Origin of the sequence: Massilia sp. CFBP9026, assembly GCF_034045165.1 — a bacterium.
In the GTDB taxonomy this organism is placed as follows: domain Bacteria; phylum Pseudomonadota; class Gammaproteobacteria; order Burkholderiales; family Burkholderiaceae_D; genus Telluria; species Telluria arenae.
Genome location: NZ_JAXCWH010000012.1, coordinates 1 through 113960 on the forward strand (window position 1 = coordinate 1; position 113960 = coordinate 113960).

The following is a 113960-nucleotide window of genomic DNA, read 5'->3' on the forward strand; positions in this document are numbered from 1 at the left end:
GGCGCAGGCGGCTCGACCGGCTCGCTGGCTGGCGGCAACGGCGGCGCGAACGGCGCCATCGGCACCGGCGCCGGCGGCGCGGGCGGCGCAGGCCAAGCCAACGGTGGCGCAGGCGCTGCAGGCGGCCTGGGCGGCGCAGGCGGCACCGGCGGCGCATCGTCGGGCTCGACCCTGACCGCATCGAACGGCGCCAGCGGCGGCGGCGCTACGATCGGCGACGCTACCTCGACCTCGGGTTCGGGCGGCATGCCAGGCTCGGGCTCCGAAACCGCAGGCACCGGCGGCGCCAGCGGCGCGGCCACCAACACCGGCGGCACCTCGACCGCAGGCAGCCCAACCAGCGGCGCCAGCTCGGGCACCGCGGGTGACTCGATGGCCGGCACCGGCGGCGCAGGCGCGGCAGGCGGCGCAGGCGGTTCGGGCGCGGCTGGCGACAACACCTCGGGCTCCGGCGCAGCAGGCGGCGCAGCCACCGGCGGCACCGCAGGTTCGGGCGCGGCACTGGCAGGCACCGGCGGCGCCGGCGCCACCGGCACCGCAGGCGCGGGCGGTTCGGGCGCGGCAGGCACGGCTGGCACCGGCGGTAACGGCGCCACCGGCACCGGCGGCGCAGGCGGCGCGGGCCAGGGCGGCACGGCTGGCGCGGGCGGCATGGGCGGTTCGGGCGCTGAAGCGACCGCATCGACCGGCACCGGCGGCGCAGGCGGCTCGTCGACCGGCGGCTCGGCCACCGGCGGCTCGGCCACCTCGGGCGACGCTACCTCGGGCGCCGGCGGCAACGGCGGCGCAGGCGGCTCGAGCACCGGCGGCGCTGGCGGCTCGACCGGCGAAATGGTTGCAGGCGCAGGCACCGGCGGCTTCGGCGGCGCCGGCACCGGCGGCAACGGCGGCCAGAACAACGTGACCGCGGGTTCCTTCGACATGTCCAACTCGATGAGCAACATCGCCCAGTCGGCAGCCGGCATCTCGATCATCAGCCAGAACAACGGCTTCTCGTCGCTGATCCAGCAAAGCGTCAACGTTCAGTCGAACATGAACGTCGGCGGCACGACCCCAAGCGGCCAGTAATCACAAGGTCTTGGCAGCAACCGCGCGGGCGACCGGCACCACCGGCCGCCCGCGTCCCCCGCCACGTGGCTCCCCGCGTGGCGGCTTTTCGAGCGAGGCATCATGAAACGGATTACCCAGATCGGCTCTCTCCTGCTGGCGGCCTGCATGGCGCTGCCGGTGGCGGCACAGGTTTCGGAACCGGCGAAGCTGCCGGTGGTGGTGGGCTTCCTGTCGAAGGTGGATGTCGCACCGAGCCGCGAAGACGACTTCACCAAGGGCTGGGGCAAGACGACCGGCGCCGAGGAACTGGGCGGCCTGCGTGGCGGCGCCGACATCGTGACCACCGAGGCGACGCTCGGCGGCACGGTCGGCAACAACATGGCCACCAATGTGACCACGGGCTTTAACGTCATCGACAACGGCTCGTTTGCGAACTCCTCGGGCTTGCCTGTCGTGATCCAGAACTCCGGCGCGAACGTCCTGATCCAGAACGCGACCGTCATCAACCTGCAACTGCAATAGGAAGAGAATGAAGCACGGGATCTTCCTCGCCGCCCTGTGCGGCATCCTGCTGGCGCCGGCTCCGGCGCCAGCGCTCGAACTGGCGGTCGTCGGGCGCGTCAACGTGCCCGTCACCAGCCTCAAGGACATCAAATTCCAGCGCACCACGCGCCAGCAGTACGACTACAGTTGCGGCGCCGCCGCCTTGTCGACCCTGCTGTCGCACCACTACGCCACCCCGACGCCGGAACAGGACGTGTTCCAGGAGATGTACGAAAAAGGGGACAAGACCAAGATTCACAAGGAAGGCTTTTCGCTGCTCGACATGCAGCGCTTCCTGGCCGCGCGCGGTTTTCGCGCCGACGGCTTCAAGCTGCCGATCGAAAAACTGATCTCCGAAAAACTGCCGGCCATCGTGCTGATCACCGACCGCGGCTTCAACCACTTCGTGGTCGTCAAGGGCGCCGAGGATGGCCGCATCCTGATCGGCGACCCGTCCACGGGCAACCGCGTCGTGAGCATGGAGCGGTTCCAGGAAATCTGGCGCAACAAGATCCTGTTCGTGATCCACAGCCACAAGGACGGCATCGCCTTCAACAACCCGGCCGACTGGCGCGGCGCCCCGCGCGCGCCGCTCGGCACCGGCATGCACCAGGAACAACTGAGCGCCTCGCTGCCGAAGTTCGGCCCGGGCGATTTTTGACAAGGATGTGATATGCGCTGGCCCACCTTTACCTTTCACCGCACCGCCCTGCTGGCCGCCCTGCTGGCCGCCCTATGCACCGCGGGCGCTGCGATGCCGCTCGCTCAGGCGGCCGGCCCGAGCGGCTTCGGCGCGCCCGTCGATGCCGCGCAACTCGACACCCTGCGCGGCGGCTTCGAGATCGCGGGCGGCCTGTCGCTGTCGCTCGGCATCGAACGCGTGGTGTCGGTCAACGGCGAGATCCTGGCGCGCACCAATATCGCCATTCCCGACCTGGCCGCGATGACCGGCGACCAGGCGCGCCTGGCCCAGAACGCCCTGGGCGCGGCCCAGCTGATCCAGATCGGCGGCAACAACTACGCCGCGGCCGACCTCAACCTGCCCAATGGCGCGACCTTGCTGCAAAACACCCTCAATGGGCAAGACATCCGCACTGCCACGACCATCACATCGACCGTGAATAGCATGTCCCTGCTAAAAGACATGAATTTCCAGAGCACGATTCGTGACGCGGTAGTACGTTCCCCGGGAACACTGTAGCATTGCAATATTGTTAATATAAAACTGGAGATCTGGATGTATTCACACGTCGCGCGGCTTGGCGCCGCCGGCCTGGCGGCCGCCCTCCTGGCGCCGCCCGTGCTCGCTCAACAACCTGCGGCCGAACCCGGCAAGCAGGACCGACAGACCGAACTGTCCCAACTCAAGGACGAACTGGCCGAACAGCGGGCAATGGTGAACCGTCTGATGCTCGAACTCCAGGCGCAGCGCGAACAGCTGCAAAGCATGCAGGCCCAGGGCGCCCCGGGCATGGCCACCGCCCCGGCGCTGGCGGCGCGCGAGCGCATCGTCGAAGAAACCACCCCGCTGTCGGGCGCCCCGTTCGCCATTCCGACGGCGCTGGCCGACGGCGTGCTGCTGTCGCAGCAGCGCGGCACCGGCATGTCGATGCAGGCGCCGGTGGCCCAGCCGCCGGTGCTGCCGCCGGCCGAGAGCGGCGTGGCGGCCCCGCTGCCGCCGCAGCCGCGGCCCAACCAGCCGACCTTGCCTGCCCCCGGTCCGGCCCAGGCGCAGACCCAGCGGCCGGCCCAGCAGCAGGGTCAACAGCCGCAGACGGCGCAGAACAACCAGGAACCGAACCGCCCGCCCGAAGTCGCGCCGATCGGCGACACGCCCGGCGTGCTGACCCAGCGCGGCACCTATGTGCTCGAGCCGTCGGTGCAGTACGGCTATTCGTCGAGCAACCGCGTGGCCCTGGTCGGCTACACGGTGATTCCGGCGATCCTGATCGGCCTGGTCGACGTGCGCGAAATCAAGCGCAATACCTTCACCACCGCGATCACCGGCCGCACCGGCATCAACAACCGGATGGAAGTCGAGGTCAAGGTGCCGTATGTGTACCGCTCGGACGCCACCGTCAGCCGCGAGCTGTTCACCGGCACCGCGGTCGAGCGGGTGTTCGACACCTCCGGCAAGGGCCTGGGCGACATCGAGGTCGCGGGCCGCTACCAGCTCAATAACGGCGGCGCCGACAAGGGCTATTACATCGCCGGCCTGCGCTACAAGAGCCGCACCGGGCGCGACCCGTTCGAAGTCGTGACCGATTGCGACCAGCGCTGCATTGGCGAGAACGTGACCGGCACCGGTCTGCCGCTGGACCTGCCGACCGGCTCCGGCTTCCATTCGCTGCAAGGCACCCTGACCTGGCTGTATCCATCGGATCCGGCCGTCTTCTTCGGCAACCTGAGCTATGTGCACAACTTCAAGCGCTCGGACGTGACGCGCCTGGTGCGCAACGGCGTGCGCGAGCCGCTGGGCGAGCTGGAACCGGGCTACGTGCTCGGCTTTAACTTCGGCATGGGCCTGGCGCTGAACGACAAGGCGTCGCTCAGCCTCGGCTACGACCACAGCACCATCGCGCGCATGAAGCAGAACGGCCAGCCGGTGGCCGGCTCGGTGCGCACCCAGCTCGGGACCCTGCTGCTGGGCTACTCCTATCGCCTGAGCCCCAAGCGCACGCTGAACATCGCGGTGGGCGCCGGCGTGACCCGGGATACCCCCGACGTCACCCTCACGCTGCGTGTGCCGATGACGTTCTGATCGGCGTCAAGGCCGCGTGGAAAGATGCGGCCTGGATGACTTGTGGTAAATACGAACACGGTTGAAAAATCTTGCTTCCGTTTTAAGAAATTATCCTTATAATCAGATTTGCAATGTAGAGCGTGGCCCTGGTTTTTGTCCTAGGTACGCAAACAGGGCATCAACGCAAAACAACTTAAATTTGAGGGAATTAACATGGCTACTGGCATTGTCAAATGGTTCAACGACGCTAAAGGTTTCGGCTTCATCACCCCTGATGGCGGCGGCGAAGACGTGTTCGCGCACTTTTCGGCGATCAACGCCAACGGCTTCAAGTCGCTGCAGGAAAACCAGCGCGTGACCTTCGACATCACTGCCGGCCCTAAAGGCAAGCAGGCTGCAAACATCCAGCCACAGGCTTGATGCTGCATTAGCCCGCCCAGGCGGGCTACAAAAAACAAAGAGCACATCCGCGGATGTGCTCTTTTGTTTTGGGTGACGCAAACCGCGTTGTTTATTTGCAGCCGCAACCGCCCGAACCGCAGCCGCCGCCACCCGACAAACCGGGGTCACGACAAACCGGGGTCACAAACCGGGGTCAGGTCTGACATTCGGACACGTTCTCAGCCTTGAGGCAGATCGTTACAGCTTGAAAGGCTCGAGACGATCCGTTTAGTCAAGGACTGCAGAGCCCGTGTCCGATTGTCAGACCTGACCCCGAAGTTTGACCCTGACCCCGAAGTTTGACCCCGAAGTTCCCGCCAACGGCTTCAAGTCGCTGCAGGAAAACCAGCGCGTGACCTTCGACATCACTGCCGGCCCTAAAGGCAAGCAGGCTGCAAACATCCAGCCACAGGCTTGATGCTGCATTAGCCCGCCAAGGCGGGCTACAAAAACAAAGAGCACATCCTCGGATGTGCTCTTTTGTTTTGGTGACGCAAATCGCGTCGCTTATTTGCAGCCGCAGCTTCCCGAGCCGCAACCGCCGCCGCCCGACTTGGCCGGCGCCGAACCCGGCAGCATGCTGCCCGGCGCGCGGCCGGTCTCTTCGTCGAAGCCGGCCGCCTGCAGGCGCGCCACGTACTGCTTCCACAGCGACTCCTGGCTGCGGCCCAGCTCGTACAGGTAGTCCCAGCTGAAGATGCCGGTGTCGTGGCCGTCCGAGAAGGTCGGCTTGATCGCGTAGTTGCCGACCTGCTCGACGTCGGCGATGCCGACTTCGCGCTTGCCGACCTGCAGCACTTCCTGGCCCGGGCCGTGGCCCTTCACTTCGGCCGACGGCGAGTACACGCGCATCAGCTCGAACGGGATCGAATAGGCGCTGCCGTCGTCATAGGCGATGTCGAGCACGCGCGATTTCTGGTGGACGGTCAGTTCGGTTGGATTAGGCATGGATCTTTTCTCTATCAGTTGAAACGGCGCGCGATCGCGGCGCCCAGTTGTTCGGCCAGCGCGCGGCGCGCGGCCAGGATATCCGAAGGCGTCTCGCGCACCGCCTGGGCCCACACGGGCGCCGGGAAATGCGCGTCGTCCGCATAGCGCGGAATGATATGCCAGTGCAGGTGCGGCACCACATTGCCCAGGCTGGCCACATTGACCTTCAGCGGCTGCATGACGTCGCGCACCGCCTGCTCGACCAGGAACACGGCCTCGTTCACCAGCAGCCGGTCTTCACGAGACAGATCGCTCATCTCGCGCACGTGGTCGTGCCAGATCACGCGGCAAAAGCCGGGGTAGTTGGCGTCGTCGACGACGATGACGCTGAACTTGTCGCCGGCCCAGGCCACAGGCATGGACAGGCTGCACAGCTCGCAGCCTAGTTCGCGCAGCGCCGTCATACCAGCACCCTTTCGATGCCGCCGTTATTGGCGCGCGCCACGTACTCGGGCAGCCAGTTCTCGCCCAGCAGGTGCTTCGCGATCTCGACCACGATGTAGTCGGCGGTGGTGCCCGAGTCATCATTGTAGCGGCTCAGGCCCTGCAGGCAGGACGGGCAGCTGGTCAGGATCTTGACGTCGCCGGTGAAGCCGTCGGCGCGCAGTTTATCGCCTCCTTTGACCATCTCGGCTTCCTTGCGCGAGCGCACCTGGGTCGAGATGTCGGGACGGCTCACGGCGAACGTGCCCGACTCGCCGCAGCAGCGGTCGTTCTTCTCGATCTTGACGTCGTCATGCGTGGAGACCAGCGCATTGACCGTCTTCACCGAGTCCTGCAGCTTCATCGGGTTGTGGCAAGGCTCGTGGTACATATAGCGGGTGCCGTTCACGCCTTCCAGTTTGACGCCTTTCTCGAGCAGGTATTCATGGATGTCCATGATGCGGCAGCCCGGGAAGATCTTCTCGAATTCATAGGTCGCCAGCTGGTCGTAGCAGGTGCCGCAGGAGACCAGCACCGTCTTGATGTCGAGGTAGTTCAGCGTGTTGGCCATGCGGTGGAACAGCACGCGGTTATCCGTCATCATCTTGTCGGCCTTGTCGTACTGGCCGGCGCCGCGCTGCGGATAACCGCAGCACAGGTAACCCGGCGGAAGCACGGTCTGCACGCCCACTTCCCACAGCATCGCCTGCGTCGCCAGGCCCACTTGCGAGAACAGGCGCTCGGAGCCGCAGCCCGGGAAGTAGAACACGGCTTCGGTGTCGGCGTTGGTCTTCTTGGGGTTGCGGATGATCGGGACGATCTTGTCGTCCTCGATGTCGAGCAGCGCGCGCGCCGTTTTCTTGGGCAGGTTGCCCGGCATCTTCTTGTTGATGAAGTGGATCACCTGCTCGCGCACGGGCGCCTTGCCGACCGTCGGCGGCGGCGCGGCGGTCTGCGGCTTGGACAGGCCCTTGAGCAGGCGGTTGCCCATGCGCTGGGCCTTGAAACCGAAATCGATCATCACCTTGCGCGTGGCGTTGATGGTGGTCGGGTCGGTCGCATTCAGGAAGAACATGGCCGCGCGGTTGGCCGGCTTGAAGCTGCGCTTGTCCATCTTGCGCAGCAGGTTACGCATATTCATCGACACGTCGCCGAAGTCGATGTTGACCGGACAGGGCGTGACGCATTTGTGGCACACGGTACAGTGGTCGGACACGTCCTCGAACTCTTCCCAGTGGCGCAGCGAGACACCGCGGCGGGTCTGTTCCTCGTACAGGAAAGCCTCGATCAGCGCCGACGTGGCCAGGATCTTGTCGCGCGGCGAATACAGCAGGTTCGCCTGCGGCACGTGGGTGGTGCACACCGGCTTGCACTTGCCGCAGCGCAGGCAGTCCTTGATGCTGTTGGCGATCTCGCCTATATCGCTTTGCTGCATGATCAGCGATTCGTGGCCCATCAGGCCGAACGACGGCGTGTAGGCGTTGCGCAGGTCGGCGTGGGCGCCTTCCAGGTTGAGCAGCTTGCCCTTGTTGAAGCGGCCTTCCGGATCGACGCGCACCTTGTAGTCGCGGAAGTCCTGGATTTCTTCGTCGGTCAGGAATTCCAGCTTGGTGATGCCGATGCCGTGCTCGCCAGAGATCACGCCGTCCAGCGAACGCGCCAGCTTCATGATGCGCTCGACCGCCTTGTGCGCATCCTGCAGCATGGCGTAGTCGTCCGAGTTCACCGGCAGGTTGGTGTGGACGTTGCCGTCGCCCGCGTGCATGTGCAGGGCGACGAACACGCGAGAACGCAGCACGCGCTTGTGGATCGCGACCGCTTCGTCGAGGATGCACTGGTAGGCGGCGCCGTTGAAGATCTGGCGCAGCGGCGCGCGCACTTCGGCCTTCCATGAGACGCGCACGGTATGGTCTTGCACCGCGTCGAACAGGCGCGCATCGGGCTGGATCGCCAGGCGCTGTTCGAGCGCTTCGTTCAGGTGGTCGAGGCCCAGGGTCTGCAGCTGCTCGCGCACGTCGGCCAGCGGCGCATCGAGATTGGCCAGGATGAAGGTCCAGCGCTTGTCGACCAGGTCGACCAGGACGCGCGCCTGCAGCGGACGGTCGCCCATGATCTCGTCGCGGTCGACGCCGTCGCCGCTGGCGTCGTCGCTCTTGGCCAGCGGCAGGTGGTCGCTGGCGAGGTAGGCGCGCAACTGGTCCACCAGCTGCAGCTTGTTCTTGATCGACAGCTCGACGTTGATGCGCTCGATGCCGTCGGTGTACTCGCCCATCCGGTTCAGCGGAATGACCACGTCTTCATTGATCTTGAAGGCGTTGGTATGGCGCGCGATGGCCGCGGTGCGGGCCCGATCGAGCCAGAACTTCTTGCGCGCCTCGGGGCTGACGGCGACGAAGCCCTCGCCCACGCGGGTATTGGCCAGGCGCACCACTTCGGAGGCGGCCAGCGCCACCGCGTTCTCGTCGTCGCCGACGATGTCGCCGAACAGCGCCATCTTGGGCAGCACGCCGCGCTTGGACTTGGTGGCGTAGCCGACCGCGCGCAGGTAGCGCTCGTCGAGGTGTTCCAGGCCCGCCAGGCGCAGGGTGGCAAACGCCGGGTCGCCGTTCTTCGGCAGGCTGTCCAGGTAATCCTTGATCTCGACGATCGACGGGATCGCGTCGCGCGCCTGGCCGAAGAACTCCAGCGCCACCGTGCGGGTGAACTTGGGCATCTTGTGCAGGATCCAGCGGCCCGACGTGATCAGGCCATCGGTGCCCTCTTTCTGGATGCCCGGCAGGCCGGCCAGGAATTTGTCGGTGACGTCCTTGCCCAGGCCTTCCTTGCGGAAGCGCTTGCCCTCAATGGTCAGGGTCTCGGTGCGGAACGGCTGGCCCTTCGGCGCGCCCTTGGCGGAAGGGTGCGTCCATTCGAGCAGGAATTCGGCCGTCGGCGCGTCGTGGATCTTGCCCAGGTTGTGGTTGATGCGGGTGACGTCGAGCCAGTCGCCATTCGGGTCGACCATGCGCCACGAAGCCAGGTTGTCGAGCGCCGTGCCCCACAACACGGCCTTCTTGCCGCCCGCGTTCATCGCAATATTGCCGCCCACGCAGGACGCGTGGGCCGAGGTCGGGTCGACCGCGAACACGAAGCCGGCCTTCTCGGCCGCCTGCGATACCCGCTGTGTGACGACGCCGGCATAGGTGTGGATGGTCGCGTATTCGCGGCCCAGGCCCGGCATGGTCGTCATCTCGACCTCGCCGATGCCGATCAGCTTTTCGGTATTGATCACGGCCGACATCGGCGTGAGCGGAATCGCGCCGCCGGTGTAGCCGGTGCCGCCGCCGCGCGGGATGATGGTCAATCCCAGCTCGATGCAGCCCTTGACCAGGCCGGCCATCTCGTCCTCGCTGTCCGGCAGCAGGACCAGGAAGGGATACTCGACGCGCCAGTCGGTGGCGTCGGTCACGTGCGAGGTGCGGTGCATGCCGTCGAAGCGGATGTTGCGCTTGTCGGTGTAGGCGCCCAGCACTTTGGTGGCGCGCTTGCGCAGGTCGTAGGTTTCGGCGAATTCGCGGCCGAAGTCGTCCACGGCGCGGCGCGCAGCGGCCAGCAGCTGCTCGACGGCGGCGCTGCGGTTGGCGACGACGTCAGGGTCTCCGCCATCCTGCGCATCGACCGTGGTGCGGCGCTTGTCGACTTCGCCCAGGCGGTGGTGCAGCGCTTCGATCAGCTTGGCCCGGCGCTTCGGGTTGTCCAGCATGTCGTCCTGCAGATAGGGGTTGCGGCGCACCACCCAGATATCGCCCAGCACTTCGTACAGCATGCGCGCCGAACGGCCGGTCTGGCGCGCGCCGCGCAGGCTGTCGAGCAACTCCCACGATGACTCACCGAGCAGGCGGATCACGATTTCGCGGTCCGAGAACGAGGTGTAGTTATAAGGGATCTCGCGCAGGCGCGCGGGTGCGTTGTCGGCAAGCAGGGTATGGATGTGTGCGGGGGCGTTCATGAATTCTGGTCGACGATCGGACAGGCCCGAAGGACGTTCATTCTAGCTTATTGCGATGCACCACGCTCGGTTAATGCCCGGCCCGCCGTTCTGCCCGGCACAACAAAATGTCTATACTAATTTGAAAGGCCAAACTTAATTTTCTGAAAACGGCCACGTTGCATCATTCATAAAGCCTCACGACCCGAATGGCATATGTCATCCGGCGTTGTTGGACGGTTCCGGCAGCTCTGCGCTCGCCTCGAAGGCCGCGCCGGTTTCGAAGAAGTGGCCGCCGGCGACGTAGTGGATGCTTTTCTTTCCGCCCTCGTCCATATGCCAGTGCCCGTCGCGGAATACCGCGGGATCGGCCCAGGCGGCGACTACCTCGCCAAGGAACAGGTCGTAGGTGTCCTGGATGTGCGGCTCGGGGAGCAAACGGCATTCGAGCCAGGCCAGGCAGCCGTCCAGCAGCGGCACGCCGGTTTGCGTGCCGGTCCAGTAGCCGGCGCCGAAGGCGGCGAACTTGTCGACCTCGTTGCCCGTGGCCCCGCCGACCTGCAGGGTCAGCCGCGCCAGCTCGCGCGACGGCACCATCAGGGCGAACTCGCCGGACGCCTCGACCATCCTGCGCGTGAGCGTGCTCTTGTCGAGCACCACCGCCACTTTCGGCGGCGCGAAATCGAGCGGCATCGCCCATGAGGCCGCCATGACGTTGACGGCCTCGCCATGGCGGCTCGACACGAGTACGGTCGGGCCGTGGTTCATCAGCCGGTAGGCTTTTTCCAGTGGTACGGGAAGGCGTTCGCTCATCGTGCAATCCTCAGCCGGTGAAACGGGTCAGCATATCACCGAGATTGGTCCAGAAACTGTCCGGGATGTACAGCAGCGCCAGCGTCATGGTGAGATAGCGCGCGAACTTGCCGATCGCCATATACATGACGCTGGGCCAGAACGGCAGGTGCAGCCAGCCGGCCAGCGTGCACAGCGGATCGCCGATACCCGGCAGCCACGACAGCAGCATGGTCTTGGCGCCATAGCGCTTGAGCCAGCCGAACCAGCGGCTCTGGCGCTCTTTCGCGAACGCGACCTTGGCGCGGTAGCCGAGGAAGTAATCGAAAGCGCCGCCCAGGGTATTGCCGAGCGTCCCGACCAGGATTGCCGGCCAGAACATATCGGGATTGGCCTTGATCACGGCGAACACGGCCGGCTCGGAGCCGAGCGGCAGCAAGGTGGCGGAGACGAAACTGACGATGAAGATCGAGGTCAGCCCGACGGTCGGTGCAGCCAGGAAGTCAAGCAGCCATTGGACAGCGGATTCGATCATGCGGGCTTAGGTGATGGCCTAGTGGTGACAATAAGCCTCCATTATAATGATCCGGTACTTTCGTCACGACACGATACGACGAGCCTGTCACCCAGCCCGTCATATCGACCTTTGCGCCACGGTCACCCACCCTAGCGGAACAGTTCGCGTCGTCCGTCCCGCCGGTCTTTCCGGCATGACTTTTGCAACCCGACCATGACTACCGACTACCTCAGAAAAATCCTGACCGCCCGCGTCTACGACGTCGCCGAACAGACGCCGCTCGACCTCGCCCCGACCCTGTCCCAACGGATGGGCAACCGCATTTATTTCAAGCGCGAGGACATGCAGAGCGTGTTCAGCTTCAAGCTGCGCGGCGCCTACAACAAGATGGCGAACCTCACGCCCGAGCAACTCAAGCGCGGCGTGATCTGCGCCTCGGCCGGCAACCATGCCCAGGGCGTGGCGCTGTCGGCCTGCCGCCTGGGCTGCCGCGCGCTGATCGTGATGCCGACCACCACCCCGCAAGTGAAGATCGATGCGGTCAAGGCGCGCGGCGGCGCCAGCGTCGAAATCGTGCTGCATGGCGACTCCTACACCGACGCCTACAACCACGCGCTGCTGCTGGAAAAAGAGCAGCGCCTGACCTTCGTGCACCCCTTCGACGATCCGGACGTGATCGCCGGCCAGGGCACGATCGGCATGGAAATCCTGCGCCAGCTGTCGAGCCCGATCCACGCGATCTTCGTCGCCATCGGCGGCGGCGGGCTGATCGCAGGCATCGGCGCCTATGTGAAACAGATCCGCCCCGACATCAAGATCATCGGCGTGCAGACCCTGGATTCGGACGCGATGGCGCGCAGCCTGAAGGCCGGCCAGCGCGTCACCCTGACCGACGTCGGCCTGTTCTCGGACGGCACCGCGGTGCGCCTGGTGGGAGAAGAAACCTTCCGCGTCGCCCAGCAAGTGGTCGACGAGATCATCCTGGTCGACACCGACGCCATCTGCGCCGCGATCCAGGACGTGTTCCAGGATACGCGCAGCATCCTCGAGCCGGCCGGCGCGCTGGCGGTGGCCGGCGCCAAGGCCTATATCGAGCGCTCGCAGATGAACCGCGAGCCGATCAAAAACGAAACGCTGGTGGCGGTGGCCTGCGGCGCCAATATGAACTTCGACCGCCTGCGCTTCGTGGCCGAGCGCGCCGAGCTGGGCGAATCGCGCGAAGCGGTGTTTGCCGTGACCGTGCCCGAGCAGCGCGGCAGCTTCCGCCGTTTCTGCGCGCTGGTCGGCCCGCGCAACGTCACCGAGTTCAATTACCGCATCAGCGATGAAAGCGAGGCCCACGTCTTCGTCGGCGTGCAGGTGGGCAACCGCAGCGAATCAGGCCTGCTGGCGCGCACCTTCGAGGAACACGGCTACAAGACGCTGGATCTCACCTACGACGAGCTGGCCAAGCTGCATATCCGCCACCTGGTGGGTGGGAAAAGTTCACTTGCGCATGACGAATTGCTGTATCGTTTCGAGTTCCCCGAACGGCCGGGTGCGCTCATGCGCTTCCTGGACAGCATGGCGCCGAACTGGAATATCTCGCTGTTCCACTACCGCAACCAGGGCGGCGACGTGGGGCGCATCCTGGTCGGGCTGCAAGTGCCGCAGGCCGAGATGGATGAGTTCCGCCAGTTCCTGGCCTCGCTCGGTTACCGCTACTGGGACGAGAGCGGGAATCCCGTCTATAAATTGTTTTTGGGGGCGTAGGCCCCACCTGTTGAACAGAGTCTGCGCCGTTCCAACGCCAGCCTCGAAGCCGTCGTTCCCGCGCAGGCGGGAACCCAAGTCCTGTGCGTCGCCGGCAAGATCGAACGTCGCCGCCCTGCATGCACACTTGGGTTCCCGCCTTCGCGGGAACGACGTTCAAGCGCTGGTGGTCTTATGCCATGGCGCAGAATGACCGACCTTATTTATGAATACCCCTGATCAATCGCCGCTTGGCAAATCTTCCGCCTACCAGAGCCAGTACGCCCCGGAGCTGCTGTTCCCGATCCCGCGCCAGCAAAAGCGCGAGGAACTGGGCCTCTCGGGCACGCTCCCCTTCTTCGGGGTCGACATCTGGAACGCCTATGAATTGTCGTGGCTGAACATGCGCGGCAAGCCGCAGGTCGCGATCGCGACCGTGACGGCGCCAGCCGATTCGCCGAACATCATCGAATCGAAGTCGTTCAAGCTGTACCTGAACTCGTTCAACCAGACCCGCCTCGCCGGTCCCGAGGCCCTGCTGGCCCTGCTGCGCGACGACCTGTCGAACGGCTTCGGCGCGCCGGTCCACGTCACCCTGACCAGCCCGGAACAATTCGGTGGCATCAAGATGGGCGAGCTGGAAGGTACGCTGCTCGATCGCCTCGACATCGAGATCGACGCTTACTCGCCGGCCCCGCACCTGCTCAAGGCCAACCACGAGGACGCGCCGGTCGAAGAAACACTGGTGTCGCACCTGCTCAAGTCCAATTGCCTGGTCACTGGCCAGCCGGACTGGGGCACGGTGCAGATCCGCTACGTCGGCCCGCAGATCGACCAGGAAGGCTTGCTGAAATACCTGATCGGCTTCCGCGAGCACAACGAGTTCCACGAGCAGTGTGTGGAGCGCATCTTCATGGACGTGCTGCGCCAGTGCCAGCCGAGCAAGCTGGCCGTGTATGCGCGCTACACGCGGCGCGGCGGGCTGGACATCAATCCATGGCGGGCCAACTTCAGCACCGGCAAACCGGGCAATCTGCGCGGCGCGCGCCAGTAAACATCCAATTTCTGTCAGGATATTACCCGCACGCTTGTGCGTTTTAGGCGACAGCCATGCACCGTGCATGGCGCCACCTTTTGCTATACGATACTGAACGACCTGCCTTGTTTTTTAGCAGGTCTTCGAGCAATCATCGGTAAACAGGAGGACCGGCATACGATTGCTGGCCTCAACAGCTGATTCGTTGAGGAAATTGCGTAACGATGTTGATGCAAGTCAACTAACTGCTTATCCCGTTTCGACGGGTATCGTGCGGCCGTTCGGCGAGAAGCCCAAACTGTCGCGAAATCGAGTGTCTCAGGCCCCAAACAGGCCTATAATCCCGTGCTCGCAAGCACTCCACGCGTGCATCGCACCCACGTTATGACGAATCTAAGCAAAATCCTCTCGCTCGAGAACGTGCAACTCGATATCGAAGTGTCGAGCAAGAAACGAGCCTTCGAGCAAGCCGGCCTGATCTTCGAGAACAACTGCGGCATCGCCCGCTCGATCGTGTCGGACAACCTGTTCGCGCGCGAACGCCTGGGCTCGACGGGCCTGGGACACGGCGTTGCCGTCCCGCACGGCCGCATCAAGGGCAGCAAGAGCCTCAAGTCGCCGCTGGCTGCCTTCGTGCGCCTGAAGGAGCCGATTCCGTTCGAGTCGCCCGACGGCCAGCCGGTGAGCCTGCTGTTCTTCCTGCTGATCCCCGATCACGTCACCCAGCAGCACCTCGAGATCCTGTCCGAGATCGCCGAGCTGTTCTCCGACGAGTCGGTGCGCACTGCCCTGGCGACCGATCCGGATCCGCGATCGGTGCATGACCGCATTATCAACTGGCAACCCAGCCTCCAGGCTCTGGGTTAAACTGAGCGTCTAGTGAAACGCGCGGCAATCACGCCGCGCGCGCCTTTTTTGCGACGACGACAATGCCCATGCTGCAGTCTCCGCTGACCATCCAACGGCTGTACGACGACAACCGCGACAGCCTGCAACTCGGCTGGTTCGCGGGCTTTCCCGGCGGTGAACGCCAGATCGCCGGCGACGCCGCCTCGGCCGCCGACCAGGTCGGCCACCTGAACCTGATCCACCCGGGCCGCATCCAGGTGTTCGGCCACCAGGAACTCGACTACTATCACCGCCTCAAGGCCAATTCGCGCAGCCACGTGGTCGGCGAATTGATCGGCGGCGGTCCGCCCGCGCTGATCATCGCGCAAGGCCTGGAAACCCCGCCCGACATCCTGGCCATCTGCGACGAGCAGAACATCCCGCTGTTCTCGACCCCGCTGCCGGCGGCGCAGGTGATCGACTTCCTGCGCGTGTATTTATCGAAGAAGCTGGCCCAGCGCGTGATCATGCATGGCGTGTTCATGGACGTGCTGGGTGTGGGCGTGCTGATCACGGGCGACTCGGGCCTGGGCAAGAGCGAACTGGGCCTGGAGCTGATCTCGCGCTCGCACGGCCTGGTGGCCGACGACGCCGTGGAGTTCTCGCGCATCGCGCCGAACATGATCGAGGGCCGCTGCCCGCCGCTACTGCAGAATCTGCTGGAGGTGCGCGGCCTGGGCCTGCTGGACATCAAGGCGATCTTCGGCGAGACGGCGGTGCGGCGCAAGATGCGCCTGAAACTGATCGTGCACCTGGTCAAGCGCGGCGCGCTGGACGAAGAGGTCGAGCGCCTGCCCTTCCACTTTCCGACCGAGGACGTGCTGGGCCTGCCGATCCGCAAGGTCGTCATTCCGGTGGCGGCCGGCCGCAACATCGCGGTGCTGCTCGAGGCCGCGGTGCGAAACACCATCCTGCAACTGCGCGGCATCGACACGCTGCAGGAATTCATGGAGCGCCAGCGCCAGGCGATGAGCGCGGACTGAATGTCCATGGCCCGACGGCGTGCCATCGGGTGAAGGTTGCGGTATCATCGCCGCATGCACATCGTCCTCATCACCGGCATCTCGGGCTCGGGCAAGTCCGTGGCCCTGAATGTCCTGGAAGACGCGGGTTACTACTGCGTCGACAACCTGCCGCCGGCCCTGCTGCCGGCCCTCGTCAATACGGTCAATGAAACCGGCACCGCCAAGATGGCGGTCGCGGTCGACGCGCGCAGCGCCGAATCGCTGGTCGAACTGCCGGTGAGCGTGCGCCGCATGCGCGAGGACGGCCATGCGGTCAAGGTCATGTTCCTGACCTCGAGCACCCATTCGCTGGTCGCGCGTTTTTCGGAAACGCGGCGCAGCCATCCGCTGTCGCACGAGCTGCGGCCGGGCGAGAACCCGGCCTCGCGCCGCACCCTGATCGAATGCATCGCCGAAGAGCGCGAGCGCCTGTCCTCGATCGAGAACTTGGGCCACGTGATCGACACCTCGGAACTCTCGGCCAACAAGCTGCGCGCCTGGATCAAGGAGCTGGCCGAGGTCGACCATGCGCCGCTGACGCTGTTCTTCGAATCGTTCGCGTTCAAGGTCGGCGTGCCGCTCGACGCCGACTTCGTGTTCGACGTGCGCGCGATCCCGAATCCGTATTACGACCTGGCGCTGCGGCCACTCACCGGCAAGGACCAGCCGGTGATCGACTTCCTCGACGCCCAGCCGAGCGCGATCGAGATGCTGGCCGACATCCGCGCCTTCGTGGCCAAGTGGCTGCCTTCGTTCAAGACCGATAACCGCAGCTACCTGACGGTGGCGGTGGGCTGCACCGGCGGCCAGCACCGCTCGGTGTACATGGCCGAGCACCTCGGCGCCTATTTCGGCGATACCGAACGGGTGATCGTGCGGCATCGGGAGCAGCCGAAGAATCCGGCGGCATGATCTCGTAGTCGCTGTTCAGCTATTGAAGAAGTAATAGGCAGCGACGCCTACGCTCTCACCCATGTGATATGGGAGGAGGAACGACAGCGACACGGCGCTGATGGCCAGGGATGCTTTCACGAACGGCGGGGGCGCGCGGTATCTAGAGATCAGGTCTTGCCAGGAAATCATGGGCAGCTGTCATGATTGATAAAAGTCTGACAGTAGCACACAGAGATGGCTTGCAGGCTCACGCATTCTCACCGCTGGCTTGCAGGGATTTTCCGATTCACGCAAAATGACTTTCTTTCCCATGCAGGAAAAGTGCCATGCGAACGACAGTCACTATCGATGATGAGCTCTATGCGAAAGCGCTGGAGATGGCTGACCCAGAGATGGACAAGGCGGACTTGTTCAGGGAGGCGATCAAGACATTCGTGCGCGTGCAAGCAGCCAAACGTCTTGCTGCTCTTGGTGGGGCTGCACCAGACATGTCCGAGATACCTCGTTGCTGACGCCCTGCTCGCGACTATCGACGCGAGGTAAGCGGCTCGACAAACCCGCTGCGCGCTTTGCCGCGAGCCACGGACCTGCATTGCGATAAGAACCTATCCCGGTGCGATCGTGCGGCATTTACCGCAGCACCGCCGCCGTATCCACCACCCGCACATCATGCATCTGATGCAGGTAGGCTTCCAGATACCCCTTGTGCGAAGCACCGACAATGACCAGCAGCCGCGTGCCCGGCATCACACCCACCACGTCGCGGATATTGGCCGCCATGCGCAGGTTGCGCGTTTCCCAGTAGCCCACGTAGGCGCGGCCGAAGCGCTGCGGTGACGGTTCGTTCATCGCCGCGCCGAAGTCGATCTCGAAGGTCGCCGCAACGTGGGCCGGCGAGTTGTAGGCGCGGTACATTGCCAGCAGCCCTTCCGGGGTATCGACGCCCCGGTCGAGGACCTCGTCCTCTTTCTTGCGCTTCGCATTGGCCGGATTGTCCCAGGCCTTCATGATCGCCTCGCCCGCCGCCTTGCGGTCGGCGTAGGGACGGCCTGCCGTCTGGTCATCCATCGCATACACGCGTTCATGCCCCAGCCGCGCTGCCAGCTGCGCCGCGATCGACACGCTTTCGTTGGGATGGACCGCGAGCTTTTGCAGCCGCGCGACCAGGACGTCATCGAGCCCATCGCCGGTGCGGCGCTCGGCGATGGACAGGCGGAGCCACTGGACCACGGCCGACGCCTCCTCGCCGCCCGCCATGAACACGGCCGCCAGATGCCGCCGCTGGGCCGCCGAGGGCGCTGCGGGCCAGGCAGCCAGCAGCTTTTCGGCCTCGGCGGTGGCCTGCGGCACGTCGAGCCCGGTCGCCGCCCTGGCCGGCGCGGTATCCCGGCAATAGGTGTCGACCGCCTCCTGGTAGCGCGCCGCATAACGGCGCATGAAATCGCACTGCGGCCCGGAGCGGTCCTCGACCGCGATCGCCTGCGGCTTCCAGGCCGCGAGCCGTTCGTTCAGCGGAGCCAGGCTCGATGCCTGGAAGGTCCTGGGCAAATGCGCCAGGTGGGGCGAGCCGAGCACCATGATTTCGTTGACCGGCCCTGTCGTGGGGCCCTTGAGCCGGCTCGGATCGAAGGCCGGCTGGTAGTCCTGCGCGGCGGCGCTGCCGCATAAAGTCATCGAGATCAGCAGGGCACGCAGGCGCATCGGTCTTCCTTTCAAATCATGAAGGCCCGATGTTCACACCCCGTCGCTACGATGTCACGCAAAAATGGATATGCATGGAAACGTTTATGCAAGATGCCTGAGCGGATGCGCGTGCTCCGGCCACACCGGTTCGAAGAAGCGCGCCACCATCCCGGGCGTGACCTGGTCGAGCGATGGCGGATTCCATTGCGGCGCATTGTCCTTGTCGATTACCAGTGCGCGTATGCCTTCCAGCACTTCGCCATGCTCGAAATTGTGGCGCACCAGCGAGCGTTCCATGCGCAGGCAGTCGGCCACGTCGAGCGCGGCGCCGCGCGCCAGCAGTTCGTGGGTCACGCACATCAACAGGGGCGAACGCTGGCGCATGGCGGCCAGCGCCTTGTGTGCGAACGGTGTTGCGTCGCCTTCGAGCGATCCCATGATCGCGGCGACCGACGCCGCGCCGAAATGCGCATCGATGCTCTTGCGCCGGACCTGCAATTCGCTTGCCCCCGCCATTGCAGCAAACGGCGCCGCGAAGGCGCGGATCGCCGCCGGCAGCCCGGCGCCTTGCGTCGACGCGATCAATGCCTTCAGGTCAGGCAACTCGGCGCTTGGCACGAACACGTCGGCCAGGCCGATATACAGCGCGTCGGCGGCGCCGATCGTCAGTCCGGTCAGGCCCAGGTAGTTGCCCAGCTGTCTCGGCGCATGCGACAGGAAGTGGCTGCCGCCGACGTCGGGGAACAGGCCGATGTTCACCTCGGGCATGGCCATCCTGGTACGCTCGGTCACGATGCGCAGCCCGCAATCCGGGCCGCCCTGGGCGATGCCCATGCCGCCGCCCATCACGACGCCATCCATGATGGCGATATAGGGCTTCGGATAGAAATGGATCAGGTGGTTCAGCGCGTATTCTTCGGTGAAGAAATCCTCGAGCAGCGCGCTGCCGCCCATCGGCGACGCATGGCCGACCTCATGGAAGAAGCGGATGTCGCCGCCCGCGCACAAGGCCTTCTCGCTGCTGCTGGTCAGTACGACCGCCTCGACCTGCCCGTCATGCTCCCAGGCGCGCAGCACGTCGGTCAGCGCGCGCACCATCTCGAGCGACAGCGAATTGAGCGCCTTTGGGCGGTCCAGGGTGATGATGCCGGTGCGGTTGGCGATGCGGGTCAGGACGTGGTCGGTCATGGCGTGATCCGTAATGGAAAGACATGCATTTTACCGAACACATAGATGCGCGTAGTACCGGGGAGGCTGGATGCAAAAAGGGCGTCCCCTCAGACGCCCTTAGCTAGTGTGAGCCCTGCGCCTGATCAGGCGACAGCAGCGTCTTCGCCGTCGATTTCCGGCATGCGTTTGATCGAAGTACGGCTATGGTCTTTCAGTTGCTGCTTGTGTTTGAGGATCTGTCGGTCCAGCTTATCCATCAGCGTATCGATCGCGGCGTACAGGTCTTGTGCAACGCTTGCCACGTGCAGGGTCTTTCCCGACACCTGGACGTTGATCTCTGCTTTCTGCCTTTTTTCTTTTTCAGTGAGGTTGTCGACGGCCAGGAAGACGTGGGTGTCGATCACCTGGTCGAAATGGCGAATGATGCGCTCGAGCTTATTCTGAACGTATTCACGGATGGCGGGGGTTACTTCGAGATGATGGCCACTGATTGTGAGGTTCATACACACTCCTTTGAAAATGTTGCACCGTGTGGACCGCACCAACGCGACAAGGCACGACGGGTGTGGACGGCGCAGTTACAAGGACTTGCGGAGGCTTACAGGGGGTATCTTGAGGGCTTCACGGTATTTTGCAACCGTGCGGCGCGCGATGACCATGCCTTGTTCCCCGAGCATCTCCGCGATCTTGCTATCGGATAAAGGGTTCCTAGGGTCTTCTGCTCCTGTCAATTGTGCGATGAGCGCACGGATTGCCGTCGAGGATGCTTCGCCTCCCGCCTCGGTGGCAACGTGGCTGCCGAAGAAATACTTCAACTCAAACATGCCGTGCGGGGTCAGCATGTATTTCTGGGTTGTGACACGAGAAATTGTGCTCTCGTGTAGGCCTAGTGTATCAGCTATCTCACGTAAAACAAGGGGCCGCATGGCAACCGCGCCATGGGAGAAAAAATTGCGCTGGCGCTCGACGATGGCCTCCGCCACACGCAGGATGGTGTCGAAACGCTGGCGCATATTCTTGATGAGCCACTTCGCTTCCTGCATCTGCGCGCCCATCTGCGCCTCGCTCTTGCCCTGCTTGAGCAGGCTGGCGTACAGGCTGTTGACGCGCAGGCGCGGCATCACGTCGGGGTTCAGGGTGACCGCCCAGCCGCTCTTGGAACGGCGCACGATCACGTCCGGCACCACATAGTCCGACACGTTCGAAGCGAACGCCGCGCCCGGGTGCGGATTGCATTGGCGCACCACGGCCTGCACCTCGCGCAAGTCTTCGTCGTCGCAGTCGAGCGCTTTTTTCAGCTTGCTGTATTCGCGCTGGGCGAACCAGCTCAGGTAACCCTCGACGATCTTGAGGGCCATGCGGCGCGTGACCATCGGCACACCCGGCATGCGCCGGATCTGCAGCGCCAGGCACTCGGCCGCGCTGCGCGCGCCGACGCCCACCGGGTCCATGCTCTGCACCAGCGCCAGCGCGCAGCGCAGCTCGTCGATCTCGATATCGAGCTCTTCGGGCAACCGCGCGTGGATCTCGTCGAGCGGTTCCTCGATGTAGCCGTTGTCGTCCAGCGCATCGATCACCAGCTCGGCCAGCGCACGGTCGCGCGCCGACAGGGTGGCTTCGCGCACCTGTTCCATCAGGTGTTCGCGCAGGGTGATGGCGCAGGCTTCCAGTTGCGGGCGGCCGTCCTCGTCCTCGCCGCCGCTGCCGGAAGACGGCGCACCGCCCTCGCTCCAGTCGGCATCAACGCGATCGTTGTCGGCGCCGCCCTCGAAACCTTCGCCATCCTGCGCCGGCGCACCCTCGCCCTCGGCCTGCTGGCCGGGCGCCGGCGGCGCTTCGCCGCTGGCGGGTGCATTGTTGATCGCGCCATCGGCCAGCAAACGCACCGACCGGTCGAGCGGATCGTCGAGCCGCTCGAGCAAGGGGTTATCGCCCAGTATCTGCTCGATCTCCTGGTGCAGCTCGAGCGTCGACAGTTGCAGCAACCGGATCGACTGCTGCAGTTGCGGCGTAAGCGCGAGGTGCTGCGAAGTGCGGAGTTGCAGGGACTGTTTCATCTAGGCGTCGCTCACATGCGGAAGTGTTCACCCAAGTACACGCGGCGCACCGACTCGTCCGCGATGATGTCGTCAGGGCGGCCGGAGGCAAGCACCGCGCCCTGGTTGATGATGTAGGCGCGGTCGCAGATGCCAAGCGTCTCGCGCACGTTGTGGTCGGTGATCAGGACACCGATCTGGCGCTCCTTCAGGAAGCGCACGATGCGCTGGATCTCGATCACGGCGATCGGGTCGACGCCGGCGAACGGTTCGTCGAGCAGCACGAAGCGCGGATTGGTCGCCAGCGCGCGCGCGATCTCCACGCGGCGGCGTTCGCCTCCCGACAGCGACAGCGCCGGATTCTCGCGCAGCTTCTCGATCTGCAGGTCGGCCAGCAGGGTGTCGAGGCGCTCGTTGATCTGGTCTTTCGACAGCGGCTTGCCGTTGTCCTTCTGCAGCTCGAGCACGGCGCGGATGTTCTCTTCGACCGTCAGCTTGCGGAATACCGAGGCCTCCTGCGGCAGGTAGGACAGGCCCAATACGGCGCGGCGGTGGATCGGCAGGCTGGTGATGTCGGTGCCGTTGATGTCGATCGAGCCGGCGTCCGACGGCACCAGGCCGACGATCATGTAGAACGAGGTCGTCTTGCCGGCGCCGTTCGGGCCCAGCAAGCCGACCACTTCACCGCATTCGACCTGCAGCGACACGTCGCGCACCACCAGGCGCTTGCCATAGCTTTTCTGCAGGCCCTTGACGACCAGGGTGCTGCAATCGCCCAGCTCCATCGGGATTGCCGTCATTGCGCTCCTCCGGCTGGGGTGCGCTTGGGCGAGAGGATCAGGGTGCCGCGACCGCCGCCAACCTTGCTCTGGCCGCTGACGTCGTTGCGCACGGTGGCCACTTCCTTGCGGCTGTCATACGAGATGAAAGGGCCGGTGACCTGGTTGCTCAGTTGATCGTTTTCCAGTTCCTTGATCAGGGCATTCGAGTACAGGCGCACCAGCTCGGCGCGCTCGTCGTACTCGATGCGCTCGGCCTGGCCCTCGACCCACAGGTTGGGACCGCCGTCGCGCTTCTGGCGGAACGTGGTGAGCTTGCCGTTGTTGGCGGTGAGCGTTACCGTCATATAGCCTTCGGGCGTTTCCCTGACCACGGCGCGGTCGGCCTTGAGCAACAGCGTACCGCGGGTAAGGATCACGTTACCAGTAAGGGTACGCACGCCGTTGACCCCGTCGAGATCGGCGGAATCGTATTCGACCTGCGCGGGCTTGAGCGAGTCGGCACGTTCGGCGGCTGCCGTCAGCGACAGCAGGGAAAGGAGTACGGCGGCAAATAATTTTTTCATGATAGGGAATGCTGGTCCTGGGTTATCACACGGTGCAGGGCTTACTGGCGCGGGCGTGGCGGATAGATTATCTGGCCTCGGCTGGACATGTGCACTTGCTGGGTGGCGTTGTTGGCGACCATGCCGGTGCCTTTCACGCTCGATGCCCCAAGCTGCAGGTCAACCGGGAGGTCGGTCTTGACGATCTCTTCGTCGGGTAGCACGGTCAGCGCCTGGCTACGCAAGTGCAAGGACTCGCTCTGCGCGGTCTTCGGGCGCTGCAGGTCGACGTCGCCCATCAGTTCGACCCGGTGCTCTTCGTGGAACACCTGGGCGTTCCTGGCGACCACCGTCATTGGCGGGCGGCCCGGCTCGACGCCGCGCAGCAGCGGCTGGTCGACATGCGAGACGTCGCCGCGCGGGATGTGGGCCAGGTGCTTGCCCGACAATACATAGCTCGGCTGGCCATTCTCGGTCATGCGCACGAACGAGAAATTCTCGACGATGTAGTCCGGTTCGTCCGGCGGCCCGCCCAGCTGGGCGTCGATGTCGGAGGCCTGCATCAGTTGCAGCAGCCAGAAGCTGCCGAAGGCGAAGAAGACGCCGATCACGATCATCGCCAGGAGATTCCAGCGATGCGCGGTACGCTTGTTTTGGACGATGGTGGCCATGGTGCGTGACCTCAGGCGAAGTACGGCGCGAGCGCCTGGTCATAGGTGCCCTGGGCGCGCATCACGAGATCGCACACCTCGCGCACCGCGCCGCGGCCGCCGCCATTCTTGGTGACGTAGTGCGCGCGGTGCTGCACCTCTGGATGGCCGGACGGCACCGCGACGGCGAAGCCGACGCGCGCGAACAGCGGCAGGTCGATCACGTCGTCGCCGATGTAGCCGCACTGCTCGGCGGTGAAGCCGGTGGCCTCGAGCAGCTTGGCGAAGCCGATGCGCTTGTCGTGGATGCCCTGGTGGACGTGCGAGATGCCCAGATCGGCCGCGCGCTTGACGACGATCGGCGACAGGCGCGCGCTGATGATCGCGGTCTGCACGCCGGTCTTGTTCAACAGCTGGATGCCCAGGCCGTCGAGCACGTTGAAGGTCTTGGTGACTTCGCCGTCGGGACCATAGGTCAGGCTGCCGTCGGTCAGCACGCCGTCGACGTCGAAGATCATGACCTTGATGCGGGCCGCGCGTTCCATATGGGCCAGCGGGGTAATGGCGGGAATGAATTCACTCATCAAATCACCTTGGCGCGGGTCAGGTCGTGGATGTGCAGCGCGCCGACCAGGCGGTCGTCTTCATCGACCACCAGCATCTGGTTGATGCGGAATTCTTCCATCACGGCGACGGCGTCGACCGCCAGCTGCTCGGGGCGCACGCGGCGCGGGTTGGCGTGCATCACGTCGCGGATCTGGATGTCCGAGAAGTCGTGCATGCGCTCGATCACGCGGCGCAAGTCGCCGTCGGTGAACACGCCGACCGGACGGCCTTCGGCGTCGACGATGGCGGTCATGCCGAGGCCCTTGCGGGTGACTTCGAGCAGCGCTTCGACCAGCGAAGTTTCGGGGCGCACGCTCGGCACCGCGTCGCCGCTGCGCATCACGTCGCGCACATGGGTCAGGAGGCGCCGGCCCAGCGCGCCGCCCGGATGCGACAGCGCGAAGTCTTGTTCACGGAAGCCGCGCGCGTCGAGCAGCGCCACGGCCAGCGCATCGCCCATGGCGAGGGTGACGGTGGTGCTGGTGGTCGGCGCCAGGTTGAGCGGGCAGGCTTCCTTGTCCACCGCGATGTTCAGGTGCACGTCGGCCAGCTTGGCCAGGCGCGAGGCTGGTTTACCGGTCATGGCGATCACGCGTGCGCCAAGACGCTTGACGGCCGGCAGGATGTCCAGGATCTCTGACGATTCGCCCGAATTGGAAATCGCGATCAAGACGTCATTTTTGGTGACCATGCCCAGGTCGCCGTGCGCGGCTTCGCCCGGGTGCATGAAGAAGGCCGGGGTGCCGGTGGACGCCAGGGTGGCGGCGATCTTGCGGCCGATGTGGCCCGACTTGCCCATCCCGGACACGACCACGCGGCCGTCGCAGGCCATGATCAGCTGCGCGGCGCTCACGAAACTGTCGTCGTCGCCCAGGCGCGCCTGCAGCGCGCGGATGGCGTCCGCTTCGATCGACAGCGTTTCGCGGCCCAGGTCCAGGACGCGCCGGGCCAGGGTTTCGTCAAAACTTTTCGGCATTATTTTTTCATCGGTTACACTCATTTTGGCAGTATAAACGAATTGGGAAAGCAAAAAACTTGCCAGTCGTAACAAACGATAACAAGCGACCGCCGCACCACACCTGGCTAGTGCCATAAGATCAACACTTTTGCTGTTTATCCCAGCTTCGCACCAATGCATTCCGGCCTCGAACTCACCCTCCTCCTTCTGGGCTGCGCCGTCCTGGGCGTGGTCGTCTTCCGTAGCCTGCAACTGCCGCCGATGCTCGGCTACCTCGCCGTCGGCGTCCTGATCGGCCCCCATGCCCTGGCCCTGGCCGAAGACAGTCCCACCACCCATGCGCTGGGCGAGTTCGGGGTGGTGTTCCTGATGTTCTCGATCGGCCTGGAGTTCTCGCTCGGGCAGCTGCGCTCGATGCGGCGCATCGTGTTCGGGCTGGGCCTGGCCCAGGTGGTGTCGACGATCGCGGCCGCCATGGGGATCGGACTGCTGGCAGCCTGGCTCCTGCCCGGCATTGCCCTCGGCTGGCAGGCCGCCTTCGCGCTGGGCGGCGCGCTGGCGATGTCCTCGACCGCCATCGTCGTCAAGCTGCTCACCGAGCGGCTCGAACTCGAAAGCGAGCATGGGCGGCGCACCGTCGGCATTTTGCTGTTCCAGGACCTGGCGGTGGTGCCGCTCTTGATCATGATTCCGGCGCTGGCGCGCGATCCGGAAGACCTGGCGATCACGCTCGGGGTGGAAGCGGTCAAGGCGGCGCTGGTGCTGGCCCTGCTGCTGTTCTTCGGCCAGAAGCTGATGGGACGCTGGTTCACGATCGTCGCCAAGCGCCGCTCGCAAGAGCTGTTCATGCTCAACCTGTTGCTGGTGACGCTGGGCGCGGCCTGGATCACCGAGCAGGCAGGCCTGTCGCTGGCCCTCGGCGCCTTCGTGGCCGGCATGCTGATCTCCGAGACACCTTACAAGTACCAGGTGGAAGAAGACATCAAGCCGTTCCGCGACGTGCTGCTCGGGCTGTTCTTCATCACGATCGGCATGCTGCTCGACCTGCGGATGGTGATCGAACACTGGTGGCTGGTGCTGCTCCTGCTTGCGCTGGTGGTGCTGCTAAAATTCGGCTTGATCGCCCTGCTCGCCCGCGCCTTCGGGGCGCCATCCGGCACGGCACTGCGCACCGGCCTGGCGCTGGCCCAGGCGGGCGAGTTCAGCTTCGTGCTGCTCAATCACGCCTCCAGCTCGAAGCTGGTGGATTCCTACGTGATGCAGCTGGTGCTGGCCTCGATGGTGCTGTCGATGCTCGTCGCGCCCTTCCTCATCGCCAGTATGGACCGTATCGTGCTGAAGTTGGCGGCCAACGAATGGATGACGCAGTCGCTGCAGCTGACCCAGCTGGCGACGCGCGCCATGAAGACGCAAGACCACGTGATCATCGCCGGCTTCGGGCGCAACGGCCAGAGCCTGGCGGCCCTGCTGAAAGAAGAATCGCTGCCGTGGCATGCGCTCGACCTCGATCCGGAGCGGGTACAAGAGGCGCAGTCGGCCGGCGCCGCGGTCTCGTATGGCGACGCGGCGCGGCGCGAGAGCCTGGTCGCGGCCGGCATCGGCCGCGCCAAGGCGCTGGTGATCACCTTCGCCGACACACACCACGCGCTAAAGGTGCTGCACTTGGTGCACGAGCTGGCGCCGGCGCTGCCGGTGATCGTGCGCAGCTACGACGATCGCGATACCGAGGTGCTCAAGGCGGCCGGCGCCACCGAGGTGGTGCCCGAGGCGCTGGAGAGCAGCCTGATGCTGGCCTCGCACGCACTGGTGACGCTGGGCGTGCCGCTCAGGCGCGTGGTGCACCGGGTGCAGGCGGCGCGCGACGACCGGTATGCCAGCCTGCGCGGCTACTTCCACGGGGCCGGCGACAGCGGCGCCAGTCTCGAGCCGGGGCAGGTGCGGCTGCATTCGGTGCGGCTGCATGCGCAGGCCGGTGCGGTCGGCAAGAGCGTGGCGCAGCTGCGGCTGGCTGATGTGGCGGCCGAGGTGACGGCATTGCGGCGCGGCGGCGAAGATGTCGAGCCGGGGCCAGAGGTGGTGCTGGCGGCGGGCGATGTGGTGGTGGTGCGCGGGGATGGAGAGGCGGTCAGCCGGGCCGAGGACAGGTTGTTGTGATCCTGGCAGGCGGTCGTGTGGGAAATCACGCGGCTCGAGCACGTCGTTCCCGCGCAGGCGGGAACCCAAGTTCTGCAAATGCCGTCGAGACGCCAGCAAACTTGGGTCCCCGCCTTCGCGGGGACGACTGGGTTTAGCTTAACGTGTACGATTACGCGAAGGTGACGACCTTGTTGCGGCCACCGGCCTTAGCCTGGTACAGCGCCGCGTCGGCCGATGCTACAAGTTCCTGCGCGACTCCTTCGATCGCGTTGTCGCGAGCGAAATCCGATAGCGCTGCGACCCCGATCGACACCGTCACGTCGACCCGCTCGCCGCCGCCCAGGCTCACCGGCTCGGCGGCTACGCTGGCGCGGATGCGCTGGGCGACCATGCTCGCGCTTTCGAGGTCGGCGTCGATCAGCAGCACCACGAATTCTTCACCGCCGAAGCGGCCCAGCGCATCGGACATGCGCAGCTCGGCCTTGATGCGGCCGCAGACCTCGCGCAGCACGTCGTCGCCGCCCTGGTGGCCGACGGTGTCATTGACGCGCTTGAAGTGGTCGATGTCGATGTACATGCAGGAGAGGCGATAGCCCTGGCGCCGCGCGCGCGCGATTTCTTCGAGCAGGCGGCGGTCCATGTAGCGGCGGTTGTAGACGCCGGTGAGCGAATCGGTGAGGCCGATGTATTTCAGCATTTCGTTGCTGATCACGTTTTCGAGGCAGATCGCGATGATCGAGCCCATGTGCTCGACGAAGTCGGTGCCCAGGTTCGGCGTGAAGCGGGCCGGGTCGGCGCTGCCCAGGTTCAGGCTGCCGATCAGGCGCGTATTGCGCAGCAGCGGCACCAGGGCCACGCTCTGCAGGCCGGCGGGCGGATGCGGGAACACGGCGCAGTGCTGCGACGGCGCATACGGGCCCAGGATCGGACGCGGACGGCGCTCGGGCGACATGTCGAAGCCGAGTTCGACCGCATGCTCGCAGAACATCAGGTTGGGGAACTGCTCGAAATCGACGCCCAGGCGGTGCATGACGGTATAGATGTCGGCATCCGGGTCGACCAGCGACAGGGTGACGGTGTCCAGTTCCGAGATCACCGGCAGCGTGCGGAAGATCGTGCCGACCAGCTCAGGAAAGCTGCCGGCGCCCACGATCTGCAGGTCGAAGGCCTGGTGGCGGCACATGATTTCGTGGTTGCGCTCGGCCTGCTCGAGCAGGTACGCCATGCGCGCGCGCAAGGTCTCGTTTTCCGCCATTAGTTCTCGCGTCGACGCGCTCGGCTCATGCATGGAGCATTCCTTTCAGCAATAACCGTAACATTACGCCATCCACTCTTGCTTGGATATGAAAAACCGCCTGTCGGCATCGCGGAAGATGCGGGAATAGGCGATTTTGCGACACTGTTGCGGTGCCGCCGGCTTCGACCTGCCGTCGTACTTACCGTTGCACTTACCGTCGTACTTAGAAAGCAAGCTCGGCGTTTAGTTCCTGGCCCACGCGCAAAATGCGGCCGATGCCGTCCTCGACGATGACGTTCATGCCCAGCGTGACGGCGCCGTCCATACGGGCGTTGGCGCGGTAGGTTTGCAGGATGTCGAGCGGGTCGGGGCCGGGGATGCCGGTGGCTTGGTCGACCGACGGAATCGGGCAGCGGGCGCAGGGTTTGACCGGGCGCAGTTTGATTTCATCAAAGGAGAACTCGGCCACGAAGTCTTCTTCGAAGGCGTCGATGCCGTCCACAACCATATTGGGACGGAAGCGGTTCATGGGCAGCGCGGCGCGGCCGGCTTGCGTCAACTTGCCGTTCAGGTCATCGAGCGAGGACTGGCCGATCAAGAGGATCGGGTAGCCGTCCGAGAAACGGGCCGCGGCGGGCAAGCCGCCAGTCCATGGGCTGATCTTGGGTCGCACGACGTCGGGGCGGAAGCGCACCAAGCGGCATGGGGCGCCAACAGCGTTGGCGAACCAGGCGGAGGCATCGTCGCCGCAGTCGGCGGCCAGGACGTGGTCGTCCCAGATGAGCACTTCGATCGCCGGCGCGTCGAGGTCGTGCGCCAGCGGCAGGCGGATCGGAGACAGGCCGGGCGCCTCGACCACCAGTGCATCGCCTTCGACGCGCGGCGCGATGGTCGCCATACGCGGGTATTCGCGCTGGGTCAGGAACAGGCCCTCTCTCGTCACCACCATCCATTCGCGGTCGTGCACGCCGTTTGCCGACAGGCCGTCGAGGGCGAGCGTGGCTTCAGGCACGGACAGGCCGGTACAGGATTTGATCGGATAAAGGAGGAGTTCAGTGACGGTGGCCATGCTGTGATCGGGATGGTAAGAAGCCAACAGTATGGCAGCATTCGGCGCCGCTGGCACGATCCCGAAGGGCGGATTCGATGGAATCCGCCCTGCCCCTGCTAGCCCTCGACCGTCTCGCGGCTGCGCTCCACCAGATACGTCGCCAGCAGGCCGGACGGCAGCGCCGTGCGGCTGGCATCGAACACCTTGCGGTTGCCGATGACGATGAAGCTGTCCCTGGCGCGCGATACCGCGACGTTGAGCATGTTGGGCTTCTGGTCGAAGAAGGCGGCGCCATTGAAACCCTCGCCATAGGTCGGCGAGAACAGCACGATGGCGCGTTCGGCGCCCTGCAGCGCATGCACGGTGCCGACGGTCAGGCGGCTGTCCTTGCGCAGCAGGTCCGGCATCTCCCGGCGCAAGCGCCGTTCGATGGCGCCTGCCTGCGCCGCGAACGGGGTCACGATGCCCACCAGTTGCCAGATCGGCGTCGGCCGGCCTTCGGCATCGGCATAGTGGCGCTCGATGTCGGCGCGGTGGGACTTGAGCCAGTCGACGACGGCGGCCGCTTCAACCTCGTTGTAGCGGCTGCCGCCGCGCCGCGCATCTCTGCCGCCCACGTGGATCAGTTCGAATGGCGGCAGGATCCGCGCTTCCGGCGGCAGCGACGCACGTTTCGGTTCGAGGCGGCCCGCGTAGATCAGCCGATTGCAGTAATCGATCAGCTCCGGCACAGAGCGGCGGTGTTCGGTCAGCATCAGGCCGCGGATGTCCTCGTACTGCTGGACCGCGCAGCTGCGGTTGGCGACGCGCATCAGGCTACCGCTGGCCGACGCATAACCGCCCTGCTCCAGGCGGTCGTAGGCGGGGTCGTGGAAGGCCGGCGCCAGGCCGAACTTGACGGCGTTGGCGCGGTCGGTCGCTTCGCCGCTGTTCCAGACCGGCTCGATCTGGAAGGTGTCGCCGACCACCATCGCGCGCCGCGCCAGGGCGAACATCGGCGCGCCGATATCGGGCGAAACCTGCCCCGCTTCGTCCACCACCAGCAGGTCGATCGTGTTCCAGAACGGCATGTCCTCGCCTTCCCAGGCGGTGAAGAACGACGGCGCCATGTGGAAGTTCGACACCAGGCAGGGAGAGAGCTTGGCGAAGCGGCGGTACTTCGCTTCGAGCTTGCTGCGCCCCTTCGTATCCTTGATGCCGCTCCTGATCCGGTGCCGCACTTCCAGGATCCACTGGCCCGACCAGTACCAGTCGGCGACGGCGAACATGCGCGCGCGCACCTTCTTGTCCAAGTGCTCGTTCAGGTTGGCCAGGCTGGCGTCGAGCAGCTCGGGATCGTCGCCGGCCACGTCGCGCCAGGCCGCGAAGGCGGTGGTGATGCGGGCGCGCTCCGTCTCGGCCCGCGCCATCTCCTGCTTGACCTCGTCCCCCTGGCGTGCGAGCTCCCCTTTCAAGGCGAGCAGCTCGGCCGCGGTATCGTTCTTGTGCTGCAGCGCTTCCTTCTTGAGCGTATGGAAATGCCCTGGCACGCCGTCGGCGCGGTGCTGGAGGTCGGCGGTCAGCGGATGCGCCATCAGCACCTGGCGGTCGCGCGCCATGCGGCGCCGGCGTACGGCCGGCACGAAACTGAAGAGATCGAGCCAGATCGAGGCGTCGGCCAGATAGGCCGCCCATGCCTTCTCGGCCTGCATGATCTCGTCGCGGCGCGCCTCGTAGGCGCGCAAGGCGGCGTCGGCGGCCTGTTCGCTCTCGTCCAGGCGCGCGCGCAGCTGCGCCAGCTGTTCACGGCAACGCGTGAGTTCCTCGTTCAAGGTCGCCAGCAAGGCACGGTACGAGGCGACGGCGCCGTCGTCGACATCCTGGCCGAGCGCATGGAACAGGGTATGGCGCGCCGCCACCAGCGTGTCGAGATGGGCGGCCAGCGCTTTCAGTTGAGCGTGCAGGTCGTGGACCACGGTGCCGACGCCATCGCCGCGCCGCCTGAAATGCATCGCCGCGCAGTCGAGGTAATGCCGCTCCGCGCCCGCCAGCATCTCCGGCGTCTCGAACTCCTCGAAGGGGTGGCTCTTGCCGGTGCAGACCGGATGCTCGGTCTGGCGCGATTCGGACGCCAGGAACAGCCCGAAGCCGCGCCCGTAAGAGTGCCAGCGCCGATGTCCGGTCTCGGCCGAGATCTTCGCGAAGCTGTCGAGCACGTTCTCGACCGCCTTCACATTGGTAGAGGCGACCACGATCAGCGGGCAATCGCCGCCGGCCAGGGCGGCATCGACCCAGAGCTGGGCCACCACGCTGTGCAGCAAGGTGGTCTTGCCGGTGCCGGGCGGACCGTTCACCGCCAGGATCTGCCCCTCGCCCAGGCGCTGCAATTCGACCATCGCCGTGCGCTGGGACGGCGACAAGTGGTGAAGCGGATGCATGTGGCCGACCGTCTGGCCGTCATACGGCGCGGTCTGCTGCAGCGGCAGCGGTGCGCGCGCCGGCCGGTCGGCGACGGTGCGCAAGGTGTCGAGCAGCGGCGTGGGCGGCCCCTCGGCGATGATGCGGTCGTACAGCTTCAGGATGTGCCGCGCGACGATCGGCGGCTCATAGGGCATGCCGTGCCAGCCCGACACCAGGCGGTGCTCGTCCAGCGCGAAATCCGGCAGCCGCTGGCCTGGCTCGGCCGGCGCCATTGCGGAAAGCCCGGGCAGCCCGGCGCCCGTCACGGCTTCGAACAGGCGCGCCGCCACGTGGAAGGTGTCGCCCATGCCGCTGGCTTGTTCCGGCAGCGCGCCGATGAATGCATCGACACTGGCCAGCGCGCCGACCGACGTGCGCTGCAGGGTCGGCTCCAGCAGCTCGCGCGGAATCCACGGCATGCGCTCGGGGTCGGGCGACAACACGCCCTGGCGGTCGAGCAGGCAGGGGATGCACAGCACCGAGGCGCCTTTGTGCAACTCGGCGCCGTCCTGCTTGGCGCCATGGCTCGCTTCCAGCGCCAGGCGGGCCGGGATCAGCACGAAGGGGATGCGGCCGGCACGTTCCAGCTTGCTGGCACTGAACTGCGCCTCGATCCAGCTTGCCAGGTCGGGCGCGGCTTGCGCGACCCGCCACGCGCCGTCGTTTTCCGCGAGCACGATCGGTTTGTTGTCGGGCGCCACCTCGGGATGCAGCAGGCTGACTTCGGCCAGCGCGGCGCGCCAGTACGGCAAGGGCAGCAAGCGGTTCTGGACTGTATCGTTCATGTTTTCCTGTAGCTCAACCGTATCCAGACGGCATGCCTTATTGTTTTTGTATAAGCCAAAAAGCAACAAGCCCTTCGGAAGGAAGGGCTTGCGTTGGGGTGGGCGCAGTGCGCGCCCGGTGGATCAGACGTTGAACAGGACTACACCCCGTAACACTTTGATTTTTCTTGAAATTTTTTTGAGCTCTTATAAAACGTACTCAGATTTGTACTCATCTGCTGACGCGCTGAGTAGGCTGAGTACGTTGTCCCAACGCTGAATATGATTTTGCTGCGCAGTCTATACGACTTTCAGTTCATTGCCAAGTTGCTGACACCTTCTTCAGGCTATGGTTCGCTAACGGGAATATCTGTAGTAGCGGCAGGACGCATAAAACCGCCGAGGTGAACTACCCCATATTGAAGTGGAAGCCCTTACGATCAAATTTATTGTTATGCGCTTGGAGTGAGCTTCTCCAAGCGCGCAAATGCCCGATTCCGCTGGAGATTAACTGAGTAGCGAGCTTAATGCTTCTGTAAGCACCCCTTGCACATGGTCCTCTTCACAGAGCGCGACGGCGTCGATTTCAGCTCCCCTGGAAACACTGTAGAGATCATCAGTGAGTTGCAACACGCCGCAGGAAACTAGCGTGCGCAAGAACGACTCGTAACTAAGCTCGGAGGCTAAATGTGTATGGAGCTTTATTCGATTCAGGCTTGCAGCATGGAATCCAAGCCCTTGCCGCATCGCTTTAAAAATTTGCTTCAAGTCCGATTTGACCCTAGCGGCCGTATCTTTACGCTTTTCTCCTCCGATTGCAAGAAGTCGCTTCATGGACTCGTCAAGCTCGCATTCCTTAAACAAGGCTGCCGACACGTTTTCAATCTTGTATCGACTGGCGCAATTTGAAAAATCACATCTTAAAAACTGGGTTTTAAAATCAAATATTCCTTTAAAGAAATTTGAATAATTTCTGAAAACGCTGTCCATGACGACCAACCCGGAAAAATCCACTGCAGGGAAATCGCCGAGCACATAAAGTTTCTTGATAACTGTTGACGAGTCAAACTTTACCAAAATTTCGGCCCGCTCTTTAGGTGAAAGAGCGCGGTAAAAGTCAAATGCGAATAAATAAAGCTCATAAATAGCTCTATCTCTTCTGAAGCTAGGCGCTGACAATTTCAACTTCACAAGCAGTTGCTTAAGCGTCTCCTCAACCTTCGCTCGACCGATTTCAGACGAGGTAAAACGTTGACAAAGTCGCTCTCGCAGACCGAACGATTCGTTTTTGATGTCGCCGAAAATAGATTCTATTGACCGCACATGACCATCAACTATTTGACCTTCATTAATGAATATTTCTGCTGCCCGATTTAGCAAAATCTGCGCTACGTATTCCTGATGGCATACGCTAATTATGCCGGACTGCTCTTCAATTAAGAAAAATTTCAAATAAGGATCGCGGCGTGCATCAGTTCGCCGGGCAAACGAGTCGTCTATACACGTTTCGATGTAGTTCTCAAAACTTGCTTCATCAATACGATTGTGGTGGGTAACGACAATCTCGTTGAGTAAATCATAATAATCATCAATAGATATAGAAAGAGTTTGCTTCTCAATTTCACGCTGAAGACATCTTGCAAGAACGTAGTCGAACGGATCAGTGAGCTTTAACTTTCGAGTATCAATAGGATTAAGTGAATCAGGGCCATTAACAATGTACTGCCGAGCAACATGCAACAGATACGGGTTTACAAAGCCCCTGTCATTCCTAATTTTCGGGAATAAACTTTTCAAGCGAGCTTTGGTTTCAGGCTTATCCTGAGCTAGAAAAGTATCGATATCTGGCTCCAGGAAGCCTTTGAGATAAATAATGTCTGCATTGGGCAAATCAGACAATCTACCAGCATTCGCATCACGCGACGTAACTAAAACTCGACAGGAATGCAAAGATTCATTCAGTTCGGATATGGAATTCGCAAACGACTCCATATCGAATTTTTCTGCAAGTGCGGACTCGATCTCGTCGATGCCGTCGATCATGACAACCAACGACCCACTGCTCAATGCGAGTTTGAATCCCTGCTGAGTAATGCTTTGGATCTGGCTGCCCGATCCACGGGTATACTCCTTATATAGGTCAGCAATACTCTTAACAGAATCGCCACTGAAATTCTTCATAATGTCACTCTTGGTAATTAGCAACACTCTTTTAGAGAACTCTTGATTGGCGTTAATTAAATTCACTAAGCTGCGACAAAACGTAGTCTTCCCAACGCCGCCTTGGCCTAAGATGACAGCAATAGGTTTGAGGTTTATTCGGTTGCCATCAGACTCGGATAAAAAATTCTCGGCATAGATGCGGCCGCTTGCAAGTTTAGCATCGCCCCTGTATACGACTTGGTCAACATAGTTCCCTGGAGAATTCACTGGAAGTGAAAAAGTCCTCTTTGCTACGATTCTGTTAAAGATAAAATCGCCCAATCTTAATACAGATGGTTTTTTGCATCCAGCTTCCTGAAGTATTGAAGTATATGCTGAGTGATTAGCCGACGTCATGTTGGCACCAGATGCGATGCATACTTCAATACGCGAAGGACAATGTGAAAATCGCCTTAAGATGGTTCTCAAGGTTTCTGGAATGCTGTGAGCCTTTGAAATATAAACAATTACCCATTCATCCTCTACTTCTGGATGATAGTGCACAATTGCATTGGTGCGATTATTATCAATGGCTTCTACTTTGATTGGCGTTCCATTAAATATTTCGCGTGATATATACTCGAATTCGGCGCCGGAATGAAAATCGACCTCGTACGGCACGTCGAAATAGCTTTCGATATCGTCGGCTTTCCCCAGAAAAGAAACAAAGAAATCTACGCTCGCCGCTGCGGCTGAATTTTGAAATTCGTCACCCTTATTGACGCCATCATCAGACGAGGCCTTTATTACTAGCCATGGAATTCTCTTATTATCACAGGCCACCCCCAAAGCATAAGATTCCATATCCCCGCACTTCGCATCAGGAATCGCGCGAAGAATTTGCCTCTTCAAAACAGGGCTATTAACAACTTTGTCGCCACTAGCATAAATAGCGCCAACCACATCATAAGCAAAGGTATTTCGAGCCGCAAACGACAACAGTTGAGAATAAAGGCCTGGATCGGCTTTCGTAGTTCGGATGCGGAACTGCTTGGACCCGGGATTTACCTTCTGCAATTCGTAGTCTGCCGAATATTGACATATCGCGACGTCACCAATCTTCACGTCGTCTTTAAGGCCAAAACAAATTCCTAACTCAACTACAAATGTCGGCGATACATATTCCAAGACTTCAGGCAGCCGATGTGCTACCGAATCCCCTCCGCGCGATCCCATTTCCGAAAACTTGCATACAGTTACAGGCCTCCCGCCTAAAAAACCGTGCTCCAGCACCACGGATCTAAAAACCTCCCTAGTACCCTCATGAAACTCAACCTTCACCGCCGCATACTCAGTCTCTGTTATGCAAAGGATTAGTGGCTTTCGACCCAGATTCGGCTTCATATTTCCTGTTTTGAATTTGTTAAATGGATGGTGAAGGTGCGGCACTTGCTGATGCGATTCGAGTCTAATCTACTAGGGCGGTCGCAATCGCTAAGTTTATTAAACTAAAAAGTTGATTTAGTAATTCAAAGGTGTCGCTAACTCTCTATGTAGATAGGCTATATAATGACTATCTAGTGTATTGGCGTTGTCTACGAATGAAACGCTGCACCGAAAGTCTGATTATGGCCAAATTGCCCCCAGCGTAGCATAGCAGGTTGCCGGCCTGCAAAATTCACAGAGTGTCACGAACCGCGACAACCAGCGAAAAAGAGTATGAATGATAAAAGATGAGCGGCCGCTTCCTGTAAGCGCCCATTTTTCCCGAACAAGGAAAGTCCTCCTAAAGCCTTCCCATATACGTCTTTTAGCTGCTCGCACTCTCTCCTGATGGAGGAAGGCTGGCAACATGCCTCATGATTTCATCTACTTGTTTGTCACATAGCCCTGCATTAAGGAGCAAACTGCGTACCTCGTCACTAGATTTTCCGCCATACATAAGCACGTGCGCGAGATTGCGCCAATCGAATTTGGAGAAATCGAACTTGACGGAGTTTTCGTTATCAATCCACTGCGATTTTTTCCAGTTGACCAAATGTGCATATTCAGGTTTCACAAAAACGTGCGATTTGTGACTGCCTTGATTTTCCAACAGACGAATTCGCTGGGACATGTGGCGAGTGGTCTCCAAAATCTCGCTCAAGATGTCCTTCTCTTCACGAGGGGTCACAACCGTCACTGGCGGAGCATCGGCCAAGATTTGCTTGAACTCAGCTTCGAACTGCGGCCAGTAGGTGTCAAAGACCCGTTGAAGGACTACTACGTCAAGACGATTTGTTTCAAGACCGTTGTTGAGCGTGTTCACCAAGCTCCACATGCTCTCGCGAGTCGGGAACGTGTGGTTAAACTGTCCAAGCGGCGGCTGCAGGTCAGCGGGTTCCAAATCGACTAGGAAGGTGCAGACACGGTTGGAAGCTAGCCCTTTCGTCAGCGCACCCGCCTCGAACAAAATCCAAGGCGCGTTCTTATTCTCCTGGGTCAAGCAGACGATACCGATAGTTGTATCTTTTAACTCGTTGTTGATCTCCGAGAACCACATAGCCCCACGTTCGATACCTTTAGACGAGATCCACGGCTGCGCAGCCTGAATCACACACTTGATCCAACCATGTAGCAGCTCTGCGGTCAGCTTGCTGCGCTGACCAGACCAACTCATGAATACCTTCATCGAACATCCCTTAGTTTTGCATGTTCGACAAGTCTACAATAAGTTAATCGTGTTGCGGTGATCTGAAGTCTATGTCCAAACAGAACTCCTAGCTTCGAGTTCCGCCCGCATTATGTTCGCCGGTCGTCAGTTCACGAAGCCAATCCCGCGACGTGCAGTGTTATTGGTCATTGATAGGTCCGAGACAAGGACATGGTCCCGCTCTTCCCGTGCTGCGCGCCCAAGCGCCCGGCGCAAAACCAACCCCAAGCTGCGGGGAGGAAGATCCCTCAACTTCGCAACTACCTGCTCTTCCAGCCTGGGCGCAAAGGCTGAGCCCCAGCTGTTTTCGGCCCGCATCCGGCCATAGATCGACTGCGCAATGTATGCAACCTGCTCGGGCGTGGGAGCCTGCACATTCAGCACAGTCATTCGAGACAAGAGCGGTACAGGGATACCATCGGTGCTGTTGGCAGTGGCGATCCAGTTCACATGGCTGGCGTCGATGGCGAAGTCGCGGATCGATAGGTCTATGAAGTCGCGGGCGCACCGCGGCTCCAACAGGGTATAGAGCGCGGCCAGCGGGTCGTACTGACGCTGCTGGTCGGTCTTGTCGAGTTCATCCAGTACCACCACGGGGTTAGCCTGTGGCTGATAGGCCAGCAGTTCAAACACCACACCCGACTCGGAGTTGGACCAGTAAGATTCCGATCCGGCCAAAGGTGCGCTCGACTGCGTACTGGCCATGTCGATCACACGGAACGGGAGACTGAGGCGCCCTGCCAACCAACGCGCAGCTTCGGTCTTGCCGATACCTGCCGGGCCGACAAGCAGGATGGGCGACCAAGCGACGCGGCCGTCACCCATGGCATGCAGCGCGAAATGGTCGTGCAGTACCTCGGCCAATTCCGCGAAGTTGGGGAAGTCGCGCTGGAAGTCCTCGATCAGCTTAGCCCAGTCATCGGGTAGCTCACCTAGTCGGCGATGCTCATGGCCGGCTGCGCGGATGCGCTCGGCGATGTACTGTGCCCGCTTGGCCTTCTCCCCCGGTTTGGCGCGGTGGCGCTCCACAAAGCTGTGCAGGCTAGCCGCCTCAAGAAAGGCAATCTGCGGCGTCGCCCTGGATTCCGGCCGGGATAGCTGCTCCGGCATGGATGTGGGCGGCGTCATGTCGGGCAAAGCCTGCAAGAGGGCATGCACGGCGCGGTCGGCGGAGGAATCGAGCGGCTCGTCACGAATGGACTTCTCGGGCTTGGCGGTTGGAGTCAGCAAGCCCTGCGCGACTGCGAGCTTCTGGTTGCGCTTGAGGTCCTCCGTGTACAAGCCAATGGTGGCCTCGTGCCGTTTGCAACGCACGCCTTGACTCACATTGGCATCGCCGCCAATCACCGGGGCAGAACACACCGGGCAGTGCTGCTGTGCCGCGTGACGGGCAGCTTCAATCAAATCCAGCAGCGCTCGGTCGCGGTTGATGCTCGCGCCCACCAATTCCACCCGCAGGCTGAGCTTGTCCCGCTGCGTGGTGGCGCAAAAGAGCGGCAAGTGTCGGTAGTCGGCCTGCTTCATCAGCAACTCACATTGCTCTACGAAGTGCTCCAGCACGGCCAAGTGACCCGGGGCAGGCTCCACTACTTGCCGAGCCAGCCAGGGATGCCGAGCTTTCAGGGTAGTCAAAGCTTCTTGGTAAGCGGCGCGGCTCTGGGGGCGATGGCGGGCAGTGCGTGTCATGGCATTCTTCCTTCTTAACTATAATTTACTATAACAATAAAAAAGGCGTTCATCCAGTCTCGTCAGCAAGGCGGTGAATTGTTATAGTGATTTATTGTGATCGCCGAGAAAGCTCCCATGCCTGCTTTAACCAATGAGCAACTCCCCTTACTGGCGGGCGCTCTGCTGCGCCTGCGCGGGTTGACGCTGGCCGCCGTCTTCGAGACCACGGGCATCCGCCCAGCCAACCTGTCTGCTTGGTTGAAGGGCAAACCTCAAGTGATCTCGACGAGCCGGGTGGCAGCCCTGATGTACCACCTTGGGTTGCAAAGCGGCCAACTTCGCGCAGACATCGTGCATACGTGGGCAAACCAAGGCGAGTGGGCGCACCTGCGCACGGTGTTCACGCTCCTGCAAGATCCCGTGACCCCACGCTGCATGTTCTTGAACGAGCACCGAGGGATGAGCCAGACCATGTTTTTACTGTGGGGCCATGCCTGGGTCCGCCTTTCCATCACCCCAGCGCCGATGGCCTCAGACGATCTGACCGCATTGGTCCGGCCCGACCGGGTGATACTTCTCCCGGTTATGCTGGAGGGTATTCCAACCCAAGCGGTAGATGAGACCCGTTCTGCGTTGCTCAGTCTGGCCGAACAGGGTGGGCAGGAGATTCCCTGTAGTGAGTTGGCTCACGGCTTCATGCAGCGCCTGCGAGACCCTGGCGACAAAGGGGATGTGGCCACGGCTACGGATGCCATCGGCTGGACACTACTGGAAGGAACCCTGCGCAGAGCCATGCAGGCGGGGATGAGTCCGGCTGAATTGGCGGTGCGCATCGATAAGTTTTTGCTCTGATCTGCACCCGGCACATGGCCGCAACGGGGTTTCAGCTAGACGTCTGGGCTGGACGCAGTCCGATGCCGCGTTGTCCCCACCTGCCGCTGCCCCCGAATCCTGGCGGTTTCGCGATCAGCGGCCACATTCTTTGAGCTTCAAGAATGCAGCTCAAAGAATGTGCTGGATGTGGTGGGGACAATTGGGCTAAAGCGTCACGTCCAGTGTGAGTGTGTGAAAGTGGTGTCATCCTAGTGCGAAGAACGCTGCCGATCCTGTGTGAGCCCAGGGGAGACAATGTGCGAATACGGTAACAACACGATGTTCGGAACTGTGCCAACAGTGTGGTGACACCCCATCGCAATTGTGTGGAAAATAGATGCGTTCTTTACGTCGGACGAGCTCGGCACCTGCGGTCAGCCGATTCGTCGCTCCTTCAGTGCCCATCTGTCGGCGCACGGCTGCCTTGCGAATGTAGTTTCAGCCAAGCTTCCACATCCTTGGTGCTCGGCGAATCCAGAATAGTCAAGGAGATCCCGAGCGTACTCGCAACTTCGGCACCGTGGGCATCTTCCTCTTTACTGAAACTCTCGAGCTCGGCTTCACTCCAACTCATGTCCTGCCTTGCCCTCAAGCGATCCAGCACTACTAGCAACGGACTGCGGATCAATAGAACCGCCGAACACTTCAGCGAGCGAAATACGTCTATTGACAGCCGTTCATGATCGCCAGGCGCCCGACGAAGCACAAAATGGCCATCTAGGACGAGCGTCGCGCCGCTGTCCCGAATCCGCTCTGCCGCCTTCACTAGTGCGAGCTGATTCATGTCTACGTCCGAAACTACCTTGGATGCATTCCATGAGCCTTGACCTCGCTCCTCTCGGATAAGTTGGCTAGCAGTCGCATGCACCAGCCCGAGCTTCTGGCAGGCAGCCTTAGTGGCAAAGGTCTTTCCGGCCCCGTGAATTCCTGCGACGAAGAGGGTCATTCGAACTCCTCGACGAGACCAAACTGCTTGCCAATGCACCTAAGCTCTGTCGCGCTTAGGTAGCGATATGACTGGGGTGGGCGAAAACCCTTGAATAATGACTTCGGCGAAATGGGCGTGGATGGAAGCGACACTGAGCCAAGCAACACCCCGTAAGCCTGGTTCTTGCCGCTGAAGTATTCCATCAGTTCCTTTCGTTCGATTCCTGGACCGCGCGAGCGGCATTTTGTCCACACCGTTGAGGGTGAAGCTAGAACAGTGCCTTCTATTTCAACAATCCCGATGAGGCGTTGGACCGGTGAACTTGAATAGATGACAGCTAGGCCAACCGGCACTGCAGCCCATGACCGGCGAAACTCCACTGTTTTAGTCCCTGCGATGATCTGGTCGGCAAACCTGGGCTTGACCGAAAGCAGAATCGCCCTAGGCCCCTGCGGCTGTAAGCACTCTTGAAAACGCGACATCGGAAATCTTTGTAATGGATTGAATGCTGCCCACGACCACGTCGTCCTTCAGAAGGCGCTGGAGAGTGACCGGAGCGGGAAAGTGTTTGATGAGCCTGAAGAGGATAACCTTTGTCGGCCGAGCAGCCATGTCTTCGATCTCTTTAATGCTATAGACTGTGCGCCGGCTGACCAGGGCGGCGATGCTAGCGGCATCGCTTAGCTCGGCAAACTGGTCCACGACACCGAGCGACGTGACCGCCTGCTCGTCCCCTGACCTATAGAACAGCAGTATGTCGCCCGAACGAATCTGCTTCGACGCTGCATGACAGAGGTAGGCTAGTTTGATCGCATTGCCCACGCTCCCGCGCGTTGCAAAAAGAAGCGGCTGAAGCGCGTGGTAGTCGGGAAAAAGAATCTGGTGGAAGGCTTGCTGGATGGGCACAAGAAACTTCTGTACGTGATGGCCAGCTTGATAGTGGGGGTAAAACCGCTGGACGTATTCGAGTGCGGAAATTCCCTCTGCCTCCGGCGCATTGACTGGGTGGTGCTTCACATAGACCCGATCTGAACCATAGGAGCCAACTTCATCGAAGCCAAAGTCCACGAGCAGATTCACCAGGTAAGCGTGCCTTTCGGCATCTGCATGAATGAAGATATGTTCGCAGACATTCTCGGTTGCGTACCGAAATGCGGCCTTCAGGAAGAGCTCACCAATTTTCTGGCCACGGACACTTTGGCCTACTTTGAACGTGCAGAGCTTTAATGCCTTGCCCTCCAGCCGTTGTTCTTTGTCGGTGATGATTTCGTCGGTCTGAACGTCATATATGCAGAGCGCTCCCAGCGCATCAGCCTCGCCCCTGTAGACCCATGCTTTCCTGTTCTCTCTGGCTTTCTGGCGGAACCAGTCGTCGAACGGGGGATAGCCATCGCGCAAGCTATCGAAGAATGTGCTTGAAAGCTCTGGCGTCAGGCTGTATAGCGGCACATCGTCGATGTTTGGTAAGGTAACATCGAGCGGCTGATGCAGACGCCGGAGCCAGTCCTCTGCCGTCTGGATGTTGTACGTGCGATGGCCAAGACCACGACTTCGGGCCTTCGTCAACAAGCCCTTGTCTTCAGTGACGAGCGCGTGAGCCGCGTCGCATTCAAGCGCATATAGGATCTCGTTGTCGCATGCGTCGTTTGGACTTGTGGCTGGCGTGTTCCAAGGGCACCTGGCAGGTTGTTCGAGCGCCGGATATCGACGTATGTGCTCCAAATTTCTAGTGCGCCGGCCAGGGTCCGAATCTCTTTCAAAATCTTCGATACTGGCCGGGTGGTAGACCAGCCTATGACCACCGACAAGCGCTAGCCGATGAAAGCTGGCTAGGGAGTCACCTAAGACGGCGTACGAGTCCTGAAGCGGAATCAGAACATTTGTATCAAGTAGAAGCGTGAGTTGCTTCGGCACCGGCTTTCCTCCCTATGGCCACGAAGACGTTCGGCTCTTTGGTGTGACACTGTAGTGTAATTAGATGCGAAGCCTCGTTAAAGCGGCTTGTCTAGCTATCCACCATTACACCCGTTTCAACGGTAGTTCGGCCTTCAGGTCTTCGTCCAATCGCTCATATTGCACAAACAGTTTTTCAAGCAACTCTTGCTGCACATTGCCCTTGAAGCCACCCCATGCCACGAACAGGCTTTGGTCGGCATTGAACTTGGTCACGCGCCTGGAAGCTTGTCGAATGGTTCGCATCCAGTTGGCGAGTCCAGGTTTGTGACAACCATGCCCTGGTCGATCAAATGATCGACTTGATCGGCGCAGCTTTTCTAGGGCTTGGGGTAACTCACTTGGCCGATTCTAAAAAGAAGATCGTCGTCCATTACAGAATTTCATGCAATAGCACTCGAGCTGCACTTGGATTTGATGAAATCAAACATTGGCTTAAATAGTGCGAAGCAGGCTGCATCAAGGGTTGGCACGACTTCTTTGGCGAACTTGACCTTGTACTTGTCACCTTTGAATTTTACAAGACTGCTCTTTTCATCAACGCGAAACCAGTCATTTAACCCAGCGACACCCCAGAAAATATGTTCTACGCAAAAGTGTGGTTTCGGCCTGATCTTCTCGGTTGGATTGCTTTCATCCCAAACCTGCTTTTTCAAATCGTTATGTGGAACCGGGAGTAGGAAGGTATGTGCATTCTTCCCTTCAAGTTTTCGACACAACCCAAGACTGATGTCGGTTACCTGAAACTCGCCTCCCAAATCACGCCAATCGTTATAGGCGTCATCAAAATCAAACAAGGCAAAAAACTGTTTCTCGGGATAGGTGGCGAACACTTCTTGACGCGCAAGCAGTGTCCGAATAAATCCACGGTCAAAAGCATCCTGAACCAAAATTGAAATATCTTCACCTGGATACAATTTTCGATAAGCGGTATTCAGGATACTGACATCGGAAGGCCCTTCAACAAAAAGAATGGGCCTCAATGATGAACGAATGACGTTGTCGATAACGAGTTTACTCTCGTCTTCCGAGTATTGAATAAAACTGTCCGATAGCTCGTGGATGACTTCCTTCTTGGATCGTTTGAAGCAGGAAACAACTGAATTTTCGATTTTAAATAGACTAACCTGCTGATCTCCCAGACTGCACAATGTTGCCGCGCTATGACTGCTCATCAGAACATGATTGTTTTTGGCGGTAGTATTAGTAATCTCAAAAACTTGCTTAAGGAAGTCGAACTGCCACTCTGGATGGAGAAAGGAGTCAGGTTCGTCGAGCAGAGTGATGCAGTTGCGGCCCTTGAACAGCTCGACAATGGAGTAGATATACACCGATTGGAACTGGCCATCGCTGAAGTGAGCGACGGTGGCATTCACACCGCCGGTCAATAGCAGAGGGATAGTGATCTCGGCCAGCATTCCCAGCGTCTTCAAATTGTCGAACTGGCGAAACAGCTCCTGAGGACTGAGGTCGGCAAATTCTTGCCGGATTTTGACGATATCGAAATAGAGGATGTAACGGTCATCGGAAGAGAAATAGCCCTCGGAGCGCACCGGGCTGACGGTGGCGGTGCTGATGCAGCGATGAAGTCGGTCAAGAAAAGTCTTAGTGATCCCCTCGGGCTTCCAGTAGCGATCGGTTTCATCGTTCAATTCGATGTCAAAACGACTATCAGCAGCATAAACGGGGCGTTTAAGCACCGCCCGACCTTCTGATGCCACACTTTCGATGCCGAGCTTCTGGCAGATGAACTGGCGCGCCTTGCAGGTCTCGGGCTGCATTAACAGCACAGCCACCAACAGCTCTTTATATTCCGGACCGATACCCATGAAATAGCGCGACTCATCAAAATCCGCACGCTTGATGCGTTTGCGAAATGACCCTTCATATTGCTTGATCAAGCCAGCCACAGTTTCGTTGTGACCGGAGTAGTAGATCAACACATTGTCTGGTAGCGGCGTTTTTCCGATGGATTTCCGTATTTTCCCACCAATGGTAAGCGTGCCGGAGTTCCAGCTTATTTCGGTGGTCTTTCCGTTAATCTCAAAGCCAATACGGTAATCGAAATCGCAGAATACCTTATCGCGGTCGAATTCGACGAGATGCCTGAAGATCTCAATGAGCGCCTCAAACAAGTTGGATTTTCCGCTGCCATTCTTGCCTACAAAGACATCGATAAAGCTGCCGCTGTCAAAACTTAGGGAAAAGTCCCGAAGATTTTTGTACTGACCGATATAGAGTGACGCTAGACGCATAGTATCTTTCTATACTCGTGCCATTACAGCACTGAGGAGTTTGGCTTGCTTGTCAGTGGCTGCATCGATCTGTTGATCTAGTGAGTCACACAGGTCCATTAACTGGTTAATGCGCGTAACGATGCGGTTTTGCTCAGGGAGTGGTGGAAGAGGAACAGCACAAAGAGAAAGCTTTGTGCCATTAAAATTCGCCTGCCCACACTGCTGTACGATTTCAGGCTCAATTTGAGTTAATCTGAAATAAGGCGCATTCATCGCCCGACTTATGAATTCCGGGTTAATTAGTGCATCCAATAATCTTATTCTTATCAAATATGACGCGAATGTTGCCTGCTCGGCAGGGCCCGTGTAGCGTGCCGATTTGCCAACCAACTCATAACTATTTGTTCGATTAAAAAGAATGTCGTTTGGTTTAAGGAAGAGGTTGGGTAGCTCGTCGATTCCCGGCGTTATGTATTTGAATCCTCGATTAATCAGCTGACCTTCAACGATATTGCCCATTCGATAGACGGGAACAAGCGAGGAGTCGTCACATGTTTTTTGTGACGTGCCGTAGTCAATAGATTCCGCAAGATCGGCAAGTCTTACCCACAGCCAATTCTTCGGAACTGGAAACGGTTCATCTTCTTGTGAGACTGAAAGTGCTGGCTTGGCCTTCTTGCTTTTCTTTGGGTTCACCAGTCGCTGTCTTTCGCCGTCGATCTCCTTGAGTAGTTCGCTGGCTGGCAGATCGCTGGGATTTTGGGGAACGAGGCGGCCCATGACTCCTAGCTGGAGAATGGCCTTGCGCAGTTCGGCGACATTTTCCTTGACAGTATAGAGGTCGCCGAAGTGCCGCTCGATAAAGTCCAAAGCAGAACCTTCCGGAGCGGCCAGCAGTTGTTTGATGGCGGCGGCATGGACGGCCAGCCGCTTTTCCGCCCGCTCCTTGCGCAGCGCTTCCAGCTCATCACAACGCGCCATCAGCTGGTCGATGCGGGCAACGATGCGGTGTTGTTCAGGCAGAGGAGGCAGAGGGAACACAATAGACGCAAGTGCCTTGCTCGACATATTGGAGATGCCGACCCCTTTGCGATGTTGGTTGATCTCCCCGGTGGCGTTCAGCTTCTCGAAAAACCTGTAGGCAAAGTACGGATCGACATCTTTGTAAAAACGAGCACGGTGAATGTGATTCTGAAAGCACACTTCGGAATCAAAATTCCATACCGCTGCACGCCCCGCTTCTCCACCCTCACAGATCAACAGATCATCCATTTTGGCGGTGCATTTTTCGAGTTCATCATCTCTGATCAACATTTGTCGAACATTGTCAAGTTCAAATCTTCCCCAGTAGAGATTTGAGGTCGTAATGTAGTCTCGCGGTTCACCTGTGTTGCGCCCTTTATCCAACGTCTTGCCTGAATTGTGTTGGGCAATGTCGCCGAATCGCACCCAGGCCCAGCTTGCTGGAATTCTATGGGTTATTTCCTGCTCAGTGACTTTCGGAAGGGGCTTTGGGCTCTTGATCTTTCCTGCTTTCACCAGCCGCTGTTTCTCGGCTTCAATCTCTTTCAGCAGTTCGCAGGCGGGCGGATCTTGCAGATCTTGTTTCACCAGCTTTCCCTGCATGGCCAGCGTCAAAATTAGCTCGCGCAGCTTGGCGATGCCATCGGGAGCAGCAAAGGCAGTGTCAAAGTGCTTTTCGAGTAGATTACGGGTGGCGTCGGTCATGCCTTGGCCCCCAGGCAGGCCATTAGCTCGACTTTTAAGGCAGCCTGCGCCGCTTCGACCTGGCGGACGATGTCCATGTATTCGTGCATCAAGTCTTCTGGCATGCCATGCTTGACCTCCACCTCGTGGGGGTTCTTGCAATCCAGGTTGTAGTTGCGCGCCGCGATCTCCCCAGCCGAAACCTTCCAGGCGTTCTCTGTCGTCTTCCGCCCTTTGCGTGCGTGGCCACCCCACCATGCTTTTTCGAGATCAAATTCTTTGATCTCCAGCGGCTTGGAGCGTGAGTAGCTTTTGTAGCCATCAGGGTATGGATGTTCAAAAAACCAGACGTCTTTTGTCGGTTCGCCCTTCTCGAAGAAAAGCACATTAGTCGCAATGCTTGTGTAGGGCGCGAAAACGCCCTTGGGTAGGCGCACGATGGTGTGCAGGTTGAACTCTTCAAGTAGTTCGCGTTTCAGCGTAGTCTTGGCGCCTTCACCGAACAGGAAGCCATCCGGCAACACGACGGCACCTCGGCCTGTATCGTGCTTTAGCAGGTGCATGATCAGCGCCATGAACAGATCGGCCGTTTCGCGGGTTTGGTATTTGCGCGGAAAGTTGTTCTCGATGCCGTCTTCTTCCATGCCACCAAAAGGTGGATTGGTGAGGATGATGTCAACGCGGTCTTTCGGACCGTAATTTTTCAGCGGGCGGCTCAGGGTGTTGTCGTGCCGGATGTTGCTGGGCACATCGATGCCGTGCAGCATCAAATTGGTCATCGCCAGCATGTGGGGAAGCGGCTTTTTTTCTACCCCATGGATGCTGTCTTGCAGCGTGATGCGGTCTACCGCTGTTTTAACTTGTGCCTTTAGGTGCTCGATGGCGCAGGTCAAGAAGCCGCCTGTACCGCAGGCCGGATCCAGCACGCTTTCGCCCAACTGCGGGTCGAGCATGTCCACCATGAACTGCGTGACGGCGCGTGGCGTGTAATACTCGCCCGCGTTGCCAGCCGACTGAAGATCCGCCAGGATTTTTTCGTAAATGTCGTTGAATAGGTGCCGATCAGTGGAAGAGTTAAAATCGACATCGCTCTCGATGGTGTTGATGACCTGCCGCAGCAGGGTGCCAGATTTCATGTAGTTGTAGGCATCTTCGAACACCGAGCCCACTACCTTTCCGTGAGGTGTAACACCTGCCGTAGTTGCCAGCTTTTTGAGTGACGTAAAAAGCTCGTTGTTGACGAAATCAATCAATTCTTCACCGGTGATCCCTTCGGGATCTTTGGCCCAGTTAGTCCAGCGAAAGCGACTTTGTATGGGCGATTTGTAGCCGGGAATAGTGAGCTGCCATTCCTGTTCCTTGTCGTCGAAGATTTTCAGGAAAAGGAGCCAGACGATCTGGCTAATGCGCTGGGCGTCGCCATCCACGCCGACGTCCTTGCGCATGATGTCTTGGATGGTTTTGATCAGGGTGCCGATGGACATAAGTGAATTCCGAGAGATTTGTTAGGCGCGCAGCTGCGAAGAGCCGTAGAGCGCTTGTTCGAGTTCGTGAATGGCACGCTGGTATCTATCCAGCCCGCCAAAGGCGCGGACGATCTCCATGGGGGTGCCGAAACTGGTAAAAGGGGCGATGGTGAGGATCTGGGTTTCCTCAATGGAGCCAACGCCTTCATCTGCGTATTTATCAAGCAGAGCTTGCAGCACGCGCTGCGCTTGTTCGCCATAGCGAGTGAAATAGCTGCGCTTTTTGACCTGCTCAGCGCGCTCTTTGCGGGTGAGAGGCGGCTGATCCCAGGCTACATGGCAGACCAGATCGAAAGGGTCGAATTCCTTGCCGGACTCGCGGCCAATTTCTTCTGCCAGCGCATCGAAGAACACTCCTTCGTTAGCCAACTCGTCAATGATAGCTTGTTTCTTCTCAGCATCGTTCCAGCGCCGCAAAAAATCATCGAGTGAACTGAACTCCTTGGCGAGCGCCTTGCGTGTGTAGTCTTTCAGCGATTCGGTGATCAGGCGACCAGCGGCATCGAAATACTGCACTCGCTCGGACAGCACTTTGACTTCTACATTGGTGACAACGTAGCGGCGGATGTTACTGACGTCTTCGGCATGGCGTGGTTCTGCTACGCCCGACCACGTCGATTCTCCCGCCGGCAGATAGGTGAAAACATCCTGGGATGATGAGTCTTCGCCATCATCCGGTGGTACTGGCGAGTCGTCGCCCTTAGGCTCATATATTTGCACCGGGCAGCCATCGAAATCAGGATCGGCAAACAGCTCCGTCGCTTTCTTGAAATCGATGACAGTGAAATAGTATTTGTCGTAGTCCTCATTGATGCGCGTGCCACGACCAATGATCTGCTTGAACTCGGTCATGGACTGAATGCGCTGATCCAGAACGATGAGTTTACAGGTCTGCGCATCCACACCCGTGGTCATCAGCTTTGAGGTGGTGGCAATAACCGGGTACTTGGACTCCGGGAAGATGAAGTTATCGAGCTCTGCCTTGCCATCTTCGTTGTCGCCGGTAATGCGCATCACGTACTTGCTATTCTGTACCACGAGATCAGCGTTCTCGTTGACCAATGCTTGGCGCATGCGCTCGGCGTGATCGATGTTGTCGCAGAAGACGATGGTTTTATCGAAGCGATTTGTTTGCTTCAGGAAATCGCTGATTTTTTTAGCAACCAGTTCAGTTCGCCTTTCAAGAACGAGTTTTTTGTCAAAATCCCGCTGGTTGTAAATCCGATCTTCGATCTCGTTGCCGTGCTTATCGACCATGCCTCTGTCGGGGCGCCAGCCAGTAAGGTCTTTATCTAGGTCGATGCGTACCACCTTATAGGGGGCCAGAAAGCCGTCGTCGATACCCTGCCGCAGAGAGTAGGTAAAAATCGGCTCGCCGAAATAATCGATGTTCGAGACTTCCTTGGTTTCTTTCGGGGTGGCGGTCAAGCCGATCTGCGTGGCCGACGAGAAGTATTCAAGAATTTCTCGCCAAGCCGAGTCAGCTGCTGCGCTGCCGCGATGACATTCGTCAATGACGATCAGGTCGAAAAAATCACGGCTGAACTGCTTATAGATGTTGCGTTCTTCTTCCGTGCCGGTGACGGCCTGATACAGCGACAGATAAATCTCATAAGACTTGTTGGCCTGCCGCTTCTGGATCTTGGTCATAGCCGAGCCGAAGGGCTTGAAGTCATTGGTCATGGTCTGATCGACCAAGATATTGCGGTCGGCCAAGAACAAGATGCGTTTTTTGGCTTTGGATTTCCACAAACGCCAGATGATCTGGAAAGCGGTGTAGGTTTTGCCCGTGCCAGTAGCCATGACCAGTAGCAGGCGGTTTTGGCCGCGTGCAATGGCTTCAATGGTCTTGTTGATCGCCAGCAATTGATAGTAGCGCGCTGTTTTATTGCTGCCGTCGCTGTGATAGTCCTGCGAAACCAGTTCGCTTTGTGCCGTATTTAGGCCGAGGTGTTCTGCCCACCATTGCCAAAGCACATCCGGGCTCGGCAACTCGTGCAGGGCCAATTCGCGCTCGATGACGCCGTCTTTGGCAATCTTGTTGTGAAACAAGAAGCCGTCGCCATTACTGCTGAACACAAAAGGCACCTGCAGCATCTCGGCATAGCCCAGGCCTTGCTGCATGCCATCGCCCACCGAGTGCTTATTATCTTTTGCCTCAATTACCGCGATCGGCATGTTGGGCTTGTAAAATAAAACATAGTCCGCGCGCTTATTCTGAGCACGGGTGTGCAGCTTGCCACGAACGATGATACGGCCTTTTGTGAGCGGAAACTCCTCACGCACCTGATTAGCCATGTCCCAACCAGCCTGTTCAAGCGCGGGTGTGATGAACTTAGTGCAGATGTCACGCTCTGATAGTCCTTTCTTGTTCATACGCCGTCCCGTTCCAGTTTTTGCTCAGCGGGACCGACCCTCAAATCGTGAATACGCGCGTACTCCAACACCAAGATTTCGATCATTGAGGCCACTGAGCGGCGCTCGCGATCAGCCGCCAAGCGCAAGAGCTGCTTGATCTCGGTAGAGGTGCGGATGGAAAGGTTTTCGTCCTTTAGGCGTGACATGTCGGTGTCTCGATAATGTTGTCACGCAAATGTACTGCCTTTGCATGCATTTGCGCAATGCAAAGTTGCACTTTGTCCATCGCCCCTCTAGACAGGTACCGTGACTGATCGGTGCCAGGTGTAAATGAGGCAATGACAGACGGCATTGCGCGATTCGGCGACGGCATTACCTTATTCTGGCCGAGGCGCTTGGACGTCTGGTCTGGTCTGCGATTGTCGTGCCTTGACGGGCAAATCGGCTTCGATGCGAACCGGCTGCAGAGCATGGCCGCCCCGAGCCTGATGGGCTGTGCCGTAGTAGCGCCGCGTCTTGGCACTGCGGTGCCCGAGGCCCCGGCTGGCGGCATCGGCATCGCCTGATGCTTTCAGGTCGGCACTCCATTGGTGGCGGAAACACGTGGCCGTAAGGGCATGTGCGTGTTCGCGCCAGAGGCTGCGCCCAAGGCGTTGAATTTCCACGGTAAAGTTACCCGCACTCACAATCTTGACGTACAGCTTCCGGCCCGGCTCTGTACAGAGCCGACGCACAAGGGCTGCGACCAGCGGATGAGGGTCGTCCACTGCATAGGCCACAATTCGATGCGGCTGGCCTTGGTGTGTCGCGACTTTTGCGCCCGTGACATAAAGACAGACGGTCTCCATGCCTACGCTTTCATCGTACTGCAGCCGGGTGTCAATGCCCGTCACGAGTTCGCTCAGACGAGCGCCAGTCAGCGCCGAAATCAGCAGCGCGTCGGAGTACTTGCCACGCGCACCGCGCTCACATAGGTCTTCCCGCCAAGTTGATGGCAGCCCTCGCAGCGCCTGCCGTTTGCTTCGGCGCTTTCGCTTCGGCTGGGTCATGCCCTGTTGCTTCAGAGTGATCAAAGCAGACAGCTGTTCGTGGAGGCGAGGCAGCACATCTGCCAGTCGCTCCCAATCGAAGTTCTGCGCGGTGCACAGCCCCTCGAGGTGCTGGATCACAAGGTGGCGGCAACAGAACTTCAAGGCGGCCATCCGCTTATGAAAGGTTCTCGTGCTTCCGGTGTCTTGCACCGCTGCCGCCAATCCGCCAGGGAGGGCCTGCGCGCGCTGCAGTAGCACATGGGCCATCCGCAGGTACTCTGCCTCGGTGCAGGAGGATCGCACTTTAGAAAGCTCGTGAGGCAGCGCAGCTGGCAGCATAACTCCGCATTCACGAGCCATCGCGTTCAAGCGCTCAGCATCGGTGCTCATGGTCGGGAGCCCTTGGCCAGGTCTTCGAAGTCAGCTGCCGATATCTTTCGCAGCCGTCCTTCCCGGAGGGCAACGAGCAGTTTGCTGGGGCCGAGCGGCATATACCCATGCCTAGCGTTGCCGTTCTCTATTGTGACCTGCTCGCAAAACCCGGCCTTGTCGACGCGAATAAAGGAACTGGGGTTATCGGTGGGCCAGCAGAAGCAGAGGTCTGCCCAGGCTGTCAGCTCTGACTCTGATGGCGGAGCCGGTGGCGAGGGCTCTGTTGCAACGCTGGCCAGATTTTGCGCGATGGAGTAGGTATAAGCGCCAGCATCTCTGGGAGGACGGCCAGCCTGATACTGCTTGGCCACCGCCGCGATGATCGCCTGTGTGTCTGCCTTAACAATACCCTTGCGCTGTGCATTAGCAATGGCTGCCTCCACCTGCGCGTGGCTCTCTGGCGGAATGCCCGACTTATCCACAGGCACCTGTGCCTGGGCTTCTAGGGTTGGCGTTACGTTAGAGTTGGGTTTAGCGTTGGCGTTATTGTTATACAGGGAAAAGTTGGATGAGGCATCGATACGGTATCCATGAGGTACAGATGCGTCATTTTCCGAGAATTCGCCGGCTAGCAAGGTGTTCAGCAGCTCCCGCTGCTCCTCGTTCAAGCGTGCTTTGTAGTCGGCCAAAAACGGGGCTAGCCAGGGCTCCGGCAACCGCCGAATGTTCTCCAGAGTGCGGGTACGTAGCTTCGGACCCATAGTCTGACTGGCCAAGTTGTGAAACCACCAAATGCGAACCCACACGAACATGCGTTCGGGATCAAACCAGACGAGGTCTTCCGCACGCAAGCGTTCGATGACCTGCAGCCACTGGTCCTTCGACCAGCCGACTTCGGCGGCTGCGATGCGAGGTACTAGAGGATAGGCGCCAATCACATTCGACACTGGGCTGGTTAGCAGATACAGGAGCGCGGTTTTGTCTTCTGTCGTGCACTGCTGAAGCAGCGGGCTGTGCCAGAAGCCGTGGTCGTTGACGGTTCTTTGTCGGCCCATCTTACTTCACCTCCTGAATCTTGCCGCGCTGAGCAGCTTGGTGCTCCAACCAGGCGTCGATCTCGTGCTCTAGAAAGCCGGCCACGCGGCCGCCTAACTGGATAGGCTGGGGGAAGTCGGCGCTCTTGCACAGCCGCCAGAGGGTGGTGCGGCTGAGTGCGATTTTGTCGCAAACGTCCTGAATTCGCATAACGCGCAGCATGTAATACTCCTCGAAACATTGTGAAAACACCAGGGATGTTGCGCGTCGGGGAGTAATGATGCACGGGCATTAAATGACACCAATCTGCCAGAATTCTCGGCCGATGAACTACTCGTTCTCGGGCGTAAAGTCGGGCAACTGTCCAATGCCGTGGTGGCGATCTGCTGTCAGCTCCTTCAAGCTGACCGTGTATTCGTTCGGCTCTGGGTCGAGGTACGGATGGTCGAATGATCCTGCAGTCCATTCGACATAGGTGAACTTGTCGCGCAGTGGTTTCAGGGCTGACAGCGCGGCGCTTTTGGCACGTACTTCGTGCTCGCCCCCGGCGACAAAGATGGCGGCCAAGCACATCACGGCGTCAGAGGATTGTGGATCACTCTGCTGCTTCTCCGTGCCGCTGTGAGCCACGCGCACTGGCGACCACCCGTGCTTGTGGCACAGGAACACGAACTGGCGCGCTGCCCATCGCTCGGCGATGTTTTCGGGACGCCCGCGCTTGCGTGGTGAGCACAGCCGCTTAGCCCCCTGCTCCAGCCAGCGCAGGTCTTGCCACTGCTGCATGTGGTTCGCGGACCGAGGGCCGTAGGGCTCGCCAGAAACCTCATGCTGGATGCCGAGGTCGTAGCTTCGATGTTCATCCAGCTCGTTCACATAGGCTTGATGGGCAACGTCTTGCTGGGCCGCCAGCATGTCCAGCTCGCTCTCGGTAAGCCCCTCCAAGGCAAAGCGGAGTTGTTGCGCTGTGAGAGCGATCGCTTCATAGCGCTGCCGCCTTGATTCGCTTTCGTGGGCTTGCTGTCGCAGCGTCGCATATTGTGCCGCCAATGCTGCTGCGGCTTGAGTGAAGGCAAGGCATCCTTCGGACATCTCGCCATCTTCCTGCGTTCCCACCCGGGGAAAATGACGCGCGATCACAGCCGCCAAAGGGGCGAGCGTGAGGTCTTTGCGTATGAGCGATCTCGTCTTAGCCCTGCTCATGGGCGGCCCTCCATTTATCGAGGTGATCCGCCCAGTCCTGCATCATCACCTGTCGCTCTTCAAAATAGGTAGCGTGGTTGTAGGCGCGTCGTACATTGTTCTGGTCGGAATGCGCCAGCTGGGCTTCGATGGCATCCGGTCGGTATCCCATCTCGTTGAGGCGAGTGCTGCCTGTAGTACGAGTGGCGTGTGGGCTGTAATTCCCGGCCCAGCCGAGCACCTTTAACGCTTGCCGCAGTGATGCAACAGACATCGGGGTGTTGCGGTTGTCACGACCGGGGAACAGATGCTTGCGCTGCCCGGTAAGGGCTTTCAAGCCGCTAAGCATCTCGACGGCTTGCTGCGGCAAAGGCACCAGGTGCTCCTTGCGTGCCTTCATACGCTCAGCTGAGATGCGCCACAAGGCGCGGTCCAAATCGATCTCCGCCCACTCAGCTTCAGCCACCTCGCTTGGGCGCGCAAGTGTCCACCACATCAGCTGCATACAATAGTTGATCTGAAAGGTGCAGCGGTGATTGTTGAAGTCGTTCAACAGCTTGCCGATCTGATCGGTAGTGAGCGCCGTCTTGTGCTGGGTCTTGTTCGAGGGAATGGCCTTGCGCACGGGCCAGACCGGATCACTGTCTGCGCGCAGCGTAGCTACGGCAAACTCGAAAACGGCCGACATGGTGCGACGAGCTTCGGCGGCCACGGTTGGGGCGCCACGCTTCACTGTGCTTTGAAGAATTTCGAGCACGTGGACGGGAGTAATGGCGCGGATAGGCAGTTTGCCAATCGCAGGGAATACGACTCGCTCCAGCATGTCAAGTCGACGGTTCTTCGTGATGTCCTCCCAGTCCTTCGTCTGCAGCCATTCACGCGCCACCAGGGCGAAGGTGATTTCAGCGTCGTTGGCTTGCTTGACACGGTCCAGCTGACGTTGCTGGGCAGGATTGACGCCTTGCTTTACGAGCTGGCGTGCAGCTTCGCAACGCTCGCGTGCTTCAGCCAAAGTAACGGTTGGGTAGTCACCAAGCGCAAACATGCTGGCTTTACCGTTCAACCTGAACCGGAAGCGCCACGCCTTTACCCCGCTGGGCTTCACCTCAAGGCATAGGCCCCGATAATCGTTAAGACGGTAGAGCTTGAGCTTGGGTTTGGCATGGCGGCAGTGAGAATCGGTCAGCATGGTGAGCACTTTGTAATGGGCACATCGCCATTGTACTCACATATCCTCCATGCCAAAAAGAAACATACTCACCTTTATACTCAATACGAAGATGGCTACCCACGAAAATTCTAGCAACAACAAGAAACAATAAAGCCGCGTAAGTGCGCGGCTTATTGAAGTTTTTTGGATTTCAGTGTCTTTCCTGATGTTTCAGGAAAACACTTCCACCCATCAGACGTTGAACAGGAAGTTCAGCACGTCGCCATCCTTGACGATGTATTCCTTGCCCTCGGCGCGCATCTTGCCCGCTTCCTTGGCGCCCGACTCGCCCTTGTAGGTCAGGAAGTCATCATACGAAATGGTCTGCGCGCGAATGAAGCCGCGCTCGAAGTCGGTGTGGATCACGCCCGCGGCCTGCGGCGCGGTGGCGCCAATCGCCACGGTCCATGCACGCACTTCTTTCACGCCGGCGGTGAAGTAGGTCTGCAGGCCCAGCAGCTTGAACGCCGCGCGGATCAGACGATCCAGGCCAGGCTCGTCCATGCCCATATCGCCCAGGAAGTCGGCCTTGTCGGCATCGTCCATCTCGGCGATCTCCGACTCGATCGAGGCGCAGATGGCGACGATCGGGGCGTTCTGCTTGTTGGCGAACTCGGTCAGCTGGTCCAGCAGCGGGTTATCCTTGAAACCGGTATCCGACACGTTGGCCACGAACATCGCCGGCTTGGCGGTGATCAGGTGCAGCGGGTAGATGATCGCCATCTCTTCGGCATCCAGGCCGATGGTGCGGACCGGCTGGCCTTCGTTTAGGTGCGGCAGCACGCGTTCGAGCAGGGCGACCAGCTTGGCCGCGTCCTTGTCGCCCGAGCGCGCTTTCTTTTGCTCGCGGTGGATGGCTTTCTCGACGGTACCCATGTCGGCCAGCGCCAGTTCGGTCTGGATGACTTCGATGTCGTCGATCGGGCTGACCTTGCCGGCCACGTGGATCACGTTCGGGTCTTCGAAGCAGCGCACCACGTTGACGATGGCGTCGGTTTCGCGGATGTGCGACAGGAACTGGTTACCCAGGCCCTCGCCCTTCGACGCGCCGGCCACCAGGCCCGCGATGTCGACGAATTCGACGATGGCCTTGACCACGCGTTCCGGCTTGACGATGGCGGAGAGCGCGTCGATGCGCGGATCCGGCACCTCGACCACGCCCACGTTCGGCTCGATGGTGCAGAACGGGTAGTTTTCAGCCGGGATGCCGGCCTTGGTCAGTGCGTTGAACAGGGTGGATTTGCCAACGTTGGGCAGGCCGACGATGCCGCATTTGAGGGTCATGGATACTATTCCTAATTCGATAAGCGCGAGCGATCGATGAACCGCTCTAAACCCTGCATTGTAACCCGGACCGGGCCGGCTGCTGCAAAAAACGGCGCTTTCCACGCCTGCCGCAACGGTCGGGTTTTCACAATGACAAGCTAGATCGGCTTGATGCGTCCTGGGTCCGGCCGCAGGGCGAATTCGGCCAGCTCATCGCGCAGCCGCTCCCCTTCCCCGATCGCCCGCCTCCAGGTGCGCACGCGCGCATCGTGATCCAGGCCGTAGAACTTGAAGTCGGCGCGGTCCGGCAGTTTGCCGCGCGGCAGCGTGCGCAGGAATTCGTCGGACGGCGCCACCAGCAGCACGTTGTCGAGCCAGCCACGATTGGCGCCGCGCGCCGCCCTTCTCCACGGGAATCCCTTATCCAGCCAGCCCGGCACGATGTGCTCGGCGAAATGCGGGTACAGCACGAGCTCGCCCTCGGCCCGCGAATACGGCAGCGCCAGGTGATAGTCGATGATGCCGCCGTCCCAGTAGCTGCCGGCGGGCGCCTCGGCGATGCTGGTCACCGCCTTCATGATCAGCGGCAGCGTGCCCGAAGCGAGCAGTCCGGCCGCCAGGTTGTCGCGCGTGAGCGTCGTGAAATGCGTATTGAAGCTGTCGAAGCGCTCGCGCAGCCATGGCGCCTGACTTCGTGCATCGCCAATCACGACCCGCTCCATCAGGCGCCCCAGCCAGGCACGCGAGCCGGCGTTGTGCAGCGCCGCCGACAGGAAGCCGCGCATCTCGGCGTAGCGGTGTGCGGGCGCCGCCAGCGAACGCAGCCCGCGCACGGTCAGCAGGTGCAGCCGGTAATGTTCGTGGCTAACGATGTCGTCTTCATGCCCGCGCACCAGCTCGCCGAGCAAGGCTTGCACGACCTCGTCGATGTCCTGCGGCGTGGGCTTGAGGCACGTGTAGCGCTGGCCCGCGTACAGCTCTCCCAGCAGGGCGAAAGCCTTCACTGGATCCTTCTGGCAGGCGGCGGCCATGCGCCAGGCGCCGATCGAGGCGCCGATCAGCGTGCGTTCGCGCGGGGCCGAAGGGAACCATTCACCGAACATCCACTGGTCCAGCGACTGGAAGATCAGGCCCTTGGGGCCGCCCGCCGCGGCCGGCACGATGGCCACGTCCCGGGCCCGCAAGCCGTGTTCTGCAATCTGCGCCATGGCCAATGGCCCGGCATGAAAAGTGAGCGCCTTCATGCCGAAATTATCGCAGGAAGCATGCACTTGCGCCCGATCAATCCTGCCACCGTACTGCTGCGTAACATGGGCCGGTCGCGTGTCCGGAGAGTGTTATGCATCTGCGCTTCGTCGTCATGCTGTGTCTGCTTCTATGTCCATTGCTGTGCTTGCCTGCGTCGGCGAGCGCGCTCGAGGCCGACAGCGGCACCGACCGCTCGGTGGTGGTGGACCGCTACGTCCAGCATTTCGTGGTCGAAACGGGCGGCGGCTACACGCTCACGGTCGAGCAGGCCAAGACCATCGTCAACCGCGCGGCGCTGCACGAACACGCCCAGTTCTACATCGGCTACAACCAGTCGCTCGACGAAGTCGTCTCCGTCGAAGCGCATACAGAGAAAGCCGATGGCCGGCGCCTGGCGGTGCAGCCGCACCAGATCCGCGACCAGCAAGAAGCCGCCTCGCTCGACGCCCCGATGTTCCAGGACACGCGGCTCAAGATCGTCGTCTTCCCCGACGTCGAAGCGGGCGACAAGGTTGCGGTGCGCTATGTCGTGCGGCGCCACACGCCGCTGTTTCCCGGTCACTTCGAAGACCTGACCTCGGCGCGCTTCCAGCGCCAGCGCGACTTCCGCCTGATCTACGACATGCCGGCCTCGATGCCCCTGCACGCCGACGCGGTCGGCTTCGAGGCGATCGCCACCATGAACACGCCCGCCCCTGCGCCCGGCAAGCGCCGCTACGCCTGGCGCTACGTCGATGGCGACAATGCGCGGCTGGAGGCCGATTCCGTCAGCTATCTGGACTATGGCAAGCGGCTCGCGGTCTCGACCTTCGCCGACTATGCCGCCTTCGCGCGCGCCTACCAGGAGCGCGCGGCCGGCAAGGCGCTGCCAGACGACACGGTGGCGGCGCTGGCGGCCAGCATCACGGGCGCCACCCTCGACCGCCGCACGCGCGCGATCGCCCTCTCCGACTGGGTGCGCAAGAACGTGCGCTACGTCGGTGTCTATCTCGGCCCCGGCGGCGTGGTGCCGCATGCGGCGTCGAGCGTGCTGGCCAACCGCTATGGCGATTGCAAGGACCACGCGACCCTGCTCGAGGCGCTGCTGGCCAGTTCCGGCATCGACAGCACGGTGGCGCTGGTCAATAACGGTGACGCCTATCGCCTGCCCGACGTGCCCACGCTCGGTGTGCTCAATCACGCGATCGTCTACATTCCTTCGCTGCAGCTGTATCTCGATCCGACCGCCGAATCGGTGGCGGGCGGTTTTTTGCCGGCGGCGCTGCTCGGCAAGCCGGCAGTGCTGGCACGCTCGGGAGAGTTCGCGATGATCCCCTTCTTCCAGCAGGCGCGCAGCCGCACGTTTACCCAGTTCGACATTCAGCCCGACGGCGGTAGCCGCTTCAAGGTGACGCGCACCAGCAGCGGCGCCCAGGCCGAGCCCTACCGGCGCGTGGTGCGCGCCACGCCGGCGGCCGAACGCGACCGCTTCGTCGAACGCATGCTGCAAGGGCTGGGGCAACAGGGCGGCGGCGTGCTGGAGCCGGGCGATACCGAAGGCGTGGCAGATGACTATACCCTGTCGTTCCGCGGCGCCAGCAGCGGCTTCACGCAACTGCCGGGGCCCGCAGGGCTGGCCACCACGTATAACTTCTGGGGAGGATTGGGCGACGCCGTGTTCGCGTTCACGCAGGAACCCGAGCGGCGCCAGGAGTTCGTGTGCCCGGCGATCGATGCCGAGGATGAACTACGCTTCCACCTGCCGAGGCGAGCGCAGGTGCTGGCCCTGCCACGTGCCGTCAAGGTGGAAGATGCCAACTTCGCCTACCGTTCGCACTATCAGCGGCGCGGTGCGCTGGTGACGGTCAAGCGCCAGCTCAAGTTCAGGCACACGGCGGCCACCTGCTCGCCCGACGACTACCTGCGCATGCGGCCGGCGCTCGAGCGCATGCTGCGCGACCTGCGCTCGCAGGTCGTGGTGCGGGGAGGATGAGCCGCAGAATCGAAACGCGCGGCCTCAGGCCGTATGCAACTGCATCGTCGCCACGTCGAGCTTGCCTTCGCAGGCGAGCGGGATGATGCGCAGGCTCTTGTCGATCGATTCCTCGATCAGGCTTTGTTCTTCCTTGCGCGGGCGATGCAGCACGAAGTCGGCCACGCCCTGTTGCAGGCTCAGGCTTCGCGGATGGCCGATGCCGAGGCGCAGGCGCCAGTATTCCTGGGTGCCGAGGGCCGCGGTGATGTCTTTCAGGCCGTTGTGGCCGCCGGAGGAGCCGCCCTTCTTGAGCTTGGCGACGCCGGGCATCAGGTCGAGTTCGTCGTGCACGACCAGCACTTCGTCAGGATTGATTTTATAGAAGCGCGCCAGCGCGCCGACCGACTGGCCCGAACGGTTCATGAAGGTCTGCGGCTCGAGCAGCCAGACATCGTTGCCCGAGATCGAGGTCTTGGCCACCAGGGCGTTGAAGCGCGATTCGCGCTGCAGGCGGCAGCCCGGCAGGCTGTTGGCCAGGTTGTCGACCAGCCAGAAGCCGGCATTGTGGCGGGTTTGTTCGTATTCCGGGCCAGGGTTGCCGAGGCCGACGATCAGACGGATAGACATGCGTGGGTCTTTTAGGAAAAACGCGATTATCGCTCAAACCTGCCGAGCACAAAAAACAAAACCCGCCGGGCAAGCCGCGGCGGGTCTTTTCGATGCGCCACCGAAGCGGCGCGATCAGCCGATATTACTCAGCAGCGGTTTCAGCAGTAGCTGCGCCGCGTGGGATCGAGGTGGTGACGATGGTCAGGTTCTGGCCATGGGTCAGCGCGGTCACGCCTTCTGGCAGGACCAGGTCGCCGGTGTGGATCGATTGGCCGGCTTCCAGCTTCGACAGGTCGACTTCGATGAACTCTGGCAGTTGACCTGGCAGGCACGACACTTCGATTTCGTTCAGCACGTGCGACACGATGGCGCCGCTCAGCTTGACTGCTGGCGAGACTTCGGCGTTCACGAAGTGCAGGGTGACCTTGGTGTGGATCGCCTTCGAGGTGTCGACGCGCTGGAAGTCAGCGTGCAGGACCAGTTGCTTGAATGCGTGCATCTGGAAGTCACGCAGCAGCACTTGCTGGGTCTTGCCGTCGATTTCCAGGTCCAGCACGGAACCGTGGAATGCTTCTTTCTTGAGCGCGTGGTACAACGCGTTGCCGTCCAGGGCGATCAGTGCCGGGGCTTCGGTGCCACCGTAGATGATGCCTGGGGTCTGGCCAGCGTTGCGCAGGCGGCGGCTCGCTCCGGTGCCCTGTTGAGTGCGGTTGAATGCGACTACTTTCATGTGAAACTCCAAAAAATAAATCGGGCACGAATGCCGCAGAATCCAATCCACGGCCCGGTTGCCCAGTGGCGACCATCCCCGCGACCAGGGATGGTCAAGAAAAAGCGCCAGATTGCGCGCTCAAGAAAATCGATACTTCGGCACTACCGCAACGTCGTCCCCGCGGAGGCGGGGACCCAAGTACTGCAAGCGTCATCGCTATACTGGCAAATTAGGTTCCCGCCTGCGCGGGAACGACGTGCTTGGTGTAACTTATTCTGATACGTCAACGGCGCGCCGGCTGTTTTAGCCAGGCGCGCCGCGAATTTCAGCGACTAAAAAACTTAGTCGACGAACAGCGAAATCACCGAGTCGCCCTTGACGATCCGCTTGAAGGTCTCGGCCAGCAGCGGTGCGCAGGTCAGCTGGCGGATCTTGCCGCAAGCGGCGCCGGCTGGGCTCAGCGGGATGGTATCGGTGACAACCAGTTCGTCCAGCGGCGAGTTCGCGATGCGATCGATCGCCGGGCCGGACAGGACCGGGTGCGTGCAATAGGCAACGACTTTCTTGGCGCCGCGCTCCTTGAGCACTTCGGCGGCCTTGCACAGGGTGCCTGCGGTGTCGACCATGTCATCCATGATCACGCAGTTGCGGCCTTCGACTTCGCCGATGATGTTCATCACTTCCGACACGTTCGCCTTCGGGCGACGCTTGTCGATGATCGCCAGGTCGCAGCCCAGGCGCTTGGCCAGGGCGCGTGCGCGCACCACGCCGCCGACGTCAGGCGACACGACCAGCAGGTCGTCGTAGTTGCGCTTCTGCAGGTCGCCCAGCAGGATTGGCGATGCGTAGATATTGTCGACCGGGATGTCGAAGAAACCTTGGATCTGGTCGGCGTGCAGGTCCATGATCAGGACGCGCTCGACGCCGGCTTCTTCCAGCATGTTCGCGACGACCTTGGCCGAGATCGCGACACGCGCCGAACGCGGGCGGCGATCTTGACGGGCATAGCCGAAGTAAGGAATGGCGGCGGTGATACGGCCGGCCGAAGCGCGCTTGAGGGCGTCGACCATCAGCATGATTTCCATCAGGCTGTCGTTGGTCGGTGCGCAGGTCGATTGCAGGACGAAGACGTCCTTGCCGCGCACGTTCTCGTTGATCTCGACCATGACTTCGCCGTCGGAGAACTTGGAGACGACTGCTTTACCGAGAGGAATGCCGAGGCTTTTTGCGACCCCCTCTGCTAGTGCCGGATTGGCATTGCCGGTAAAAACCATCAGGTTTTCGTAAGCCATGGGAGTCCTAAAGGGTAAAAAGCGTTTGAACGGTAGAAAAACAATCAGCCGGATTAACCGGCTGATTAGCATGCTGACGCGGCGCTCGGCACCGCATCGCGATTTTCTTGCTGGACGCATCCGCATCGACAGAACAAGAAAACTTTGGCAGGGGAACAAGGATTCGAACCTTGGTATGCCGGAATCAAAATCCGGTGCCTTAACCAGCTTGGCGATTCCCCTACACGATCTTTACTGCTTGCCGCCAGCATTTCAACTTGCTGCTCAACGCTGCGACAGGCAGTATTTTATTCTACAACTCCCTGATTTTGCAAGAGCGATTTCATCAGCGGGTGTGTCTTCAGCGACTTCGCCTTCCATGCCGTCCACTTGCCCGGCACTTGCGCCAACACCTGGTCGGCAGCGTCTTCGCTGGAGAACGCGCAAAACACGCACGCCCCTGAGCCAGTCATCCTGGCATCGCCATGGCTGCTCAACCATTCAACCGCCTCTGCTACCGGCGGGAACAGGCGCATCGCCACGTCCTGCAAATCATTTTTCCCAAAACCAACCGTACTGCATGAATCGGTGTGGCTGGAAAAGTCCGCTATTTTGACGGGCTTTGAATCTCTTGTCAAATCCGGCGCAGAAAAAATTGCGGGCGTCGGCACCGCGACACCCGGTTCGATCACCACATACCAGCAATCCGGCCCCGGCACCGCCTGCAAGGCCTCCCCCACGCCTTCCGCGAACGCGGTTTCGCCGAACAGGAAGAACGGGATGTCGGCGCCCAGCGGCAAGCCCAGCGCCATCAATTCTTCGCGGCTCAAGCCAGCTTGCCACAGCGCGTTGGCCGCCATCAAGGCGGTGGCCGCATCCGACGACCCTCCGCCCAGCCCGCCACCCATGGGCAAGACCTTGTCCACCCTGACGGAGATGCCTGGCGGCAGCCGGCCATGGCGGCGCGCAAACTCGGCCTGCAGCAGGCGCAGCGCGCGCACGACCAGGTCCTGCTCTTCGGGCACGCCCGCCACATCGTTGGTACGGCGAATCTGATCGTCGTCGCGCAAGTCGAAATGCAGGCGGTCGGCACGGTCGATCAGTTGGAACACGCTTTGCAGCAGGTGGTAGCCATCGGCGCGGCGGCCGGTGACGTGCAGGAACAGGTTGAGCTTGGCCGGCGCCGGGCAATCGTGCAGCGAACGCATGGATCAAGCCGCCGGCAGGATGACGATGCGGATCGCCAGGTCCGTGATGTCGCCCGAGGCGGCGCGCTCGGCCTGGATCAGGCGCGGCGTCGGCTGGCTTGCCGCCGAATCTTGCCACTCGACGAAGCGCAGGCGCCAGCCATCCTTGGTCGTCACGGTGTTATTGGCTGGCGAGGCGCGGAAGCGCTGCCCCTGCGCATCCAGCGCATAGCCCTGCAGCCAGTCGCGCAGGCCGGACACCGGCAGCGGCCAGCCCAGCGTCTCCTGGGTCAGGCTGTCGATGTCGCCCGCCGTACGCTCCTGACCGCCCTGGACCAGGGTCGCGGTCGTCGGCGTGACGTTGATCGTGGCCACGGTCTGGCCCAGCGGAGAAATCAGGGCGACGTCGATCGCCTCGGGACGCTGTTCCCAGTTGAAATTGCCAGTGATCGACTCCTGCCTGCCATCCTTCTGGTAATTGACCGACAGCTTGCCCGACAGGTCGATGGTGTCGCGGTAGTCGCCGACCGTGGCGGTGGACAGGTTGGCGGTGCTGGTGGCGCAGCCGGCAAGCACGGCGGCGAAGGCAAGCAAGGTGAGACGACGGGTCAGCGGCATAAGGAAATTCAAGAGAGCATGGGAAGAATACGGACACGGCGGACAGCTGTGCGCCATCCGCCGCAAGACTGATTATTTCACAAGGCAGGCCGCAACCGCGCCAGCGTGGTGCGCAGCGTATCGTTCTGCGGATCCTTGGCGCTCGCCTCGCGCCACAGCTTCTCGGCCGCCGACTTATCGCCCTTCTGCCACAGCACCTCGCCCAGGTGGACGGCGATCTCGGGATCCTTGCGCAAACCGTAGGCGCGGCGCAGGAATTTTTCGGCCTCAACCAGATTGCCCATCCGATAATGAACCCAGCCCATGCTGTCCATGATGAAGGGGTCTTCCGGCGCCATGTCCAGCGCCTTGGTGATCAGGCCATAGGCTTCCTGCAAGCGCACATTGCGCTCCGCCAGCGAATAGCCGAGGGCGTTATAGGCATGGTGGTTGTCCGGCGCCTGCGCCATCACTTCACGCAATTGCGCTTCCATCACGTCGACCTTGCCCAGTTTTTCGGCCAGCAGCGCGAAGTCGTACAACAGGTCGGGATTCTTCGGGAAGCGCTTGGTGGCCGCTTCCATCACCGCATAGGCTTCCTGCAACTGGTTGGCTTCGCGCAGCAGTTGCGCCTCGGCTGCCATCAGCTGGGCCTGGCGCGCCGGATCGTCGGTCTTGATCTCGGCCAGCAGGCGCCGCGCGCTGTTCACATCGCCGCCCTTGCCGACCAGGTGGACGCGGCGCAGCTGGGTATTGAAGCGGGTCTGCGGGTCCGTGCCTTCCGGCACCTTGTCCAGCCACTGCAGGGCGCCGACCAGGTCGTTGCGCTCTTCCGCCAATTGCGACAGGATCAATAGCGCGCGCGAAGGATCGCGTTCGTCGTCCGGATTGCGCCCCAGCACTTCCACGAAGCGCGTGAAATATTGTTCGGCGCCGAGGGCATCGTTCATCTGCGTGGCCAGGATGCCCAGCGCATACAGATGGGCGACGTTGTCGGGCTGGGCCTTGACCAGCAGCTCGAACTCGCGCCGCGCAGCCGGATAATCCTTGCGGTTGACCAGCACCCGCGCATAGGCAGCGCGCACATCGCTCGCCTTCGGATAGCTCTTGAGGAATTTCTGCATCAAGGCCACCACTTGCGCCTCGTCCTCGGTCACCTGCGCCAGCATCAGCAAGGCGATCTCGGCGTCGGGCTTGATCGCCAGCGCCGCCTGGGCTTCGCTGCGCGCCAGCGCCTTGTCGTCACGCACCAGCGCGATCTGGGCGCGCACAACGCGCGCTTCCATCGTATTTTCGTAGGGCGCGATCAGGCGCTCGAGCATGGCGATCGCCGCTTCCTTGTCCTTCGCGCGGCCCAGCAATTGCTGGACCTGGAACAGCAGCACGCCGCGCCGGGCCGGGGTCGCCTCGCGCAGGCGCTGCTCGAAGATCGGTTCGAGTTCAGAGATCTTGTCGGAAGTAACCGCCATGCCGACGAAATACTGGGTCGCTTCGTCGGAATCCGGATCGAGCCGGTACCACAGGCGCACCGCGGCCAGGGTGTCGTCGGCCTGCTTGGCGGCCACCGCCATCTCGGCCGCGCGGCGCGCCAGGCGCGGATCGCCGGTGCGCTGGGCCAGGTTGTAGACGGTCAGATAAGGCCCCTGCCAGTCGCCATTGCGAAAAGCAAATTCCGCCTTCATCAGCTGCTCGAGCATGACGGGCGTGAGCTCTACCTTGGGCAGGCGCGCTTCTTCCTCTGCCTTTTGCTTGGCGGCCAGCTCTTCTTCATCCAGCTCGGGCTCGGCCTCTTGCTGTGCGGATTGTTGCTGGCCGAACTTGGCCTCGTCGCCGGCGGCGAACGACTGCTGTTGCGGGGAGGCAGCACATCCTGAGAGCAGGCCTGCAAGCAGCCCGGAGACGGTTACAATGGCGAAAGCGTTTTTCAAAGCAAGTCCAAGATCCGAGTTGATGTTTTGATTTGATTCTACGCTCATGCGCAGGCGCCTGCCGCGCATGAGCTGCGTCAGGATCCCTGGCGCCAGCCCGGCCCGCAGGCTGCCCAGCCGCGACGGCAACCCGACTTTACACGATTCGTCTTCCCCATGCCTGAACTGCCAGAAGTAGAAGTCACCCGGCGCGGTGTCGCGCCCCATATCGAAGGCCGCGTGGTCGAGCAGGTCGTCTGCCGCCGCGACGGCCTGCGCTGGCCCTTCCCGCCCGACCTTGGCGCGCTGCTGGCCGGCCGCCGCATCCTGGCCACCGGCCGGCGCGGCAAATACCTGTTGATTCATTTCGAGCACGGCACCCTGATCGTCCACCTGGGCATGTCCGGCCACCTGCGCGTGCTGCCGCCGGGCATCGAACCGCGCAAACACGACCATTTCGACCTCGTCGTCAATGGCCCCGATGGCGTGCAAGTGCTGCGCCTGCACGATCCGCGCCGCTTCGGCGCCGTCCTGTGGCATGCCAACGAGGATGGCGACCTGGAAGAGCACACCCTGCTGCGCGGCCTGGGCGTGGAGCCGCTCGGCGAGCAGTTCGATGGCGCCCTGCTCTACCTGCAAACGCGGCGCCGCAGCGCCCCGATCAAGCAGGTGCTGCTGGCCGGCGACATCGTCGTGGGCGTCGGCAATATCTACGCCTGCGAGAGCCTGTTCCGGGCCGGCATCAGCCCCAAGACGGCGGCCTCGCGCATCAGCCGCGCGCGCTACGACCGGCTGGCCGAAGCGATCCGCGAGATCCTGGCCGCCGCCATCGTCCAGGGCGGCAGTACCCTGCGTGACTTTATTGCTGTAAATGGGCAATCTGGATATTTCCAGCAGACATATTTCGTCTATGATCGTGCTGGTGTGCCCTGCCGCCAGTGCGAGGCGCCGGTCCGCCAGATCAAGCAGGGCCAGCGCTCGACCTTCTATTGCGCGCAGTGCCAGCGCTAGGCATATAACGGGCTACGGGCAGAACGATGCAGGATCTACAACAGTATGGAGCGTGGCGGGCCAGCGTTGCCGCCAGCCTCGAAGGCTACGGCCAAGCCCTGCGCGAAGCCGGCCTGATCGACGCCGCCGGCGAGCAGGTGCTGGCGCGCGCGCTCGGACGCTTGCGCGACGACCGGCTCTCGGTCGCCTTCGTGGCCGAGTTCTCGCGCGGAAAAACCGAGCTGATCAACGCGCTGTTCTTTGCCGACTATGGCCAGCGCATCCTGCCGTCCAGCGCCGGCCGCACCACCATGTGCCCGACCGAACTGCTGTGGGATGCCCAGTTGCCACCCTGCATCCGCCTGCTGCCGATCGATACCCGCGCCGGCCAGCTGTCCACGGGCGACTACCGCGACGATCCCGGCGCCTGGACCGTGCTGCCGCTCGACCTGGACGATCCGGGCGCGATGCACGAGACGCTGCGCCAGGTCAGCCAGACCCGCCATGTGGCGACGGACGAGGCCGAGCGCTACGGCCTGTTCGACCCGGAAGATCCCGACCTGGCCGCCAGCGCCGATGCGGACGGCCGTATCGAAATCCCGCGCTGGCGCCACGCCATCATCAACCTGCCGCACCCGCTGCTCAAGCAGGGCCTGGTGATTCTCGACACCCCGGGCCTGAACGCGATCGGCACCGAGCCGGAACTGACGCTGAACCTGATCCCGAACGCGCACGCGGTGCTGTTCGTGCTGGCCGCCGACACCGGCGTGACGCGCAGCGACATCGAGGTCTGGCGCACCCATATCGGCGCCGGGCCGGGCCGGCTGGCGGTGCTGAACAAGATCGACGCCATGTGGGACGAGCTCAAAAGCCCGGTCGCCGTGCAAACCGAGATCGCGCGCCAGCAGCACGACGTTGCGCGCCTGCTCGGGCTGGACGCCGGCCAGGTCTATCCGGTCTCGGCCCACAAGGCGCTGGTCGGACGCATCGGCGGCGACATCGACCTGTTCGAGCGCAGCCGCCTGGGCGCGCTCGAATCGGCCCTGTTCCACCAGTTGATCCCGGCGCGGCGCGCGATCAACACGCGCCAGCTGCGCGCCGACCTCGAGATCCTGGCGGCAGGCCAGCAGGTGCTGGTGGCGACGCGCCTGCGCGAGCTGGTCGAGCAGTTGCAGGAGCTGCGCAGCCTGCGCGGCAAGAACCAGGGCATGATCGCCCACATGGTGCGCCGGGTGGAGGCCGAGAAGAAGGAATTCGACGCCGGCCTGTTCAAGCTGCAGGGCACGCGCGCCGTGTTCACGCGCCTGTCGACCGAGCTGTACACCCTGGTCGGCATGGACGGCCTGCAGGACCGGACCGAAACGGTGCGCGCCGCGATGTCGGCGGCGCGCTTCGCCACCGGCATGCGCGCGCCGGTGCGCAACTACTTCGCCGGCGCGCGCGCCGGCCTGCTCGACGCCTGCGCCAAGGTCGACGAGATCAAGTCCATGATGGATGCCATGCACCGCCGCTTCGCGGCCGAACACGGCCTGTCGCTGGCGCTGCCGCAAGCTTTATCATTGACGCGCCACGTCGACGAGATCGACGCCATCGAAACGCTGTTCGAGCGCCAGTTCGGCACCGCGACCCTGTTGATGACCAGCCGCGCGACCTTGCTCGAACGCTTCTTCGATTCGATCGCCTCGCGCGTGCGGCGCGTCTACCGCGCCGCCAACGCCGACGTCGAAGCCTGGCTGAAGGTCGCCAATGCGCCGCTGGAAACGCAGATCCGCCAGCACCGCGACAACCTGCGCCAGCGCCAGGCCACGGTCCAGCGCATCCACGACGCCAGCGACAGCCTGGAACAGAAGATCGGCGCCTTCGAGCACGGCCAGGCCGAACTCGAATCCACGCGCCAGCGCCTGGCCGCCATCGCGGCCGGCGTCACCACCCAACTTGCGGCCCAGAGCCACTTACCCGATATCGCATGAAACGCCTCACCGAGTTCGACCAGCTAGCCGATCCGACCTTCTCGAAGGCCGTGATCGACTGGCAGCGCAGCCATGGCCGTCACACCCTGCCCTGGCAAAACACCACCGACGCCTACCGCGTCTGGCTGTCCGAGATCATGCTGCAGCAGACGCAAGTCGCCGCGGTACTGGGCTATTACGCCCGCTTCCTGGAACGCTTCCCGACCGTCCACGCGCTGGCCGAGGCGCCATCGGAAGACGTGATGGCCCACTGGAGCGGCCTCGGTTACTACACCCGCGCGCGCAACCTGCACGCCGCTGCCCGCCGCGTGGTGCAGGACTACGACGGCGTGTTCCCGAGCGACCCGGCGCTGCTGGCCGACCTGCCCGGCATCGGCCGCTCGACGGCGGCGGCGATCGCCGCGTTCTCCAGCGGCGTACGCGCCGCCATCCTGGACGGCAACGTCAAGCGCGTGTTCGCGCGTGTGTTCGGCATCGACGCCTATCCTGGCCTGAAACCCATCGAGGATGCGCTGTGGCGGCGCGCCGACGCCCTGCTGCCCGAGGTGGCCGGCAATCCCGGCGCCATCGAGGCCTATACCCAGGGCCTGATGGATCTGGGCGCCACCCTGTGCACCCGCTCGCGTCCCGACTGCGGCCGCTGCCCGCTGCAGGCGCGCTGCGTCGCCTTCGCCACCGGCCGCACGGCCGAACTGCCGGTGCGCAAGCCGAAGAAGGCGACGCCGGAAAAACGCACCGCGCTGCTGGTGGTCATCGACCGTGGAGAGGTGCTGCTGGAACAGCGTCCGCAAACCGGGATCTGGGGCGGCCTGCTGTCGCTGCCGGAAGTGGGCGGGCATGTGCCGATGGATGACGATGAGCCGCCGGTCTGTACCTCGGACGTCGCCGCTGCGGCCGGGCCATTCGGCACGATCGACGAAGTGCGGCCACTGAGCCCGCTGGTGCATGTGTTTACTCACTACAAGCTGCACATCGCGCCGTTCGCGGTGACGCTGGCGACGCGCGCGGCCCTGCCGCCAGGCCACGTCTGGTGGAAACTCGATACGATCGGCGAGGCGCCGCTGCCGGCGCCAGTCAAGAAGCTGTTGCTGGATCTGGCAAGGCCAAGCTTGTTCGGATGATTCGTTTTCATTTTTTTTCGATTTTCACGGGCCGTGAAAATCAAAAATTATTGAAACGGTCGGCGAACCTCAGCCAAAAGCGAGAACGAAGTCCTCGCGCGAACGCCGTACCTTCTTGAGCTTCACCAGCCAGTCGCCATCCGCGTCGCGGTGGCCCAGCGCCAGCATGCTGACGCTGCGCAGGCCCATGGCCTCGAGTCCCAGCACCAGGTCCACGCCGGCCGGATCGAAGCCTTCCATCGGCGTCGCATCCACCCCTTCCATGGCGGCGGCCACGATGCCGGTGCCCAGGCCGATATAGGCCTGGCGTGCGGCGAATTCGAAATTGGCTTGCCTGCCTTGCGTTGCGTGCTTGTCTTGCAACACCTTGCGGTAAGCCTCCCAGCCCTCGTTGACGAAGCAGCGTTCAGTGTTCACCAGGTCGAACATCTTGTCGATGCGGGTCGGCGTCATGTCGTCCCAGGCGGCGAACACCAGCAGGTGCGAGCAGTCGACGATCTGCTGCTGGTCGTTGGCGACCGGCTTGATGCGCGCGCGCAGCGCGGGATCGCTCACCACGATCAGGTCATACGGCTGCAGGCCGCTGGAGGTCGGCGCCAGGCGGATCGCCTCGACGATGCGGTCGACCTGTTCCTGGGCCGCCGGCCGCGCCGGATCGAATTTCTTGGTGGCGTAGCGCCATTCCAGGCGCGAGAGCAGTTGGTTCATCTTCCGGTTTCCTTGAGTAGTAGTTGGTTCAGGCGATGGTGTCGACCGTTCCACCGTCGACGCGCAGCGCGGCGCCGGTCGTGGCCGAGGCCTGTTGTGAGCAGACGTAGACGACCATGTTCGCCACCTCGTCGGGCGTGGCCACGCGCTGCAGGATGGACGAGCTGCGGTGCTCCCGCACGAACGCGTTCGCCGCCGCCAGCGCGCTGGCATGGTCGCCACCCGGCGCCACCATCTGCTGCACGCCTTCCGACAGGGTCGGCCCCGGCAGCACCGCATTGACCGTGATGCCGGTGCCGGCCAGGCTCTTGGCCAGGCCGCGCGAGATGGCCAGGTTGCTGGTCTTGGTGAAGCCGTAGTGGATCATGTCGGCCGGGATGTTCAGCGCCGACTCGGACGAGATGAACACGATGCGGCCCCAGTCCTTCTCTTGCATGCCGGGCAGGTAGGCGCGGCTGGCGCGCACGCCGGACATGACGTTGATCTCGAAGAAACGGGTCCACTCTTCGTCCGGGATCTCGGCGAAGGGTTGCGGGTTGAAGATGCCGACGTTGTTGACGAGGATGTCGGCCTGCGGCTCGGCCGCCTTGAGCGCCGCCACGCCCTGGGCGGTGCCGAGATCGGCGGCGACGCCCCGCACCTGTGCCGCGGGGACAGCCGCGCGCAGCTGCGCCAGCGCCCGGTCGACCTGGTCCTGCTTGCGTCCGGTGAGCACCACGGACGCGCCGGTGCGCGCCAGTCCTTCGGCGATCGCGTAGCCGATGCCGCGGGTCGAACCGGTCACGATGGCGGTCTTGCCGGTCAAGTCGATATGCATGATGATTCCTCCTGTTCAGTAAGAGAAATCATCTTAGACCTCGTCCGACGGCCGAAACATCGGCCAAAGGACAAATCACCTTTCGAGATCCGGCGCTAATCGGTGCCGGTTTGCCCCCTACGCTGCCAGCGCCGCCGCCAGGTGATCCACCAGCGCCGCCACCCGCCGGCTGGGCGGGCTGGCCGGGTACACGGCGTACAGGTCGACCGGGCCCGCCGAAAAATCGTCCAGCACGGTCTCGAGCCGCCCGGCATCGAGGTCGCGCTGCACGTCCCAGCCGTTCTTGAAGGTGACACCCATGCCGTCGAGCGCCCAGTCGCGCAACACCTCGCCGTCGCTGGACTGGCGGTCCCCGCTCACCTTGACGTTGAACGGTTTTCCCCCGGCCTGGAAATTCCAGGCGGCCAGCGGTGCATCGGGCCGCGCCAGCACCAGGCAGTTATGCCCGGCCAGCTGTTCGGGATGCGTCGGCCGGCCGGCGCGCTCCCAATAATCGGGGGCGGCGCACACCAGGCGGTCCCCGCGCACCAGCAGGCGCGCATGCAGTCCGGAATCCGGCAGCGGGCCGCTGCGCAAGGTCAGGTCGATGTTGTCGTGGATCAGGTCGACCGTGCTATCGCTGAGCAGCAGGGTCAGGCGCAGGCCGGGATGAAGCGCCTGGAAGGCGTCCAGCAAGGGGCGCAGCTGCTTGCGGCCGAAGTCGTTGGTGGCGCCGATGCGGATCGGCCCGGACAACGGCCCGTCTTCCTTCAGCGCGGCCAGCAGGCCATCCCATTCACCCACCAGGCGGCGCGCGTCCGCCACCAGTTGCTCGCCCTCATGCGTCAGGGCCAGGCGGCGCGTCGAGCGCTTGAGCAGGGCGATGCCGAATTCCTGCTCCAGCTGGTCGACCGCCAGGGTGACGGTGGAGATTGCGACGTTGCGCTGGCGCGCCACGCCCGAAAAGCTGCCGGTGGCCGAGACGTCGAGCAACAGGCGCAGCGCGTCGATCCGGTCCATGGCGGCCCCGGATCAGAAGTGATCGAGCGAGAAGATGCGCCGATGCTCGCGGATCGCGTAGCGGTCGGTCATGCCGGCGATGTAGTCGGCGATCTTGCGCGCCTGCTTCATCGGGTCGCCCTCGACCTGGTAGTCGTTCGGCAGCAGCACCGGGTCGTCGAGGAAGGCCTGGAACAGCTCGCGCACGATACGGCTCGCCTTCACCCGCATGCGGTTGACCTGGAAGTGGCGGTACAGGTTGGCGTACAAAAAGCGCTTGAGGGCCGTGGTCTCGGCCCGCATCTTGTCCGAGAAGCGGATCAGCGGCGGGCCCGCGCGCACGTCGTCGATGGTCTGCGGGTTCGCATCCAGGATGCGCTGGGCCGAGGTCTCGACCAGGTCGGCCGTCATCGCCGTGATCATCAGGCGGATCGTCTCGTACAGCGCGCGCCGTCCCGCCAGCCCGGGATACTGGAGCTCCACCTCGTGGCGAAGGCGCGCGAACAGCTCCACTTCTTCCATCTGCTTCATGGTCAGCAGGCCGGAGCGCAGGCCGTCGTCGATATCGTGGTTGTTGTACGCGATCTCGTCGGCCAGGTTGGTCAGCTGCGCTTCCAGGCTGGGCTGGCTGCGCTCGATGAAACGCTGGCCCAGGTCGCCCAGCTGGCGCGCATTGTTCAGCGAGCAGTGCTTGAGGATGCCCTCGCGCGTTTCGAACGTCAGGTTCAGGCCGTCGAAGGCGCCGTAGTGCTCTTCCAGATGGTCGACCACGCGCAGGCTTTGCAGATTGTGCTCGAAGCCGCCGAAATCCTTCATGCAGTCGTTGAGCACGTCCTGGCCCACGTGGCCGAAGGGCGTGTGGCCCAGGTCGTGCGCCAGCGCGGTGGCCTCGACCAGGTCTTCGTTCAGGCGCAGGCTGCGCGCCAGGGTACGGCCGATCTGCGCCACCTCGATGCTGTGGGTCAGCCGGGTGCGGAACAGGTCGCCCTCGTGGTTCAGGAATACCTGGGTTTTATATTCGAGCCGGCGGAAGGCGGTCGAGTGGATGATGCGGTCGCGGTCGCGCTGGTATTCGCTACGCGAACCGGGGCCCGGCTCGATGTGGCGCCGGCCGCGCGACTGCGACGAGTGCGCCGCGTAGGGAGCCAGGCTGGCGTCGAAGCTGCGCGTCGCGTTCATCGTGCGCCCCTCAGCCGCTGCACGCCGCCAGGGTCGAGCGCAGGATGTCCAGCGGGGCCGTGGTGATCGACGGGCTGCCGAGCGGCTTGAGCAGGATGAAACGAATCTCGCCGCCCTCGTTCTTCTTGTCGACTTCCATCAGCTCGATCCAGCGCGCCTCGCCAAGATCGGGCGCCACGGCCGGCAGGCCGGCGGCGCGCACCAGGGCGCGCACGCGCTCCACGGCGGCCGGTTCGATCAGGCCCAGGCGTGCCGACATATCGGCCGCCATCACCATGCCGCAGCCGACCGCCTCGCCGTGCAGCCACTCTCCGTAGCCCAGGCCATTCTCGATCGCGTGGCCGAAGGTATGGCCGAAGTTCAGCACCGCGCGCAGGCCGCCTTCGCGTTCGTCCTTGCGCACCACGTCGGACTTGATCTCGCACGAGCGCGCGATCGCATAGGCAAGCGCTTGCGGCTCGCGCGCAAGCAGGGCCTCGACGTTCGCCTCGATCCAGTCGAAGTAGGCCGCGTCGAGGATGGCGCCGTGCTTGATCACCTCGGCCAGGCCGGCCGACAGCTCGCGCGCCGGCAAGGTGTCGAGCGTTGCGGTGTCGGCGATGACGGCGCGCGGCTGGTAGAAGGCGCCGATCATGTTCTTGCCCAGCGGGTGGTTGATGCCGGTCTTGCCGCCGACCGAAGAATCGACCTGGGACAGCAGGGTGGTCGGGATCTGCACGAAGGGCACGCCGCGCATATAGCTCGCCGCGGCGAAGCCCGTCAGGTCGCCGATCACGCCGCCGCCCAGCGCCACCAGCGTGGTCTTGCGGTCGCATTTGTGTTGCAGCAGCGCGTCGTACACCAGGTTGAGCGACTGCCAGTTCTTGTGCTCTTCGCCGTCGGGCAGCACGATCTCGAGCACGTCGCGGCCCGCCGCGCGCAGGTGGCCGGCCACCTTGGCCAGGTAGAGCGGCGCGACGGTGGTGTTGGTGACGATGGCCACCTTGTTGCCGCCGATGTGGCGCGCCAGCAGCGCGGCGTCGTCCAGCAGGCCGGGGCCGATCGCGATCGGGTAGCTGCGTTCGCCGAGGTCGACGTTGAGGGTGATGTGGTCCTGTTCGTTCATCGATGTCCTTGCCAGCCGGCGCGCGCGCGCTGTTTCCTGCGCCGCCAGCTGATCCAATATGGTCTGTACCATCGATTGTACGTTAGGACGGCCGGTGTCGATGACGAGGTCCGCAATCTCGCGGTACAGCGGATCGCGCTGGGTCCACAGCTCTTCGAGTTTCGCGCGCGGGTCGGCCGTCTGCAGCAGCGGACGGTTCTTGTCGTGGGCGGTGCGCTGCAGGATGCTGCCGATCGAGGCGCGCAGGTAGATCACGGTGCCGCGCTCGGCCAGGAAGGCGCGATTCTGCGGGTTCAGCACTGCCCCGCCGCCGGTGGCCAGCACCAGGCCCTGCTGGCCGGTGAGGTCGCGGATCACGTCCGCTTCGCGCCGCCGGAAGCAGGCCTCGCCCTCGATCTCGAAGATCCAGGGGATGGTGGCGCCGGTGCGCGCCTCGATCTCGTGGTCGGAATCGACGAAGCGGCGATTGAGCTTGCGTGCAAGCAATCGACCGATCGTGGTCTTCCCCGCCCCCATCAGGCCAACAAGGAAGATATTGTCGTTCTTGGGATGTGGCACTACCAAACCCGCTCTGATAAAAAGACGGCCAGTATAGACTGGCCGCCTGTCAATCCGCCAATTTTATGGGCGGGAGCACGTGAACGCCAGCTTGAACGGGATCGAGGTGATCTTGCCGCGTGGCGTGGTGGCGCGCACGTTGAACGTGGCCGCACTGGAGGTCGTGCACGGCTTTTCGCCGGTCGCGGCCACGGTGATGGTGTGGCTCGACCCCACGGCGCCGGTGCCGCCGGTGACGAAGATGCTCGGCACGGTTTCGGGGATCACTTCCACACCGGTGGCATTGACCGCGCCGCTGACCGAGATCGTGGTGCCGGCCGGCAGCGGGTTGTCGTTCAGGTCGGTGAGCTTGAGCGTAAACACCTTCGATTCGTTGGCGTTGGCGCTGCCCAGGTCGATCGGCATGGTGGTCGCCGGACGCGTCGCGTTGTCCAGGTAGACGTTCGCCACGTCGGCGTCGCTGAAGGTGATCGTGGTCTTGGCGAACTGGGTGTTGGCGCCGTCGGTCGTGCTGGCGCAGATCGTGGCCACGCCGCGGCGGGTGGTGTCCGACGTGGCGCCGGGACCGGTGTTGCAAGGCGTGGCCGGGGTATTCGGGATCGCCACGCGCGGCGCCTGGGTGCGGAACGGCACCGAGCAGCCGCCGTTGACGGTGGTGCAGCCGCCCTTGTCCGCCGAACCGATGGCGCCCATATTGGTCTGGAACACGACCGGGGTGCCGTCGGCGACCGGGTTGCCGAAGGCGTCGGCCAGCAGCACATTGACGGTGGCCGCTGGCGTGACCGGACCGCTGTCGAAGGACCAGCCATCCACGTTACCCTGGGTCACGGAGAGCGAGAAGGCGCGCTGCACCGGCAGGCCGGTGGTCACGACGATCGAATCCGAGGTGGTGGAGATGTCGGCGCCATTGCCGCTGGCGGTGCCGGGCAGCACGGCGCGCACGCGGAACGAGGTCGGCACCGTGCCCGAGTTGACGGTGGTGATCACCTCGCCGTTCTGGTCGGTGCGGTCGGTGCTCTTGTTCAGGTTGACCAATCCCTCTGGCTCGATGAAGAACCGCACTTCCTTGTTGGCCAGCGGACGGTTGAACAGGTCGAACACGCGGAAGCGCAGGGTCGCGGTCTCGGTGCGGTTGATGCCGCCCTGGCCGCGGATCACGATCGACTTGTCGGTCGGCAGCGCCTCGACGAGTTGCACCGACGCGGCGCCCGGCTGGGCGATCACGAGCGAACCCGTGGCCGGGGTCGTGACGCCATCGGCGGTGACGGTGATGGTGTCGTTATTGCCGCAACCCTGGTCGCGGTAGACCGTCTCGGCGGTGCCGTTATTGGTGGCGACGACGGCCGCCAGCGTGGCCTTGCCGGCGGCGACGCAGGCCGACGTGAAGTTGACGTTCACCTGGCCGGTGTATTTGGCGCCGTTGGCCAGCAGGTCGACCGAGATCCTGCTCGAATCGTAGGCGTTGATGCTGGCCGGCTCCAGGCGCAGCGCGCTGAAGGTCAGCGCGGTGGCGTTGACCGAGTAGTTGGCGGTGCTGGTGACGGCGGTGCCGGCCACGGTGGCGCTGGCGGTGACGGTGCCGGCGCCGCCGGCCGCCAGGCTGGCCACGCGCATGGTGATGCTGGCGGTGCCGCTGGCATCGGTCAGGGCGGTGCCGGCGCCGGGCGCGAACACGGCCAGGTCGGCGGCGGTGGTGAAGGTGACCAGCGCATTCGGTACCGGCTGCTTGTTGGCGTCGAGCACCAGGGCGCGCACCGTCAGCGGGGTGGCGCCGGACAGCGCGGTGCTGGCCGCGCCCGTGGCGCTGACCAGGCTGACGCCGACCGTCGGCGCGGCCGGCACGGCCGGCGTGCCGCCGTTGCCGGTGCCGCCGCTGCCGCCCGGGGTGCCCGGGCTGCCGCCACCGCCGCCGCAGGCGGACAGGGTTGCGGCCAGGAGCAGCGCCAGGCTGCCGTACTTGATGTGCTGGTTGTTCATGTTGTTGTTATCGCTTGTTGTTGATGAGGGTTCAGCGCGTGCCCGCCACGTTCTCGTTCACGATCTTCGGGGTGATGAAGACCAGCAGCTCGGTCTTGCTGTGCTCGGTGCCGGTGGTCTTGAACAGATAGCCCAGCAGCGGGACGTCGCCCAGCAGCGGCACCTTGGTCACGTTGTTGCGCTCGGTCTGCTGGTAGATCCCGCCCAGCACCACCGTGCCGCCGTTCTCGACCATCACCTTGGTCTTGACGTGCTGGGTGTTGATCGCGAAGCCGGCGCGCGTCTCTTCACCCTTCGAATCCTTGTTGACGTCCACTTCCAGCACCACGTTGCCGTCCGGCGTGATCTGCGGCGTCACTTCCAGGCGCAGGTTGGCCTTCTTGAACGCGATCGAAGTGGCGCCGCTGCTGGTCGCCTGCTCGTAGGGCAGCTCGACGCCCTGCTCGATCACGGCGACCTGCTTGTCCTCGGTGACCACGCGCGGGCTGGAGATGATCTTGCCCTTGCCATCGGCTTCCAGCGCCGACAGCTCCAGGTTCAGGAAGCGGTTGGCGGCCGACGAGAACAGCGAGAACGCCAGCGTCGACGGGGCGATGCCGCCGATATTGGCCGCCGGCAGGTTGACCATGGTGGTGTTGTCGATACTGGTGCTGGCAGGGGTCTGGCCCGTCACCTGGCCGACGCCGGCCAGGTTGCCGCCGATGGCGACGCGCTCGTTGCCGCTGATCTGCCAGCCGGAGTCGCCGCCGCGCTGGGTGCGCAGGTCATTGAAGCCGAGCTTGGCGCCAAGGTTGCGCGAAAAACCGTCATTGGCCTCGACCAGGCGCGCCTCGATCAGCACCTGCTTGGAGGCGATGTCGGTCTTCTGGATCAGCTTGCGGATGTCCTCGATCTTGGAGGCGATGTCGGTCACGAACAGCTGGTTGGTGCGCGGATCGATGATCGCGCTGCCGCGCCGCGACAGCACGCGGTTACGGCCGCCGGCGTCGCTGCTGGCGGTGGCGCCGGCGGCGTCCAGGCCGAACACGTTGCGGAACGATTCCGCCTTCTGGTAATTGAGCTGGAAGATCTCGGAGCGCAGCGGCTCGAGTTCGGCGATCTGGGCGCGCTGCTCGAGTTCGAGCTTTTCCTTGGTCAGCAGTTCTTCCTTCGGAGCGATCCACACCACGTTGCCGTTCTTGCGCTGGTCCAGGCCCTTGGCGGTCAGGATCACGTCCAGCGCCTGGTCCCACGGCACGTCCTTCAGGCGCAGGGTCAGCGAGCCGGTGACCGAATCGCTGGCGATGATGTTCAGGCCCGAGATGTCGGCCACCGCCTGCAGCGCGGCGCGCACTTCGACGTCCTGGAATTCGAACGACAGCTTTTCGCCGCGATAGCCCTGCGGGTTGTCGCGCGAGCCCAGGCTGCTGCGATTCGGGTCACCTTCGACCTTGCGCACCTCGACCACGAGCTGGGAATCGCTCTGGAACACCGACTGCTCCCAGTTGCCTTGCGCCTCCACCGTCATGCGGACGTTGTCGCCCTGGGCCTGGGTCGAGACGCGGGTGACCGGCGTGCCGAAATCGGTCACGTCCAGGCGCCGCCGCAGCGATTCCGGCAGGCGCGCATTGAGGAAGTCGACGGTCACGCCGCTGGCGGTCTGGCGCACGTCGACCGCCACCTGGTTGGCGGGCAGGTCGACCACGACCCGGCCGGCGCCGTTGGCGCCGCGGCGGAAGTCGAGGTCGCGCAACTGGGGACGCGAGGCGGGAAGCGTGGCTGGCGCCGCTGCAACTGCCGGCATGCCGCTGGCATTGAGCGGGCGCGCCACGCCGCCCGAGCCTTCCACCGTCACGATCACCGACTTGCCGTCGATCGTGGTGGCGTAGTTCAGGGCGCGCGCCAGGTTCAGCACCAGGCGGGTACGCTCGCCGGCCTGCACCACGTTCAGGCTGCGCACGTCGCCCAGGTTCATCTCGTGCACCGTCTTGCCGGTGGCATTGGCGGTGGCGCCGAAGTCGAGCGCAATGCGGGAGGGATTGGTGATCGCGAAGCCGATCGGCGCACGCGCCGGGATCTCGCGCATGGTCACGTTGATGACCACGTTGCTGCCCTGCTGGTTGGCTGTGATCGATTCGATCGCGTTGCCCTGGGCCACGGCGGCGCCGGCGCACATCATGAGCATGAGTGCGGCCGCGGCGCGCGCCAGCCATGCCGGCGGTGCGAAGCGAATCTTGACGTTGAAGGTCATTTACTGCTCTCCTTATTTTGCCGCAGCGCGGTGCTGCAGCTCGATGTGGGCCATGCGTTCCACCCAGTCGCCAGTGGCGTCCTGCACCGATTCCCTGATGTCGATGGCGCCCTCGCTCACACGCGTGATGCGCCCATAGTTCTGTCCAATCCGCTGGCCGCTGCGCACCCGGTACAGCGAGCGCTCGACCTGCACCAGCGCATACGTCACGCCGCCCTTCTGCATCGTGCCGACCATCCGCATCATGTCGAGCGGGAAGGTCTCCAGCAATTCCTTCGGCCGTTCGAGGTCGGGCTGGTTGGCATTGCCGCTGGCCTGCGCCATGCGCGCCATCTCGCCTAGCAGCTTGCCCGGATCGAAGGGATCGGGCGCCTGGCGCGCATCGTAGCCATAGGGCTCGAAGGTCTTCGGCTCCGGCAGCGGCTTGACCTTCGGCACGGTCTGCTTTTCCACCTGTTTCATCCAGTCCCGGGTCTCGCCCACGCCGCCGTCGCCGCAGGCGGCCAAGAGGCCGCTCGCCAGCAACAACGCTGTCAGTCGTGCGCGCATCATTTCTTGCCCCCGGTCTTGGCCTTGGCCTTGGCGCTGTTCTTGTCCTTACCTTTGCCCTTGCCCTTCTTCTTCTCGGCCGCGCGTTCGGCGCGCTGGGCCGCCAGTTCTTCCTGGTCGAGGTAGCGGAAGGTCTTGGCCACCGCCTGCATCCCCAGGCTGCCGTCCTTGCCGACCTGCAGGGTCAGGTTGTTCAGGGTGACGATGCGCGGCAGGTTGGCCATGTCGGCGGCGAACGCGCCCATGTCGTGGTAACGGCCGTTCACCTTGATGTCGATCGGCAGCTCGGCGTAGTAGTCGCGCACTACTTCCTGGCCCGGCTTGAACAGCTCGAACTGCAGGCCGCGGCCGACGCCAGACTGGTTGATGTCGGACAGCAGCGAATACATTTCGGACTTGTTCGGCAACTGCTTCTCCAGGCGCACCACGTACTGGTCGACCTGGGCCTTCTGCGCCTTGAGCGCTTCCAGGTTGATCGCCTGCGCCATCTTGATCCTGTATTCCTCGCGCAGCTTTTGCTCGTCGAGCGCCCCGCGTTCCTGGGCCGCGAACTGGTCGCTCCAGTAAAAGTAGTAGCCCAGGCCGACGACCGCCAACAGCACGCCGGCAGCGCACAGCAGGCGCGGCGCCAGCGGCCACTGGCCGGGCGGACGGCCCTGCAGGTCCTGGAACTGCGCCGCCAGGCGGGCGCCGAGGTCTTTGATGTCGATGTTCATGACTTCTCCGCCTCACGCTTGGCCCCGGCCGGCTTGTCGCCATCCGCCGCCTCTTCGCCCTCGCTCAGGCGCGCGCGCTTGATCGACACGCCGAGCGTGAACTCGACCACATTGCGGCTGGTCTTGCCCTGGGTCAGGCTGATCGCGCGGACCTCGGTCAGGTCCGGGTTCTGCAGCCACGGCGAGCCGCTCGACAGGTTGCGCAGCAGCTCGGCCACCCGCTCCTGCGACTGGGCATTGCCGGTCAGGATCACGCGCTGGCCGTTCTGCTTGACCGATTTCAGGTGCACGCCTTCCGGCGTCTGGCGCACCAGTTCGTCGAGCAGGTGCACCGGCTGGTTGCGGTCGCCCTGCAAGTCTTCGACGGCCTGCTGGCGTGCCTGCAGGGCCGCGATTTCTTCCTTCAGGTTGGTGATCTCGCCGATCTTCTTGTCCAGCTCCGCGCTGGCCTTCTTCAGGACGTCGTTGCGCTGGTTCTGGACCGAGATCTGGCTGGCGTTATAGCCGCCGACCAGCATCACCACGATGGCGCCCAGCACGCCGCCCAGCGCCAGCAGGGCGACGAAGGCGGCCTGCTTCTGCTTGCGCTTGGCTTCGCGGTGGGGCAGCAGGTTAATCCGGATCATCAGCCGAACCTCCGCAGCGCCAGGCCGCAGGCGACCAGGTAGGCCGGGGCGTCCTGGCGCAGCTGGTGCTCGCGCACGCCGGAACCGAGCTGCATGCCTTCGAAGGGCGCCGCGAGCAGCGTCGGCAGGCGAGTGCGGGCGGCCACGATGTCGAGGATCCCGGGCAGCAGCGCGCAGCCGCCAGCCAGGTACAGAGCGTCGATCCGGGTGTACGGGGTCGAGGTGTAGAAAAACTGGATGGCGCGCGTGATTTCCAGCGCCGCGCTTTCCAGGAATGGCGCCAGGACGTCGGCGCGGTAGTTCTCGGGCAGGTCGCCCGCCTTCTTGCGCGTCTCGGCTTCCTCGAACGCCATGCCGTAGCTGCGCACGATGTCCTGGGTCAGCGCATTGCCGCCGAAGGGCTGCTCGCGCTCGTAGACCGCTTCGCCATTGAGCAGCACCGACACGTGGGTGGCGTGGGCGCCGATCTGGAACAGGGCCACGATCTGGTCCTGCCGCGGCAGGGCGGCGTGTTCGAGCGCGCTGCGCGCGGCGTACGATTCGATGTCCATCACGGTGGCGGTAAGGCCCGCCGCTTCGGCGATCGCGACCCGGTCCTCGACTTTTTCGCGGCGCGCGGCGGCCAGCATCACTTCCATGTCGTCCAGCGAATTCGGGGCCGCGCCGATCACGTCGAAGTCGAGGCTGACCTCATCGAGCGCGAACGGGATATACTGGCTGGCCTCGGACTCGACCTGCACTTCCAACTGGTCTTCCGACAAACCGGCCGGCAGGATGATCTTCTTGGTGATCACGGCGGCGGGCGGCATGCCGAGCGCCACGTGGCGGGCGCGGGTGCCGCTCTTCTTCCAGACCCGGCGCACCGCGTCGGCGACCTGGTCCATGTTTTCGATATTGCCATCCACCACGGCGCCGCGCGGCAGCGCTTCGGTGGCGTAGCGCTCCAGGCGCACGATACCCTTGCCGGCATCGGCCAGCTCGACCAGGCGGACGCCGGACGTGCTGATATCGAGCCCGACCATCGGCGGACTCGATTTACCAAACAAGGAACCCAGATTGATCACCAAATACACCCCTTGGCTGCAGAATGGGCCTGAAATCGCCCGGAATTGGATGTTGTCGTAAACAGAACAGCTATTTACTTCTTATAACTTTCTTTTAAAAATCCGGTACTTACGTGCAGCACCGCCACGGATCGTAGCAACAAAGGATGACTACGGACAAGAAATTTCTGCACTGGAACACCCCATTCCGGGGCGTGCGCGCCACACTCTGGTGTTTTCATTGCCAGGCCAATATTGCCCTTGAGTTCCATTAAGCTCCGGCCAGTATCGGGCTCCAAACCGCTGCCTTATAATGAGGCGGATCAACAAAGTGAAGGTCAGCATGAAAGAGAAACAAGCAGCGTCCTCTTCTTCCTCGAAGTTCAGCCCCAAACGCCTGGTCCTGATGGCCGTCGCCGGCCTGTTCGGCCTGGGCGCCATCGGCGTGCTGGTGCTCGTGTTCGCCCTCGCGATGGCCTACCCGAACCTGCCGGCGCTGGACACGATCACCGACTACCGGCCCAAGATGCCGCTGCGTATCTTTACAGCCGATAACGTCCTGATCGGCGAGTTCGGCGAGGAACGCCGCACCCTGGTCCACTTCAAGGACATCCCGGACGTCATGAAGAAGGCCGTGCTGTCGATCGAGGACGACCGTTTCTACGAGCACAGCGGCATCGACTACCTGGGGATCCTGCGCGCCGCCTTCCGCAACGCCACCGGCGGTGCGCGCCAGGGCGCCTCGACCATCACCCAGCAGGTCGCGCGCAACTTCTTCCTGTCGTCCGAGCAGACCTTCAAGCGCAAGGCCTACGAGGCCCTGCTGGCCTGGAAGATCGAGAAGAATCTCTCCAAGGACCAGATCCTCGAGCTGTACATGAACCAGATCTACCTGGGCCAGCGCGCTTTCGGCTTCCAGTCGGCGGCCCAGATCTATTTCGGCAAGGACCTGCGCGACATCACCGTGGCCGAAGCGGCCATGCTGGCCGGCCTGCCGAAGGCGCCGTCGGCCTACAATCCCGTGGTCAACCCAACCCGCGCCAAGACCCGCCAGCAATACATCCTGCAGCGCATGCACCAGCTCGGCTATATCAACGACGCCCAGTTCGCCCAGGCGAAGGAAGAACCGCTCAAGATCAAGACCGACAGCACCGCCTTCGGCGTGCATGCCGAGTACGTGGCCGAGATGGCGCGCCAGCTGGTCTACGAGCAGTTCAAGGAAGACACCTATACCCGCGGCCTGAACGTGTTTACCACCATCACCAAGGCCGACCAGGACGCCGCCTACCTGGCGCTGCGCCGCGGCGTGATGGACTACGAGCGCCGCCGCCCCTACCGCGGCCCCGAATCGTTCATCGACATCCCGGGCGCCAAGCTTGACGCGGACGAGGCGATCGAGGCCGAGCTGGCCGAGCATCCGGACAGCGACAACATCATCGCCGCCGTTGTCTTGCAGGCCTCCGCGACGCAGGTGCAGGCCACCATCGCCTCGGGCGACACGATCACCATTTCGGGCCAGGGCCTGGCCTTCGCGCGCGCCTGGCTGTCCGACAAGGCGGCCCCGAACCGCCGCGTGCGCCGCGGCGCCGTGATCCGCGTGATGCAGGACGACGAGTCGAAGTGGCTGATCACGCAGATGCCGGAAGTCGAATCGGCCTTCGTGGCGGCCAATACCGAGGACGGCTCGATTCGCGCCCTGGTCGGCGGCTTCGACTTCAACCGCAACAAGTTCAACCACGTGACGCAGGCCTGGCGCCAGCCGGGTTCCTCGTTCAAGCCCTTCATCTATTCAGCGTCGCTCGAGCGTGGCCTGTCGCCGGCGACGATCGTCAACGACGCCCCGATCAGCTTCGATGCGGGCCAGACCGGCGGCCAGGCCTGGGAGCCGAAGAACTACGACAACAAATACGAAGGTCCGATGACCATGCGGCGCGGCCTGACCTCGTCGAAGAACATGATCTCGATCCGCATCCTGAACAAGATCGGCGCGCGCTACGGCCAGGAGTACGCGGCCCGCTTCGGCTTCGAGCCGGAACGCAATCCGGCCTACCTGACCCTGGCGCTGGGCGCCGGCGCCACCACGCCGCTGCAGATGGCCGGCGCCTACGCGGTATTCGCCAACGGCGGCTACCGCATCAGCCCCTACCTGATCTCGAAGGTCACCGACAGCGACGGCAAGGTGCTGTCCGAGGCGCGCCCGGCGCGCGCCGGCGACGAGGCCAATCGCGTGATCGACGCGCGCAACGCCTTCCTGATGGACAGCATGCTCAAGGACGTGGTGCGCTACGGCACCGCAGCCAAGGCGATGGCGCTCAAGCGCACCGACCTGGCGGGCAAGACCGGCACCACCAACGACTCGATCGACGCCTGGTTCGCCGGCTACCAGCCGAAGGTGGTGGGCATCGCCTGGATGGGCTACGACAAGCCGCGCAACCTGGGCGCACGCGAAACCGGCGGCGGCCTGGCGCTGCCGATCTGGATCGGCTACATGCAGAAGGCGCTCAAGGGCGAGCCGAACGTCGTGCGCGAAGTGCCGGCCGGGCTGGTGCAGTACGGGTCGGATTACTACTACGCCGAGACGCCGCCGGGCAGCGGGGTCGAGACGCTGGACGTGGGGCCGCCACCGGCGCCGGAACAGCAGAAGGAGCGTGATGCGGTGAGGAACGAGTTGTTCTGATCGCCATGGTCCACTCGCATCGTTAGCGTGTAAACGTCGTCCCCGCGAAGGCGGGGACCCAAGTTTCTCAGCGCACCACTCGTATCGAACGCAGTGGCAGCGCATGGGACTTGGGTCCCCGCCTTCGCGGGGACGACGTTTTTCAGCTAACAAAAAAAGGGAGCCTCAGGCTCCCTAGCATCAGATCACACCAACGACACCTGCGCCCCGCCCTGCTCGCCCGCATACTTGGACAACGACGCGAAGAACTCGCTATCGTCGCGCGTATTGCGCCATTCGTCGCCCACGCGCTTGTAGTGGTAGCCGCCCGAGCGCGCCGCGACCCACATCTCCTGCAACGGCGCCTGGCTGTTGACGATGATCTTGGAGCCGTTGTCGATGAACTCGATCTCCAGCACGTTGCCGCTGCGCTTGCATTCGACGTCGATCACGTCCTCGTCGTTCAGGCGGTCGAAGGCTTCCTCGATCTGCTTGAGGGTCAGGTCGGCAAGGTCCAAAAATTCGGTTTCGGTCATGCTACACTCCAAAATCTGCTAATTAAACCGTGATTCTAATCGTGAAGTCCTCTCTTGCGCTTCTCCCGGCTGCTGTTTTGCTTGCCGCCCTGTCGGGCTGCGGCCAGACCGGCGACCTGTACATGCCGACGCCGCCCACCCGGCCCGTAGCGGCGCCGCCCGCAGCCCCGGTCGACCAGCCACCCCAGCCCGTCCCTTCGAACAACGCCTCCACGCCCGCACCGCACCGCTAATGTCCTATTTTTCGCACCAAGACGGCGTCCTGCACGCCGAAAACGTTTCGCTGTCCGCCATCGCGGAACAATTCGGCACGCCGACCTACGTCTATTCGAAAGCCGCCCTGCTCGACAACTTCAGCGCCTACCAAGACGCCTGCCAGGACCGCGACGCCCTGGTCTGCTATGCGATGAAGGCCAACTCGAACCTGGCCGTGCTCGACCTGCTGGCGCGCCAGGGTGCGGGCTTCGACATCGTCTCGGGCGGCGAACTGCTGCGCGTGATCGCGGCCGGCGGCGACCCGGGCAAGACCATCTTCTCGGGCGTCGGCAAGACCGTCGACGAGATGCAGCTGGCGCTGGAAAAAGGCATTTTGTGTTTTAACGTCGAATCGATCCCCGAACTGCACCGCCTGAACGAGGTCGCCGGCAAGCTCGGCATGCGTGCTCCGGTCTCGCTGCGCGTGAACCCGAACGTCGACGCCAAGACCCACCCGTATATTGCGACCGGCCTGAAGGCCAACAAGTTCGGCGTGGCCTTCGACGATGCGCTGGACACCTACCGCACCGCCGCCAGCCTGCCGCACCTGGACGTGGTCGGCATCGACTGCCATATCGGCTCGCAGCTGCTGGACGACGCCCCGCTGCTCGAAGCCCTCGATAAACTGATCGAGCTGATCGACACCCTGGACGCCGAGGGCATCCACCTGCACCACCTGGACATCGGCGGCGGCATCGGCGTCGACTACGGCGTGGCCGGCGACAAGCCGTCGGTGCCGGTGGGCGACTATCTCGGCCGCCTGTTCGCGCGCATCGACGCCTGGGGAGCGGAAAAACAAGGCGGCCGGCCGATCAAGGTGATCTTCGAGCCGGGTCGCTCGATCGTGGCCAATGCCGGCGTGCTGCTGACGAAGACCGAGTTCCTCAAGCCCGGCGCAGAGAAGAACTTCTGCATCGTCGACGCCGCGATGAACGACCTGATGCGCCCCACCCTGTACCAGGCCTGGATGGGCGTGCAGCCGGTGACCCCGCGTGACGGTGAAAAACTGGTGTGGGACATCGTCGGCCCGGTGTGCGAGTCAGGCGACTGGCTGGCGCGCGAACGCGAACTGGCGGTGGAACAGGGTGACCTGCTGGCCATCATGACGGCCGGCGCCTATGGCATGACGATGGCGTCGAACTACAACACCCGCGGCCGCGCGGCCGAGGTGATCGTCGATGGCGACGTCACCCACCTGGTGCGGCGGCGCGAGACGCCGGCCGAGGTGTTCGCACTCGAAACGCTGATCAAGTAAAAACAGGCCCGCGCAATGCGGGCCTTTTCACTCATGCGCGCGCGGCTTGCGGCTTGCGCCTGACATGCCAGAACACCCTTAGCCCCAGCAACGCCGCCACGATCGCCCCGAACAGGATCGGCTGCGCGAAGTCGCTCTTGCCCTCTTTCATCCACCAGTAGTGCAGGATCGCCAGCGGACCGATCACATAGATCAGCCGGTGCAGCCATTGCCAGCGCTTGCCGCCCAGGCGCCTGATCATCGCATTGGTCGACGTGGCGGCCAGCGGGATCAGCAACACGAAGGCGATGAAGCCGACCAGGATGAACGGCCGCTTCACCACGTCGGCCAGCATCGCGGCGACGTCGAAGAAATGGTCGAACCACAGGAAGGCGATGAAGTGGACCAGCGCATAGAAGAAGGTGAACAGCCCGGCCATGCGCCGCAGCTTCACCAGCCAGTTCCAGCCCGTCAGGCGCCGCAGCGGCGTGACCGCCAGCGTGATGCACAGGAAGTACAAGGCCCATTCGCCGCTGATCTTGGTGATTTCCGCCAGCGGATCGGTGAAGGCGCCGGTCGCCGTCCCCCACACCAGGCGCGCGAAGGGCAGCAGCGAGAGGACAAAGACGCCCGCTTTTACCCACCCGACCTGCTTGTTCGAAAGCTGCAACGCCATCAGTAATAGCGCTTCAAGTCCATGCCGGTGTACAGCGAGGCAACCTGGTCATAGCCGTTGAACATGAGCGTCTTGCGCTTCGGCTGGAACAGGCCGGTCTCGCCGATGCGGCGTTCGCTCGCCTGCGACCAGCGCGGATGGTCGACGTTCGGGTTCACGTTCGAATAGAAACCGTATTCGCGCGGCGCCGAGTCGTTCCAGGCGGTGCGCGGCTGGCGACTCGTCAGGCGGATGCGCACGATCGACTTGGCCGACTTGAAGCCGTATTTCCAGGGCACGACCAGGCGCACCGGGGCGCCGTTCTGGTTCGGCAGCACCTGGCCGTACATGCCCATGCCCAGGAGGGTGAGCGGGTGCATGGCTTCGTCGATGCGCAAGCCTTCGACATATGGCCAGTCGAGCACGCCGCTGCGTAGTCCCGGCATCTGCTTGCGGTCGGCCAGGGTGGTGAATTCGACGAACTTGGCGTTGCCGGTCGGCTCCACCTGCTTGAGCAGGTTCGACAGCGAATAGCCGATCCAGGGAATGACCATCGACCAGCCTTCGACGCAGCGCAGGCGGTAGATGCGCTCCTCGAGCGGGGCCAGCTTGAGCAGGCCGTCGATGTCGAGCGTGAGCGGCTTGTTGACCTCGCCCTCGATGCGCACGGTCCAGGGACGCGTGACCAAGGTGTGCGCGTTCTTGGCGGGATCGTCCTTGTCGAGGCCGAACTCATAGAAATTGTTGTAGCCGGCAGCGTCCTTGAACGGGGTCTGCTTCTCGTCGGTGGACAGCGCCACGTTGGCGCGCGCGGCCAGCTTCTGGGCGGGTGCGGCCTGGGCGAAGGCTTCGCGGTTGGCCATCTCCCACACGCCGCCGCCGACTGCCGCCGTGGCCGCCATGCGGGTGATGAACTGGCGCCGCCCGGTATAGACCTCTTGCGGCGTGATTTCGGATGGGAACGGAAGATCGAGTCCGTTGGGATGACGTTTGAACAGCATGGCTGGCCCCGCGAGCTTAAGAGTCTTCACATTACACGAAGTTCCCTTAAGCCAGCGTTAGGGTGGACGGCTCCGCCGTCCACGCGGTGATAGTTGGCGCCACGGTCATCCGGCACGCAAGCGGAGCCGGTTACAGCTCGCCGTAGGAGTGCAAGCCCGACAGGAACATGTTCACGCCCAAGAAGGCGAAGGTAGTCACCAGCAAGCCCACCAGCGCCCACCAGGCCGCCACGCGGCCGCGCAGGCCGGTCATCAGGCGCATGTGCAGCCAGGCCGCGTAGTTGAGCCAGACGATCAGGGCCCAGGTCTCTTTCGGGTCCCACGACCAGTAGCCGCCCCAGGCCTCGGCCGCCCACAAGGCGCCCAGGATGGTGGCGACGGTAAAGAACGCGAAACCGACCGAGATCGACTTGTACATCACGTCGTCCAGCACCTCGAACGACGGCAGGCGGTCGGCCAGGATGCCGTGCGACTTGAGCAGGTAGGCGGTGGCGACCATCGCCGCCAGGGCGAAGGTGCCGTAGCCGATGAAGTTCGCCGGCACGTGGATCTTCATCCACCAGCTCTGCAGCGCCGGGACCAGCGGCTGGATCTGGGAGGCGTCGCGCGACACCGTGTACCACAGCAGGAAGGCGACCGCGGCGGCGATGATCAGCATCACGAACGGACCCAGCTGGCGGGTGGCGTAGTGTTCTTCGTAGTACAGGTGGAACATCGCGGTGATGATCGCGAACAGGATGAATACTTCGTACAGGTTCGACACCGGGATGTGGCCGACGTCCGGCCCGATCAGGTAGCTTTCGTACCAGCGCACCATCATGCCGACCGAGCCGATCACGATCGCGGCCCAGCACAGGTTGGCGCCGACGTTGCCGCCGAACTTGCCGCGGCTGAACAGGCCGACCCAGTAGAACACGGTCGAGAACATGAACAGCGCGCTCATCCACAGGATGGCCGAACCGCTCGACAGCATGTATTTGAGGAAGAATTTCTGCTCGGCCGCCGCCAGGTTGCCGTCGTACATCGAGATCGCGCCCAGCGACAGCACGCCGACCAGCGGGAACAGCCAGCGCATCGGCTTCCAGTACCAGCCCAGCGCCGCGAATACCGGCGCGGTACAGATCAGGATCGCCTCTTCATAGATGTCCATGAAATGGCCGTACTGGATTTGCGCGTACAGGGCCGCGGCCAGCAGCGCGATGCCGTACAGCCAGTCGGCCGCGGTCAGGCGGCGGAAGTAGCCGACCTTTTCCTGGTATTTGTCGGTCGAGCGCGCCGGGGCGCTGTTTTTCGTTTGGGACAGTTCCATCATTTTCTCCAGATCGTCGCCAGCTTACGCCGGTTGCGGCAGCTTGACCGACAATTCTTCGTATTCACGCTCGAAATCGAGTGTCTTGCGCTGGGTGCTCATCGCCATCAGGGCCTCGGCCCCTCCATCTACGTCGCGCACCCAGATCCAGACGCGGCGCTCGCGAATATAAAACATCGCGAACACGCCCAGCGTGAGCAGCAGGCAACCGAAGTAGACCACATTCTTGCCCGGCGAACGCGTCATCTGCAGCACCGAGGCTTTTACTTCGGTGAAATCGTCCAGCTGCAAATAGACCGGGGCGCCATACAGGAAGCTGTCCGACAAGGCATTGGTGGCCAGTTGCAGGAAGCGACCGTTCTCGTCGGTCGGCTTGGCGGCGGCGTCGCCATTCTTCTCGCGCGCCACCTGCCACAACTCCCACAGTGCGCCGTTGAGCATCTTCATGAAAATGCCGGCCGCCTTCTCCTGCTCGGCCTGCGGGATCTGTTCCAGGAAGCGGGCCACGCCGACGAAACCGCCGCGGCCGTCGCCGCCGGCGAAGATATCGAGCGTGCGCGCGGCCGAATCCTTCAATTGGCCGGCCAGCGCGCCGCCGCCGCGCTGTTCTGCGCTCAGCGCGCGGCTGGCGTAGCGGGCGGCCGCCTCCTGGCGCGCGGCCGGGTCGGACAGCGCCGCGCGCAGGCGCATCCAGTCGCCCACGCCGTAGCGCTCGTCGGACGGGATGCGCAGGAAGCTGAAGTTCTCGGACGGGTTCGAGCGCACGCCAGCCAGGTAGACCTGGGCGCCTTCGAGCGTGAGCGGCTGCATGTAGTTCATGTATTCGCGCGCCTGGCCGGTGTGGTCGCGCAGCTTGTATTGCACGCTGGGGCCGACGTTTTTCAGGTCCTTGTTGGCGTCCGGATCGGCCGCCGCGCCGGAGGCCTTGCCCAGCGTGGCCGACAACTGCGCATTGAAGCCGGTGTTCTTGCCCACCGCGCGCGCATCGTTGCCCTGGGCGACGTTCTCGACGTTGAAGGGACGGAAGCCCGACCACTCGACGGCATAGCTGTCCTTGCCGAACTTGAGTTCGGTCGCGCCATTGACTTCGCCTTCGATCGGGAAGCTGGCCGCGCTGGCGCCCGTCATCGGGAAACCGGTCAGCCTGAGCTTGCTGCCGCCATCGTCAAAGCTCGACTGGTAGACGGCGATGCCCTTGTAGATCAGCGGATGGTTGACCTTGATCGTCGATTCGAATTTATGGCCGTTCTCCAGGTCGTGCACCACGACGTCGCTGGCGAACAGCTTGGGCATGCCGGTCGAATAGAACTCGATGTGGAATTTCTTGAGCTCGATCCCGAACGGCAATTCCTGCACCAGCACGCCGGACGGCTGGTTCAGGATCGCGGTATGGCTGGTCTGGCCCTCGGCGATCGCAGTATTGCCGCGGAAGCTGGGATTGCCGGTGCCCAGGCGATGCTGGGCCGGGATCTCGGCGATCACGCCGCTGCCGGTGAAGGGCGTCTTGCCGAAGAACCATTGTTGGACGCGCACGGGGAGTTCCGAATCCAGCATGCCACCCAGCAGGATCACGATGATCGAGCTATGCGCGAAGATATAGCCGAATTTGTTGCCGGCGCCCTTCTTGGCCGACACCAGGACGGCCTGGTCTTTTTCCACGATTTTGGTGGCATAGCCGGCGTGGCGCAGGCGCAGGGCGCTTTGCTCGGCCAGCGCGGCGCGCGCCAGCGGCGCCTGCCATTCAGCCTTGTGGTGGAAATTACGCAGCGAGTCGACACGCACGTTTTCGCGCCAGCTGCGCATATCGCGCAGCATCTTGGGCGTGTTGCGCACCACGCACAGCGCGGTCGAGACGATCAGCACCACCAGGATGACCAGGAACCACCAGCTCGAATAGACGTTGTACAGGCCGAGCCTGTCGAAGATCTCGAACCAGAACGGCCCGAACTGGTTCACGTAATTGGGCATCGGCTCGTTCTGCTTGAGCACGGTGCCAATGACGGAGGCGATGGAGATGATGGTGAGCAGGCTGATCGCGAAGCGCATCGACGAGATCAGCTCGACCGCCTCGGCCAGCCAGCGGCGGCGGGTATTCAGTTCAATTCCGGTGGTACTCATACTTTACAACTTTCATCTTGCGCGAAGGCGGGGATCGCGCGTGGAAAAAAGGGCGTCAGCTCGATGCTGCCGCCCTCTTCCGTTCATCTCATGCTCATGCGTAGCGCTAAAGCGACACTTTTAGCGTAAGCCGGCAATATAGTCGGCCACCGCACGCATCTCTTCCGGCGACATCCGTTGCGACAGCACCGTCATCTGCGGGCTGTTGGCGCGGCTGCCGGTCTTGAATGCTTCCAGCTGGGCGGTGGTGTAATCCTGGTGCTGGCCGGCCAGGCGCGGGTATTGCGCCGGGATGCCGTTGGCGGTGGCGCCGTGACAGCTGGCGCAGGCCGCCACGCCTTTTTCCGCGATGCCGCCGCGATAAATCTTGCGGCCCAGTTCCACGGTCTCTTTATTTTTCGCCGCGCCAGGCTTGTGCGCCTGCGTCGCGAGCCAGGCTGCGATATCCTTCTTCTCCTGCTCCGTCAGCATCTTGGCATAGGTCGTCATGATGGGCTGCTGGCGGTGTGCGGTCGTGAAGTCGATCAGCTGCTTGTGTGTATACGTCGCGAACTGCCCAGACAGTTTCGGATTGATCGCGATCGACGAATTGCCGGCCGCACCGTGGCAAGACAGGCAGGACGGCAGGCCGCGTGCGGGATCGCCGTTTTCGTACAGGGCGCCACCTTTGGCTGGATCGGCTTTGACCGCGGTAGCGGTTGCGGCGGACGCCGCCATCGCCGCCGGTAGTCCCCCAAAGACAGTCAGCGAAGTGACTAACAGTGTTCTCAGCAAGGGGGACGTCAACCGATTCATAACTGGCACCTTATAAAGTCAAATTAGAAAGTTCAGTGCAGCGACTTGATCTATCCGCCGATGGGCGGAGCAGTAATCAACCCCTTATTGTACAATAGCTTTGTTTCCCCAACGCCATTTCATGGCCCTTAATCCCTCTCCCCAATGTCCAGATTATGGCAAGCCCGGTTCTTCACGACCGTTAACCAGTTGCGCGATTTACCAGGCACGCAAGTACCGGAAATCGCCTTCGCCGGGCGCTCGAACGCCGGCAAATCCACAGCGATCAATATCCTGACCAACCAAAAGGGTCTGGCGTTCGCTTCCAAGACGCCTGGCCGTACCCAGCACATCAATTACTTCTCGATCGGCGGCGCCCACGTGGGCCAGCACCGCAAGGATGCGGTCCGGGTCGACGAGATCGAAGCGCTGCTGGTCGACCTGCCGGGCTACGGCTATGCCGAAGTCTCGGGCACCGCCAAGCTGCACTGGCAGAAGCTGCTGGGCGACTACGTCCAGCGCCGCGACCAGCTGGCGGCGCTCATCCTGATCATGGATTCGCGCCGTCCGTTCACCGACCTCGACGTCCAGATGCTGGAATGGTTCGCCCCCACCGGCAAGCCGATCCACTGCATCCTGACCAAGGCCGACAAGCTCAACCGCAACGAGTCGACCAATGCCCTGCGCGAAGCGCGCGCCGTGCTCGACAGCTATGTCGACGAAGATGGCAACGGCTTCCCGTTCACGGTGCAGCTGTTCTCGGCGCTCAAGCGCATCGGCATCGAGGAAGCGGACGCCAAGATCCTGGAACTGGCCGGGCTGAACCCGGAAGAGGAAGAAGCAGGAGACGACATCGGCAACGAAGAAAGTGCTGCGCCGTCGGCGGACGACGATAATCCTTCCGCCTGATCTAGCAAGGACTGTTGACATGACCATCATCACCTCCGCCTATCCGGCGGCCCGCCCGCGCCGCATGCGCCGCGACCCATTCTCGCGCGCCATGATGCGCGAGAACACCATTACCTCCGCCGACCTGATCTACCCGGTGTTTGTGCTCGAAGGCCAGAACCAGCGCCAGCAAGTGGCGTCGATGCCGGGCGTCGAGCGCGTCTCGCTCGACTTGCTGCTTAAGGTCGCCGAAGAATGCGTTTCGCTCGGCATCCCGGCCATGGCGCTGTTCCCGCTGGTCGACCAGTCGGTCAAGACCTATGACGGCATCGAGGCGACCAACCCGGATGGGCTGGTGCCGCGCGTGGTGCGCGAACTGAAGAAGAACTTCCCGGAACTGGGCGTCATCACCGACGTCGCGCTCGACCCGTATACCACCCACGGCCAGGACGGCTTGCCGGACGAGAACGGCTACATCGTCAACGAAAAGACGATCGAGATGCTGGTGAAGCAGGCGCTCACCCACGCCGAGGCCGGCGTGGACATCGTGGCGCCGTCGGACATGATGGACGGCCGCATCGGCGCCATCCGCAACGCCTTCGAGGCGCAGGGCCACATCCACACCCGCATCATGGCCTACTCGGCCAAGTACGCCTCCGCCTTCTACGGCCCGTTCCGCGACGCCGTGGGTTCCAGCGCCAACCTGGGCAAGGCCGACAAGAACACCTACCAGATGGACCCGGCCAACAGCGACGAGGCCCTGCGCGAAGTGGCGCTCGACCTGGCCGAGGGCGCCGACATGGTGATGGTCAAGCCGGGCATGCCCTACCTGGACATCGTGCGCCGTGTGAAAGACGAGTTCAAGGTGCCGACCTTTGCCTACCAGGTCAGCGGCGAGTACGCGATGCTCAAGGCGGCGGCGCAGAATGGCTGGCTCGATCACGACAAGGTCATGATGGAATCGATGATGGCGTTCAAGCGCGCCGGCGCCGATGGCGTGCTGACCTATTTTGCGCTGGATATCGCGCGCAAGCTCAAGGCTGGTTGATCGCGTTGCGCTCATGAAAAAACCGTGCCAAGGCACGGTTTTTTGTTGTAGCCGCCAACCTTACCGCCCTGGAATCGGCCGATAATCCGGGAACATTTCCTTGTACAGGAATTCCACCAGCTGATCCGTATCCTGCGGCCTTGCACTGAGTTTCACCACACGCCCCAGGCGGTGCGAATCCCATTCGAAATCGCCTTTCTTCTCGCGCCGGATCAGCTCGATCATCTTCTTGATCACCGCGGTCTCGATATCGCGCTCGCTGCCCTGCTCCACCGTCACCGCCGTCAGCCAGCGCCGCTTGAAGCTCGGGTTCCAGCCGCGGAACTTGAGGTCCATGGTGTTGAAGGTCTTGTTCGACACCGAGAAGATGCCGCCCGTCTCGTTGCTGTCGTCGGTGCCGCGGCCGTTGATGGCGGCGATGTTCGCCAGCGCGTTGCGGGTGCCGCGCGCGGCATCGCTTTCCTGGGCCGGCACTTCGGCGCCGGTCGGCGCGCCGCGGCGCTCGCGCTGGGCCTTCACATAGGCCGCCATGTCCATGTCGGGCGGCACTTCGGTCGGCGGCTGCTGGCGCTGCGGTTGCGGCGGGGCCGGCGGCGCGGGGCGCTCGTCCGGGACCGTGATGGTGTCCGGCAGGCGCTGGACGATGATGCGTTCCTGTTCCACGCGCGGGATCGGCGGCGCCGGCAGGGGCCGCGGCGTCGGCCGCGGTGCGGCTTCATTGGGTGAGGTTTCGCGCAGCGGCGCCACATAGACGACCTGACTGTCGCCCTGGTCCTCGGAGGCCGGGCGCGCTGTGCGCTGCTCCTGTTCCTTCGGCTCGTAGAACCACAGCAGCACCAGCAACAGGTGGACCGCGATCGTGCCGCCCACGCCGAAGCGGCTCGGCCCCTTGCGCCCGTAATTCATCCCCAGTCCATAGCGCGGCCCCGAGGGCGGCAATGGCTGTCCGCAGTGGGAACACACTTCACTGTCTTGGTCGTAGGTGTGGGAATGGTCACGCAAGATGGATCGGTTTCCTGATAGCTACGTCTAAAAAAACGGCAGAGAGCCGCAGTCTAACCGTTTTGCGGCGCAACCGCATCACGCTAGCCGCCCGGGCGCGCCTCCCGATCCGTTGATGGTTGTTACCAAATGTTTCCGGCCGCCAGTATCGGAACAATAATGTATCCGATGCTGGCGGCCGGAAGGGGCGCCTGCCGTGCTACCTGGCTTACGCCGGGTGCACTGGATGGGCCGGTGGAACCGTATGCGCCACGTAGTCCTGGTCGGCCTTGGCGATCTGCTCGTCGGTCATCGGGCCGGTGCCGCTGTAGCGGTCCAGATACAGGTAGATCACCGGGGTGATATACAGGGTGATGACTTGCGAGAAGATCAGGCCGCCGCACACCGCCAGGCCCAGCGGCTGGCGCAGCTCGGCGCCGGCGCCGATGCCCAGCGCGATCGGCAGCGCGCCCATCAGCGCCGCCAGGGTCGTCATCAGGATCGGGCGGAAGCGCAGGATGCAGGCCTCGCGGATCGCCTCTTGCGGGCTCATGCCCAGGTTGCGCTGGGCGTCGAGCGCGAAGTCGATCATCATGATCGCGTTCTTCTTGACGATGCCGATCAGCATCAGGATGCCGATCATGGCGATCAGGGTCAGGTCCTTGTCGAAAATCCACAAGGTGATCAGGGCGCCGACGGCCGCCGACGGCAGGCCGGCGAGGATGGTCAGCGGGTGGATATAGCTCTCGTACAGTACACCCAGCAGCACGTAGATGACACCGATCGCCGTGATGATCAGGATCAGTTGGCTCGACTGCGTGTCCTGGAACACGGCGGCGTCGCCGCCATAGGTGGCGATGACCGAGGCCGGCAGCTTCATTTCGCGCCCCAGCTCGTCGATGTGGGCGGTGGCGTCGCCCAGCGACACGCCCGGCGCCAGGTTGAACGACAGGGTGATCGCCTGCAGCTGGCCCTGGTGGTTGACCTGCAGCGGGCCGACCGTGCGGCGCACGCTGGCGATGCTCGACAGCTTGACCAGTTCGCCCGACTTGGAACGCACCGAGACCCGCGACAGCGCTTCGTCATAATAGCGGTCGCTCGCGGCGGCTTCCAGGATCACGTAGTAGCTGGCCGCCGTGGAATAGATGGTCGACACCTGGCGCTCGCCGAAGGAGGCGTACATCACGGTCCGGATATCGTCCATTTCCACGCCCAGCAGCGCCGCCTTGTCGCGGTCGATGTCCACCGTCGCCTGCAGCGCCTTGTTCTGCGAGTCGCTGTTGACGTCGCGGAAGCGCTCGTCCTTGCGCATGCCTTCCAGGAATTGCTCGGCCCAGCCGCCGATCTCACCGCCCGACACGCTCTGCAGCGTGTACTGGTAGCGCGCCTTGCTCTGGCGGCCGCCCAACTGCAAGTTTTGCTGCGGAGACATGAACACCTGCACGCCCGGCACCGCGCGCGTCGCCTTGCGCAGATCGTCGATCACCAGGTCCATCGGCGGACGCTCGCCGCGGTCCTTGAGCACCAGGAACATGCGGCCGGTATTGCCGCCGCCGCTGAACGAGGTGGTGTCCTTCACATAGGGATTGGCGCGGATGATGTCGACCACCTTGCCCTGCAGCTCGGCCAGCGCCATCGACGAGGTGTCTTCCGAGGCTTCGACCATCACGCGGATCTGGCCAATGTCTTCTTCCGGGAAGAAGCCTTTCGGCATGGTCGAATACAGCACGCCGGTCAGCACGAAGGTGCCCGCCGCCAGCATGAGGACGATGAAGCGGAAGCGCAGCGCCAGGTCGAGCGTGCGGCCATAGCCATTACGCAGACGAGTGAAGCCGGCTTCGAAGCGGCGGCCGATCCAGGACATGTCTTTCGGATCGACGTGGCCGCCATCCTTGAGCAGGCGCGAGCACAGCATCGGCACCAGGGTCAGCGAGACCAGGGCCGAGACCAGCACCGCCAGCCCGACGACGACCGCGAATTCGCGGAACAGCAGGCCGATCACGCCCGGCATGAAGAAGATCGGAATAAACACCGCCACCAGCGAGATCGAGATCGAGATGATGGTGAAGCCCACTTCGCGCGCGCCGATGAGGGCGGCGGCCATCGGCTTCTTGCCCATCTCCATATGGCGCACGATATTCTCGAGCACCACGATCGCGTCGTCGACCACCAGGCCGACCGCCAGCGTGATGCCGAGCAGGGAGATGTTATCCAGGCTGTAGCCGAACCAGTACAGCAGCGACAGCGCGCCGAGCAGCGAGATCGGGACCGTCACCGCCGGGATGAAGGTGGCGGCTGCGCGGTGCAGGAACAGGAAGATCACCAGGATGACCAGCAGCACGGTGCCGGCCAGGGTCAGGTTGACGTCGTGGATCGCCTCGCGGATCGACAGCGAGCGGTCGTTGACGAGTTCGATCTTGATCGACGCGGGAAGCTGTCCTTCAAAGCGCGGGATCAGCGCGCGCACCGCGTCGACCACCTGCACGGTATTCGCGTTCGGCTGGCGCTGCACCATCAGCGAGATCGAGCGCTCGCCATTCAGGCTGCCCATGGCCTTGACCGACTGGTAGCTGTCCTGCACCTCGGCGATGTCGCGCAAGCGCACCGGAAGGCCATCGCGGGTGGCGATGATCAGGTTGGCGAAGTCGGCCGCCTTCATCAGCTGGCCGCCGCCCTGGATGGTCAGCGCCTGGGTCGGGCCGTCTAGGATGCCCAATGGGGTGTTCGAGTTGGCCGCGCGCAGGGCGGCCGCCAGCTCGTCCATCGAGATGTTGCGGGCGTTCATCAGGTCGGAACGGGCGCGTACGCGCACGGCGAAACGCTTGCCGCCGTTGATCGAGACCTGGGACACGCCTTGCACGGTCGAGATCGCCGGCGAAATGAGATTTTCGGCATAGTCGTTCAGCTCCGACAAGTCCATCGACGGCGAGGTCAGGTGCATGAACAGGATCGGGGCATCGGCCGGGTTGACCTTGCGGTAGGCCGGCAGTTCGGTCATTTCCAGCGGCAGGCGGCGCTGGGCCACCAGCAGGGCCGCCTGGACGTCCACCGCCGCCTTGTCGACATCGATCTCGTTGTCGAATTCGAGCGTGATATTGGTGTCGCCCTGGGTATTGCTCGAGGTGATCAGCTTGATGCCGGCGATGGTCGAGAACTGCTTCTCGAGCGGCAGCGCCACCGACGACGCCATCGTCTCCGGACTTGCGCCCGGCAGGTTGGCCGAGACGTTGATGACCGGCGTGTTATAGCTGGGCAGTGCGGCGACCGGGATCTGCATGTACGACAGGATGCCGACCAGCACCAGGCTGAGCGACAGCAGCACCACCATCACCGGACGGCGGATACACAGTTCGGACAGATTCATGCCTGCTCGCCCTTTTTAGGGGCCGGCGCGGCCGGCTTGGCGCCCTGCCCGGCCAGGCGCACCTTGCCGCCCGGTCGCAGGTTCTGCTTGCCTTCGGTGATGACCTGTTCGTCGCCCTTGAGGCCGGTGACGGCGGCGCGGTCGCCGAAGGCGTACACGCGCTGCACCGGCACCTGGCGCGCCGCATTGCCTTCTGCCAGCACGTAGACGAAGGTGCCGTTGGTCGCGGTGATGATGGCGGTCTGCGGGATCACCACCGCATTCTTCAACGTTTGCACCACCACGTTGGCGGTCACGTACTGGCCCGGCCACAGGGAGGTGTCACCGTTGGCGAACTCGCCCTTCACGCGGATGGTGCCGGCCTGCGGATCGACGGCGTTGTCGATGAAGCTCAGGCGGCCGATGACTTGCTCGGCATCGTCGGCGCCGCTGCCGGGATTGACCCGGACTTCGACATTGCCCTGCTTCTGGGCCGCCAGCAGCGCGCCAAGGGTCGATTCCGGCAAGGTGAACGAGACGTTGATCGGATCGAGCTGGGTGATGGTGGTCAGCGAGGTGCTCATCTGCACCAGGGTGCCCGGGTGGACGTCGATGGCGCCGACCCGGCCCGTCATCGGCGCGCGGATCGTGGTGTAGCTGGCGCTCACTTGCGTGGCGCGGGCCGCCGCCTGGTTCGACTGCACCAGCGCGCGCTGGGCTTCGACCTGGCTCAGCAGGGAATCGAGGGCGCTCTGGGCCAGGAAGTTCTGGGCCACCAGCTCCTGGCTGCGCTTGTATTGGCGCTCGAGGTCGGACAGCGTGGCCGAATCGCGCGCCACTTGCGCTTCGGCGCGGGCGACGTTGGCCATGTCGGCGCGGTCGTCGAGCGAGAACATCAGCTGGCCTTCCTTGACGAACTGGCCTTCGCGGATATGGACTTGGCGGATGGTGGTGACGGTCTGCGGATGCAGGTTGACGGTGCGCACCGGGGTCACGCTGCCGTTGGCGAACAGTTCGACGCCGACGTCGCGCCGCTCGGGCGCGACCACGTTGACTGTCACCGGCGGCGGGCCGCCCGCGCCGGCCGGTCCCTGGCTTCCGCCCTCCGCCTTGGCATCGTTGCCCTGGTTCAGGTACCAGCCGCCAGCCACGACCAGCGCCGCGATTCCGGCGATGACGCCGACATTCTTCTTGTTCATTCTCGTCCCTTGCCGCCCGTTCCGGCGACTCCATCATTGATCGTGGTGGCCCTGCCGCCCGCCCTGGAATGAGGGCGGCGCATTGTCCCACAGTGTTGTTACCGCAGCGTGTACTGCGCTTATCTGTTCGCTATGCGCCCACTACTTGTTCGGATAGTAGGCCGGCAGCATCAGGGTCACCTCCAGCCCGCCTTCCGGGTGGTTGGTGAGGGTGATGCTGCCGCCGTGCTGCTCGGTGATGTTGCGCGCGATCGTCAGTCCCAGGCCGGTGCCGCCCGATTCGCGCGAACGCGAGGTCTCGACCCGGTAGAACGGGTCGAACACCCGTCCCAGCTCGCTCCTCGGGATGCCCGGCCCGCTGTCGCGGATGCGCACCCGCGCCGTGCCGTTGACGCGGTCGACGCAGACGCGCGCATCGCGGCCGTACTTCACCGCGTTGTCGATCAGGTTGCCCAGGCAGCGGCGCAGGTCGAGCGGCCGGCCCAGCACCGCCATCGTGGCCTTGCCCTGCAGCGTGACGTCCTGGCCGGCGTCGCTGGCGTCGGCGCACACCGCCTCCAGCAGCGAATCGAGGTCCAGCATCTGCATCGCCTCGGTGGTGTCCATGCTGCGCGCCAGCACCAGGCCTTCGCGCACCATTTCCTGCATCGCCGACAGGTCGCCGATCAGGCGTTCCTGCAGTTCGTTGTCCGACACCTTCTCCAGCCGCAGGCGCATGCGCGTGAGCGGCGTCTGCAGGTCGTGGGTGATGGCGGCCAGCATCTGCGTGCGCTGGAAGATGTACTGGCGGATGCGCGCCTGCATCGCGTTGAAGGCGGCGCTGGCCTGGCGTATCTCGCTGGCGCCCGTGAGGTCGAGCGGCGGACGGTTGATGTCCTGCCCCAGGTCTTGCGCGGCCTGGGCCAGCTGCTTGAATGGCCGGGTGCTCATGCGCGCCACCAGGTAGGCCAGCACGGCGATGCTGACCATGAACAGGGCCACCAGGATGCGCAGGTCGGTGTCGCCATCCCGGACCAGGCGTGGCGGCAGCACCGACAGGCGCAGCTCGGCGCCATCGCGCAGGTGCACGTTGAGCGATTCGCAGGCGCCGCCATAACTCATGCTGAGCAGGCCGTACATCATCGGCAGGCGCTGCGCGCTGTCACAGGCGGCCGGGCGTGCCTCGACCGATTCGACCCGGTAGCCCTTGCCCAGGCGCGCCGCCAGCTGCTGGGCGAAGGGCGTGGCCGGGGCTGCCGCCGGCTGGGTGTCGGCGACTTCGAGTTCCAGGCCGGGACGGTTGGCGACTTCGAGATAGATCGAACGCGCCTCGGCCGGCACGATCTCAGTGGCCATGATCATCTGCTCGGCGCGCTCCAGCCGGTGCTGCTCGAGCTGGCGCTCCCAGTCGCGCCAGCGCTGGTAGTCGGCCGCCAGCTGGATCAGCGCGGCCGAGATCCACACGCCCAGCAGCAGCGTCAGGAAAACGCGGCCCGTCATCGACCCGAAGAAATCCTTCACGCCGCCGGCTCCACCGTCACCTGGCCGGCCAGCACGTAGCCGCCGTTGCGGACGGTCTTGATGATCTGGGGCATGCGCGCATCCTCGCCCAGCTTCTGGCGCAGGCGGCTGATCTGGATGTCGATCGAGCGGTCGAACGGGTCGGCGTCGCGACCTTGGGTGAGGTTGAGCAGCTGGTCGCGGTTGAGCACCCGGTTCGGGTGCTCGAGGAACACGCGCAGCAGGCGGAATTCGGCGCCCGACAGCATGATCACAATGCCGTCCGGGTTCAGCAGGTGGCGCGCGGTGAGGTCGAGCGTCCAGCCCGAGAAGCGCATCTGCTGCACGTTCTCGGACGGCGTGTTGGACGGCATGGCGTGCGAGCGGCGCAGCACGCTGCGGATGCGGGCCAGCAGCTCGCGCGGCTCGAAAGGCTTGGGCAGGTAATCGTCGGCGCCCATCTCGAGGCCGAGGATGCGGTCCAGCGGCTCGTTGCGGGCGGTCAGCATGATGACCGGCAGGGTCGAAGTGGCGCGCAGCTTGCGGCACAGGGTCAGCCCGTCGTCGCCGGGCATGTTCAGGTCGAGCACGATGAGGTCGGGACGGGCTTCGTCGAGCGCCTTCCACATCGCCGTGCCGTCGGCGGCGGCCAGCGTCCGGTAGCCGTTCGACTCGAGGTAGTCGGCCAGCAGCGTCCGGATGTCGCGGTCATCGTCGACGATCAGAATCGTAGAGGGAGTATCCATAACCGCAATTATCCGAGTTTATGACAATGCCGGAGGAGCATTTTGTATCGCTGTGTATAAGCCTATAGGCCCGAAACATATTGATACAATGTATGAGACAGGGGAAACCCCGCGGTTACAGTTTGTGCGCAAGATGGGAACCGTGCAGCGAGCGTTTCGGATGCACGTCAACCAGACTCTCACAAAGGAAGAACCATGAACACCCTCCGCAAGAACCTCGTGATCGCCCTCACCGCTGCCGGCCTGTTCGGCGCCACCATCGGCGCCCAGGCCCAGACCGCCGCCCCGGCCGAAGGCCGTCCGGCCTTGACCGCCGAGCAACGCCTGGCCAAGAAGGCCGAGTGGCAGGCCAAGGCCGGCGAGCGCCGCGCGAAGATGGAACAGCACCGCGCCGAACGCCAGGCCAAGCTGCGCGATGCGCTCAAGCTCAATGCGCAGCAGCAACCGGCCTGGGACGCCTTCGTCGCCAGCCAGGCGCCGCAGAGGAAGGGTGAGCGCGCCGGACGTGGCGACCGCGCCGCCTGGGCCAGCCTGACTGCGCCGCAGCGCATGCAGAAAGGGATCGATATGCAGAAGCAGCGCACCGCCCGCATGGAGCAGCGCCTGGCGGCCCTGAACAGCTTCTACGCCCAGCTGACGCCGGAGCAGCGCAAGACCTTCGATGAGCAGGCCAAGCACCGCAAGGGCCCGCGTCATCACGGTCACCACGGCAAGCGCGCCCACGCGTAAGCCATATGGTAGGGTGGACCGGGACGCGCAGTCGGCTACGCCGTCCACGCGTCCAGCCCGCCGCCGCGTTACCGCGCCAACCGCTGCAACGAATTCAAGAATTTCTCCGCATTCTGGAAGCCGATCACCCGGCTATCCGCGATTTCCTTCCCCTGCCCGTCGAACAGGATGATGCCCGGCGGCCCGAACAGGCCGAAGCGCTTGAGCATGGCCTTGTCGTCGGCATCGTTGGCCGTCACGTCGACCTGCAGCAGCACCGTATCGGCCAGCTTTTGCTGCACCGCCGGGTCGACGAAAGTAAACTTCTCCATCTCCTTGCACGACACGCACCAGTCGGCATAAAAATCGAGCATCACGGTCTTGCCCGCGTTGGCCACCAGCGCGGCGTCGAGCTGGTCCACGGTCTTGATGCGGCTGAACACGAGCCCGTGGTCCTGCGGCGCGCCACCCAGGTGCGCCAACGGCGCCCAGGCGTCGCGCCCGCCGCTGGCCAGGCCGACCAGCTGGGTTGCCCCCAGCACGGCGAAGGCCGCGCCGAAGGCCATCGCCGCCCAATGGCGGGTATGGCGCAGCAGATAGAAGCCATACCCCAGCAGCAGCGCGGCCCACAGCAGCATCTGGGCCGCGGCCGGGATCACCGCCGACACCAGCCAGATCGCCATCGCCAGCATCAGCACGCCGAACAGGCGCTTGACCGATTCCATCCACGGCCCCACGCGCGGCAGCAGCGAGCCGGCCGACAGGCCCACCAGCAACAGCGGGATGCTCATCCCCACCGCCATCGAGAACAGCGCCGCGCCGCCAAGGAAGACGTCGCGCGTCTGGCTGATGTAGACCAGGGCGCCGGCCAGCGGCGCGGCCACGCAGGGGCCCACGATCAGGGCCGAAATGGCGCCCATGACGAACACGCCGAGCAGCTTGCCGCCCTGCTGGCTGTTGGATGCCTGCGTCAAACGGGTCTGCAAGGTGTTAGGCAGTTGTAACTGATAGAAACCGAACATCGACAGCGACATGGCCACGATCAGGGCCGCGAAGGTGCCCAGCACCCAGGGATTCTGCAGCGCGGCGGCCAGGCCTTCGCCGGCCAGGCCGGCAGCGATGCCCAGCAAGGTGTAGACGATCGCCATGCCCAGCGAATACGCCAGCGACAGCACGAAGCCGCGCGAACGGCTCACGTGCTTGCCCTCGCCCACGATGATCGAGGACAGGATCGGCACCATCGGCAGCACGCAAGGGGTGAACGCCAGGCCCAGGCCGAGCAGGATGAAGGCCGGCACGATGGCCAGCAGGCTGCCGCCGCCGAGGATGCCGGCGATGTTCGACAAGTCCGATGCCGGCGCCGCCGCGGTCGTGGCAGGCGCGCTGTCGGACATCGGCTGCGAGGACAGTGGGGCCTGTCCCGCGCCGACCCCGATCGGCAGGCCGGACGCTGGTTGCGCGCCGCCGGCGCCTAGGTTGACGCTGTGCTCCTGCGGCGGATAGCACAGGCCGGCGTCGGCGCAGCCCTGGCTGGTGGCGGTCAGGGTGAACGGGCCCGTGCCCTCGACCGGGATGCGGATGGTCAGGGTCCCGGTATGGGTCTCGAGATCCTTCTCGAAGGTCGGGTCGTACTTCACCTTGCCCTGCGGAATCTGCGGTTCGCCCAGCGTAATGCCGGCGCCGCTGGCCTTGAAGGCGAAGCGCTCGCGGTACATGTAGTACGCGGGGGCGATGACGTAGGTGATCTCGGCGGTCTGCGGATCCGCCATGCGCGCCTCGAACTTGAAGGCGACGGCTGGGTCCAGGAAGTCCTGCTGGGCGCGGGCTGGCGTTGCGGTGAACAGGAAGAAGACGGCGAACAGCGTCAGGCAGGCCTGGAGCAGGCGGCGGGCGGAAAATCGAACCATAGTATCTCGTGGAAAGTTACTGCACCGGGCATGGTACACCGCTTGCCCGCGTCGCGCCGGAACTCATCCTTGGCATGGACGAAAAAAAACCAGGCACGAGGCCTGGTCTTTTTCAACTCGACAGTCGATTACTCGGCGGTCGGTGCTTCTTCAGCCGAGGTGACTTCTGGACGGTCCAGCAGTTCGACGTAGGCCATAGGAGCATTGTCGCCAACGCGGAAGCCCATCTTCAGGATACGCAGGTAGCCGCCGTTGCGGTTTGCGTAGCGAGGACCCAGTTCAGCGAACAGCTTCTGGACCATTTCGCGGTCGCGCAGGCGAGCGAAGGCCAGGCGCTTGTTTGCCAGGGTGTCGGTCTTGCCCAGGGTCAGGATCGGTTCGATGACGCGACGCAGTTCCTTGGCTTTCGGGACGGTGGTCTTGATGGCTTCGTGACGCAGCAGCGAAACAGTCATGTTGCGCAGCATTGCCAGACGGTGGGACGAGGTACGGTTCAGTTTACGAAGGCCGTGACGGTGACGCATGGTATTTCCTTTCGGGTGTTTTCAAATCCAGTTCTTCGATCGTTCACACTTGCGCGTGACCGCGGACCGGTTCAGGGTTATATCCGCCCGTGCACTGTGCCCGGGCGGGGTACTGCAAAAATTACTTCTCCAGACCAGCCGGTGGCCAGTTCTCGAGTTTCATGCCCAGGGTCAAGCCACGCGAAGCAAGGACTTCCTTGATTTCGTTGAGCGACTTGCGGCCCAGGTTCGGCGTCTTGAGCAGTTCGTTTTCCGAACGCTGGATCAGGTCGCCGATGTAGTAGATGTTTTCTGCTTTCAGGCAGTTGGCCGAACGGACGGTCAGTTCCAGGTCGTCGACTGGACGCAGCAGGATCGGATCGACCAGCGGTGCGCGCGATGGTGCTTCGGCGGCGGCTTCGGTGCCTTCCAGGGCGGCGAACACGTTCAGCTGGTCGACCAGCACGCGTGCCGACTGGCGGATCGCTTCTTCCGGGGTGATGACGCCGTTGGTCTCGATGTTGATGATCAGCTTGTCCAGGTCGGTACGCTGTTCGACACGGGCCGATTCCACGGCGTACGACACACGGCGCACTGGCGAGAACGATGCGTCCAGGATGATGCGGCCGATGGTCTTGTTGGTGTCTTCCGACAGGCGACGGACGTTGCCCGGCACGTAGCCGCGGCCTTTTTCGACCTTGATCTGCATGTCCAGCTTGCCGCCTGCGGTCAGGTGGGCAATGACGTGGTCAGGGTTGATCAGCTCGACGTCGTGCGGCAGGTCGATGTCCGAAGCCAGGACGGCGCCTTCGCCTTCCTTCTTCAGGGTCAGGGTGACGGAGTCACGGTTGTGGACCTTGAAGACCACGCCCTTCAGGTTCAGCAGCAGGTCGACGACGTCTTCCTGCACGCCATCCAGCGACGAATATTCATGCACGACACCAGCGATCGTCACTTCGGTCGGCGCATAGCCCACCATCGACGACAGCAGGACGCGGCGCAGTGCGTTGCCGAGGGTGTGGCCATAGCCACGCTCGAACGGCTCCATCACAACTTTCGCGTGGCCGGCGCCCAGTGCTTCGACGTCGATGATACGTGGCTTCAACAAACTATTTTGCATGAATGAGTCCTTTTCAATACCCTCGGCTCGTTACACCGATAAGGCTGATGGCTTTAAAGAGAACGCCTGCAATAGCAGGCGGTAAAACGAATTCTGTGCAACGGGAATAAGTAGAAGTATTGACTCTCTGCGGCGCCAACCCGGGGTTGCTGCAACCGCACTACCACTCCCGTCGTTCCCGCGTAGGCGGGAACCCAAGTTCTGCGACTTCGGATGCAAAACTGGGATCCCCGCCTGCGCGGGGACGACCGCTGGGAGCCGGCTACGCCGGCTCTGATGCGGTCGATTAACGCGAGTACAGTTCGACGATCAGCGCTTCGTTGACGTCAGCAGCGATTTCGTTACGCTCTGGGAACGAACGGAAGGTGCCTTCCAGCTTCTTCGCGTCGACCGAGACCCAGCTCGGGAAGCCGACTTGCTCAGCCAGCGACAGCGCTTCAGCGATACGCACTTGCTTCTTGGCTTTTTCACGAACAGCGATCACGTCGCCGGTCTTGACCTGGTACGAAGCGATGTTCACGACGTTGCCGTTCACGGTGAAGGCCTTGTGGCTCACCAGCTGACGCGCTTCCGAGCGGGTCGAGCCGAAGCCCATGCGGTAGGTCACGTTGTCGAGACGCGCTTCCAGCAGCTTCAGCAGGGTTTCGCCGGTGTTGCCCTTGCGGCGCGACGCTTCAGCGAAGTAGCGACGGAACTGACGTTCCAGCACGCCGTACATGCGTTTGACTTTTTGCTTTTCGCGCAGTTGGTTGCCGTAGTCCGAGGTGCGGGCACCCGACTTGACACCGTGCTGGCCTGGCTTGACGTCCAGTTTGCACTTCGAATCGAGCGAACGACGTGCGCTCTTCAGGAACAGGTCGGTGCCTTCACGGCGCGACAGTTTTGCTTTTGGTCCGATATAACGTGCCACGTTAGATTTCCTTTAATATTTGATCACGCCCCAGAGATGCACATGCACCCAGGCGCTAGTCCAGCTCTGCATGAGGCCGGACGTGGCTTACAACATCGCCCGCCATCAGGGACGGCAGGCGACAACAGCCGGGCAGTATAACCCATTTCTGGGCAACTGCACCGGCGATCTCGTAAAACACAACGGGGCTTCTCGCCCCGTGCGTCGATATCAATGCGCGGGAGAGCGGCGAGCCGCCCTGCCCTGGCGCATTAGATACGGCGACGCTTCGGCGGACGGCAGCCGTTGTGTGGAACTGGGGTGACGTCCTGGATCTCGGTGATCTTGATGCCGAGGTTGTTCAGAGCGCGCACAGCCGATTCACGGCCTGGGCCTGGGCCCTTGATACGCACTTCCAGGTTTTTCACGCCCGATTCCTGAGCGACCTTGCCTGCAGCTTCGGCAGCGACCTGAGCCGCGAACGGGGTCGATTTGCGCGAACCCTTGAAGCCGGCGCCACCGGAGGTTGCCCACGACAGAGCGTTGCCCTGGCGGTCGGTGATGGTGATGATCGTGTTGTTGAACGAAGCGTGAACGTGGGCGATGCCCTCGGCAACGTTCTTCTTCACTTTCTTGCGCACGCGTGCTGCTGCTGCGCTGCTTTGTTGCTTGGCCATAGTCGGTTCCTAGATTATTTCTTGAGCGATTGAGCTGCCTTGCGCGGACCTTTACGGGTACGAGCATTGGTGCGGGTACGCTGACCGCGGACCGGCAGGCCCTTACGGTGACGCATGCCGCGGTAGCAACCCAGGTCCATCAGACGCTTGATGTTCATGGACAGCTCGCGGCGCAGGTCACCTTCCACGACAAACTTGCCGACTTCGTCGCGCAGTTTCTCGAGTTCGTTATCGTCCAGGTCCTTGACCTTTTTGTTGGTCGCGATACCGGTTGCGTCGCAGATCTTCTGCGAGCGCGGACGGCCAATACCGTAGATAGCCGTCAGGCCGATAACGGTGTGCTGATGATTTGGGATGTTAACCCCTGCAATACGTGCCATTCGTTATTCCTCGATTAACCTTGACGCTGCTTGTGACGCGGCTCGACGCAGATCACACGGACCACGCCTTTGCGCTTGATGATCTTGCAGTTGCGGCAGATCCGCTTGACTGAAGCGTTAACTTTCATTTTGCACTCTCTTCGGTTCGTTTACTTGATGATGTTTTTACTTGGTGCGGAACACGATGCGGGCCCGGGACAGGTCATACGGAGTCAACTCCACCGTTACCTTGTCACCCGGGAGAATGCGGATATAGTTCATCCGCATTTTACCCGAGATATGCCCCAGGACCACATGGCCGTTTTCCAGCTTTACGCGGAACGTCGCGTTTGGGAGATTCTCGAGGATCTCCCCCTGCATTTGGATGACGTCGTCTTTTGCCATTCGCTCTATGCACTCCGTCGCTTATCGCGTCGGAACTCCACCCTTGAAGTTGGCCTTCCGCAACAGTGAATCATATTGTTGCGACATGACGTAGTTCTGCACTTGTGCCATGAAGTCCATCGTCACCACCACGATGATCAGGAGCGACGTGCCACCGAAGTAGAAGGGAACCTTCCACTGGGCGGTCATGAACTCCGGCACCAGGCACACCAGGGTGATATAGACTGCACCGGCCAGGGTCAGGCGCATCAGGATCTTGTCGATGTAACGTGCGGTTTGCTCGCCCGGACGGATGCCCGGAACAAACGCGCCGCTCTTCTTCAAGTTATCCGCCGTTTCCTTGCTGTTGAATACCAGCGCGGTGTAGAAGAAGCAGAAGAACACGATCGCCACCGCATACAGCAAAGCGTGGATTGGCTCGCCTGGCGCCATCGACGCCGCCAGATCCTTCAGGAACCCGATCACCGGGCCGGACGAATCCTTGCCGCGAGTGAACCAGTCGACAATCGTCGCCGGGAACAGAATGATCGACGATGCGAAGATCGGCGGGATCACGCCTGCCATGTTCAGCTTCAAGGGCAGGTGGCTGGTTTGGCCACCGTAGATCTTGTTGCCGACCTGACGTTTCGCGTAATTGACCAGGATCTTGCGCTGCCCGCGTTCCACGAACACCACCGCATACGTCACCGCAGCCACCAGGACCACGATCAGGATGGCCGAGAAGCTGCCGATCGAACCGTTCGAGACCAGGGTGAACAAGCCGCCCAGGGCCGAAGGCAGACCTGCTGCGATACCGGCAAAGATGATGATCGAAATGCCGTTGCCAAGACCACGTTCAGTGATCTGCTCGCCCAGCCACATGAGGAACATGGTGCCGGTCAAGAGGGTAACGACGGTCACGAAGCGGAAACCGAGACCAGGGTCGATGACCAGGCCAGGTTGCGCCTCGAGCGCGACTGCGATGCCGAACGCCTGGAACAACGCCAGTGCCACCGTGAAGTAACGGGTGTACTGGGTGATCTTGCGGCGGCCGGCTTCGCCCTCTTTCTTCAACGCCTCGAGTTGCGGCGAGACGATCGATGCAAGCTGCATGATGATCGAAGCCGAAATGTAAGGCATGATGCCGAGCGCGAACACGGTAAAGCGGGACAAGGCGCCACCCGAGAACATGTTGAACATGCCAAGGATGCCGCCCTCGTTCTGCTTGAACAGCGCAGCGAGCTGCACCGGGTCAATCCCGGGAACCGGGATGTGAGCACCGATGCGGTACACGACCAATGCGCCAAGCAAAAACCACAGCCGGCCCCAGGGGAATCCGGAAGCGGCGCTTTTACCAAGTTGTGAATTAGTCGCCAATTTTTGCTCCGATCAGGCAGCGGTCGCTTTACGCGACCGAGCCGCCAGCTGCTTCGATCGCTGCTTTCGCGCCAGCGGTCGCTTTCAGGCCCTTGAGGTTCACCGCTTTGGTGATCTCGCCGGACAGGATGACGCGCACGTCGCGTGCCAGGACCGACAGGATGCCTGCCTGCTTGAGCACCATGATGTCGACATCGCCGACAGCCAGGTTGTTCAGGTCGGACAGACGAACTTCAGCCTTGAAGGTCGCGTTCAGCGATTTGAAGCCACGCTTCGGCAGACGGCGCTGCAGAGGCATCTGACCGCCTTCGAAGCCGACTTTGTGGAAGCCGCCCGAACGCGATTTCTGACCCTTGTGACCACGGCCGGCAGTCTTGCCCAGACCGGAGCCAATGCCGCGACCAACGCGACGCTTGTAGTGCTTGGCGCCGTCAGCTGGTTGAATGGTATTGAGTTCCATTGATTTCTCCGTTCACAAGCCCGAAGGCTTACGAAACAACTTTCACGAGGTACGAGACTTTGTTGATCATGCCACGCACGGATGGGGTGTCTTGCAGCTCGGAGACCGAGTTGACGCGACGCAGGCCCAGGCCGCGCACGGTGGCACGGTGGTCTTGACGGGTACCGATCAGGCCCTTGACGAGCTGAACTTTAACGGTGTTTGCCATGTTATTTCCCCTTAACCGACGATGTCTTCGACCGACTTGCCGCGCTTGGCAGCGATGTCAGCCGCGGTGCTCATCTTCGACAGACCGTCGAGAGTTGCGCGCACCAGGTTGTAAGGATTCGACGAACCGGTCGACTTGGCGACCACGTCGGTCACGCCCATCACTTCGAAGATAGCGCGCATTGCGCCACCAGCGATCACGCCGGTACCAGGTTTCGCTGGCATCATCATGACGCGCGAGGCGCCGTGACGACCGGACACGGTGTGATGCAGGGTACCGTTCTTGAGTGGCACCTTGATCAGGTTGCGGCGGGCTTCTTCCATCGCTTTTTGCACGCCGACTGGAACTTCCTTCGACTTGCCCTTGCCCATGCCGATGCGGCCATCGCCGTCACCGACAACGGTCAGCGCTGCAAAACCCATGATACGACCACCCTTGACCACTTTGGTCACGCGGTTGATCGCGATCATTTTTTCGCGCATGCCATCATCCGGCTTGTCGCTTGCCATTTTCGCTTGCATTTTTGCCATGACGATTCTTCCTTAGAACTTCAGACCGGCTTCACGCGCGGCTTCCGCCAGCGCCTTCACCCGACCGTGGTAACGGAAACCCGAGCGATCGAACGCAACTTCGGTGATTCCTGCTTTCAGTGCTTTTTCTGCGACGCGCTTGCCAACCAGGGCAGCTGCTGCAGCGTTGCCGCCGGCGCCGGTCTGGCCAGCCAGTTCGGCGCGCACTTCCGCTTCCAGGGTCGAAGCCGACACCAGTACTTTTGCGTCCGGGCTGATCAGGTTCGCGTAGATGTGCAGGTTGGTGCGGTGAACCGACAGACGGTTCACGCCCAGCTGGGCAATCTTGATGCGGGTCTGACGGCCACGACGCAGACGGGATTGTTTCTTGTCCATGTCTGCTCCGATTATTTCTTCTTGGTTTCTTTAAGCTTGACCACTTCGTCCGAATAACGGACGCCCTTGCCCTTGTAAGGCTCAGGGGAGCGGTAAGCGCGCACTTCAGCGGCGACCTGGCCGACCTTTTGACGATCGATACCCTTGATCAGGATCTCGGTCGGGGTCGGGGTCACTGCGGTGACGCCTTCAGGCATCGCGTGCAGGACCGGGTGCGAGAAGCCCAGCGACAGGTTCAGGGCGTTGCCCTGCACTGCTGCCTTGTAGCCCACGCCCACCAGGTTCAGCTTGCGCTCGAAACCCTTGGTGACACCGGTAACCATGTTGTTGACCAGGGCGCGCAGGGTGCCCGACATGGCGTTCGATTCACGCGAATCGTCGATCACGTTGAAGGTCAGCGTGCCATTGTTGTTTTCTACTTTGACCAGGCCGTTCAGGGCCTGGGTCAGGGTGCCCAGCGGGCCCTTGACGGTGATCGACGACGCGTTGATCGCGACTTCGGTACCGGCAGGGACGGCGATTGGCATCTTAGCTACTCGAGACATCGTCTACTCCTTAAGCCACGTAGCAAATCACTTCGCCACCGACACCGGTAGCGCGTGCTTTGCGATCAGTCATGACGCCTTGCGGAGTCGACACGATTGCCACGCCCAGGCCGTTCATGACGGTTGGGATCTCGTCTTTGCCCTTGTAGATACGCAGGCCTGGACGGGACACGCGCTCGAGGCGCTCGATGACCGGACGGCCAGTGTAATACTTCAAACCGATTTTCAGTTCCGATTTGCCGTCAGCCGACGACACTGCGAAATCTTCAATGTAACCCTCGTCCTTCAGGACGTTGGCAATGGCAACCTTGACTTTCGACGACGGCATTGCGACCGTGGTTTTCTGGACGACTTGTGCGTTGCGAATGCGGGTCAGCATATCGGCGATAGGATC

General features: G+C 62.6%; 104 protein-coding genes, 1 tRNA gene and 2 pseudogenes (1 of these 107 running past the window's edge). 25 read left to right on the forward strand and 82 right to left on the reverse strand.

Annotation, left to right across the window (positions count from 1 at the left end; all coding sequences use genetic code 11):
- The 7 genes and pseudogenes from SOM28_RS23315 to SOM28_RS23345 form a co-directional block, all read left to right on the forward strand.
- Nucleotides 1-1068 (forward strand): annotated as a pseudogene (locus SOM28_RS23315) (hypothetical protein); the annotation flags it as partial.
- Between the two features lie 102 nt (nucleotides 1069-1170).
- A complete protein-coding gene (locus SOM28_RS23320; protein WP_320469596.1) occupies nucleotides 1171-1572 on the forward strand; it encodes a hypothetical protein in 402 nt (133 codons plus the stop codon).
- 7 nt (nucleotides 1573-1579) lie between these two features.
- Nucleotides 1580-2254, forward strand: coding sequence for a C39 family peptidase (locus SOM28_RS23325; protein WP_123070778.1), 675 nt, complete (start codon nucleotides 1580-1582; stop codon nucleotides 2252-2254).
- 12 nt (nucleotides 2255-2266) lie between these two features.
- Nucleotides 2267-2794 carry a hypothetical protein gene (locus SOM28_RS23330; RefSeq protein ID WP_123070779.1) on the forward strand — a complete coding sequence of 176 codons (528 nt, stop codon included), beginning with the start codon at nucleotides 2267-2269 and terminating at the stop codon, nucleotides 2792-2794.
- A gap of 36 nt (nucleotides 2795-2830) precedes the next feature.
- Entirely contained in the window at nucleotides 2831-4354 is a 1524-nt protein-coding gene (locus SOM28_RS23335; protein ID WP_320469597.1) for a hypothetical protein, read from the forward strand.
- A 195-nt stretch (nucleotides 4355-4549) separates the two neighbouring features.
- A complete protein-coding gene (locus SOM28_RS23340) occupies nucleotides 4550-4756 on the forward strand; it encodes a cold-shock protein (protein WP_109345346.1) in 207 nt (68 codons plus the stop codon).
- Between the two features lie 331 nt (nucleotides 4757-5087).
- Nucleotides 5088-5195, forward strand: a pseudogene (locus SOM28_RS23345) (cold-shock protein); the annotation flags it as partial.
- Between the two features lie 89 nt (nucleotides 5196-5284).
- Here the strand turns inward: SOM28_RS23345 and SOM28_RS23350 are convergent.
- The 5 genes from SOM28_RS23350 to SOM28_RS23370 all read right to left on the reverse strand — a co-directional run bounded on the left by SOM28_RS23350 (nucleotide 5285) and on the right by SOM28_RS23370 (nucleotide 11484).
- Nucleotides 5285-5725, reverse strand: a complete 441-nt coding sequence (locus SOM28_RS23350; RefSeq protein WP_123068945.1) for a gamma-butyrobetaine hydroxylase family protein — start codon at nucleotides 5723-5725, stop codon at nucleotides 5285-5287.
- A gap of 14 nt (nucleotides 5726-5739) precedes the next feature.
- Nucleotides 5740-6171, reverse strand: a complete 432-nt coding sequence (locus tag SOM28_RS23355) for an HIT family protein (protein ID WP_123068946.1) — start codon at nucleotides 6169-6171, stop codon at nucleotides 5740-5742.
- A complete protein-coding gene (locus SOM28_RS23360) occupies nucleotides 6168-10178 on the reverse strand; it encodes a DUF3683 domain-containing protein (RefSeq protein WP_320469598.1) in 4011 nt (1336 codons plus the stop codon). The genes SOM28_RS23355 and SOM28_RS23360 overlap by 4 nt, the downstream gene beginning before the upstream one ends.
- A 198-nt stretch (nucleotides 10179-10376) precedes the next feature.
- Entirely contained in the window at nucleotides 10377-10970 is a 594-nt protein-coding gene (locus SOM28_RS23365; RefSeq protein WP_320469599.1) for a flavin reductase family protein, read from the reverse strand.
- Between the two features lie 10 nt (nucleotides 10971-10980).
- Entirely contained in the window at nucleotides 10981-11484 is a 504-nt protein-coding gene (locus SOM28_RS23370; protein WP_320469600.1) for a YqaA family protein, read from the reverse strand.
- A gap of 195 nt (nucleotides 11485-11679) precedes the next feature.
- Between SOM28_RS23370 and ilvA the strand changes: the two genes are divergently transcribed.
- The 5 genes from ilvA to rapZ all read left to right on the forward strand — a co-directional run bounded on the left by ilvA (nucleotide 11680) and on the right by rapZ (nucleotide 17037).
- Nucleotides 11680-13218, forward strand: a complete 1539-nt coding sequence (gene ilvA, locus SOM28_RS23375; protein ID WP_320469601.1) for a threonine ammonia-lyase, biosynthetic — start codon at nucleotides 11680-11682, stop codon at nucleotides 13216-13218.
- 205 nt (nucleotides 13219-13423) lie between these two features.
- A complete protein-coding gene (gene queF, locus SOM28_RS23380) occupies nucleotides 13424-14251 on the forward strand; it encodes an NADPH-dependent 7-cyano-7-deazaguanine reductase QueF (protein WP_320469602.1) in 828 nt (275 codons plus the stop codon).
- A gap of 366 nt (nucleotides 14252-14617) precedes the next feature.
- The gene (locus SOM28_RS23385; RefSeq protein WP_123068952.1) at nucleotides 14618-15100 is read left to right on the forward strand and encodes a PTS sugar transporter subunit IIA; all 483 of its coding nucleotides are present in this window, start codon (nucleotides 14618-14620) and stop codon (nucleotides 15098-15100) included.
- 68 nt (nucleotides 15101-15168) lie between these two features.
- Nucleotides 15169-16104: an HPr(Ser) kinase/phosphatase gene (hprK, locus tag SOM28_RS23390; RefSeq protein ID WP_005663306.1), complete on the forward strand. Its 936-nt coding sequence runs from the start codon at nucleotides 15169-15171 to the stop codon at nucleotides 16102-16104.
- A 54-nt stretch (nucleotides 16105-16158) separates the two neighbouring features.
- Nucleotides 16159-17037 (forward strand): RNase adapter RapZ, encoded by an 879-nt coding sequence (gene rapZ / locus SOM28_RS23395; RefSeq protein WP_320469603.1) that lies wholly within the window; start codon nucleotides 16159-16161, stop codon nucleotides 17035-17037.
- Nucleotides 17038-17052: 15 nt separating this feature from the next.
- Here the strand turns inward: rapZ and SOM28_RS23400 are convergent, their stop codons facing one another.
- Nucleotides 17053-17208 carry a hypothetical protein gene (locus SOM28_RS23400; protein WP_320469604.1) on the reverse strand — a complete coding sequence of 52 codons (156 nt, stop codon included), beginning with the start codon at nucleotides 17206-17208 and terminating at the stop codon, nucleotides 17053-17055.
- 137 nt (nucleotides 17209-17345) lie between these two features.
- On the opposite strand from SOM28_RS23400, the gene SOM28_RS23405 reads away from it, so the two are divergent.
- Entirely contained in the window at nucleotides 17346-17531 is a 186-nt protein-coding gene (locus SOM28_RS23405) for a type II toxin-antitoxin system VapB family antitoxin (protein ID WP_123068954.1), read from the forward strand.
- A 118-nt stretch (nucleotides 17532-17649) separates the two neighbouring features.
- Here SOM28_RS23405 and SOM28_RS23410 read toward each other — a convergent pair whose 3' ends face one another.
- The 9 genes from SOM28_RS23410 to SOM28_RS23450 all read right to left on the reverse strand — a co-directional run bounded on the left by SOM28_RS23410 (nucleotide 17650) and on the right by SOM28_RS23450 (nucleotide 25488).
- Nucleotides 17650-18720: a DUF5694 domain-containing protein gene (locus SOM28_RS23410; RefSeq protein ID WP_320469605.1), complete on the reverse strand. Its 1071-nt coding sequence runs from the start codon at nucleotides 18718-18720 to the stop codon at nucleotides 17650-17652.
- A gap of 84 nt (nucleotides 18721-18804) precedes the next feature.
- Nucleotides 18805-19890 (reverse strand): enoyl-CoA hydratase/isomerase family protein, encoded by a 1086-nt coding sequence (locus SOM28_RS23415; RefSeq protein WP_320469606.1) that lies wholly within the window; start codon nucleotides 19888-19890, stop codon nucleotides 18805-18807.
- Nucleotides 19891-20015: 125 nt separating this feature from the next.
- A complete protein-coding gene (gene hpf, locus SOM28_RS23420) occupies nucleotides 20016-20375 on the reverse strand; it encodes a ribosome hibernation-promoting factor, HPF/YfiA family (RefSeq protein ID WP_147937308.1) in 360 nt (119 codons plus the stop codon).
- A gap of 75 nt (nucleotides 20376-20450) precedes the next feature.
- Nucleotides 20451-21929 (reverse strand): RNA polymerase factor sigma-54, encoded by a 1479-nt coding sequence (locus SOM28_RS23425; RefSeq protein ID WP_320469607.1) that lies wholly within the window; start codon nucleotides 21927-21929, stop codon nucleotides 20451-20453.
- 11 nt (nucleotides 21930-21940) lie between these two features.
- Nucleotides 21941-22693 (reverse strand): LPS export ABC transporter ATP-binding protein, encoded by a 753-nt coding sequence (lptB, locus tag SOM28_RS23430; protein WP_123068959.1) that lies wholly within the window; start codon nucleotides 22691-22693, stop codon nucleotides 21941-21943.
- Nucleotides 22694-22704: 11 nt separating this feature from the next.
- Nucleotides 22705-23253, reverse strand: a complete 549-nt coding sequence (lptA, locus tag SOM28_RS23435; RefSeq protein ID WP_123068960.1) for a lipopolysaccharide transport periplasmic protein LptA — start codon at nucleotides 23251-23253, stop codon at nucleotides 22705-22707.
- Between the two features lie 41 nt (nucleotides 23254-23294).
- Nucleotides 23295-23903 carry an LPS export ABC transporter periplasmic protein LptC gene (lptC, locus tag SOM28_RS23440; protein ID WP_320469608.1) on the reverse strand — a complete coding sequence of 203 codons (609 nt, stop codon included), beginning with the start codon at nucleotides 23901-23903 and terminating at the stop codon, nucleotides 23295-23297.
- A gap of 11 nt (nucleotides 23904-23914) precedes the next feature.
- On the reverse strand, nucleotides 23915-24466 hold the full coding sequence (locus SOM28_RS23445) for a KdsC family phosphatase (RefSeq protein WP_229493990.1): 552 nt from the start codon (nucleotides 24464-24466) through the stop codon (nucleotides 23915-23917).
- Nucleotides 24466-25488, reverse strand: coding sequence for a KpsF/GutQ family sugar-phosphate isomerase (locus tag SOM28_RS23450; protein ID WP_320469609.1), 1023 nt, complete (start codon nucleotides 25486-25488; stop codon nucleotides 24466-24468). The genes SOM28_RS23445 and SOM28_RS23450 overlap by 1 nt, the downstream gene beginning before the upstream one ends.
- Nucleotides 25489-25620: 132 nt before the next feature.
- Between SOM28_RS23450 and SOM28_RS23455 the strand changes: the two genes are divergently transcribed.
- The gene (locus SOM28_RS23455; protein ID WP_320469610.1) at nucleotides 25621-27600 is read left to right on the forward strand and encodes a monovalent cation:proton antiporter family protein; all 1980 of its coding nucleotides are present in this window, start codon (nucleotides 25621-25623) and stop codon (nucleotides 27598-27600) included.
- Nucleotides 27601-27751: 151 nt separating this feature from the next.
- Here SOM28_RS23455 and SOM28_RS23460 read toward each other — a convergent pair whose 3' ends face one another.
- The 6 genes from SOM28_RS23460 to SOM28_RS23485 form a co-directional block, all read right to left on the reverse strand.
- Nucleotides 27752-28870 carry a GGDEF domain-containing protein gene (locus SOM28_RS23460; RefSeq protein WP_320469611.1) on the reverse strand — a complete coding sequence of 373 codons (1119 nt, stop codon included), beginning with the start codon at nucleotides 28868-28870 and terminating at the stop codon, nucleotides 27752-27754.
- A gap of 172 nt (nucleotides 28871-29042) precedes the next feature.
- On the reverse strand, nucleotides 29043-29888 hold the full coding sequence (locus SOM28_RS23465; protein ID WP_123068965.1) for an MOSC domain-containing protein: 846 nt from the start codon (nucleotides 29886-29888) through the stop codon (nucleotides 29043-29045).
- Between the two features lie 98 nt (nucleotides 29889-29986).
- Nucleotides 29987-33094, reverse strand: a complete 3108-nt coding sequence (locus tag SOM28_RS23470) for a DEAD/DEAH box helicase (protein WP_320469612.1) — start codon at nucleotides 33092-33094, stop codon at nucleotides 29987-29989.
- A gap of 486 nt (nucleotides 33095-33580) precedes the next feature.
- Nucleotides 33581-36619 carry a phosphorylase family protein gene (locus SOM28_RS23475; RefSeq protein ID WP_320469613.1) on the reverse strand — a complete coding sequence of 1013 codons (3039 nt, stop codon included), beginning with the start codon at nucleotides 36617-36619 and terminating at the stop codon, nucleotides 33581-33583.
- 406 nt (nucleotides 36620-37025) lie between these two features.
- The gene (locus tag SOM28_RS23480; protein ID WP_320469614.1) at nucleotides 37026-37886 is read right to left on the reverse strand and encodes a hypothetical protein; all 861 of its coding nucleotides are present in this window, start codon (nucleotides 37884-37886) and stop codon (nucleotides 37026-37028) included.
- 126 nt (nucleotides 37887-38012) lie between these two features.
- Nucleotides 38013-39593 carry an AAA family ATPase gene (locus SOM28_RS23485; RefSeq protein WP_320469615.1) on the reverse strand — a complete coding sequence of 527 codons (1581 nt, stop codon included), beginning with the start codon at nucleotides 39591-39593 and terminating at the stop codon, nucleotides 38013-38015.
- Nucleotides 39594-39710: 117 nt separating this feature from the next.
- On the opposite strand from SOM28_RS23485, the gene SOM28_RS23490 reads away from it, so the two are divergent.
- Entirely contained in the window at nucleotides 39711-40427 is a 717-nt protein-coding gene (locus tag SOM28_RS23490) for a helix-turn-helix domain-containing protein (protein ID WP_320469616.1), read from the forward strand.
- Between the two features lie 415 nt (nucleotides 40428-40842).
- Here the strand turns inward: SOM28_RS23490 and SOM28_RS23495 are convergent, their stop codons facing one another.
- The 16 genes from SOM28_RS23495 to SOM28_RS23565 form a co-directional block, all read right to left on the reverse strand.
- Entirely contained in the window at nucleotides 40843-41394 is a 552-nt protein-coding gene (locus SOM28_RS23495; RefSeq protein WP_320469617.1) for an ATP-binding protein, read from the reverse strand.
- Nucleotides 41391-41858 carry an ASCH domain-containing protein gene (locus SOM28_RS26340; RefSeq protein ID WP_414675205.1) on the reverse strand — a complete coding sequence of 156 codons (468 nt, stop codon included), beginning with the start codon at nucleotides 41856-41858 and terminating at the stop codon, nucleotides 41391-41393. Before SOM28_RS26340 ends, SOM28_RS23495 begins: the two co-directional genes overlap by 4 nt.
- The gene (locus tag SOM28_RS23500; RefSeq protein WP_320469618.1) at nucleotides 41818-43290 is read right to left on the reverse strand and encodes a GNAT family N-acetyltransferase; all 1473 of its coding nucleotides are present in this window, start codon (nucleotides 43288-43290) and stop codon (nucleotides 41818-41820) included. The genes SOM28_RS26340 and SOM28_RS23500 overlap by 41 nt, the downstream gene beginning before the upstream one ends.
- 105 nt (nucleotides 43291-43395) lie before the next feature.
- Entirely contained in the window at nucleotides 43396-43545 is a 150-nt protein-coding gene (locus SOM28_RS23505; protein WP_320469619.1) for a hypothetical protein, read from the reverse strand.
- Between the two features lie 167 nt (nucleotides 43546-43712).
- Complete coding sequence (locus SOM28_RS23510) at nucleotides 43713-45584, reverse strand: ATP-dependent nuclease (RefSeq protein ID WP_320469620.1); 1872 nt, start codon at nucleotides 45582-45584, stop codon at nucleotides 43713-43715.
- Between the two features lie 9 nt (nucleotides 45585-45593).
- Nucleotides 45594-47294, reverse strand: coding sequence for a restriction endonuclease subunit S (locus tag SOM28_RS23515; RefSeq protein WP_320469621.1), 1701 nt, complete (start codon nucleotides 47292-47294; stop codon nucleotides 45594-45596).
- Nucleotides 47291-48757 carry a type I restriction-modification system subunit M gene (locus tag SOM28_RS23520; protein ID WP_320469622.1) on the reverse strand — a complete coding sequence of 489 codons (1467 nt, stop codon included), beginning with the start codon at nucleotides 48755-48757 and terminating at the stop codon, nucleotides 47291-47293. Before SOM28_RS23520 ends, SOM28_RS23515 begins: the two co-directional genes overlap by 4 nt.
- Before the next feature lie 21 nt (nucleotides 48758-48778).
- Nucleotides 48779-51175 (reverse strand): EcoAI/FtnUII family type I restriction enzme subunit R, encoded by a 2397-nt coding sequence (hsdR, locus tag SOM28_RS23525; protein WP_320469623.1) that lies wholly within the window; start codon nucleotides 51173-51175, stop codon nucleotides 48779-48781.
- Nucleotides 51172-51363 carry a hypothetical protein gene (locus SOM28_RS23530; protein WP_320469624.1) on the reverse strand — a complete coding sequence of 64 codons (192 nt, stop codon included), beginning with the start codon at nucleotides 51361-51363 and terminating at the stop codon, nucleotides 51172-51174. The genes hsdR and SOM28_RS23530 overlap by 4 nt, the downstream gene beginning before the upstream one ends.
- A 171-nt stretch (nucleotides 51364-51534) precedes the next feature.
- Nucleotides 51535-52578, reverse strand: coding sequence for a hypothetical protein (locus SOM28_RS23535; protein ID WP_320469625.1), 1044 nt, complete (start codon nucleotides 52576-52578; stop codon nucleotides 51535-51537).
- On the reverse strand, nucleotides 52575-53615 hold the full coding sequence (locus tag SOM28_RS23540) for a hypothetical protein (protein WP_320469626.1): 1041 nt from the start codon (nucleotides 53613-53615) through the stop codon (nucleotides 52575-52577). The genes SOM28_RS23535 and SOM28_RS23540 overlap by 4 nt, the downstream gene beginning before the upstream one ends.
- A gap of 1 nt (nucleotide 53616) precedes the next feature.
- Complete coding sequence (locus SOM28_RS23545) at nucleotides 53617-53817, reverse strand: helix-turn-helix transcriptional regulator (RefSeq protein ID WP_320469627.1); 201 nt, start codon at nucleotides 53815-53817, stop codon at nucleotides 53617-53619.
- 108 nt (nucleotides 53818-53925) lie between these two features.
- On the reverse strand, nucleotides 53926-54795 hold the full coding sequence (locus SOM28_RS23550; RefSeq protein WP_320469628.1) for a hypothetical protein: 870 nt from the start codon (nucleotides 54793-54795) through the stop codon (nucleotides 53926-53928).
- Nucleotides 54782-55963, reverse strand: coding sequence for a tyrosine-type recombinase/integrase (locus tag SOM28_RS23555; protein ID WP_320469629.1), 1182 nt, complete (start codon nucleotides 55961-55963; stop codon nucleotides 54782-54784). The genes SOM28_RS23550 and SOM28_RS23555 overlap by 14 nt, the downstream gene beginning before the upstream one ends.
- 213 nt (nucleotides 55964-56176) lie before the next feature.
- On the reverse strand, nucleotides 56177-57268 hold the full coding sequence (gene ychF, locus SOM28_RS23560) for a redox-regulated ATPase YchF (protein ID WP_147936429.1): 1092 nt from the start codon (nucleotides 57266-57268) through the stop codon (nucleotides 56177-56179).
- A gap of 140 nt (nucleotides 57269-57408) precedes the next feature.
- Nucleotides 57409-58458, reverse strand: a complete 1050-nt coding sequence (locus SOM28_RS23565) for a patatin-like phospholipase family protein (protein WP_320469630.1) — start codon at nucleotides 58456-58458, stop codon at nucleotides 57409-57411.
- Nucleotides 58459-58589: 131 nt separating this feature from the next.
- Between SOM28_RS23565 and SOM28_RS23570 the strand changes: the two genes are divergently transcribed.
- Nucleotides 58590-60470 carry a DUF3857 domain-containing transglutaminase family protein gene (locus tag SOM28_RS23570; protein WP_123068208.1) on the forward strand — a complete coding sequence of 627 codons (1881 nt, stop codon included), beginning with the start codon at nucleotides 58590-58592 and terminating at the stop codon, nucleotides 60468-60470.
- 24 nt (nucleotides 60471-60494) lie between these two features.
- On the opposite strand, the gene pth is transcribed toward SOM28_RS23570, so the two are convergent.
- The 7 genes from pth to SOM28_RS23605 all read right to left on the reverse strand — a co-directional run bounded on the left by pth (nucleotide 60495) and on the right by SOM28_RS23605 (nucleotide 66804).
- Nucleotides 60495-61079 carry an aminoacyl-tRNA hydrolase gene (gene pth, locus SOM28_RS23575; protein WP_147936431.1) on the reverse strand — a complete coding sequence of 195 codons (585 nt, stop codon included), beginning with the start codon at nucleotides 61077-61079 and terminating at the stop codon, nucleotides 60495-60497.
- A 124-nt stretch (nucleotides 61080-61203) separates the two neighbouring features.
- On the reverse strand, nucleotides 61204-61791 hold the full coding sequence (locus SOM28_RS23580) for a 50S ribosomal protein L25/general stress protein Ctc (RefSeq protein ID WP_320469631.1): 588 nt from the start codon (nucleotides 61789-61791) through the stop codon (nucleotides 61204-61206).
- A 323-nt stretch (nucleotides 61792-62114) separates the two neighbouring features.
- Entirely contained in the window at nucleotides 62115-63065 is a 951-nt protein-coding gene (locus tag SOM28_RS23585) for a ribose-phosphate pyrophosphokinase (RefSeq protein WP_109345370.1), read from the reverse strand.
- Nucleotides 63066-63210: 145 nt separating this feature from the next.
- Nucleotides 63211-63287, reverse strand: a tRNA-Gln gene (locus tag SOM28_RS23590).
- Between the two features lie 65 nt (nucleotides 63288-63352).
- Nucleotides 63353-64252 (reverse strand): 4-(cytidine 5'-diphospho)-2-C-methyl-D-erythritol kinase, encoded by a 900-nt coding sequence (gene ispE / locus SOM28_RS23595; protein ID WP_123068205.1) that lies wholly within the window; start codon nucleotides 64250-64252, stop codon nucleotides 63353-63355.
- Between the two features lie 3 nt (nucleotides 64253-64255).
- Nucleotides 64256-64849 (reverse strand): outer membrane lipoprotein LolB, encoded by a 594-nt coding sequence (locus SOM28_RS23600; RefSeq protein ID WP_320469632.1) that lies wholly within the window; start codon nucleotides 64847-64849, stop codon nucleotides 64256-64258.
- A gap of 77 nt (nucleotides 64850-64926) precedes the next feature.
- Complete coding sequence (locus tag SOM28_RS23605; protein ID WP_414675206.1) at nucleotides 64927-66804, reverse strand: tetratricopeptide repeat protein; 1878 nt, start codon at nucleotides 66802-66804, stop codon at nucleotides 64927-64929.
- Nucleotides 66805-66912: 108 nt separating this feature from the next.
- Here SOM28_RS23605 and mutM point away from each other — a divergent pair, with 108 nt between their 5' ends.
- Genes mutM through mutY form a run of 3 tightly spaced genes read left to right on the forward strand, consistent with a single transcriptional unit; the run spans nucleotide 66913 to nucleotide 70816 of the window.
- Nucleotides 66913-67746: a bifunctional DNA-formamidopyrimidine glycosylase/DNA-(apurinic or apyrimidinic site) lyase gene (gene mutM, locus SOM28_RS23610; RefSeq protein WP_320469634.1), complete on the forward strand. Its 834-nt coding sequence runs from the start codon at nucleotides 66913-66915 to the stop codon at nucleotides 67744-67746.
- 26 nt (nucleotides 67747-67772) lie between these two features.
- Complete coding sequence (locus SOM28_RS23615) at nucleotides 67773-69695, forward strand: dynamin family protein (RefSeq protein ID WP_320469635.1); 1923 nt, start codon at nucleotides 67773-67775, stop codon at nucleotides 69693-69695.
- Nucleotides 69692-70816, forward strand: a complete 1125-nt coding sequence (gene mutY / locus SOM28_RS23620; RefSeq protein ID WP_320469636.1) for an A/G-specific adenine glycosylase — start codon at nucleotides 69692-69694, stop codon at nucleotides 70814-70816. Before SOM28_RS23615 ends, mutY begins: the two co-directional genes overlap by 4 nt.
- Nucleotides 70817-70885: 69 nt before the next feature.
- On the opposite strand, the gene SOM28_RS23625 is transcribed toward mutY, so the two are convergent.
- The 12 genes from SOM28_RS23625 to SOM28_RS23680 all read right to left on the reverse strand — a co-directional run bounded on the left by SOM28_RS23625 (nucleotide 70886) and on the right by SOM28_RS23680 (nucleotide 83574).
- A complete protein-coding gene (locus SOM28_RS23625; RefSeq protein ID WP_320469637.1) occupies nucleotides 70886-71524 on the reverse strand; it encodes an NAD(P)H-dependent oxidoreductase in 639 nt (212 codons plus the stop codon).
- Nucleotides 71525-71552: 28 nt separating this feature from the next.
- A complete protein-coding gene (locus SOM28_RS23630; protein WP_320469638.1) occupies nucleotides 71553-72341 on the reverse strand; it encodes an SDR family NAD(P)-dependent oxidoreductase in 789 nt (262 codons plus the stop codon).
- Nucleotides 72342-72458: 117 nt separating this feature from the next.
- Entirely contained in the window at nucleotides 72459-73340 is an 882-nt protein-coding gene (locus SOM28_RS23635; protein WP_320469639.1) for a LysR family transcriptional regulator, read from the reverse strand.
- A gap of 12 nt (nucleotides 73341-73352) precedes the next feature.
- Nucleotides 73353-74498 carry a deoxyguanosinetriphosphate triphosphohydrolase gene (locus SOM28_RS23640; protein WP_123068197.1) on the reverse strand — a complete coding sequence of 382 codons (1146 nt, stop codon included), beginning with the start codon at nucleotides 74496-74498 and terminating at the stop codon, nucleotides 73353-73355.
- A 10-nt stretch (nucleotides 74499-74508) separates the two neighbouring features.
- On the reverse strand, nucleotides 74509-76119 hold the full coding sequence (gene aroKB, locus SOM28_RS23645) for a bifunctional shikimate kinase/3-dehydroquinate synthase AroKB (protein WP_414675209.1): 1611 nt from the start codon (nucleotides 76117-76119) through the stop codon (nucleotides 74509-74511).
- A 105-nt stretch (nucleotides 76120-76224) separates the two neighbouring features.
- A complete protein-coding gene (locus tag SOM28_RS23650; RefSeq protein WP_320469641.1) occupies nucleotides 76225-78138 on the reverse strand; it encodes a hypothetical protein in 1914 nt (637 codons plus the stop codon).
- A gap of 31 nt (nucleotides 78139-78169) precedes the next feature.
- A complete protein-coding gene (locus tag SOM28_RS23655; RefSeq protein WP_320469642.1) occupies nucleotides 78170-80368 on the reverse strand; it encodes a type IV pilus secretin PilQ in 2199 nt (732 codons plus the stop codon).
- Between the two features lie 12 nt (nucleotides 80369-80380).
- On the reverse strand, nucleotides 80381-80920 hold the full coding sequence (locus tag SOM28_RS23660) for a pilus assembly protein PilP (protein ID WP_320469643.1): 540 nt from the start codon (nucleotides 80918-80920) through the stop codon (nucleotides 80381-80383).
- On the reverse strand, nucleotides 80917-81633 hold the full coding sequence (locus SOM28_RS23665) for a type IV pilus inner membrane component PilO (RefSeq protein WP_320469644.1): 717 nt from the start codon (nucleotides 81631-81633) through the stop codon (nucleotides 80917-80919). The genes SOM28_RS23660 and SOM28_RS23665 overlap by 4 nt, the downstream gene beginning before the upstream one ends.
- Nucleotides 81630-82259, reverse strand: a complete 630-nt coding sequence (locus SOM28_RS23670) for a PilN domain-containing protein (RefSeq protein WP_320469645.1) — start codon at nucleotides 82257-82259, stop codon at nucleotides 81630-81632. Before SOM28_RS23670 ends, SOM28_RS23665 begins: the two co-directional genes overlap by 4 nt.
- Nucleotides 82259-83281, reverse strand: coding sequence for a pilus assembly protein PilM (locus SOM28_RS23675; protein ID WP_414675207.1), 1023 nt, complete (start codon nucleotides 83279-83281; stop codon nucleotides 82259-82261). Before SOM28_RS23675 ends, SOM28_RS23670 begins: the two co-directional genes overlap by 1 nt.
- Before the next feature lie 116 nt (nucleotides 83282-83397).
- Nucleotides 83398-83574 carry a hypothetical protein gene (locus SOM28_RS23680; protein ID WP_183407333.1) on the reverse strand — a complete coding sequence of 59 codons (177 nt, stop codon included), beginning with the start codon at nucleotides 83572-83574 and terminating at the stop codon, nucleotides 83398-83400.
- 71 nt (nucleotides 83575-83645) lie between these two features.
- Here SOM28_RS23680 and SOM28_RS23685 point away from each other — a divergent pair, with 71 nt between their 5' ends.
- On the forward strand, nucleotides 83646-85979 hold the full coding sequence (locus SOM28_RS23685; RefSeq protein ID WP_320469646.1) for a penicillin-binding protein 1A: 2334 nt from the start codon (nucleotides 83646-83648) through the stop codon (nucleotides 85977-85979).
- Nucleotides 85980-86164: 185 nt separating this feature from the next.
- Here SOM28_RS23685 and cyaY read toward each other — a convergent pair whose 3' ends face one another.
- On the reverse strand, nucleotides 86165-86494 hold the full coding sequence (cyaY, locus tag SOM28_RS23690; RefSeq protein ID WP_123069471.1) for an iron donor protein CyaY: 330 nt from the start codon (nucleotides 86492-86494) through the stop codon (nucleotides 86165-86167).
- Between the two features lie 41 nt (nucleotides 86495-86535).
- Here cyaY and lptM point away from each other — a divergent pair, with 41 nt between their 5' ends.
- On the forward strand, nucleotides 86536-86727 hold the full coding sequence (lptM, locus tag SOM28_RS23695; protein WP_123069472.1) for an LPS translocon maturation chaperone LptM: 192 nt from the start codon (nucleotides 86536-86538) through the stop codon (nucleotides 86725-86727).
- Nucleotides 86727-88004, forward strand: coding sequence for a diaminopimelate decarboxylase (gene lysA / locus SOM28_RS23700; RefSeq protein ID WP_320469647.1), 1278 nt, complete (start codon nucleotides 86727-86729; stop codon nucleotides 88002-88004). Before lptM ends, lysA begins: the two co-directional genes overlap by 1 nt.
- Nucleotides 88005-88035: 31 nt before the next feature.
- Here the strand turns inward: lysA and msrQ are convergent, their stop codons facing one another.
- The 5 genes from msrQ to SOM28_RS23725 all read right to left on the reverse strand — a co-directional run bounded on the left by msrQ (nucleotide 88036) and on the right by SOM28_RS23725 (nucleotide 93861).
- Nucleotides 88036-88659 (reverse strand): protein-methionine-sulfoxide reductase heme-binding subunit MsrQ, encoded by a 624-nt coding sequence (msrQ, locus tag SOM28_RS23705; RefSeq protein WP_320469648.1) that lies wholly within the window; start codon nucleotides 88657-88659, stop codon nucleotides 88036-88038.
- Nucleotides 88659-89639 carry a protein-methionine-sulfoxide reductase catalytic subunit MsrP gene (msrP, locus tag SOM28_RS23710; RefSeq protein WP_320469649.1) on the reverse strand — a complete coding sequence of 327 codons (981 nt, stop codon included), beginning with the start codon at nucleotides 89637-89639 and terminating at the stop codon, nucleotides 88659-88661. The genes msrQ and msrP overlap by 1 nt, the downstream gene beginning before the upstream one ends.
- 130 nt (nucleotides 89640-89769) lie before the next feature.
- Nucleotides 89770-90948 carry a c-type cytochrome biogenesis protein CcsB gene (gene ccsB / locus SOM28_RS23715; RefSeq protein ID WP_320469650.1) on the reverse strand — a complete coding sequence of 393 codons (1179 nt, stop codon included), beginning with the start codon at nucleotides 90946-90948 and terminating at the stop codon, nucleotides 89770-89772.
- A gap of 24 nt (nucleotides 90949-90972) precedes the next feature.
- The gene (locus SOM28_RS23720; RefSeq protein WP_320469651.1) at nucleotides 90973-93066 is read right to left on the reverse strand and encodes a cytochrome c biogenesis protein ResB; all 2094 of its coding nucleotides are present in this window, start codon (nucleotides 93064-93066) and stop codon (nucleotides 90973-90975) included.
- Between the two features lie 120 nt (nucleotides 93067-93186).
- Nucleotides 93187-93861, reverse strand: coding sequence for a c-type cytochrome (locus tag SOM28_RS23725; protein WP_320469652.1), 675 nt, complete (start codon nucleotides 93859-93861; stop codon nucleotides 93187-93189).
- Between the two features lie 144 nt (nucleotides 93862-94005).
- On the opposite strand from SOM28_RS23725, the gene yihA reads away from it, so the two are divergent.
- The gene (gene yihA / locus SOM28_RS23730; RefSeq protein ID WP_320469653.1) at nucleotides 94006-94749 is read left to right on the forward strand and encodes a ribosome biogenesis GTP-binding protein YihA/YsxC; all 744 of its coding nucleotides are present in this window, start codon (nucleotides 94006-94008) and stop codon (nucleotides 94747-94749) included.
- 19 nt (nucleotides 94750-94768) lie between these two features.
- Complete coding sequence (gene hemB, locus SOM28_RS23735; RefSeq protein WP_320469654.1) at nucleotides 94769-95776, forward strand: porphobilinogen synthase; 1008 nt, start codon at nucleotides 94769-94771, stop codon at nucleotides 95774-95776.
- A 60-nt stretch (nucleotides 95777-95836) separates the two neighbouring features.
- Here hemB and SOM28_RS23740 read toward each other — a convergent pair whose 3' ends face one another.
- From SOM28_RS23740 to SOM28_RS23760, 5 genes are all read right to left on the reverse strand, one after another.
- The gene (locus SOM28_RS23740) at nucleotides 95837-96682 is read right to left on the reverse strand and encodes a hypothetical protein (RefSeq protein ID WP_229414931.1); all 846 of its coding nucleotides are present in this window, start codon (nucleotides 96680-96682) and stop codon (nucleotides 95837-95839) included.
- A 304-nt stretch (nucleotides 96683-96986) separates the two neighbouring features.
- The gene (locus SOM28_RS23745) at nucleotides 96987-100121 is read right to left on the reverse strand and encodes an efflux RND transporter permease subunit (RefSeq protein ID WP_320469655.1); all 3135 of its coding nucleotides are present in this window, start codon (nucleotides 100119-100121) and stop codon (nucleotides 96987-96989) included.
- Nucleotides 100118-101299, reverse strand: coding sequence for an efflux RND transporter periplasmic adaptor subunit (locus SOM28_RS23750; RefSeq protein WP_320469656.1), 1182 nt, complete (start codon nucleotides 101297-101299; stop codon nucleotides 100118-100120). Before SOM28_RS23750 ends, SOM28_RS23745 begins: the two co-directional genes overlap by 4 nt.
- A gap of 141 nt (nucleotides 101300-101440) precedes the next feature.
- On the reverse strand, nucleotides 101441-102778 hold the full coding sequence (locus SOM28_RS23755; protein ID WP_414675208.1) for an ATP-binding protein: 1338 nt from the start codon (nucleotides 102776-102778) through the stop codon (nucleotides 101441-101443).
- Between the two features lie 17 nt (nucleotides 102779-102795).
- Nucleotides 102796-103524, reverse strand: a complete 729-nt coding sequence (locus SOM28_RS23760; RefSeq protein ID WP_320469658.1) for a response regulator — start codon at nucleotides 103522-103524, stop codon at nucleotides 102796-102798.
- Nucleotides 103525-103719: 195 nt separating this feature from the next.
- On the opposite strand from SOM28_RS23760, the gene SOM28_RS23765 reads away from it, so the two are divergent.
- A complete protein-coding gene (locus tag SOM28_RS23765; protein ID WP_320469659.1) occupies nucleotides 103720-104253 on the forward strand; it encodes a Spy/CpxP family protein refolding chaperone in 534 nt (177 codons plus the stop codon).
- 68 nt (nucleotides 104254-104321) lie between these two features.
- Here the strand turns inward: SOM28_RS23765 and dsbD are convergent, their stop codons facing one another.
- From dsbD to rpsH, 15 genes are all read right to left on the reverse strand, one after another.
- Nucleotides 104322-106139: a protein-disulfide reductase DsbD gene (dsbD, locus tag SOM28_RS23770; protein WP_320469660.1), complete on the reverse strand. Its 1818-nt coding sequence runs from the start codon at nucleotides 106137-106139 to the stop codon at nucleotides 104322-104324.
- Between the two features lie 128 nt (nucleotides 106140-106267).
- A complete protein-coding gene (gene rplQ, locus SOM28_RS23775) occupies nucleotides 106268-106663 on the reverse strand; it encodes a 50S ribosomal protein L17 (RefSeq protein ID WP_005663400.1) in 396 nt (131 codons plus the stop codon).
- A 121-nt stretch (nucleotides 106664-106784) separates the two neighbouring features.
- Nucleotides 106785-107762 carry a DNA-directed RNA polymerase subunit alpha gene (locus SOM28_RS23780; protein WP_005663401.1) on the reverse strand — a complete coding sequence of 326 codons (978 nt, stop codon included), beginning with the start codon at nucleotides 107760-107762 and terminating at the stop codon, nucleotides 106785-106787.
- A 286-nt stretch (nucleotides 107763-108048) separates the two neighbouring features.
- Nucleotides 108049-108672 (reverse strand): 30S ribosomal protein S4, encoded by a 624-nt coding sequence (rpsD, locus tag SOM28_RS23785; protein ID WP_123069949.1) that lies wholly within the window; start codon nucleotides 108670-108672, stop codon nucleotides 108049-108051.
- Nucleotides 108673-108923: 251 nt separating this feature from the next.
- Nucleotides 108924-109328, reverse strand: coding sequence for a 30S ribosomal protein S11 (gene rpsK, locus SOM28_RS23790; protein ID WP_005663404.1), 405 nt, complete (start codon nucleotides 109326-109328; stop codon nucleotides 108924-108926).
- Between the two features lie 14 nt (nucleotides 109329-109342).
- On the reverse strand, nucleotides 109343-109708 hold the full coding sequence (rpsM, locus tag SOM28_RS23795) for a 30S ribosomal protein S13 (protein ID WP_005663405.1): 366 nt from the start codon (nucleotides 109706-109708) through the stop codon (nucleotides 109343-109345).
- A gap of 14 nt (nucleotides 109709-109722) precedes the next feature.
- On the reverse strand, nucleotides 109723-109836 hold the full coding sequence (gene rpmJ, locus SOM28_RS23800) for a 50S ribosomal protein L36 (protein ID WP_005663407.1): 114 nt from the start codon (nucleotides 109834-109836) through the stop codon (nucleotides 109723-109725).
- A 37-nt stretch (nucleotides 109837-109873) separates the two neighbouring features.
- A complete protein-coding gene (gene infA, locus SOM28_RS23805) occupies nucleotides 109874-110092 on the reverse strand; it encodes a translation initiation factor IF-1 (protein WP_005663428.1) in 219 nt (72 codons plus the stop codon).
- Nucleotides 110093-110113: 21 nt separating this feature from the next.
- The gene (gene secY / locus SOM28_RS23810) at nucleotides 110114-111448 is read right to left on the reverse strand and encodes a preprotein translocase subunit SecY (RefSeq protein WP_005663430.1); all 1335 of its coding nucleotides are present in this window, start codon (nucleotides 111446-111448) and stop codon (nucleotides 110114-110116) included.
- Nucleotides 111449-111476: 28 nt separating this feature from the next.
- Complete coding sequence (rplO, locus tag SOM28_RS23815) at nucleotides 111477-111908, reverse strand: 50S ribosomal protein L15 (RefSeq protein WP_123069948.1); 432 nt, start codon at nucleotides 111906-111908, stop codon at nucleotides 111477-111479.
- 28 nt (nucleotides 111909-111936) lie between these two features.
- A complete protein-coding gene (rpmD, locus tag SOM28_RS23820; RefSeq protein ID WP_123069947.1) occupies nucleotides 111937-112116 on the reverse strand; it encodes a 50S ribosomal protein L30 in 180 nt (59 codons plus the stop codon).
- Between the two features lie 11 nt (nucleotides 112117-112127).
- Nucleotides 112128-112646 (reverse strand): 30S ribosomal protein S5, encoded by a 519-nt coding sequence (rpsE, locus tag SOM28_RS23825; RefSeq protein ID WP_005663437.1) that lies wholly within the window; start codon nucleotides 112644-112646, stop codon nucleotides 112128-112130.
- A 12-nt stretch (nucleotides 112647-112658) separates the two neighbouring features.
- A complete protein-coding gene (gene rplR, locus SOM28_RS23830; protein ID WP_123069946.1) occupies nucleotides 112659-113021 on the reverse strand; it encodes a 50S ribosomal protein L18 in 363 nt (120 codons plus the stop codon).
- A gap of 11 nt (nucleotides 113022-113032) precedes the next feature.
- Nucleotides 113033-113566 (reverse strand): 50S ribosomal protein L6, encoded by a 534-nt coding sequence (gene rplF, locus SOM28_RS23835; protein WP_320469661.1) that lies wholly within the window; start codon nucleotides 113564-113566, stop codon nucleotides 113033-113035.
- Between the two features lie 10 nt (nucleotides 113567-113576).
- Nucleotides 113577-113960 carry the 3' portion of a 30S ribosomal protein S8 gene (rpsH, locus tag SOM28_RS23840; protein ID WP_123069944.1) on the reverse strand. It continues 12 nt past the right edge of the window, so only the last 384 of its 396 coding nucleotides appear in the window; the start codon falls outside the window, past its right edge; its stop codon occupies nucleotides 113577-113579.

Bases quoted from the DNA above. Each gene is read 5' to 3' on its own strand.
- SOM28_RS23320 (WP_320469596.1), top strand. From the start codon at position 1,171: ATGAAACGGATTACCCAGATCGGCTCTCTCCTGCTGGCGGCCTGCATG.
- SOM28_RS23325 (WP_123070778.1), top strand. From the start codon at position 1,580: ATGAAGCACGGGATCTTCCTCGCCGCCCTGTGCGGCATCCTGCTGGCG.
- SOM28_RS23330 (WP_123070779.1), top strand. From the start codon at position 2,267: ATGCGCTGGCCCACCTTTACCTTTCACCGCACCGCCCTGCTGGCCGCC.
- SOM28_RS23335 (WP_320469597.1), top strand. From the start codon at position 2,831: ATGTATTCACACGTCGCGCGGCTTGGCGCCGCCGGCCTGGCGGCCGCC.
- SOM28_RS23340 (WP_109345346.1), top strand. From the start codon at position 4,550: ATGGCTACTGGCATTGTCAAATGGTTCAACGACGCTAAAGGTTTCGGC.
- SOM28_RS23350 (WP_123068945.1), bottom strand. From the start codon at position 5,725: ATGCCTAATCCAACCGAACTGACCGTCCACCAGAAATCGCGCGTGCTC.
- SOM28_RS23355 (WP_123068946.1), bottom strand. From the start codon at position 6,171: ATGACGGCGCTGCGCGAACTAGGCTGCGAGCTGTGCAGCCTGTCCATG.
- SOM28_RS23360 (WP_320469598.1), bottom strand. From the start codon at position 10,178: ATGAACGCCCCCGCACACATCCATACCCTGCTTGCCGACAACGCACCC.
- SOM28_RS23365 (WP_320469599.1), bottom strand. From the start codon at position 10,970: ATGAGCGAACGCCTTCCCGTACCACTGGAAAAAGCCTACCGGCTGATG.
- SOM28_RS23370 (WP_320469600.1), bottom strand. From the start codon at position 11,484: ATGATCGAATCCGCTGTCCAATGGCTGCTTGACTTCCTGGCTGCACCG.
- ilvA (WP_320469601.1), top strand. From the start codon at position 11,680: ATGACTACCGACTACCTCAGAAAAATCCTGACCGCCCGCGTCTACGAC.
- queF (WP_320469602.1), top strand. From the start codon at position 13,424: ATGAATACCCCTGATCAATCGCCGCTTGGCAAATCTTCCGCCTACCAG.
- SOM28_RS23385 (WP_123068952.1), top strand. From the start codon at position 14,618: ATGACGAATCTAAGCAAAATCCTCTCGCTCGAGAACGTGCAACTCGAT.
- hprK (WP_005663306.1), top strand. From the start codon at position 15,169: ATGCTGCAGTCTCCGCTGACCATCCAACGGCTGTACGACGACAACCGC.
- rapZ (WP_320469603.1), top strand. From the start codon at position 16,159: ATGCACATCGTCCTCATCACCGGCATCTCGGGCTCGGGCAAGTCCGTG.
- SOM28_RS23400 (WP_320469604.1), bottom strand. From the start codon at position 17,208: ATGATTTCCTGGCAAGACCTGATCTCTAGATACCGCGCGCCCCCGCCG.
- SOM28_RS23405 (WP_123068954.1), top strand. From the start codon at position 17,346: ATGCGAACGACAGTCACTATCGATGATGAGCTCTATGCGAAAGCGCTG.
- SOM28_RS23410 (WP_320469605.1), bottom strand. From the start codon at position 18,720: ATGCGCCTGCGTGCCCTGCTGATCTCGATGACTTTATGCGGCAGCGCC.
- SOM28_RS23415 (WP_320469606.1), bottom strand. From the start codon at position 19,890: ATGACCGACCACGTCCTGACCCGCATCGCCAACCGCACCGGCATCATC.
- hpf (WP_147937308.1), bottom strand. From the start codon at position 20,375: ATGAACCTCACAATCAGTGGCCATCATCTCGAAGTAACCCCCGCCATC.
- SOM28_RS23425 (WP_320469607.1), bottom strand. From the start codon at position 21,929: ATGAAACAGTCCCTGCAACTCCGCACTTCGCAGCACCTCGCGCTTACG.
- lptB (WP_123068959.1), bottom strand. From the start codon at position 22,693: ATGGAGCTGGGCGATTGCAGCACCCTGGTCGTCAAGGGCCTGCAGAAA.
- lptA (WP_123068960.1), bottom strand. From the start codon at position 23,253: ATGAAAAAATTATTTGCCGCCGTACTCCTTTCCCTGCTGTCGCTGACG.
- lptC (WP_320469608.1), bottom strand. From the start codon at position 23,903: ATGGCCACCATCGTCCAAAACAAGCGTACCGCGCATCGCTGGAATCTC.
- SOM28_RS23445 (WP_229493990.1), bottom strand. From the start codon at position 24,466: ATGAGTGAATTCATTCCCGCCATTACCCCGCTGGCCCATATGGAACGC.
- SOM28_RS23450 (WP_320469609.1), bottom strand. From the start codon at position 25,488: ATGAGTGTAACCGATGAAAAAATAATGCCGAAAAGTTTTGACGAAACC.
- SOM28_RS23455 (WP_320469610.1), top strand. From the start codon at position 25,621: ATGCATTCCGGCCTCGAACTCACCCTCCTCCTTCTGGGCTGCGCCGTC.
- SOM28_RS23460 (WP_320469611.1), bottom strand. From the start codon at position 28,870: ATGCATGAGCCGAGCGCGTCGACGCGAGAACTAATGGCGGAAAACGAG.
- SOM28_RS23465 (WP_123068965.1), bottom strand. From the start codon at position 29,888: ATGGCCACCGTCACTGAACTCCTCCTTTATCCGATCAAATCCTGTACC.
- SOM28_RS23470 (WP_320469612.1), bottom strand. From the start codon at position 33,094: ATGAACGATACAGTCCAGAACCGCTTGCTGCCCTTGCCGTACTGGCGC.
- SOM28_RS23475 (WP_320469613.1), bottom strand. From the start codon at position 36,619: ATGAAGCCGAATCTGGGTCGAAAGCCACTAATCCTTTGCATAACAGAG.
- SOM28_RS23480 (WP_320469614.1), bottom strand. From the start codon at position 37,886: ATGAAGGTATTCATGAGTTGGTCTGGTCAGCGCAGCAAGCTGACCGCA.
- SOM28_RS23485 (WP_320469615.1), bottom strand. From the start codon at position 39,593: ATGACACGCACTGCCCGCCATCGCCCCCAGAGCCGCGCCGCTTACCAA.
- SOM28_RS23490 (WP_320469616.1), top strand. From the start codon at position 39,711: ATGCCTGCTTTAACCAATGAGCAACTCCCCTTACTGGCGGGCGCTCTG.
- SOM28_RS23495 (WP_320469617.1), bottom strand. From the start codon at position 41,394: ATGACCCTCTTCGTCGCAGGAATTCACGGGGCCGGAAAGACCTTTGCC.
- SOM28_RS26340 (WP_414675205.1), bottom strand. From the start codon at position 41,858: ATGTCGCGTTTTCAAGAGTGCTTACAGCCGCAGGGGCCTAGGGCGATT.
- SOM28_RS23510 (WP_320469620.1), bottom strand. From the start codon at position 45,584: ATGCGTCTAGCGTCACTCTATATCGGTCAGTACAAAAATCTTCGGGAC.
- SOM28_RS23515 (WP_320469621.1), bottom strand. From the start codon at position 47,294: ATGACCGACGCCACCCGTAATCTACTCGAAAAGCACTTTGACACTGCC.
- SOM28_RS23520 (WP_320469622.1), bottom strand. From the start codon at position 48,757: ATGTCCATCGGCACCCTGATCAAAACCATCCAAGACATCATGCGCAAG.
- hsdR (WP_320469623.1), bottom strand. From the start codon at position 51,175: ATGAACAAGAAAGGACTATCAGAGCGTGACATCTGCACTAAGTTCATC.
- SOM28_RS23530 (WP_320469624.1), bottom strand. From the start codon at position 51,363: ATGTCACGCCTAAAGGACGAAAACCTTTCCATCCGCACCTCTACCGAG.
- SOM28_RS23535 (WP_320469625.1), bottom strand. From the start codon at position 52,578: ATGAGCACCGATGCTGAGCGCTTGAACGCGATGGCTCGTGAATGCGGA.
- SOM28_RS23540 (WP_320469626.1), bottom strand. From the start codon at position 53,615: ATGGGCCGACAAAGAACCGTCAACGACCACGGCTTCTGGCACAGCCCG.
- SOM28_RS23545 (WP_320469627.1), bottom strand. From the start codon at position 53,817: ATGCTGCGCGTTATGCGAATTCAGGACGTTTGCGACAAAATCGCACTC.
- SOM28_RS23550 (WP_320469628.1), bottom strand. From the start codon at position 54,795: ATGAGCAGGGCTAAGACGAGATCGCTCATACGCAAAGACCTCACGCTC.
- SOM28_RS23555 (WP_320469629.1), bottom strand. From the start codon at position 55,963: ATGCTGACCGATTCTCACTGCCGCCATGCCAAACCCAAGCTCAAGCTC.
- ychF (WP_147936429.1), bottom strand. From the start codon at position 57,268: ATGACCCTCAAATGCGGCATCGTCGGCCTGCCCAACGTTGGCAAATCC.
- SOM28_RS23565 (WP_320469630.1), bottom strand. From the start codon at position 58,458: ATGGCGCAGATTGCAGAACACGGCTTGCGGGCCCGGGACGTGGCCATC.
- SOM28_RS23570 (WP_123068208.1), top strand. From the start codon at position 58,590: ATGCATCTGCGCTTCGTCGTCATGCTGTGTCTGCTTCTATGTCCATTG.
- pth (WP_147936431.1), bottom strand. From the start codon at position 61,079: ATGTCTATCCGTCTGATCGTCGGCCTCGGCAACCCTGGCCCGGAATAC.
- SOM28_RS23580 (WP_320469631.1), bottom strand. From the start codon at position 61,791: ATGAAAGTAGTCGCATTCAACCGCACTCAACAGGGCACCGGAGCGAGC.
- SOM28_RS23585 (WP_109345370.1), bottom strand. From the start codon at position 63,065: ATGGCTTACGAAAACCTGATGGTTTTTACCGGCAATGCCAATCCGGCA.
- ispE (WP_123068205.1), bottom strand. From the start codon at position 64,252: ATGCGTTCGCTGCACGATTGCCCGGCGCCGGCCAAGCTCAACCTGTTC.
- SOM28_RS23600 (WP_320469632.1), bottom strand. From the start codon at position 64,849: ATGCCGCTGACCCGTCGTCTCACCTTGCTTGCCTTCGCCGCCGTGCTT.
- SOM28_RS23605 (WP_414675206.1), bottom strand. From the start codon at position 66,804: ATGAGCGTAGAATCAAATCAAAACATCAACTCGGATCTTGGACTTGCT.
- mutM (WP_320469634.1), top strand. From the start codon at position 66,913: ATGCCTGAACTGCCAGAAGTAGAAGTCACCCGGCGCGGTGTCGCGCCC.
- SOM28_RS23615 (WP_320469635.1), top strand. From the start codon at position 67,773: ATGCAGGATCTACAACAGTATGGAGCGTGGCGGGCCAGCGTTGCCGCC.
- mutY (WP_320469636.1), top strand. From the start codon at position 69,692: ATGAAACGCCTCACCGAGTTCGACCAGCTAGCCGATCCGACCTTCTCG.
- SOM28_RS23625 (WP_320469637.1), bottom strand. From the start codon at position 71,524: ATGAACCAACTGCTCTCGCGCCTGGAATGGCGCTACGCCACCAAGAAA.
- SOM28_RS23630 (WP_320469638.1), bottom strand. From the start codon at position 72,341: ATGCATATCGACTTGACCGGCAAGACCGCCATCGTGACCGGTTCGACC.
- SOM28_RS23635 (WP_320469639.1), bottom strand. From the start codon at position 73,340: ATGGACCGGATCGACGCGCTGCGCCTGTTGCTCGACGTCTCGGCCACC.
- SOM28_RS23640 (WP_123068197.1), bottom strand. From the start codon at position 74,498: ATGAACGCGACGCGCAGCTTCGACGCCAGCCTGGCTCCCTACGCGGCG.
- aroKB (WP_414675209.1), bottom strand. From the start codon at position 76,119: ATGGGGGCGGGGAAGACCACGATCGGTCGATTGCTTGCACGCAAGCTC.
- SOM28_RS23650 (WP_320469641.1), bottom strand. From the start codon at position 78,138: ATGAACAACCAGCACATCAAGTACGGCAGCCTGGCGCTGCTCCTGGCC.
- SOM28_RS23655 (WP_320469642.1), bottom strand. From the start codon at position 80,368: ATGACCTTCAACGTCAAGATTCGCTTCGCACCGCCGGCATGGCTGGCG.
- SOM28_RS23660 (WP_320469643.1), bottom strand. From the start codon at position 80,920: ATGATGCGCGCACGACTGACAGCGTTGTTGCTGGCGAGCGGCCTCTTG.
- SOM28_RS23665 (WP_320469644.1), bottom strand. From the start codon at position 81,633: ATGAACATCGACATCAAAGACCTCGGCGCCCGCCTGGCGGCGCAGTTC.
- SOM28_RS23670 (WP_320469645.1), bottom strand. From the start codon at position 82,259: ATGATCCGGATTAACCTGCTGCCCCACCGCGAAGCCAAGCGCAAGCAG.
- SOM28_RS23675 (WP_414675207.1), bottom strand. From the start codon at position 83,281: ATGGTCGGGCTCGATATCAGCACGTCCGGCGTCCGCCTGGTCGAGCTG.
- SOM28_RS23680 (WP_183407333.1), bottom strand. From the start codon at position 83,574: ATGGAACTCAAGGGCAATATTGGCCTGGCAATGAAAACACCAGAGTGT.
- SOM28_RS23685 (WP_320469646.1), top strand. From the start codon at position 83,646: ATGAAAGAGAAACAAGCAGCGTCCTCTTCTTCCTCGAAGTTCAGCCCC.
- cyaY (WP_123069471.1), bottom strand. From the start codon at position 86,494: ATGACCGAAACCGAATTTTTGGACCTTGCCGACCTGACCCTCAAGCAG.
- lysA (WP_320469647.1), top strand. From the start codon at position 86,727: ATGTCCTATTTTTCGCACCAAGACGGCGTCCTGCACGCCGAAAACGTT.
- msrQ (WP_320469648.1), bottom strand. From the start codon at position 88,659: ATGGCGTTGCAGCTTTCGAACAAGCAGGTCGGGTGGGTAAAAGCGGGC.
- msrP (WP_320469649.1), bottom strand. From the start codon at position 89,639: ATGCTGTTCAAACGTCATCCCAACGGACTCGATCTTCCGTTCCCATCC.
- ccsB (WP_320469650.1), bottom strand. From the start codon at position 90,948: ATGGAACTGTCCCAAACGAAAAACAGCGCCCCGGCGCGCTCGACCGAC.
- SOM28_RS23720 (WP_320469651.1), bottom strand. From the start codon at position 93,066: ATGAGTACCACCGGAATTGAACTGAATACCCGCCGCCGCTGGCTGGCC.
- SOM28_RS23725 (WP_320469652.1), bottom strand. From the start codon at position 93,861: ATGAATCGGTTGACGTCCCCCTTGCTGAGAACACTGTTAGTCACTTCG.
- yihA (WP_320469653.1), top strand. From the start codon at position 94,006: ATGTCCAGATTATGGCAAGCCCGGTTCTTCACGACCGTTAACCAGTTG.
- hemB (WP_320469654.1), top strand. From the start codon at position 94,769: ATGACCATCATCACCTCCGCCTATCCGGCGGCCCGCCCGCGCCGCATG.
- SOM28_RS23740 (WP_229414931.1), bottom strand. From the start codon at position 96,682: ATGAATTACGGGCGCAAGGGGCCGAGCCGCTTCGGCGTGGGCGGCACG.
- SOM28_RS23745 (WP_320469655.1), bottom strand. From the start codon at position 100,121: ATGAATCTGTCCGAACTGTGTATCCGCCGTCCGGTGATGGTGGTGCTG.
- SOM28_RS23750 (WP_320469656.1), bottom strand. From the start codon at position 101,299: ATGAACAAGAAGAATGTCGGCGTCATCGCCGGAATCGCGGCGCTGGTC.
- SOM28_RS23755 (WP_414675208.1), bottom strand. From the start codon at position 102,778: ATGACGGGCCGCGTTTTCCTGACGCTGCTGCTGGGCGTGTGGATCTCG.
- SOM28_RS23760 (WP_320469658.1), bottom strand. From the start codon at position 103,524: ATGGATACTCCCTCTACGATTCTGATCGTCGACGATGACCGCGACATC.
- SOM28_RS23765 (WP_320469659.1), top strand. From the start codon at position 103,720: ATGAACACCCTCCGCAAGAACCTCGTGATCGCCCTCACCGCTGCCGGC.
- dsbD (WP_320469660.1), bottom strand. From the start codon at position 106,139: ATGGTTCGATTTTCCGCCCGCCGCCTGCTCCAGGCCTGCCTGACGCTG.
- rplQ (WP_005663400.1), bottom strand. From the start codon at position 106,663: ATGCGTCACCGTCACGGCCTTCGTAAACTGAACCGTACCTCGTCCCAC.
- SOM28_RS23780 (WP_005663401.1), bottom strand. From the start codon at position 107,762: ATGCAAAATAGTTTGTTGAAGCCACGTATCATCGACGTCGAAGCACTG.
- rpsK (WP_005663404.1), bottom strand. From the start codon at position 109,328: ATGGCCAAGCAACAAAGCAGCGCAGCAGCAGCACGCGTGCGCAAGAAA.
- rpsM (WP_005663405.1), bottom strand. From the start codon at position 109,708: ATGGCACGTATTGCAGGGGTTAACATCCCAAATCATCAGCACACCGTT.
- rpmJ (WP_005663407.1), bottom strand. From the start codon at position 109,836: ATGAAAGTTAACGCTTCAGTCAAGCGGATCTGCCGCAACTGCAAGATC.
- infA (WP_005663428.1), bottom strand. From the start codon at position 110,092: ATGGCAAAAGACGACGTCATCCAAATGCAGGGGGAGATCCTCGAGAAT.
- rplO (WP_123069948.1), bottom strand. From the start codon at position 111,908: ATGGAACTCAATACCATTCAACCAGCTGACGGCGCCAAGCACTACAAG.
- rpmD (WP_123069947.1), bottom strand. From the start codon at position 112,116: ATGGCAAACACCGTTAAAGTTCAGCTCGTCAAGGGCCTGATCGGTACC.
- rpsE (WP_005663437.1), bottom strand. From the start codon at position 112,646: ATGGCAAAAATGCAAGCGAAAATGGCAAGCGACAAGCCGGATGATGGC.
- rplR (WP_123069946.1), bottom strand. From the start codon at position 113,021: ATGGACAAGAAACAATCCCGTCTGCGTCGTGGCCGTCAGACCCGCATC.
- rplF (WP_320469661.1), bottom strand. From the start codon at position 113,566: ATGTCTCGAGTAGCTAAGATGCCAATCGCCGTCCCTGCCGGTACCGAA.